Source organism: Frankia sp. RB5 (assembly GCF_059816245.1).
The window spans coordinates 1-115,343 of record NZ_JCBATA010000001.1 but is presented as its reverse complement, the minus strand read 5'-3'; the positions used below and the strand labels follow the sequence as shown (position 1 = coordinate 115,343).

Here is a 115,343-nt window from a genome sequence, read left to right as displayed (position 1 = left end):
CACCACGTAGACCCGCAACTCGCTGTACCTGGCCGCGAGTGCCGGCAGTTCCCGCGTCGCCCGCACCCGGCCCGAGCTTTCGCCCAGCTCGTCGCCGTAGGTGTAGGTGACGTGGATCAGGGGAGCGTCGCCGCGGCAGACCGGGCAGCGCTTCGTCGTCGGCTCGCCGTGGTACTTCGCGGCGCGCAGCAGGTAGGGATGCGCATCGCACACGTCGAGCGACGACACCCGCCCCGCGAAGAGGTCCGCGAGCGTCGCCCGGCGGGCAAGCGCGTAGTCGATGACCGACCGCGAACGCATGTCTCAACGGTACGCCGCGGGCGTGGCCCGGGCAGGATCTCAGGACAGATGCCCATCCACAGGGACCATCCACGGCAGATCCGGCGAGGAGGGCCAGCCACGCCCGGCTCCTGGCCCCGCCGCGCCGCCCCGGTGAGGCTTCGGCGTCGACCTCACCATCCGCGACCTGGCCGAGCTCCTGACCCACACCGCCCTGTGAGGTGGGCGACAGCGCGATGTGCTCCGCCCGCGGCCCCGGCGGCCTGGGCGCGGCCCACATTCGGCCACGCCCGCAGGGCGAGGACACGCCCCGCGCCGGGCGCCGATCAGGCCGGTGAGCAGAGGGTTCCCGCCGGCGCGGCGATCAGGCGGCCAGCCCCCGGCTCCGCCCGGCCCGGTCCGAACCGATCGCCCGACGCGCTGCCCGAACGCGCCCGAACGGCCGCGCTACGCGTCCCTACGTCATCTTCCGGTCGCCGGTTGGTCATTTCTGGTTGCGGCGCTCGTCCCAGGACGTCTATCCTCGATGTATCGCTTCGATATGTCGCGGCGCCAGTATCGACCGACACTCCCGTCGGGACCTCCCGGTCCGGGTGAGTCGGCGCTCGGCAACGACAGGTGGAGGCGACGGCGTGCAGGCAGCGCGTCCGCGGGCTCGACGACCTCGACGACGAGGCCGAGGCAGGCCAGGCGGCGCGGCGCGGGCGCGTCGACCGCGGGTCATGCCGGCCCGCGTCCGGGCACGGTCGGTCAGCGGAGGAGGGTGGGTCATGCTCGAGCTGGCGGTCCTGGCTCTGCTCTCCGAGAGCCCGATGCACGGCTACGAGCTGCGCAAACGGCTTGCCGCGGTGCTCGGCGCGTTCCACCGGTTCAGCTATGGGTCGCTCTACCCCTGCCTGCGCCGGCTCGCGGAGGCCGGGTACGTGACCGCGGGCGACGCGGGTTCCGCGACCCGGCTCGGCGGGCGCAGCAGGGTGGTCTACACCCTCACCGGCGAGGGCAAGGAGAAGCTCGCCGAGCTGCTGGGCGAGGGTGGTCCGTCCTCCTGGGAGGACGAGATGTTCGGCGTGCGGTTCGCCTTCTTCGCGAAGACGGACGCCGCTGTGCGCCTGCGCATTCTCGAGGGGCGCCGGGTCCGGCTCGAGGAGCGCCGGGAGAAGGTCCGGTCGGCTCTGACCCGGACCGTCGAACGGTTCGACACCTACACCCTTGAGCTGCAACGTCATGGCCTGGAGTCGGTGGAGCGCGAGGTCCGGTGGCTCAACGAGCTGATCGAGACCGAACGCGCCGCCGTCCCCGCGTCCGTGCCGAGCCCACAGTTGTCCACAGCATCCACAGGGTTGTCCACAGCTTCGTCCACAGGATCGGATCCATCCACCGGATCTGACGCGGCTGTTGGAACGGAGCCGGGTCTGTCCGTCACCGCGTCCGCGCCCCCCGGCGGCGGCACCGCGGCCGGGGGGCGCCCGGGCCGAGCGGGGCGTCGCGACGCGCGCGCGTCCTCGTCCCGCCGTACCACGCGTTCCCCAGACGGCACGCACGACGGCGATGACGGCGGCGCGCGGGACCGGAACGGACGTTCATCGGCCCAGACGGGCCCGGATCTCGACGGCGAGATCCCGGCCGACGGGTGAACACCACTCCGTAGCGGGTCGCCTGTACCCGGTCGACCGACCGGCCTGGCGGCACCGCGCCGGAGCGGCATGCCCACAGCTGTATGCCCAGATATTTCCCACTTCCATAGAACACTCGCACCTAAGGAGCAGACCGTCATGGGTTCGGTACGTGTCGCCATCGTGGGCGTGGGTAACTGCGCCACCTCGCTGGTCCAGGGGGTCGAGTACTACCGCGACGCCGACCCGTCGGCGCAGGTCCCCGGCCTGATGCACGTGCAGCTCGGCGACTACCACGTGTCCGACCTGACCTTCGTCGCCGCCTTCGACGTGGACGCCAAGAAGGTCGGCCGCGACCTGTCCGAGGCCATCGTCGCCAGCGAGAACAACACCATCAAGATCGCTGACGTCCCGCCGCTCGGCGTCACCGTCTCCCGCGGTCACACCCTCGACGGCCTCGGCCGGTACTACCGGGAGACCATCGAGGAGTCCGACGAGGCGCCGGTCGACGTGGTCGCCACGCTGCGCGAGTCGGGCGCCGACGTGCTGGTCTGCTACCTGCCGGTGGGTTCCGAGGACGCCGCCAAGTTCTACGCGCAGTGCGCCATCGACGCCGGCGTCGCGTTCATCAACTGCCTGCCGGTGTTCATCGCCGGGGTTCCCGAGTGGGCGGAGAAGTTCCGCGCCGCGGGCGTGCCGATCGTCGGCGACGACATCAAGTCGCAGGTCGGCGCCACCATCACCCACCGCGTGCTGGCGAAGCTGTTCGAGGACCGCGGCGTGATCCTCGACCGCACGATGCAGCTCAACGTCGGCGGCAACATGGACTTCAAGAACATGCTCGAGCGCGAGCGCCTGGAGTCCAAGAAGATCTCCAAGACGCAGGCCGTGACCTCGCAGGTCTCCCACGACCTCGGCAAGGACAACGTGCACATCGGGCCGTCCGACTACGTCGCCTGGCTCGACGACCGCAAGTGGGCCTACGTGCGGCTCGAGGGTCGCGCGTTCGGCGACGTGCCGCTGAACCTGGAGTACAAGCTCGAGGTCTGGGACTCCCCGAACAGCGCCGGCGTCGTCATCGACGCGGTGCGCTGCGCCAAGATCGCCCTCGACCGGGGCGTCGGCGGGCCGATCCTGTCCGCGTCGTCCTACTTCATGAAGTCGCCGCCGGAGCAGTACCGCGACAACGAGGCCAGCGACAAGGTCGAGGCCTTCATCCGCGGCGAGGCCTGAGCACCTCCGCGGCGAGGCCGACCCGCATCGCGGGAAGGCCTGACCGACCGCGTCCGGGCGCCTGCGCGCCCGCGGCGGGATCCTGATCGCGCCTGCCACCGTCGTCTCTCGCCTCCACGCGGGGACGACGGTGGCGGGGACGATGCCCGCCGGGTTCGGCCATCTGGAGGGGGCGGTCGAACCCGGCGGGCATCGGCGTGTTCTTCCCCGTGACGTTCATCCGGCCGGTGCCCGGGATCCGATCGTCGAGCCCTAGGCTGACAGGCGTGGCACGGTCGGCGAATCCAGGCTCGGCGAACCTCCGTGAGCTGCTGGGCGGCCGCGGGTTCCGGCGGCTGTACGCGGCGCGGCTCACCTCCCAGGCCGCCGACGGCGTCTTCCAGGCGAGCCTGGTCAGCTACGTGCTGTTCTCCCCGGAACGCGCCACGTCCGCGGGGGCGTTGGCCGCCTCCCTCGCCGTCGTCGTGCTGCCCTTCAGCGTGATCGGCCCGTTCGCCGGCATCGTGCTCGACCGGGCGTCCCGCCAACGCATCCTGATGATCTGCTCACTGGTTCGGATGGCGCTGATGGCGATCCTCGTCGTGCTCATCGCCGCCGGCCGGACCGGCGTCGACTTCTACGCGGTGTCCCTCGCCTCCGTGAGCGTGAACCGCTTCGTCCTGTCGGCGCTGTCCGCCGGGCTGCCGATGGTCGTGGACGTCGATCGGCTGGTGTCCGCGAACGCGCTGTCGGTGACCTCCGGCACGGTCGCGACGCTGCTCGGCGCCGGTCTCGGCAGCGGAGTGCGGGGCCTCGCCGGCGGCGACGACTCGGCGGTCGCGCTGGTCGCGGGCCTGGCCGCCCTCGCCTACGGGCTCGCGGCCGCGACCGCCGCCCGTTCGGGCCGGGCGGACTTCGGCCCGCTCGTCACGGTGCCCTGGCAGGGTGTCTGGCAGCAGACCTCGCAGGTCGTCGCGGACATGGTGGACGGCGCCCGCTACCTCGCCGGCCATGGGCCGGCGCGGCGCGCCCTCACCGCGCTGACGACCTCGCGCGCCGCCTACGGGCTGGTCCTCGTGATGACCGTGCTGCTGTACCGCAACCACTTCACCGGACGCACCGGCGGTCTGTCGGGTCTCGCGGCGGTGGTGGCGGCCAGCGGCATCGGCACCATCAGCGCCGCGGTGGTGACCCCGCGGGCCACGCGGCGGATGTCGAAGCCGACCTGGCTGGCGCTGGTGCTGGTCTTCGGCGGCGTCGTCGAGGTCGTGTTCGGGCTGCCGTTCTCCGCCATCCTGCTGGTCGTCGCCGGGGCACTGATCGGGTTCTCCGCCCAGGCCAGCAAGATCTGCGTGGACACGATCGTCCAGGAGCAGACCGACGACGCCTACCGCGGCCGCGCCTTCTCGCTCTACGACCTGCTGTTCAACGTCGCCTTCGTGGCCGCCGCCGCGGTCGCCGCGGTGATCCTGCCGGACGACGGCCGCTCGGCCACGGTGGTCGTGGTCGCCGGCGCGGGCTACGCGCTCGCGGGGCTCCTCTACTACCGTGCCGCGCGGCGCCATCCCGAGGACCGGATGGCCCCGGCGATCCGACCCACCACCGACGGCCCCGGCCGCGTCAACGACCCGGCTGGCGTCGGTGCGAGTCCCACTCCGGCTGACCCCGCCGGGCCGGCGCCCGCGCCCATCGGGCCGGCAGCCGGTCCGGTCGGGCCCGCCATCCCGGCAGGCCCGACCGGACGGCCGGGCCCGCTGGCCTGAGCAGCCCCCGCTGGCCTGAGCCGGCCCGGATCTGAGCGGGCCCGGCCGCCGGCCGCGTCTCACTCGCCCGGAATCGGCACCTCGTGTTCCCGGGCCCAGCGCATCAGCTCCGCCTCGGCGGCCTCGCGCCCGACGAGCCCGCACTCGAACCGGAACTCGAGCATGTGCGCGCGGGCCTGACCCACCAGTCGGGACGGGCTCAGGCCGAGCAGCGCCATGATGTCGTCCCCGGACAGCTCCGGCCGGATCGACGCGATCTCCTCGCTGGCGGCGAGGTCGGCGATCCGTTCCTCAAGCGAGTCGTAGGTCCGGGCCAGCATGGCGGCCTTGCGCTTGTTGCGGGTCGTGCAGTCGGAGCGGACAAGCTTGTGCAGCCGGGACAGCTGCGGACCGGCGTCGTGCACGTAGCGGCGCACGGCGGCGTCGGTCCACTCGCCGCTGCCGTAGCCGTGGAAGCGCAGGTGCAGGAAGACCAGCTGGCAGATGGCGTCGGTGACGTCCTTGGGGAAGTGCAGCGCGGCCAGCCGGCGCCGCGTCATGTCCCGGCCGACGACCTCGTGGTGGTGGAAGGACACCCGGCCGCCGGGGATGTGCCGGCGGGTGCGCGGCTTGCCGATGTCGTGTAGCAGCGCGGCCCAGCGCAGCACCTCGTCCGGCGCGCCCGGCTCCTCGAGCGCGATCGCCTGGCGCAGCACGGTCATCGTGTGCGCGTACACGTCCTTGTGCTGGTGGTGCTCGTCGATCTCCATCCGCATCGCCGCCACCTCGGGCAGGACGATCTCGGCGACACCGATCTCGACGAGCCGCTCCAGGCCGGCCGCCGGCTCGGGCGCGAGCATGAGTTTGCGCAGCTCGTCCCGGACGCGCTCGGGGGAGACGATGGCGAGCCGGTCGGCGCGCGAACGCATCGCCGCGACCAGCTCCGGCACCGGGACCAGGCCGAGGGTCGCCTCGAACCGGGCGGCACGCAGGATCCGCAGCGGATCGTCGTCGAAGGACGCCTCGGGGGAGGCCGGCGTGCGCAGCACGCCCCGCGCGAGGTCGGCCATGCCGCCGAACAGGTCGACGAAGTCGTGGCCGGGGACCGACACCGCCATCGCGTTCACGGTGAAGTCGCGGCGGGACAGGTCCGCCTCGAGACTCTCGCCGTAGGTGACCGCAGGGTTGCGGGAACGCCGGTCATACGCCTCACTGCGGTAGGTGGTGATCTCGAACCGCAGGCCGCGGCGTGCGAGCCCCACGGTGCCGAACGCGATGCCGGCCTCCCAGGTGGCCTCCGCCCATCCCCTGGTGATCTCCAGGACGCGCTCGGGCCGGGCATCCGTGGCGAAGTCGAGGTCCGCGGCGGGACCGGGCGCGGCCCGGCCGAGCAGGGAGTCGCGCACCGAGCCCCCGACGAGATGCAGCCGATGGCCGTGCTCGGCGAAGACACGGCCGAGATCGTCGGCGGCCGGCGGCACCCTGAGCAGTTCACTCACCACCCGTTCGGCCGAGTCGCGCGGGTTGTCCAGACTGATCACTGACACACCTTCAGGTTACGGGGTTCGGCGCGGTGATCCGGGCCACGAACACCTCCTGTGGACAGGCAGGGCATGTGCTCTCCGGCAGCCCGGTTATCCACCGCCGGAAGCACCGCAACCGGGAGGTTCCGGGCACTCGGCCCGGGCCGCGGGCGCCGTGCTCGTACGATCAACCCATGCCTTCGCCGACCCCTCCCAGCGGCCGCGCGCGGCTGCGCAGGGTCGAGGAGACGTCGGCGGGCGGCCTCATCCTCGACCATCGCTCCGCGGACGCCTCGGCCGCGCTGATCGGCCGCCGGGACCGGCACGGCCGGCTGCTGTGGTCGCTGCCGAAGGGCCACGTCGAGGAGGGGGAGACCGCGGCGCAGGCCGCCGTGCGCGAGGTCACGGAGGAGACCGGGCTGACCGGGCGGATACTCGGCCGGCTGGGCACCATCGACTTCTGGTTCGTCGCCGGGGGGGCACGCATCCACAAGACGGTGCACCATTTCCTGCTCCTGCGTCGCGCCGGCACCCTTTCGGACGACGACATCGAGGTGGACGCCGTGGCCTGGGTGCCGCTGGCGGAGGTTGCGGACCGCCTCGCCTATGTCGACGAGCGGCGGTTGCTCGACGAGGTGCCGATCGTGCTGGCCGCGACCGCATGACGGCGGCCCCGCGGCCCCCGCGCGCGGCGCGGGCGGGCCGGCGCGCCGTGATCGCCCTGACCATGCTGGTCGGGCTGATGGCGACGGTGGCCGGCGGTCCGGCGGCCACCGCGGCGCCCGTCGGACGGGTCGTAGAGCCGGTGGCGCGGCACGATTCATCCACAGGATCACCACGGTCATCCACAAGTTCATCCACAGACGAATCGGGCAATTCACCATCTACTTCGACCGGAACGGCTGGTTCATCCACCGGTTCCGGCAACCCCGTCACGGTCACGCTCGCCGAGGTGAACCCGCCGACCGCCGGCTCGTCCACCATCTCGGTGCGGGGGACGCTGTCCGCCACGGTGGCCGGGCCGTTGACCGGTCTGCAGCTCAGCCTGGAGGTCGGCGACGCTCCCATCACCTCTCGCGAACGGCTCGCGACCTTCGCGACCAACACGGCCGCCGCGCGGGCGCTGACCTACCGCCCACTCTCGCTCACCGGCGGCGTGCGCGCCCAGCCGCTGACCACCGCGCCCAGCTTCGGCGCCGCGCCGCTCCCCTTCGAGCTCACCGGTGATCTCGGCGGCCCTGCCGCCGCGGGTGTCGGCGTGTACCCGCTGCGGGTCCGGGTCAGCGGTTCCGTGGCGGGCCGCGCCGCCGCGCCGATCGGCGCGGCCTACACCTTCGTCGTGCGCTCCTCCGGTCAGGCCCGGCGCACCCCGGTGGCCGTCGTGCTGCCGCTCGCCGACCAGCCCCGCCTGCGCTCGGACGGCCTTCTCACCGACAACACGCTGGCCGACGAGGTGAAGCCGGACGGCCGCCTCGGCCTGCTGCTCGCCGCCGCCAGGCCGTCGTCGACCACCCTCACCCTCGCCGTCGATCCGACGCTGGTGCAGGCGCTCTGGGTGATGAGGAAGCCCTACGAGTACGCGAGCCCCGGTGGGAAGGTGCCGGCACCCGCGGACCCGAACGCGGTCGCCTTCCTGTCCGGTCTGGTGGACTTCGCCGGCGCGGGCGGCACGATCATCCCACTGCCGTACGGTGACGCGGACGTGACCGCGCTCGTCCACGCGCAGAAACTGGACACGGTGAAGTACGCCGTCAACACTGGCGAGGTCGTGCTGGCCGAGCTGCTGAACCGCGCCCAAAGGCTGTCAGGCACCGTCTCCTATCCCGCCGACGGACTGGCCGACACCACCACCGTGGACGTGCTGCGCCAACTGAAGGTCGGGACCGTGCTGCTCGACGACCGCCTGCTCCCCGCGTCCAACGGCATCCCCTACACACCGTCGGCCGCCGTGGACCTCGCGACGTCCGCCGGCCCGATCCGCGCCCTCGCCACCGACCACCGCCTCGCCGACCTGGCGACAGCCCCCACCGGCGGCGCGGGCAGCCCGGGCGCCGGCGCGCTGCTGGCCCGCTTCCAGGCGGAGCTCGGCATGATCACCGCGGAGCGGGGCCAGGCACGCCCGCAGGTCCTCGCACTGCCGCGGAACTGGGCACCGTCGGGCGACTGGGCGCAGCGGGTCCTGGCCGCGGTCGACAGCGACTACTCGGTGTCGGTCCCGCTCGCCGACCTCACCGCCGCCGGCCAGGCCAGCGCGCCGCGCGGCGGCCTCGTCTACCCGGCCGACGCGCGCGCCCGCGAGCTGCCCGCCTCCTACCTCGACGCGGTAGCGAACGTCCAGGAGGAGGCCCAGGCACTCGGGCCCGTGCTCTGCCCGCCGGGGCCCTCCAACGACGACTGCCGGCAGCAGAAGGTCAAGCCGATGACCAACGCCCTCGTCACAGCGACGTCCGTCTGGTGGCGGGGAGACCGCATGGTCGATGGTGTGTCACTCAGCCATCAGGTGGACGGAGACGTGTCCGGGATCCGCAACGGCATCCGGGTCGTCGCGTCCCGCAGCGTCAAGCTGACCAGCCGACACGGGCGGGTGCCGATCACCCTCGAGAACGACACCCAGTACACGGTGACGGTCGTGCTCGACTTCTCCTCGACCAACCGCTCGCGGCTGAGGTCCGCGGCCCGGGAGACCCGCATGCTCCAGCCCGGACAGAAGGCGCAGATAGAGATCGAGGTGGATGCCGAGAAGCCGGGCACATTCCCGCTGGAGATCCGCCGGCTGAACCTCGATGGCCAGCCCCTGTCCACCGATCCGCCGAAACTCGTCCTCGTCCGCTCCACGGTCTACGGCGCCATTGCCACGGGCATCACCATCGTCGCGGTCAGCCTGCTGGGGCTGGCCGTCGTGCTGCGCCTCGCCCGGCGCCTACGGGCGGGCACGCGGCGCCAGCCGGACAACGGCTCCACCGCCGGGCCGGACGCCGCCACCGGCATGGGCCCCGAGGACGACGCAGCGGCGGACGCGGCCCAGCCGGGCGGGTCCGGCGCCGAGGCGATGCCGGCCCCCGACGGTGTGGTCCACACCGGCGCGGACCACACCGGCGCGGAGTCGCCGTCGCGCTGGCGCTCCCCGGCGCCCGCCGGCGTCGGGCTCGGCCCGTCCGCCAGCGCCCGCTGGTCCGGCGGCGCCGGCCAGCGGTCCGGATCCCCCGGCGACGCGGACCCGATCCACCAGAGTGGCGCCGGTCGCCGAGTCGGCCCGGACTCGCCCGTCGGCCCGGATCCGCTCGCCAACCCGGGTTCCTGGGGTCAGTCCGGTCGGCGGGCCGCGCCAGCCGCCGGTCGGGAGCCGGTCGGCGGGTGGGAGCAGGAGCATGGCAGCCCGACCTTCCGTGGCGGCCGCTCGGCGCACGCGGAAGACGGCCCCGAGCCTGACGGTCCCGGCCCGGCAGGCCGCGACGATCCGGCCGGACCGCTGACCCGCCGCCGGCGGAGCGGTCCGTGACCCCCGGCGACGGCGGCGACCGTCGCGCGGGATCCGGCCGCTCCCGCCATCGCGCCACCGGCCCGCGGGGCGGCTACGGCGCCGATCCCCGCGGTCCCCGCCAGGCGGACCCGCCCGCCGAGTCCTGGGAGTACGCCGCCGGCGAGCGGGACGTCGACGACCGGCGCGCGGCACGCTGGCCGGCGCAGCCCGACCACCCACCCACCCACCGCGACGCCCCCGCCGACGGAAGCTGGCCGGATGCCGGCCGGGCGTATCCGGACCAGGAGTGGTCCGGCCCGGGCGGCGGCGAGCCCCACGGCACCGCCGACTGGTACCCCGACGGTCAGCACCCCGCCGAACGCCTTCACCCGGGATACGACGACCACCTGCGGGACGGCCGGTATCCGGACGATCGGTATCCGGGGGACCGATATCAGCCGGACAGGCTCGCCGACGACCGGTATCCGGGCGGCCGCCAGCCTGACGACGGTCACTCGGAGCCGGGCGGGCGACACTCACGGCACCGATCGCCGGACGCCGCGTCACCGGAGGGTGTCCGGCTCCCCGCCTACCCGGCCGCGCGCCTGTCCGGGCGGGGCCGACCCGACCCCTACGCATCACCCCCGACCGGCGGCGAGCCGTGGCCCAGCCCGCACAGCGACTCGCAATATCCCCCACCGGGGGCGCGGAGCGACCTGTCGTATCCCCCGCCGCCGCACAGCGACGCCGCCGGGGCGACACAGAAGCTGCCGGCCGCTCCGCGTACCCCGCCGCCTCCACCCAGCGTCCCGCCGCCGTCCGAGCGCGAGGGCGGCTTCGCCAGCCACGGCGGGGCACCCGCGGCGCCCGCCTCCGACGGACGCACCACCCGGCTACCCACGCCGCCCGAGCCGCCGCGTGCGATGGGCTCGCAGACCGGCCCGAGCTGGCTGCGGGATCCCGCACCACCGCCTACCCCCGCCGACGGCGCCGGCGCCGATGGTCCGGATCACGGCTACCGCGAGGAGCGGCGGGCGCGCACGGAGCGGGGCGACCAGACTCGCCGCCTGCCCGCCGACCGGCGCCGGCCGTCGCTCGGCGAGTCCCGGCCGACGGTCGCGCTGCCCCGCAGCAACGTCCGGCGCATCCCGGCGGACATCGCCCAGGACGCTCCCCCGCACGACGATCCGCGCCGACGGGAGGATGACGCCGTCGCCCCACGCGCCGCGCAGTCCACCGGCTGGCCCGATCCTCCGGCCGTCGACCCGGTCGATCCACTCGACCCGTACGTCCGCGACGTCCCGGACGCCCGGGAGGGCCGCGGCGTCCGAGACGGCGGCGCCAGCCGGAGCGACGGGGAGGACCGGGAGGGCTACGGGGCACGGCAGCGGCGCGAGGCCAGGCAGGGGCGCGGCGAGCGGGCGCGCACCCCGAGTCCCCGCCGCCAGGAGAGCCCTGGCCGGCGCGACCGCGACCCGCGGCGCGGGGCAGCGCGGCCCGTTGACGCACCCGCGACCACGGCGATCGGCAAGCCCACCGCCGCGCCGCCGACGGCCGCGACCACCCAGCGCGGGAAGGCGAAGGGGAAGGCCGGCCCGAGTCTCGGCCAGGCCAGCGGCATCATGGCGATCGGCACGATCGCCTCCCGCGCGTCCGGCTTCCTGCGCACGGTCGCCATCGCCGCCGCGATCGGCACCGGCGCCGTCGGTGACGCCTACAACGTCGCCAACACCACCCCGAACATCCTCTACGACCTGCTGCTCGGCGGAATCCTGACCAGCGTCGTCGTGCCGGTGATGGTGCGCGCGGCGAAGGAGGACCCGGACGGCGGTGACAGGTTCGCCTCGTCCCTGCTCACCCTGATGATCCTCGGGCTCGGGGTGGCGACGGCGATCGGCATGGTGGCGGCGCCGTGGATCACCAACGCCTACCTGGACGCCGGGCCCGCCGAGCAGCGGCTGGCGACCGACATGCTGCGCTGGTTCCTGCCGCAGATCGTCTTCTACGGGGTGGGCGCGACGGTCGGCGCGATCCTCAACGTCAGACAGTCGTTCGCCGCCCCGATGTTCGCGCCGATCCTGAACAACCTGCTGGTCATCGCGACCTGCGTCGCCTTCATCTACGTCGTGTCCGGCCCCCGTCCACCCGGCGTGGAGGGCCAGAAGTCGATCACCGACACCCAGATCACGGTGCTCGCGGGCGGGACGACACTGGGCGTGGTCGCGATGACGGTGGCGCTGCTGCCCGCCCTGCGCCGGGTCGGGTTCCGCTATCGGCCGCGCCTCGACCTGCGTCATCCAGAGCTGCGCTCGGCGGCCCGGCTGGCCGGCTGGACGCTGCTGTTCGTGATCGTCAGCCAGGCCGGCTACCTGGTGATCGTCAACCTGTCGACGGCGTCCACCGCCTACACGATCTACACCTACGGCTACCAGATCTTCCAGCTCCCCTACGCGATCATCGGCGTTTCGGTGATCACGGCCCTGCTGCCGCGGATGAGCGGACATGCCGCCCAGGGGCGCGCGGACCTGGTGCGGGCGGACATCTCCACGGCGACCCGGGTGGCCGTCACGGCGATCGTCCCGGCGGCGCTGTTCATCCTCGCGCTGGGCCGGCCGATCGCGGTAGCGGTGTTCCACCACGGCGCGGTCAACTATCACGACGCGCTCGACATCGGCGACACACTCAGCGCCTTCGCGCTCGCCCTGGTGCCGTTCTCCCTGTTCCAGGTGCAGCTGCGGGCGTTCTACGCCTACCAGGACAGCCGCACGCCGGCGTTGGTGAACATGGGTGTCGTCGCGGTGAACGTGCTCGGTGCGCTGGTGCTGACGGCGCTGGTGCCCGAGAAGCACCGGGCGCCCGCCCTCGCGCTGGCCTTCGCCGCCGCGTACCTGATCGGCTTCGTGGCCGCGACGATCCTGCTGCGCCGCCGGCTCGGCGGCGTCGACGGCAACCGCACGGCCCGGGTCATCACCCAGGTCGCGATCGCCGCCGGATTCGGCGCCGTGGTGGCCTCCCTGACCGCCCGCGGAATCCGTGCGGTGGCCGGCACCGGCTGGTTCACATCGGGGATCGCGGTCGTCCTCGCCTCCGCGCTGGGCGGCGCGCTGTTCCTCACGGTGGCCGTTCGGATGAACATCCACGAGGTCAGTGCCCTGATGACGGCCGTCAGCAGCCGGTTCGGCCGGGGACGCGGCCGCGGGAACAAGGCGGGATCGCCCCGCCCGGCCGGCGCCGGCGCGCGCGGCGGCGCCGGCGCGGGTGCGCGTCCGACGGGTGAGCGCCCCGCGGTCCGGGGCCGCGCGGATCGTGCGACCGGCGCGCGCCAGGCAGGCCGCGGCGGCGGGCGTGCGCGCCCACGGCAGGGCGAGCGGGGGACCGGGACCGAACGGGTCGAACGTCCCCGTCGCGGCGAGCGCCCCGAGCGCGGCGACGGTTCCCCCCAGGCGCGGCCACGCCCGCGGCCCGACCAGCCACGCCGGCCGAGGCCCGACGACGGCACCGGACGCGACGGCCGACGCCGATGATCAGCACCTGATGATCCACAGCCGGTGGTCGCCAGGCTCGTTCCGGCTGGCGCGAGGACCTCACCGTGGACCTGAGCTCAGCACGCCTGTGGCGCAGCGCCCGCACCACCACGCCCGCACCACCACGCCGAGCCCGCCCGGCACGAACTCACGAAGATGGTCACAGCCGGTACACAAAGGCGGGTTGTCCCAAGACATTCGCGAGATCCTCCGGCGCTGCTCGTACACTGGACACGCTGTGCGCGGGCCCCGCCCAACGTCGCCGGTGAACCAGGCGCAGCGTTCCCGCTGGTCGGCGTCGTTCACCGTCGCGGCCGGTTTCGGGCGGCGACGGAATGCGGGGTATCCGCCCATGGCAGCGGCACGCTGGGCGGAACCCTGCCCGGGTGAGGTGGGAAAGCCCGACGCCGGATCCTCCACGTCGGGCCCGTGGACGACGGAGGCGCTGTGGTCGACGGAAGCAACCGACCGCAGGCCGAGGACGTCGATAATGGTGTGACGCTCGACGTTCCCGGCGCCCGGGGCTCCGCCACGCCAGCCGGCACCGCGGTGCTCGCCGAAACCGTGCTCGACCGCCGCTACCGGCTGCTGTCCACGCTCACCGCTCGTGGCCCGGTGACGCTGTGGCGCGGCGACGACAACGTGCTCGCCCGGCCGGTCGCGGTCCGCATCGTCGAGCACGACCAGCTCGCCGCGGGCGGCCCGGAGCCCGGCGGCGCCGGTTCGGATCACGAGCAGGCCGCCCGTCGGCTGCTCGCCGCCGCCATCAACTCGGGCCGCCTGGTGCATCCCGGCGCCGCGTCCACCTACGACGCCACGACGACGACCACCGGCTCCCGCCGGATCTCCTACGTCGTCTCCGAGTGGGTCGACGGCAAGACCCTGCGCCAGCTCACCGCGCAGGGCGCGCTGCGCCCGGAGCAGGCCGGCGCCGTGGTGCTCGCCGCCGCCCGGGTCATCGCCGCCGCCCACGAGCGCGGCATCCACCACGGCGACCTCAACCCCGGCGACGTGATCGTCTCCAGCCACGGCACGGTCAAGGTCATCGACCTGGAGATCGGCGGCGTGCTCGCCGAGCTCGAGCGCGCGGGCTCCGCCGCGCACGAGTTCGATGGCGGCGCGGGCGGCGACCCCGAGGCCACCCGGGTCACCGGCGCGGCGGGCGGTGCGGGCGACGAGGCTGCGGCTGATCTGCGGGCCCTCGGCGGGCTGTTGTACGCGGGGCTCACCGGCCACTGGCCGCTCGGCGGGGACCGCGGCCTGCCCACAGCCCCGCGCTCGGGCGGCCGTCTGCGCACCCCGCGCCAGGTCAGCTCCAGCGTCCCCCGCGACCTCGACGCGATCACCATGGCGGCTCTCGGCGATGACCGCGCCGGCGCGCCCATCACCACGGCGGCGGAGCTCGTCGAGGAGCTGGAGTCGATCAGCCCGGTCGACGCCGTGCTCGACACCGGCCTGATGAGCCTCGGCGACAGCTCCGCCGGCGCCGAGGAGACGTCCGTCGACGGCTTCGACTCCGCCGACTACCTCGGCGCCCCGGACTACCCGCAGCAGGGCCGCTACGCGGACACCGCCGGCTACCCGGGCCCCGACTCCCGCTACGACGACACCCGGGTCGACCGGTCGAGCGGCCCGCGCGGCGGCGGACCCGGCTACGGACGCGGCGGCTACGACACCCGCGGCAGCTACGACGACGGCCGCGGCAGCTACCCGCCGGCGGACCGCCGCCCGTCCGGTCCTGGCCGTGGTCATGCCTCGTCGGGCCCGTCGCTCAGCCGGATGCTGCCCTGGATCGCCCTCGTCGTGGTCGTCGTCGTGGTCGCCGTGGTCGCGCTCATCACGCTGAAGGGTGACGGCAAGAAGAATGGCGGCGGTGCCTCTCCCAGCTCGTCGGCCACCAATCAGGTGAACAGCATGGGTGCGACGCTGACGCCGGCGTCCGTCACCGCCTTCGATCCCCCGGCGACCGGCGGCGATGGCTCGGAGAACGACGATGAGGCCGCGAACGCCACCGACGGCAAGCCGTCCACGGTCTGGAAGACCCAGACATACGCGTCGGCGGATCTGGGCCGGCTCAAGCCAGGCGTCGGCCTACTGCTCGACTTCGGGCACCCGATCAGTCCCTCCTCGGTGACCGTCCAGCTGCCTGGCAGCGGCAAGACGTCCTTTGAGCTGCGCGGCTCCACCACCCGCTCTGACACGATCGACGGCTACCGGATCGTGGTGCAGAAGAGCGGCGTGAACGGGCCAGTGCCCGTAGCCATGCCCTCCGACCTGGCCCCTGCCCAGTACTGGGTGCTGTGGCTGACCTCGCTGCCGCAGGACGGCGGGTCGTTCCGCGGAACCGTCGCGGAGATCACCTTCAAGTCCTGACGGACAGGCCCTCGCCTCGTGACCGTCCGCCGCCCGACGTCGGCGCGGGAGCGGCCAGGTATCCCTTTGGCACTGTTCGTCATGATTCCGTCGGCTGATCGAAGGGCCAGTCCCGGGCGCCCGGACGACGGTCCTGACGTTGGCACGGGAACCACTGCGGCCCGCCCACCGTCTCAGAAGAGGGACACCACGACGCGGAGGGCTCTCACGCGGCGCCCGACCGGCGCCCGCGCCCACCCGTCGATCGCGGGCGCTCTGTGGATGACCGCAGAGGCGTTCTCGGCTGCCGGAGGAGGTGATCAGCTGTGGTAACCGAGCCGAAGGGCAGGGGTGAGGTCACCGGGCCGACCGGTCCACGTTCCGGGCCGTCGCTCGGGCGACGCGGCCGCGGTCACGACCGGCATCCCACCGTGGAGCTGCTCGATGCCGTCGCCGGTGGCGAGCAGGTCACCCGGTCGACCCGCGAGCACATCGAGGGCTGCCCGGCCTGCCGCGACTCGGTCGCCGCGTTGCGCCGCGTCCGCGCCGACCTGTCCCGGCTGGCGGCCATGACGATGCCCGGCGACGTCGCCGAGCGGATCCAGGCGGCGCTCGCCACCCGGATGCCCTCGCATCCCGCAGCCTGCAAGGGTGGGGGCGCCTCCTCGCCGGATGGGGATGCGGAGACACAGGACGGCATCGCGGCACAGGACGGTGCCCGGCGGCAGGCGTCCCTTTCTCCGGACGCCACCTCGGCGCGGCTGCCGGCGCCTACGTCGCGGTCCGCGTCCACCTCGCCATGGGCTGGCGGCCACGCCGCGCCGGCGGAAGAGGGGGACGACGACGGCACCCGCTCCGGCATCGAGGGCGGCCCAGACGGCACGCCAGGTGCCGGGAACGGCCCTTTCCCCAGCGAAGAGAGACCATTCAGGCCGGGCGCCGGGCGCCGCCACGCGCAGTGCTCCTCGCGGCCGGGCTCCGGGCGAGTACCGGCACGACCGGGCGGTCCGAGGCGGACCAGGCGTCCCGGCGGACCCCAACAGACGGCGTCCCGAGCGGACTGGGTGTCGATCGCGGCGGTGTGCATCGCCTTCGTCACCTTCGGCGCGGCCGTGCTCACCTTTTACAGCATGCGGGGCGGCGGCGCGGCCACGGCGTCGAACGCGGTCCCGGGCCACGTTCCCGTCGACGCGGCGGTCGCCGCCGCGGCCGAGCCGGTCTCCCCCGAGGAGACGACGATGCTGGCGGACTCCCGCGACAGCATCGCCGCCCCCGACCTCATCCCGCACAGCCGCCGGCTACTGACCGGTGGGATCGCGGGCTCCCTGGCGCTGCCGCTGGAGCTGTCCTACGCGTCGGCCGTGGCGGCCACGGTGCCGCGTTCCTCCGCCGACCCCGCTGCTCCCTCGGCGGCCGCCGGACAGGCCGGCACCGGCGCAGCGCCGGGCGGGTCCGCGCAGGCGCCCGGGGCGGCCGTGGCGAGCGCGGCCTCGCTTCGCTCCGCGGCCCTGGCGGCCGTCGCGATACGGCTGCGCATGCTGCTCGACACCCCGGAGCTGCGCACCTGCTACCAGAGCCTGCTGGCCCAGACGGGCGGTGCGATCCTCGCCATCGACCGGGTCCGCTACGACGGGCGGCCGGCCCTCCTGATCGTGCTGTCCATTCCGATGCAGCCGTCCACCGCCAGGCTGCTCGTCGTCGATCCGCAGTGTGGGATGACCAGCGCGTACGCGGCGCCGATCTACAGCGTGAGCGCTCTGCGCGGATAGCGTGGCGACGGTCACGGCTGCCCGCGGTTGCGTGGCACCTGAGCGCACAGGATGGAATCAGACGGCACCGTAGTCCGTTGTCGCTCCCAGACACGGTCTTCGCCGACAGAGCCAGCACGGGATCTCGCGGGAGCGACCACGGCCAAATCGGCCACGGCGGGACACCCAACCCCGGCTGACGGGGATCGCGCAGGGAGAGGAGCGGGTGTGACAGCCCAGCAGCAGGTCCAGGACACCAGCGGCCACGGCGGCCAGTCGCCGGAGGGCGACGTTCGCGACGTCGTCATCGTCGGGTCAGGGCCGGCAGGGTACACGGCCGCGATCTACACGGCCCGGGCCAACCTGCGTCCGCTTGTCTTCGAGGGCGCCGTGACGGCCGGTGGCGCGCTGATGAACACCACCGAGGTGGAGAACTTCCCCGGCTTCCCCGAGGGCATCCAGGGCCCCGAGCTGATGGAGAGCCTGCGCAAGCAGGCGGAGCGCTTCGGCGCCGAGCTGGTACCCGAGGACGTCACCGAGCTCGACCTGGCCGCGAACCCGAAGGTCATCAAGGTCGAGGACCAGACGTATCTGGCGCGCACCGTCATCGTCGCCACCGGCTCCGCGTACCGCAAGCTCGGCGTGGCGAACGAGGACCGGCTGCTCGGGCGCGGCGTGTCCGCGTGTGCGACCTGTGATGGTTTCTTCTTCCGCGACCAGGACATCGCCGTCGTCGGCGGCGGGGACTCGGCGATGGAGGAGGCGACCTTCCTGACCCGCTTCGCCCGGTCCGTGACGCTGATCCACCGGCGGGACACGCTGCGGGCGAGCGCCATCATGCAGGAGCGGGCGTTCTCCAACGACAAGATCCGCTTCCGGTGGAACGCCGAGGTCGCGGAGCTGCTCGGCACCGACAAGCTCGAGGGTGCCCGGCTGCGGGACACGGTCACCGGCGAGACGGAGGACCTCCCGGTCACCGGCCTGTTCGTCGCCATCGGTCACCTTCCACGCACGGAACTGGTCCGCGACCAGCTCGACCTGGACGATGCCGGCTACGTCCGGGTCGACCACCCCACCACGCGGACGAACCTGGACGGCGTGTTCGCCTGCGGTGACGTGGTCGACCACACCTACCGGCAGGCGATCACGGCGGCCGGCACCGGATGTTCCGCCGCCCTCGACGCGGAGCGGTACATCGCCGCCGCGCAGACGCCCACCGACGCGAGCGTGGTCACCGAGGCCCCGCGCGCCCCGCAGCCGCAGTCCCAGCCGGCCTGAGTCCGCCGGCCTGAGTCCCAGCCGGTCTGACCGGGCGGCGGACCGCACCGGCTCCACCCGACCAGACGACCATCCACCACCACCTCCAACAGGGAGATCAACAATGGCAGCCAGTACCACCTCCGTCACCGACAGCACCTTCGACGCCGAGGTCCTCAAGAGCGAGGGCCCGGTACTGGTGGACTTCTGGGCCGAGTGGTGCGGGCCGTGCAAGATGGTCGGCCCGGTCCTCGAGGAGATCGCCAAGGAGCACGGCGACAAGCTGCGGATCGTCAAGCTGAACATCGACGAGAACCCGCAGACGGCGCGCAACTACCAGATCATGTCGATCCCGACCATGGCGGTCTTCGTCAAGGGTGAGGTCGACAAGAGCATCGTCGGCGCGAAGCCGAAGGCCGCCCTGCTGCGTGACCTCTCCGAGTACATCTGACCCACACCCGGACCTGGCCCAGGCGCCTCGTGCCGAGGTCACTCCACGGATCCACCGACGGCCCGCCGCGCATCACGCCGGCGGGCCGTCGGCGTTGGCGCACCACGGTCCCGCGTATCGCCGCGGGACGGGCAGGCGGCCGCCGAACGGTCAATGCCGGAGGTTCCCGTTCGGGGCCGGTCGGGGCCACAAGGGCATGCCCTAGGCTTGAGATCCAGCAATCGTCAGTCGGGAGTGAGTTCGTCGATGCGGCAGCCCCGGCTCCCCGGCCACCGCCGGGGACGCACAAGGGTGGCCAGGCTGAGAGGTTCGTCTTCGTGAAGCTGCTGCGGCTGGGAGACCAGGGTTCCGCCGTCGCCGAGGTTCGGGCGACCCTGACGTATCTCGGTTTCCTGCCCGCCACGCCCCGCCAGGGCGGGGAGCCGGGCGATTCCCCCGCCGGCCCGAGCGCCGAGGAGCAGACGCCGGATCGCTTCGACCGCGACCTCGACCTCGCGCTGCGTGCCTTCCAGCAGAGCCGGGGGCTGTCCGTCGACGGGATACTCGGCCCCGACACGGCGCGGGCGCTGGAGGAGGCCCGGCACAACCTCGGGGATCGGCTGCTGTACCTCAGCGCCACGCATCCCTTCGTCGGCGACGACGTGGCCGCGCTGCAGGAGCGCCTGTTCAACATGGGCTTCGACGTCGGCCGGACGGACGGCATCTTCGGCCCCCGCACCGAGAGCGCGGTCCGCGATTTCCAGCGCAACCGGGGCCTGGAACCCGACGGCCGCTGCGGCCCGCGGACGCTGCGCGAGCTCAAGCGGCTGCGCCGCACGGTGACCGGTGGACGACCAGACGTGCTGCGCGAGTCCGTCCGGATCCTCGCCCGCGGCACGTCGCTGCTCGGCGTCGTCGTGGCGCTCGACCCGGGACACGGCGGCGACGACCCCGGAATCGTGAGCAACGGCCTGTGCGAGCGGGACCTGATGGCCGACCTCGCCGCCCGGCTGTCCGACCGACTGATCGACTCGGGCCTGGAGTCCCAGCTCATCCACGGCCCGGAGGAGTCGCCCACCGAGGCGGAACGCGCCGCCCGGGCGAACGCGATGGAAGCGGACATTCTGATCTCCCTGCACGCGGACGGCAGCTCGTCGCAGCATGCCCAGGGAGTGTCGGCGTACTACTACGGCAACGCGCGCGGCTCGTCGGCCATGGGTGAGCGCTTCGCGCAGCTCGTCCAGCGCGAGATCGTCTCACGCACCGACATGCAGGACTGTCGCACGCACCCGAAGGTCTGGGATCTGCTGCGCCGCACCAGGATGCCTGCGGTGCGCCTGGACCTCGGCTACCTGACCAACCACCATGACGCCCGGGCGCTGGGCTCGACGGAGTTCCGCGCCGCGGTCGCCGAGGCGGTCCTCGCCGCGACCCAGCGCCTGTTCCTCCCCCCGGAGATGGACGCGCCCACCGGCCAGCTGCACGTCCCGCGCGTCGCCGGCCGCACCTGATCTGATCCACGCCGTCCCGGCCGCCTCCCGCCCCGGTTTCGCCCGTCCCTCGCCCCGGTTTCACCCGTCTCCCGCCCCGGTCTCGCCCGTCTCTCGCCTCGGCCACCCCAGCTCTCGATCCGTCAGCCGATGGAGGGAGGAGAGAGGTTTCACGTGAAACGGGTCCGGTGGGTCGGGCGTGGATGCGGGCGGGTCGGCCTAGGCTGAATCCACAAGGCCGACGTCCCACTGACCACGTTGGGTGGCGGCCGGAAGGCCGACCACGGGAGTGCCCGCTCGATGAGCCGTAGCATCGCGAACATCACCCTGGACAACATCGACGACCTGCCGCTGCCATGCCGTCGATGCGTGTTCTGGGAGCTCGATCCGGTCGCGCGCAGCAGGGCGGAGGAGGCCGGTGCCACCGACCTCGAGAAGGAGTCCTGGGTCTCCACGGCACTGCTCGAGTGGGGCAGCTGCGGCAAGATCGCCTACGTCGACGACGTGCCGGCCGGATTCGTCATGTTCGCGCCCCCGGCCTACGTCCCCCGCTCGATCGCCTTCCCCACCAGCCCGGTGTCGCCGGACGCGGTCCTGCTGATGACCGCGATGATCGTGGAGGACTTCCGCGGTCAGGGCCTGGGAAGAATCCTCACCCAGGCCGTCACCAAGGAGATCCTGCGGCGGGGCTTCCGGGCGGTGGAGGCCTTCGGCGACAACCAGGACTCGGGCGCCCGCTGCGTGGTGCCCGCCGACTACCTGCTCGCCGTCGGCTTCAAGACCGTGCGGCCGCACCACCGCTGGCCCCGGCTGCGGCTGGAGGTGAAGAACGCGGTCAGCTGGCGGGAGGACGTCGAGGTCGCGATCGAGCGCCTGCTCGGTTCGATGACCCCGGAGGGCGTCCTGCGCAAGGTCGGACAGGCCGGCAACCCCGCGTAGATCCGCCGGCCTCCGCGACAGTCACGCGGAGGACTCGGCTCGCCGCAGGTGCGGGGCCCCGGCGAAGCGGCTGTTCCTCGAACTTCCGCCCCGCCGGCGTTGCTGCCAGCGGGACGAAGCCAACCGATCTGCCGCCGGGTCTACGCCACCTCGTCGCTGCCCGCGGCGACGACACCGAGGCCGTCGACCGCTCCCGCGCCGCCGTGCGCCGTCGCGGGGGACATCACCGCGACGATCCGTTCGAGGTCCTCGATCGAGGCGAACTCGACGGTGATCCGGCCCTTGTTGCGACCCATGTCCACCTTCACCCGCGTCTCGAACTGGTCCGAGAGCTGGTCCGCGAAGCGGGCCAGGACCGGCGAGGCGGCCCGCGGCCCGCGCGGCGCCCGGGTGCGCGGCACCTCCTCGTCCAGCGCGACGATCTCCTCGACCGCCCGCACGGACAGCCCCTCGGCCACGATGCGGGTCGCCAGGCGATCCTGCGCCTGCGGATCGCGCAGGGAGAGCAGCGCCCGGGCATGCCCGGCCGAGAGCACCCCGGCAGCCACCCGGCGCTGCACGGCGGGCGACAGTCCGAGTAGGCGGATGGTGTTGGTGACGTGCGAGCGGGACCGGCCGAGGCGCCCGGCGAGTTCCTCGTGGGTCGCCCCGAAGTCCCGCAGGAGCTGCTCGTAGGCGGCCGCCTCCTCCAGCGGGTTGAGCTGTTGGCGGTGCAGGTTCTCCAGCAGGGCGTCGCGCAGCATCGCCTCGTCGGCGGTCTCCCGGACGATCGCGGGAACGCGGTCCAGCTCGGCGAGCTGGCAGGCCCGCCAGCGACGCTCGCCCATCACCAGCTCGTACCGGTCGGTCCCCAGCGATCGGACCACGATCGGCTGCAGCAGGCCGACCTCCCGCAGACTCGCGGCGAGTTCCTCCAGCGCGTCCTCGTCGAAGTTCGTCCGCGGCTGGCGTGCGTTGGGGACGATCGCGTCGACGGGGATCTCCCGGAAGGTCGCGCCGTGAACCGGAAGCGGCCCGTCATCGACCACGGCCGGACGGGTGCGGCGACCACTGCCGTGGTCCGCGTAGTCGCCGTAGTCGGCGAAGTCGCCCGCGCTGGAGCCCGGTCCGTCCCGCTCGTCCGGGGGAGGCGGAGCGACCGGGATCAGCGCGCCGAGGCCGCGCCCCAGCCCGCTGCGGCGGGCGCTCACCGCGCCGCCCCGTTCGGCTCCCAACCACGCTCGGCAAGCTCCCGCGCGGCGGCCAGATAGGACAGCGACCCACGCGAGGTCGGGTCGTAGGTGAGCGCGGACTGCCCGTAGCTCGGCGCCTCGGCCAGGCGGACGTTGCGGGGGATCGTCGTCCCGAGTACCCGCTCGCCGAAGTGCTCCTTGACCTCCTGAACCACCTGATCGGCAAGCCTCGTGCGCGAGTCGTACATGGTGAGCAGGATCGTCGACAGGCGCAGCTCCTGGTTCAGATGCGCCTGGACGAGCTCCACATTGCGCAGCAACATCCCCACCCCCTCCAGCGCGTAGTACTCGCACTGGATCGGGATGAGCAGCTCCCGGGCGGCGACGAGGGCGTTGACGGTCAGCAGCCCGAGCGACGGGGGACAGTCGATGAAGACGTAGTCGACCTCCCGCTGCATGCTCGCGATCGCCCGGCGCAGCCGGTTCTCCCGGGCGACGAGCGACACCAGCTCGATCTCCGCGCCGGCGAGGTCGATCGTCGCGGGTGCGCAGTACAGCGCCGGCGCCTCGCCCGAGGCGACGACGACCTCGTCGAGCGGCCGGTTACCGAGGAGCACATCGTAGATCGACGGGACGCCGGAATGGTGGTCGATCCCGAGCGCTGTCGAGGCGTTTCCCTGCGGGTCGAGGTCGATCACGAGAACCCGGACGCCGTTCGAGGCCAGGGCCGCGGCCAGGTTGACCGTGGTCGTCGTCTTGCCCACGCCGCCCTTCTGGTTGGCGACGGAGATGATGCGTCGCCGGGTGGGCCGGGGGAATGGTTGTCGTCGTTCTGCCGCCAGGGCTTCCACTGCTGCTGCCGCCGCCGCTCCGATCGGGGTCGACCGGTCGAGTGGATCCAGCGGGGGAATGCCGGACTCGTAGCCCCGATAGCCCCCGCCGGCGGATCCGTCCCGGCCCGCCAACGCTGTTTCACGTGGAACGAGACTGCCCACGTGTCGGCTGGTCACGACCGACCTCCCGTGATCGCCGTGATTCCCGCGCCGTTCGTCTGACCTGTCTGCCATCGTGCCGCTCACCGTCGCCGCGCCCTTTCCTGCTCTCGGCCCGGGTGAGCCCGGTGGCGCGCACGGCGCGGAGCACCCGGGTGGGTTCGTCCACCCTGCCCTCTCCGCACTCCACGACGTCCACCGGATGCCATCCCTGGGTCCCGAGACTGCCGCGCGCGTCCTGCAACTCCTCCAGGATCCGCGAACCGCGCATCGCCAGCATGACACCACCCGGTTGCAGCATCGGAAGGAGGATTGCGCCCAGCCGCTCCAGCGGGGCGACCGCGCGTGCGACGGCCACCCCGAATCTACGACCGTCCGGGCCTATTCCGGCATCCGGCGCGCGGCCGCGCTGAACGGAAACCTGGTCCTCCAGTCCCAGGGCGACCACGACCTCCTGGAGAAACCGGCAGCGTCGCTCCATCGGTTCAACCAGCACGACCCGCACGTCCGGGCGGGCGAGAGCGAGCGGGATTCCCGGCAGGCCGGCGCCGCTGCCCACGTCGACGACGTCCGCGCCGTCCGGCACCGCCTCGGCCAGCACCGCGCAGTTGAGCACGTGACGTTCCCAGAGCCGCCCGGTCTCCCGCGGGCCGATCAGCCCCCGTTCGACGCCGACGGTGGCGAGCAGCCTCGTGTAGGTCTCCGCGGCGGGAAGTCGCGACCCGAACAGCTCCGCCGCCACCGGTGGCACGGGCAACTCCGGGATCGAGGCCTCGGTCGGTTCGGCGTCGCTCATCGCACACCTGCCCGGGTCGGCCCGCCCGGGCCGGCCACCTCCTGTGGTCCCGCCGCCGCTCCCCCAGCACCGATCATCCGGGTCCACGGTGATCGTCCGGGATCGCCCGCCAGTGCCGGGAAGGCCCGGCCCGCGACCCGCGGCGGCGGCGATACCGAAGGCGAAGGCGCCAGCGATGGCGATGGCGTGGCTGGCGGTCGCGGTGGGATCCGGACCGCGACCGGCGACGCGGCGGGGACGGCCACGCGGGCGGCGGCGGGGAGCCCGGCTACCTGAGGGGGCGTTGGGGACGGCGACGGAGGCGAGGAACCATGCACCCGACCAGCATCCCCGGTACATCGGGGCAAGTTCACGCCACCTGCCCTGTCGGTCTCCCGCCGGGACGAGTCAGCTCTCGGCGCGCAGGGCGCGGCGAGGCGGGGAGACCGCGCCACAGCGGTCGTACTGGCTGAGCGTGCCGGTGAGCCGGAACGTCCAGGTGCGGGTGGGGCACCAGCCGGCGCGGCGCAGCGCGTCGAGCTGACCGGTCAGACCGGAGCGTTCGATGTCGAAGACGAAGACGAGCAGCCCACCCGGCGCCGTCGATCGGGCCGCGAGCTGACGCAGCAGCGGCGGCTCGGCTCCGCCGAAGAAGACCGTGTCCGCCCGTGCCACCCGATGTCCGACGACAGCCTGCGATCTGGCGGCGGACCGCGGATCGGCCGCGGACCGCGCCTGGACGGCGGGATGAGCCGGCAGATCGACCACCGCGCCGATCCGGCCAGCCGGCCGCTGTGGGACGACCGCCGTGTTCCGCGGACCGCCATGATCGCCGCGGTGCGTGGACGCGGCCCCGGCGGCGGGCAGACGGGGCACAGCGGTGACGGGGACGTCGACCGGCCGGAGGTCGGCCGGGTCGCGCGGCCCGTCGTCGCTGGCCTCCATCGCGTACAGCCAGCCAGGACGGGCCAGGCGCCCGCCGACGGCGACGACGTCCCCGGGACGGGCCGCCTGCCGGGCGGCGACCGTCGCGTCGACCAGGAGGTCAAGCCCGCGCAGGCGTTCCCGGTGGTCCCAGAGCGAACCGCTGCCGGAGGTGGTGGCGGCCAGAAGCAGGCCGGCGCTTCCGGAGAGCGCAAGGATCACCACAACCGCCATCGCGGTGGAGGCGCCGGCCCGCCCACGCGTCATCCTGGTGGCCGCGCCCACCCGCGTCCCGCCCGCGAGCGCTCCCGCCGCGGGCGCCGAAGCCGGCGAGCCGCCCGTTCCCTGGGTGTCTGACCGATCACCATCGGCAACATCCAGCGAAACCGGCGCCGACAGTGACGTTGCGGACACGATGCCCGGAGGGGCGAGGGTAGGGGGAGCCGCCCTCGGGCCGTCAGCGGCCACCTCAGCCCCGGCGACGGCCCAGCGTCCACCGGCCATGGCGACCAGCCATCGAATGACCCTCTCCGCACCCACCACGACCACAACGACCATCATCGGTACCACGAAGAGGTTGGTTCGGGTCGGGCCGAAGGGCCAGTACCGTGCGGCGCTCGCCGTGAGCATCATCAGCTCGGCGCCGCCGAGCACGGCGAGCAGCGTCCGGCCGTCCGGGTGACGCGCCAGCGTCACCGTTCCCACCAACCCCGCCGCGACGACCATCACCGCGGCCAGCACGGCGGGCAGAGCGCCGAACGGACCGGCGACGACGGTGCCGTGGAGCAGGCTCGGGTCGAACCGATCGATGCCGGGCGGCGAGCCGGTGACGATCTGCCGAACCTGGTCAGCGACGAAGCGCACCGCGTCCAGCGGACCGCGGCCCGCGAGGAACTGCCGGTCCCAGTAGTCCCCGTGGCGCTGGCTGGACTGGTGGGCGACGAAGACGACCGTGTGCGCCGCGGCGAGGACCAGCGCCGGCAGCCCCTCGACGAACCGCCACCGCCGCGCCGGTCCGCGCCAGACGTCCACCACCGCCAACGGGACAATCACGAAGACGCCGGGGACAGCGAGCAGCCCCAGCACGCCGGCAGCCGTCCGCCGCAGCAGGCGGCCGCGCTCGAGCCGCCGCCCGCACGCCGGGCCCGGCTTCCCCTCCGCTGAACCCGACAGCTCGTCCGAGCGGCCCGGGAGCACGCCCGACCGGCCCGGGAGCCACAGCAGCACGATGGCGACGGTCGCCGCGGTCTCCATCGCGTACGGCTTGAGCTGCGTCGCGAGGTCGAGGAACGTCGAGTTCAGGCACAGCCAGCAGGCCGCGAACCCCGCCGCGACCAGGCCGGTGAACCGGCGGGCGAGCACCACGATCGCGGCGCCGAGCAGGGGCACCGCGACGAACCCGGGTAGCCGCAGCGACCAGCTGTGCCAGCCGAACACCTCGCCGCTCACCCGGGTGAGCGCCAGCCAGCCAAACGCGGACGGCGTGTTGGCGACGGTCAGTTCGGACCATGACGACCGCAATGGCTCGCTGACGAAGTGGGCACGCCAGATCTCGTCATACCAGAAGGGCCGCCCCAGGTAGGCGCGCAGGGCGACGAGCACCCCGGTCAGCACCGCCGCGGCGGTGACCGCGGCCAGCACCGTGACACGCCCCCGCCGGCGGGCATCCGCAGGCGACATCGCAGTTCCCCCGATCACCCGCGGCCCGGACAGCCGTGGCGGCGGCGTCAGCCGAGCAGGATGACGACCCGCCGGCTGGGCTCCTCGCCCTCCGACTCGCTGTGGACGCCGTCGATCTCGGCGATGACGTCGTGCACGACCTTGCGCTCGAACGGCGTCATCGGGGTGAGCCGCACCGGCGCGCCCTGCTCCAGCGCCTTCGTCGCCGCGGTGGTCGCCGTGGTGCGCAGCTCGATGCGGCGGCGCGCCCGGTGGCCGCCGACGTCGAGCATGAGCCGGCTGCGCGCGCCGGTCCGCTGCAGGACGGCGAGCCTGGTCAGCTCCTGCAGCGCCTCGAGGGTCTCGCCACCGGTCCCGATCAGCTTGTCCAGCCCGTCACCCACCACGGCGACGACGGCCCGGCCGCTCTCCACGTCGAGGTCGAGGTCACCATCCATGTCGATGATGTCGAGCAGGCCCTCGATGTAGTCGGCGGCGATCTCGCCCTCCTGCTCGAGGTCGGCGATCCGCCGCTCCTGCGGGCTGGGCCCGCCCTCGGTCGAGGTCTGCTCGTCGGTGACTCCGGCTCCATCCACAGCCAGGTCAGGTGCCGAACCGGTCATCAGCGCTTCTCCAGGGGAACAGGGGGCGGCGGTGCCGACATTACGGGATGCCCCCGCACGGTGACGAAATCGGGGTCGCCGGCGAGCCCGGGTGCCGGTCCGGGCTCACCGGCCAGGTCAACGCCGCCCGCCGGGTCGTTTGCCCTTGCCGCGACGTTTGGCCGGTCGGGAACCGCCGACCTGACGACGGGCGCCAGCGGGCACGGGGGTGGGGCGAGGCGCGCCGTCACCGCCGGTCCTGGTGCCGTCGGAGGGGGTCTCCGCGCCGTTGTCCGCGGCTCGTGTGACGGGCTTGCCAGGGGCGTTCTTCTTCCGGCCGGTGCCGGAGCCGTCCGAGGTCGCCGTCGGCGCCGTGGCGTCGGAGGCCGCGGGCGCCGCGCTGCCGGCATCGTCCGCGGCCGTGCCGGCGACCGCGGTGGCCGTGCCCTTCCCCGCCCGGGCGGCGGCGTTCCCGCTGCGGGAACGGGTTCCCGGCGGTGCCGTCGACGGGGCCTTGGCGCTTCCCTTCGCGGTGCCGCCGGCCGCCGCGCCGGTCGACTTGGTCAGGCTCGGCGCGTTCGCCGGCGCCGGGCGAGGGCGGTTCTTCGACTTCGCGCCGGCCCGGACGCCGGGCGCGGGACGGGCGGGCGCCGGCGCGCCGTCGGACGATGTGCGGGCACCGGGCAGCCGGCCGTTCGCGGGCAACGGCGTCACCGGCGGCATCCTCTTGATGACGAAGAACTGCTGCCCCATGCTCCACAGGTTGGTCGTCAGCCAGTAGAGCAGCACCGCGATCGGGAAGCGGAAACCGAAGATCGCGAGCATCAGCGGCGAACCGTAGAGCAGGACCTTCTGCACGATCGCCTGCTGCGGATCGACCGGCCCGGTCCGGGCCATGATCTGCCGCTGGGTCAGGAAGGTCGTGAGACCCATCAGCACGATCAGGACGATCGCAAGGATCTTGACGTGCGTGCCGTTGACGCCGAGGAAGTTCACCAGCTTGTCGCTGGACTGGAAGGAGCTCGCCAGCGAGATGCCGAACACCTTCGCCGAGGCGATCTGCTGCACCTCGTCGGCGGACAGGCCCACCCGTGGCCGCCAGACCAGGCTCCCGTTCGGCCCCTCGGCCATCGGCGCCAGGTGGGTGAAGACGTGGAACAGCGAGATGAACAGCGGGATCTGCAGCACGATCGGCAGACAGCCGAGCAGCGGGTTGCCGTGCTCCCGCTGCAGGGCCATGATCTCCTGCTGCATGCGGGGCTTGTCGTGGCCGTACTTCTCCCGGATCTCCTTGATCCGGGGCTGCATCATCTGCATTGTCCGCTGCGACTTCACCTGCTTGACGAACAGCGGGAAGATCAGCACGCGCACGCAGACGACGAGCAGGACGACCGAGAACGCCCAGGCGAAGAAGCTGTTGTCGCCGAAGATCGGCGCGAATCCCTTATGGAAGAAGACAATCGCGTTCGCGGCAAGGTGGTAAAGGGGATCCAACAACGTTCTGACTCCTCACGCCCACGGTCCGCGACCGGGACCGACGATCTCGGCACGCGTCCCCGTGGCCGGAGACGAGAAGCCACGTCTGTGGGCCGACGCGGCGGCACCGGTGTGTGCGGGCACGTCCGTCCCGCGGCTGCGCGCGGGTCCGGCCGTCACCCCCCTCTGGTCGCGAACGACTCCGGACCCCGCGCGGGTTCCCGAACCCACGCCAGGCGCCGTCGCCGCGACGTCCGGGCGTCCGCCCGGCTGACCACCGTTCACAACCGACGGCGGCTCTCCCGGCACGGGGTCATGGCCAGTTCCCGGCACCGGGTCGTAGCCCCCGGCGGACAGCGGCTGACAGCGCAGGAGCCGGACGAGCGCCAGCGCGCCGCCCCGCACCCCGCCGTGCCGCCGCACCGCGGTCAGCGCATAGGCGCTGCAGGACGGCTCGAACCGGCACATGCCGGCGTTGCGGCCCGACCACGCGGCCCGATACAGCCGCACGAGTCCGGCGAGCGCCCAGGCCAGGGGGCCGCGCACAGAGCCGGCCGGGGTACGGGCCACGGCGGGCAGGTACCGGCGGGCCAGCCGGGACGCCAGCGCGAGATCTATCGCGGCGGCGCCGGCGAGCACCGGCAGCAGGACCGACCAGACGCTCATCGTGGGCTCCCGACTGCCGGCCCGGCGCTGCGGCCACCATGGCCACCGCGGCCCGGTGGAAGTGGAATGCGCCCCGCCCGCTCGAACGCCTCGTCCAGCGCATGGCCGAGACGATCCGAGCTGGCCGTGGCCGCGTCCGGCAGGGCGCGGACGACCACCATCGTCCCAGCTGGGAGACGGTCGAGCCGCTGGCGCACCTGCTCGCGCAGCCGACGCCGCACGCGGTTGCGCACCACGGCCTTGCCGACACGGCGCCCCACGACGAAACCCGCGCGCGGCGGATCTCCACTGGTTGTCCACAGGCTGTGGACAACCAGTGGACCAGAGCGAGTCCGCCGTCCCGCGGTGCCCACACGAGCATGATCGTCCCTCGTCCGGACGCGGGACCCCTCGGGAAGCATCTCAGCCGGGTACAGCAGGAACCCGCCGTCAGGCGGAGAGTTCGCTGCGGCCCTTGCGTCGACGGGCGGAGATGATCGCACGGCCGGCGCGGGTGCGCATACGCAGCCGGAACCCGTGCGTGCGGGCCCGCCGGCGGTTGTTCGGCTGGAAGGTGCGCTTACTCACGTGGGTACTCCGTCTGCAGGATGGACGCGGGCGGTGCGCTCCGGAGCCAGGTGGGCAGCCCGCGTGAGCCACACCACACGGCCCGCATGAGCACATCCCACGACAAACGAAGCGGTCTAACACCGCGGTTCGACCTAGCGTACACATGCCAACGCCCGCGGACGGTCCCCACCGTCCGCCGTCCCCGCGCCCGGGCCCGCGGGCCACCGAGCCGGGCTCGTGACCAGGGCCTGGCCGCGGAGGTCCACCGTCATCCGCCCGGGCTCGCGCCGGTCGGCGCACCGGTCCGCGCGCTCGCCCCGGCGCGGCGGCCGCGCGCCGCGTACCCCCGGCCGGCCGGGGCACCGCACCAGACCCACCGCGATGACTGCTGGTAAGCAAATGCCACACAATCCGGTGTCAGGTCTTCATGGTGACCCGTCGTGTGCACACTCGGGCGCGCTCGGTTCGCGTGGCGGCATCCCCGGCACGGCGCCGTGGGCCGCGTCTTACGATCCTGGGTGCGACATCACCCGCACGCGGGTGCCGGACGATGCCAGCCCGGCCCGCGCGCGGTGCGAACCGTCGGCTCGGTGCACCCCGACCTGTGGAAAACGCCTGTGGAGAGGGCGTTCGGCGTGGGGCCGCGACGGATCCGGGCGACGTCGTCAGGCAGGGGACGGTCCCGGGCGGTGAGCCGGTGCGCCACGCCGGAGGCCCTGCCGCGTCCATACACAGGCTGTGGACGACGATGTGGAGAACCATCGGGACGAGGTATCCCGGTCGCTACCTGACCAGGACCACAACAGCATCCGCGACCTGATTCCCCACACGTGGGACCGCAGCACCCGCAAACCGTACCGAACTGCCCGAGGAGCCCCCGTGTCCAACCTCCGCGCCGACTCCGTCGCCGGTCTACCGTTCGGAGACGAGCCCGCGGGTGACCCGGACCTGGCCGCGGTCTGGCGCCAGGCCGTCTCCGGGGTCGCCGACGGTGCGCTGTCCGCGCAGCAGCGCGCATGGCTGCGGCTGACCCGCCCGCTCGGCCTGGTCCAGGACACGGCGCTGCTGGCCGCGCCGAACGAGTTCACCAAGGAGCTACTCGACTCGCGCCTGCGCCCCTTCTTGTCCACAGCTTTGTCCACAGCCTATGGACGCGAGATCCGGGTGGCGGTCACCGTCGAGCACCTGCCCGACCCGGAACCGATGAGCGGGCCGATCCGCATCGTCCGCCCGGACGAGGGTGACCGTTCGCGGGAGGACACCCCTTCGGGTGACGGGGGCCAGCCCGGTGATGCGGGCCGCGAGCGCGGATCGGACGATGCCCCGGCCGCCGCGAAGGCGGGCCGCCGGGGCGCGGCACCGGTCAACGGCGAGCTGCCCTTCCCCGAGTCCGGCGAGGGCGCGCCTGCGATGCGGGTGGGCGCGGGCCTCGGCCGCGAGCCCGCGCCGGTCGAGACCGAACCCACCCAGGCAAGGCTGAACCCCCGCTACATCTTCGAGACGTTCGTCATCGGGGACAGCAACCGCTTCCCGCACGCGGCCGCGGTGGCCGTCGCGGAGGCGCCGGCGAAGGCCTACAACCCGCTGTTCATCTACGGCGACTCGGGACTCGGCAAGACGCACCTGCTGCACGCCATCGGGCACTACACCCTGAAGCTGTACCCGAACACCCGGGTGAAGTACGTGAGCTCCGAGGAGTTCACCAACGACTTCATCAACTCGATCCGGGACGACCGCCAGCAGGCCTTCCAGCGCCGCTATCGGGACATCGACGTCCTGCTCGTCGACGACATCCAGTTCCTGGAGAACAAGGAGCGGACGCAGGAGGAGTTCTTCCACACCTTCAACGTCCTGCACGACGGCGAGAAGCAGATCGTCATCAGCTCGGACCGCTCGCCCAAGCAGCTGTCCGCCCTCGAGGACCGGCTGCGCAGCCGGTTCGAGTGGGGCCTGATGACCGACATCACCCCGCCCGACCTGGAGACCCGCATCGCGATCCTCTCCAAGAAGGCCGCGACCGAGCGCCTGCCGGTGCCGCCGGACGTGCTCGAGTACATCGCCACCCACATCGAGCGCAACATCCGCGAGCTCGAGGGTGCCCTCATCCGGGTCGCCGCGTTCGCGAGCCTGAACAAGTCGCACGTCGACCGCACCCTCGCCGAGATCGTCCTGCGGGACCTCATCCCCGATGCCGGCAACCCCGACATCACCGCCATCGAGATCATGAACGCGACCGCCGCGTACTTCGGCGTCTCCATGGACGACCTGTGCGGCACCTCCCGCAGCCGCGTGCTGGTGACGGCCCGCCAGATCGCGATGTACCTCTGCCGGGAGCTGACGGACCTGTCCCTGCCGAAGATCGGCCAGCACTTCGGCAACCGTGACCACACGACCGTCATGCATGCCGACCGCAAGATCCGCGGCCTGATGGCCGAGCGGCGCGCCATCTACAACCAGGTAACCGAGCTGACCAACCGCATCCGCGTCCAGGCCCGCCGGGCCTGACGGTCCCGCTACGCGGGCGGCACCCGCACGCGCCTCCACACCACCCGGGCGGCATCCAGGACCGCGCGACCAGGAGACCGCGCGACGACGACCTTCGCGCCGTTGCGGCCTGCGCATCACGCCTCGTGCGGCATCCCTGCGCGCCTGCCGTACGGCGCGCGCTCGGCACGTCCCGTCCGCGCCCGGCGCACACACCGGGCGCGCCGTCTGGCGGTCGTTTTGTCCACCACCGATATCCACACCTGGGGAACTTCCTGGGGTCCCAGGCCTGCCTGGCCACCACGTCCGCTTGGCGTCCGAGCGTGCTGCGCCGCGACCGTCAGTGATCTTCATGGTCACCGCCGGGCGGCGGGTCATGGCAGCGTGATGGCCACTTCGCGGCGGTCCGTGTCGCGAATTCGGGGGCAAACCGGACACGGCAGGCGGTGTTCGCGACACGGTGCCGCTGTCAGTCGCAGGCACTTCCCGCCTACGGGAAGGCCGCCCCTTACTCGTCCTTCTGGCAGCGGCAGCGGGATCATGGGCTCCGACTCCCTGACTGTCTCGCCGCTCCCGGGCTGGGCGCGCACGGCTGCGCCCGGGAGCGTGCGGGGCGGTGGAGGCTGACCGATCGCGCCTGGCGGGCGCGGGTCGTGGGCGCGGGTCGTGGGTCGCGGAGGGCGGCGTTCGGGATGCGGCGACGCGTCCACCGGATGGAGCGTGTGGATGCCTCGAGCCCACTGGGTGGTTCCGCCCACAGCTTGTGGAAAACCTTGTGGACAGCGTCTGGCGCAGCCGGTGGAAGAAGGCGTGGACAGCCTGTGGACAACCGGGGGATCGCCTGTGGAGGGACAACGTGGTCCCTGGGGACAGCGCCTTGGAGTGTGGATATCCACTGCGCGAACCCACAGCGCCACCCACAGGATTTGCACCGGTCCGATGGGCCTCTGACCTGCGAAAACGTGAGTTATCCCCAGCATCCACAGGCCCTACTACCACCACTAAAAGAGATCTCTCCTAGAAAGATCAAAAACTGAAAGTACTAGGGAGTGTGGACAACTTTTCAAGATCGCGAATCGCCGCCTTCTGTGCCACTTCGTGGGCTCCGAGTAAGCGTCCGCAACGGCGTCGGCCGCTCGCCGATGCCTCCTGGCACTCTGGGATGCTGATCGGTGTTCCCGACGGACTGACTCCGAACACCGGAGGGAACGACAGGAGGGGCTAACCATGAAGTTCCGGGTGGAACGGGACGAATTCACCGAGGCGGTCGCCTGGACCGCCCGCACGCTGCCGAGCCGGCCGACCACCCAGTTGCAGGTGCTGTCGGGACTCCTGCTCGACGCCACCGGCCCCATGCTCAAGGTCGCCGCCTACGACTACGAGGTGGCCGCCCAGAGCACGGTGCACGCGACCGTGTCGGAGGAGGGACGCGCCCTCGTCAACGGCAAGCTGCTCGCGGAGATCACCCGCGCGCTGCCCGCGGCTCCGGTCGACCTTGCGATCGACGGCACCAGGCTCGTCATCACCTGTGGGAACGCCCGCTTCGCGCTGCCGATGCTGCCGGTGGACGACTACCCCGGGCTGCCGGGCATGCCGCCCGTCACCGGGCACATCGAGGGATCGGCCTTCGCCGCCGCCGTCGCCCAGGTCGCGATCGCCGCCGGCCGGGACGACACGCTGCCGGTCCTCACCGGCGTCCGCATCGAGATCGAGGGCGACACGCTCACCCTCGCCGCCACCGACCGCTACCGGCTGGCGGTCCGCACGCTGAAGTGGCGACCGACCGAGGAGAGCACTGGCGAGGACGACGCCGCGGGCGCCCCCGTCACGGTCGCGCTCGTGCCGGCCCGCACGCTGCTGGACACGGCGAAGTCGCTGTCCGGCGCCGGGGTCGAGGTGTCCATCGCGCTGGGTACGGGCCCCTCCGGTGAGACCCTCGCCGGCTTCGCCGGCTCCACCCGGCAGACGACCACCCGGCTGCTCGAGGGCCAGTTCCCGCCCTACCGCAAACTGCTGCCGGACAGCTCGCCGCTGATCGCCCAGCTGGAGATCGCCCCGCTGCAGGAGGCGGTACGCCGGGTCGCGCTGGTCGCGGCGAAGACGGCGCCGGTGCAGCTGTTGTTCTCGCCCGACCACCTCGTCCTGGAAGCCGGCACGGGTGGCGAGGCCCAGGCGACCGAGACCCTCCCACTGACCTACGACGGGCCGGAGCTCGCGGTCGCGTTCAACCCGTCCTACCTGCTGGACGCGCTGGGCGCACTGGAGTCCGACGTCGTGCGGATCGGCTTCGCCAGCGCCGACGACCCGACCGTGGCGGCGAACAAGCCAGCGATCCTCACCGGCAAGGCCGCGGACGAGGACGGCGAGCTGCCCGACTACCGCTACCTGCTCATGCCGATCCGCCTCAACGGGTGACGTGCATCTCACGCATCTGTCCCTCGTCGACTTCCGCTCCTACCCGGCCCTCGACCTCACGCTCGGTCCCGGGGCGGTCACCTTCATCGGCGGCAACGGTCAGGGCAAGACGAACCTGATCGAGGCGATCGGCTACGTCGCGACACTGGCCAGCCACCGCGTCGCCGGCGACGCGCCACTGGTCCGCGACGGTGCCGAACAGGCGATCGTGCGCGCCCGGATCGTCCGCGGGGACCGGGCGGCGCTGGTCGAGCTGGAGATCGTGCCGGGGCGGGCGAACCGGGCCCGGCTGAACCGCGCCCCCGTCTCCCGCACGCGGGACGTGCTCGGCCTGCTGTGCGTCGTCCTGTTCGCCCCGGAGGACCTCGCGCTGGTCAAGGGAGACCCCGCCGGGCGGCGGCAGTTCCTCGACGATCTGCTCGTCGCCCGTGCCCCGCGGATGGCGGCGGTACTCGCCGACTACGACCGGGTGGTCCGTCAGCGCTCGACGCTGCTGCGCACCGCCGGGGCGGCGCGGCGCGCCGGCGGCCGGGGCGATCTGCGCACGCTCGAGGTCTGGGACGGCTACCTGGCCACCCACGGCGCCGAGCTGCTCGCGGCCCGGCTCGCCCTCGTCGAGGCGTTGCGCCCCGCGGTGGCCGACGCCTACACGGCGGTGGCCGGGGCGTCCTCGCCGGTGGCGCTCGAGTACCGGTCCAGCGTCCCGCTCCCCGAGGGCGGCGCCGGGCCGGACCTGCCCGCCGCGGCGGTGCCCGACCGGACGGCTCTGGCCGAGGCGATCCACGCCGCGCTCGCGGCCGCCCGAGCGCGGGAGATCGAGCGTGGGATGACCCTCGTCGGCCCGCATCGGGACGATCTGCTGCTGTCGATCGCCGCCCGCCCGGCCCGCGGATACGCGAGCCACGGCGAGTCCTGGTCGCTGGCCCTCGCCCTCCGGCTCGCCTCGTTCGACCTGCTGCGTGCCGACGACCGGGAGCCGGTCCTGCTGCTCGACGACGTCTTCGCCGAGCTGGACACGCGGCGCCGTGCCCGCCTGGCCGAGCTCGTCGCCCCCGCCGAGCAGGTGCTGGTGACGGCCGCCGTCGAGTCGGACGTGCCGGCGGAGCTCGCCGGTACCCGCTTCCATGTCGCCGATTCGGAGGTCCGCCGTGCCGGCTGAACCACCTGGTCCGCCGCTGGAACCACGTGACCCGCCCCCCGCTGGGAGCACAGCTGGGCGCGAGGCCGCGGCCGCCACGCCGGCACCGGCGTCCCCTGGACGGGGCGGCGACCTGGCCCGGGAGATCCTCGCTCAGGCGAAGCGCGACTCGCGGGAACGCGCGCGCGGCCGGCGTCCCGGTGGCGCGGTCCGCGGCGGGTTCGGACGCGGCTCCGCCGGCGGTTCCCGTGGTGGTTCCGCCGCCGGCGTCGCCAGCAGCGGTGACGATGAGGCGGGTCGCCCCGGACGCGGCGTCGACGGTGCGCCCGGCTCAGGCGATGGTTCCGCGGGTGACGGCCGCGCGGGCTCGCAGGGCGGCGCCGGGGACGCAGGCGGCCCCGGCCGTCCGTTCGGCGGCACCGGCACCGGCACCGGCGGCGTCGGTCGGCGGCGGTCGTGGGCGGGCGACGAGGATCAGCCTCCCCGCCGGCGGCGGCTGCCGGGCATCGCGAGCCCGGGCCGGGAATGGCGGGATCCGGTCGCCTTCGGCCCGGCGATCACCCGGCTGCTCGCCGCCCGCGGCTGGCAGGAGCAGGCGGCCGACGCGGGCGTGATCTCCCGGTGGGACGTCATCGTCGGCCCGGACATCGCCGAGCACTGCACGCCCGTGTCGCTGGTGGACGGACACCTGGAACTCGTCGCCGAGTCGACGGCGTGGGCGACCCAGCTGCGGATGCTGTCCCGGCAGATTCTCGGCATCCTGTCGCGGGAACTCGGCCCGCAGGCGGTCCGGCGGATCACCGTGCGCGGCCCGACTGCGCCGTCCTGGCGGCATGGCCCGATCCGCACCAGCGGCCGCGGCCCCCGGGACACCTACGGCTGATCATCTGTGCTGGGTGGCCGCGCCCAGCGGGTCGTGGAGGCGCGCCAGGCCCCTGGACCTGTCGGCCGGGTAGGGGAGTTCACCATCCCTCCGCTCGGCGCCCTGCGCAGACGTCAGGGGTCACCCTGCGTCCGCTATAGCGGGCTGCCGGGTAGACTGGTGGATACTTCCGCCCAGAACGAGGGGACCCGCCGCGTGGCCTACGACGCAAGTTCGATCAAGGTTCTTGAAGGTCTTGACGCGGTCCGCAAGCGTCCGGGCATGTACATCGGTTCCACCGGGGAGCGCGGGCTCCATCATCTCGTCTACGAGGTGGTGGACAACGCGGTCGACGAGGCGCTCGCCGGCTACTGCGACACGATCGTCGTGACCCTGCTGGCCGATGGCGGTGTCCGGGTGGTCGACAACGGCCGTGGCATCCCCGTGGGCATGCACCCGGTCAAGAAGATCCCCACCATCGAGCTGGTGCTGACCACGCTGCACGCCGGTGGCAAGTTCGACGGCGAGTCCTACGCGGTCTCGGGCGGTCTGCACGGCGTCGGCGTCAGCGTCGTGAACGCGCTGTCGACGAAGCTCGATGTGGAGGTCCAGCAGGGCGGCCACGTCTGGTTCCAGCCATATGTGGCCAGCCGGCCGGCGGCGCCGCTGGTCAAGACCGGTGCGTCGAAGAAGAGCGGCACGTCGATCACGTTCTGGGCGGATCCGGAGATCTTCGAGACCACCGAGTACAAGTACGAGACCCTCTCCCGGCGCCTGCAGGAGATGGCCTTCCTCAACAAGGACCTGTCGATCACGCTGATCGACGAGCGCGGCGAGGAGCGGGTCGAGGTCACCTACAAGTACGCCAACGGTCTCGTCGACTTCGTCGCTCACCTCAACGCCACCAAGGACGCCATCCACCGAAGCGTGATCTCGCTGGAGTCGAAGGGCGTGGGCCTCGAGGCCGAGCTCGCGATGCAGTGGAACGGCGGCTACTCCGAGTCGGTCTACACCTTCGCGAACACGATCAACACGCATGAGGGCGGGACCCACGAGGAGGGCTTCCGCGCCGCGCTGACCAGCGCCGTCAACGCCTACGCCAAGGACCAGAACCTGCTCAAGCCGGTCAAGGCGGGCGCCCGCGGCGGCGATGAGCGGCTCTCCGGCGACGACATCCGCGAGGGCCTGACGGCGATCATCTCGGTGAAGCTCGCCCAGCCCCAGTTCGAGGGCCAGACGAAGACGAAGCTCGGCAACACCGAGGCCAAGAAGTTCGTCCAGGAGATGTGCTACTCGGCGCTCAAGGACTGGTTCGAGGTGAACCGGACCGAGGCGCGGGCCATCGTCAGCAAGGCGCTCGACGCCCAGCGTGCCCGCATCGCCGCCCGCCAGGCGCGGGACCTGACCCGGCGCAAGGGTCTGCTCGGCGGCACCGGCCTGCCCGGCAAGCTCGCCGACTGCCAGTACACCGACCCGGAGCGCTGCGAGCTGTACATCGTCGAGGGTGACTCGGCGGGCGGCTCGGCGAAGGGCGGCCGGGACTCGAAGTTCCAGGCGATCCTGCCGCTGCGCGGGAAGATCCTCAACGTCGAGAAGGCCCGCATCGACCGGGTCCTGAAGAACACCGAGGTCCAGGCCCTGATTCAGGCGCTGGGCACCGGCATCCACGACGACTTCGACATCACCAAGCTCCGCTATCACAAGATCGTTCTGATGGCGGACGCCGACGTCGACGGTCAGCACATCCGCACCCTGCTGCTGACCCTGCTGTTCCGGTTCATGCGTCCGCTCGTCGAGGCCGGCCACGTCTTCCTGGCCCAGCCGCCGCTCTACAAGATCAAATGGGGGCGGGAGGACTGGGAGTACGCCTACTCCGACCGGGAGCGCGACGGCCTGGTCCAGCAGGGTGTGGAGTCCGGGCGCAAGCTGCCCAAGGACGCCATCCAGCGGTTCAAGGGCCTCGGCGAGATGAACGCCACCGAGCTGTGGGACACCACCATGGACCCGGACCGGCGCATCCTGCTCCAGGTCACCCTCGACGACGCCGCCGTCGCCGACGAGCTGTTCTCCGTGCTCATGGGCGAGGACGTCGACGCGCGTCGCAGCTTCATCCAACGCAACGCCAAGGACGTGCGTTTCCTGGACATCTAGGCGTCCCGGACAGCTCCGCGTGTCCTGGGCCCGTGCGCTCGCGGGGCGAGCGCCGGGTCCCCCTGACCAACTGAATCCCTCTGCCCTGGAAGGACCCCGTGGTCGACGTCCTACCGCCTCCCCCCGGCGACCGCATCGAACCCATCGGCATCGAAGTCGAGATGCAGCGGTCCTATCTCGACTACGCCATGTCGGTCATCGTCGGCCGCGCGCTGCCGGAGGTCCGGGACGGGCTCAAGCCCGTCCACCGCCGGGTCCTGTACGCCATGTACGACGGCGGCTATCGCCCGGACCGCGGGTACTTCAAGTGCTCCCGCGTGGTCGGGGACGTCATGGGTAACTACCACCCCCACGGCGACTCGGCGATCTACGACACGCTCGTCCGGCTCGCCCAGAGCTGGTCGCTGCGCTATCCGCTGGTTGACGGCAACGGCAACTTCGGTTCGCCGGGCAACGACCCGCCCGCCGCCATGCGGTACACCGAGGCCCGCATGGCGGCGCTGGCCATGGAGATGCTGCGCGACATCGACCAGGAGACCGTCGACTTCGCGCCGAACTACGACGGCCGTTCGCAGGAGCCGCTCGTCCTGCCCAGCCGGTTCCCGAACCTGCTGGTCAACGGCGCCGGCGGCATCGCGGTCGGAATGGCGACCAACATCCCGCCGCACAACCTGCGCGAGGTCGCCACCGGCGTGCAGTGGGCGCTCGACAACCCCGACGCGACCGACGAGGAGCTGCTCGAGGCGCTCATCGGCCGGATCAAGGGCCCGGACTTCCCGACGTCCGGCCTGATCGTCGGTCGGGGCGGCATCGAGGACGCCTACCGCACCGGGCGAGGCAGCATCCGGATGCGCGCCGTGGTCAACGTCGAGGAGAACAAGGGTCGTACCCAGCTCGTCGTTACCGAGCTGCCCTACCAGGTCAACCCGGACAACCTCGCGGAGAAGATCGCGGAGCTGGTCCGTGACAACAAGGTCACAGGCATCGCCGACGTCCGCGACGAGACGTCGGCCCGCATCGGCCAGCGCCTGGTCATCGACCTCAAGCGCGACGCCGTCGCCAAGGTCGTCCTGAACAACCTGTACAAGCACACCCAGCTGCAGGACACCTTCGGCGTCAACATGCTGGCGATCGTCGACGGGGTGCCACGCACGCTGCGCCTGGACCAGATGGTCCGTTACTACGTCGAGCACCAGGTGGACGTGATCGTCCGCCGCACCCGTTACCAACTGCGCAAGGCGCGCGAACGGCTGCACGTCCTCGACGGCCTGCTCATCGCGCTCGACCACCTGGACGAGGTCATCAACCTCATCCGCAACGCGGAGTCCGCCGAAGCGGCCCGCGGCCAGCTGATGGAACGCTTCACGCTGTCGGAGATCCAGGCCACCGCCATCCTCGACATGCAGCTGCGCCGCCTGGCCGCCCTGGAGCGCCAGCGGATCATCGACGAAGCGGCGGAGCTGCGCGCCCGGATCGCCGAGCTCGAGGCGATCCTCGCCTCCCCCGGGCGCCAGCGTGAGATCATCGGCGAGGAGCTCGCCGAGATCGTCGACAAGTACGGCGACGAGCGGCGCACCAGGCTGGTGCCGTTCGAGGGCGACATGTCCATCGAGGACCTGATCGCCCGCGAGGACGTCGTCGTCACCGTCACCCGCGGCGGCTACGCCAAGCGCACCAAGACCGACCTGTACCGCTCGCAGCGCCGCGGCGGCAAGGGCGTGCAGGGCGCGGCCCTGCGCGAGGACGACATCGTCGAGCACTTCTTCGTCACCACGACCCACCACTGGCTGCTGTTCTTCACGAACAAGGGCCGGGTCTACCGGGCGAAGGCGCACGAGCTGCCCGAGCAGGCCCGCTCGGCCAAGGGTCAGCACGTCGCGAACATCCTCGCCTTCAGCCAGGACGAGCGCATCGCCGAGGTCATGGCGATCGAGGATTACGAGGCCGCCCCGTACCTGGTGCTCGCCACCAAGCGCGGGCTGTGCAAGAAGACCTCGCTGCGCGACTTCGACTCCAACCGGGCCGGCGGCCTCGTCGCGATCAACCTGCGTGACGACGACGAGCTCATCGCCGCCCGTCTGGTCGCCCCCGGCGACGACCTGCTGCTGGTCAGCCGCAACGCCCAGTCGATCCGCTTCCACGCCGACGACGAGCAGCTGCGGCCGATGGGACGGGCCACCTCCGGCGTGATCGGCATGCGCTTCGACGCCGAGGACGAGCTGCTGTCGATGGACGTGGTCGTCCCCGACTCGACCGCCGACCTCCTCGTCGCCACCTCTGGTGGATACGCCAAGCGGACGCCGCTGGCCGAGTATCCGGTGCAGGGCCGCGGCGGCAAGGGGGTGCTGACCGCTAAGATCGTCTCGACTCGCGGTGGCCTCGTCGGCGCGCTCGTCGTCGATCCGGACGACCAGCTCTACGCGATCGCCTCCAACGGCGGGGTGCTGCGCACCATCGCCAAGGATGTCCGCCGTGCCCAGCGGCAGACGATGGGCGTCCGGCTCATCGATCTGGAGTCCGGTGTGCAGGTGGTCGGGGTGGCGCGCAATGCTGATGTGGAGGACACCGACGCCCGCGATGACGCCGGCGCCCAGGACGGCTGAGTTCCGGGCGGTCGAGGTCGGCGCCGGACGGCGGTGATTCACCGTCGCGTCAGCCGGCCGGCTGACGCGACGGTGCCGTGGAGGGGGTAACTGGTGTGCGCGCGACTCGTGTGTGCCGCCCAGGAGCGAACCGGGAGTAGTCCGTGAGCGACAGTCAGGATGATCGGCCGACTCGGTCGGCGGTCCACCGTGGCTCCTCCCCGGTCGCCGGGTCGGGGGCGACGCGGGACGGTGAGCGTTCTTCCCGGCCGTCCGGCCCGGCCGCCGGCAGCGGTCCGGACGAGGACGACGGTGACGAGACGGCGCTGATGCCCACGGCCGGCGGCCTCGGCTCGCCCGGCGACGACGAGCAGCCCGGTTCGGACCCGGCCCCCGCATCCGGTTCGGGCTCGGTGTCCGGTTCGGCATCGGCCTCCGCTGCCGGTGCCGGGTCGGGCGGCGGCGGGAAGGCGTCCGACGGCGCGGCGGGCGGCGACCGCTCGCGGCACTCCGAGTCGGCCGCCGACCATCCGTTCTTCCAGCGCCCCGAGCGGGCGGCGGGCTCTGCCGGGGACGGCGGCGACGAGCGGGCCGAACCCGGCGTCGCGGGACCGGCCAAGGGCACCCGGCAGGGTTCGCGTTCCACGGGCGGCGGGAGTTCACGTTCGACCGCCGGCGCGCGCTCCGCCTCCGCCACGGCCGGGGAAGGCTCGGGCTCGGGCGCGCCGGGGGTCTCCGGCTCGTCCAGGCGTCAGGACGCCACCCCGTCCGCAACCGGTTCGGGATCCCGGTCGTCCACGTCGTCGTCCACAGCCTCGTCCGCGGCGGCTTCGCTCTCCGCAGGGGCGTCCACAGCCGCGAAGTCCTCCGCCACCACCAAGCTGTCCACAGCAACGCTGACGTCCGCGGATCCACAGCGACCTGGCTCGGCCGGGCGCTCGGCCGTCTCCGGGCGGGCGGGAACGGCCGCCGGGAACGACCGTGACCGCCTGAACGACCGTGACCGTGACCGTGGCGACGGCCGGGACCGTGATCGCGCGTCGGGGCCGCCGATGTCCGCATCCGGCACGGCTCGCGCCGGCGGATCCGGTACCCGTGACGGCGACGCGGGCTCGGCTACCCGCACGTTCAACGCCGCCGCCGTATCCTCGCCCGCGACGCCCGCCGGCGCGGCATCGTCCGGAACCGGCCGGCCGACCGGCCTGCCCAGCGCCCGCACCGAGCCCCCGGGCGGACGGTCCCGGGAGACCGACACGATCTCCCTGGTCCGCCCGCCCAGCATGACGAGGAGCCGTACCACGAAGCCCGACATCAACCGTGCCGCGCCGGAGCGGGTGCCTGCCGCCGACGCGGTGCGGCCGGCAGCGCCCGCGTCGAGTCGCGCCGCGGCGAGCGCGACGGCGGCCTATGACCGAGCGCTCGCCGCGTCGGCGTCCGCGGGCAGCGCCACGGCCGACGCGCACCACCCGGTGACCGGCACCTCCCCGGACGCCCTCGCCGGCCAGCTCGACGACTTCGCGGCCGACCGGCCCTCCGCCGGCCCGTCCCCGTCCCGTGGAGCTGGTCGCCCGGGCACCGGTCCTGGCGCCGCTTCGGGCGCAAGCTCCGGATCGGGTTCCGGCCGCCCGCCCGCCGCCGGCCGGCGGGCCAAGCTGCGCCTATCCAAGATCAATCCGGTCACGGTGACCCGGCTGAGCTTCGCGTTCTCCCTGTGCGTCTTCGTCGTCCTGCTCGTCGCCGTCGCCGTCCTGTGGTTCGTGCTGAACTCGATCGGCGTCTTCGACAGCGTCAGCAAGGCGGCAGACACCCTGACCAACAGCAGCGCCAGCGACGTCCGAGGCTGGCTCTCCTTCGGCCGGGCCATGGAGATCAGCCTGCTCATCGGCGCGATCAACGTCATCCTGATGACCGCGCTGACCACCCTCGGTGCCCTGCTCTACAACCTGTGCGCCGAGATGATCGGGGGCATCGAGCTCACCCTGAGCGATCAGTAGCGCGAACGGGGCGGGGCCGGCGTCCACGCGGCGTCCCCCGTCCTGTATCGTTGCAGTCGTTGCCCGGACCTATAGCTCAGTCGGTTAGAGCGCTTCCCTGATAAGGAAGAGGCCGGTGGTTCAAGTCCACCTAGGTCCACGCGCGTTGGATTCCTCTGTTCGCTCCCCTTGGGGGAGCTTCCCGAAGGCCCGCGATGCTGGCCGGGGGGACGACCCCCCGAACCCCCCGAGGTGTGGCCGCCGTATCCCCTTGGACGGCTCCGGGGCTCGGTGCGTGGTTCGGGCTCGCGGTTCGCGGTTCGGGCACCTGCTTGTTCTTGTGGTTGGACGCTTGCTGCCCGAACCGGGCAGTTTCCGGGGCTCTGAGCTGTGTGTCTAGCCTGGTTGGCATGCGTGAGCTTGATCTGACCCTCGGGCTGCGAATCGATTCCTTTCTACGGTGGGCGCGGGATCGCGGCGAGCCGGTACCCGCCAGGGCGGCCACCCTCCTGCTGCTGTTGTTCGCGTGGCGTGGTGCGAAGGTGCGCGGCGGGTTGCCCGAGCCGACCGCCGGCCTCGTCCGCCAGATCTTCGGTACGGATCTGCCCGGTCTCGCGGCGGGCGGAGAGGCGGACGCCTCCGACTACCCGCGGGTGGCCGCCCTCCTCGTCGACCGGCGCCGCGCCGACGGGTTGCTCAACGCGAAACGGCAGGAGAAGCTGCGGTCGGTCATCACGGAGGTGTCGGCAGAGTTCCACCAGACGCTGGCCGCGCCGGCGAGATCGACCTGGCCTCGGTTCTACGGCGCCTTGCTGCGCGCCGACGGGGTGGATCCGTCGGACCCATCGGCGGTGCGGGGCTGGCTTGCCGGGTACCGGAAGCGGTCGTTCGCTGATCGTCGAGCCGCTATGGCGGTATCCATCGCGGTGATGACGAGGCAGACCGAGAATGTCGAGCTCGCCACCCAGACCCTCCTCGTTCGTCACCACCAGGGCTTTGCCGACCTGATGGTGCGCTACGAGCGGCTTCGCGACGGCGGCGGCGCCGCGTCCGCGAGTACGGCTGCGACAGCCGATGACGACGCCTGGCGGCACGAATTGATCGACAATACGGCCGAGGCGGGGATGGATGTCCTGATGGACCTCGGTTCCGCCGCTGGGCTGAGCCGCGCGTTGCGCATGGAGTTCCGTGACCTCGCCCCGCGCCTCGGTGACCGGGGAGCTGACAGGCTGCTCGACGAGCTCGTCGAACTGATCGACGACGATGTCTGCACTCCGCTGCCTGTCATGGACGAACCTCCGGTCGAGGAGCTCGCGGCCGCGGTGCGCGCGTCCCCGTTGCTGGCCGCGGCTGCGGACCTGGCGGTCTGGGTCGATGATCGCGGAGGTGTGCCGAAGGACGCGGACGGCGCGGCCGGGCGGTGGCCGGGTGCTTCGGACCTCGGACTGGCTGGCCCGGTGAGACGGGAACTGGATGAAATCGCGCTCGCCACGGACCTGCTGCGCCGGGTTGGCGGGGAGTTGCACGCCGGCGACGGGCTGGTGACCTGGAATTCCGGTGACCCGCACGACCTGGCCGTCTTCGGACTGGACGCTCTGGGTGGCGTTCTCGTCGGGCTGACCACATTGACGGCACAGCGACCGAGCGTGGACGACGGCAAGGGCGAGCTTCTCGCCACGCTCGTCCGCGAGCTGCCCTTTCTGCTGATCCGCATGGTCGGGGAGATCCATGTGTCGTACTCCCTGGCCCGGCTGGCAGCCGAACATCTCGCGTGGAGGTTGCCGCTGAACCCGCCGAACCAGGGACCAGCCACGATGAGCGCCGACGGCCCGTCCGCCGACGCGGGTGTCCTGAGATCGCAGCTTCGGTTGCCCGATGCTGACGGGACACGGGGGAACCTCGCCTACCAGCTGCCGTCCGACGCGGAGCTGGCCCGTCTGATCGGCCTACCGAACCTTGAGGAGGAGGACCGTGCCGAGCTTCTCGATGTCGCTGGCACTCAGGCGGTGCTCGTGGACCGTTGCGCCGCTCTTGGGGTGATGCGACGCGAGGATGACCGCATCGCGCTCACGCCGTTGGGCGTCGCCCTACTGCGGACCGCGCTGGTGATGGCGGGAGGTGAGGCGCCGACCACCGCGGACCTGGCCGTGGTCGGCTCCGACACGGTTGTCGGCTGGCTGGAGCACTGGCCGCCCCACGCACATGAGGCCGGCGTGCTTGCCTGGGTGAATGCCCACGGCGGTGGCGCCGATGCCTGGCAGGCGATCCTCGCCGCCTCCGCCGGCCGGAGCAATCACGGAGTCCTCGGCCTGCTCGGGGCCGTGCAGGCGGCCGCGCCGGGTGCCCCGGTGCAGCCCGAGCCCGGGCCGGCTCTCCTCTCCCTGTCGGATCCACAGGATGAGGCCCCGCTGCTCACGGCCCTGGCGACGTTCGTCGACCATCCGGTTATCGGGGCCTACACCGTGGCGGTGCTGCGCCAGCGTGGGCAGATCGTCGCGGACCCGCCGCTGTCGGCGAGAGCGGTCGTCATCGGTGACCACCTCAGCTCCCTCCTCGCCGAGGCGCGCATGCGTGCCATCGCCGACGAGCTGAACGCTGTCCAGGGTCTGGCGGCGGACGCCCCGCGGCGGGAACCTTCGGAGAGCGGGTCACCGAAGCCCGTCGGCGTCGAGCTGGTCTGCGCAGCCTTCGACCAGGCGGCGCTCGACTGGCCGGGCGGTCCCCAGAACCTGGTGCGTCATCTCGTCGCCACAGACGTCCTCTATCTGATGGAAGTTCTGCGGGTTCTCGGCGAGCACCATCCGGACCAGGCGATCGCCCGGCCCAGCGGCGCGGCTGCCGATGCTCGGGACCGACCGCCGTCCGAGCGCCGGGGAAGATCTTCGGCTTCGGGTCGGATGTCAGCCCGCCCGGCTCGCAAGCAACGACACCGCTGAGTGTCGGCCGCCCTTGCCCTGGGCTGGCGCCGTGAGCGTGATCTGCGGGTGATCAGGGTTGACCGACCCAGGTCACCCGCAGCACGGTGACTGCGACCAACCGCTGCTCGATGCTGTATGTCAGCAGCCCGAAACCGAAGACGGCGCGCCACAGCTCCGTGCGCTTGTCGTACGTGCCTAGCCGGTATGGGTCGGCCCCGGTCGTCAGGGCCAGACCGACACCGCGCGGCGGTCAGCCGCCGATGGTGGATGGGCACCGTGACGGGCCTGTGGATAACTCGGGGAGGCCCGGACGGGCGATGCGCAGAGAACGGTCGTGTGTTCGAATGACGCCGTGAGTGCGTGTTCGCTGTGCGACCATGAGTGGTCCTATCACCACGGATCCGGGTCAATATCACTATGGGTGACCTGTACGTTCGGATCCGAGGGGTGCTACTGCCGGCGGACCGTGGCGGAAGCGCACGCGGAGCTCGGCGGCCCGCCCGGGCCGGAGTGCGTCACCTGTGGGCAGCGCCCGGCAGAGGACACCCAGTGCCGGGCCTGCCGCGAGGATCGGCAGCGCCGCTCCCGGGAGGAGTTCGCCGCGTGGTGGAGCCAGCTGACCCGGCACGCCGGCGGTGGTGCCGGTGGCCGCGCCGGTCGTTGGCGGTCACCATGATCTGGAGTTATCCACAGGGTGGGAGGCTGGTTCGGGGTGCCCATCCATGACGATCGTGGCGGTTGGGTCGCTGGCAGGCCCGACCGTGCCCCGACGCGCGACGATCCGTGCCGCCGCCTGCGGTCGCCGTCTGCCAAGCTCGTAGCACCACGCGACGCGGGCCCGCGTCGCGTCGCCCTCGCGCGTTCGCGCGCCGGCGTTGGACGGAGAAGGAGTAGCTCGCCATGGCCTCGCGTACCGGACGATCCGATGCGGCGACCGAGCAGCGTGACCTGCGGGTCCGGGTGCTCGGAGCGCCGGTCGACAGCTACCCCGCCGTTCCGGAGGAGGTTGGGCGGGGCAGCGCGCGGCGCATCACGGAAGTGGGCGAGGAGATCCTGCACCGCCCGTGCCGCCCGGTCACCGAGTTCGGCACCCCGGAGCTCGCCTCACTCATCGACGACATGTTCACCTCGATGTACGTGGCCGAGGGGGTGGGCCTGGCGGCGAACCAGATCGACGTCGACGCCGCGCTGTTCGTCTACGACTGCACCGATGACGACGGCGTGCGCCACGTGGGGCACATCGCCAACCCGGTGCTCGAAGAGCCGGACCCCGCCGAGCGCCGCCTGATCAAGGGGGACGAGGGCTGCCTGTCCGTGCCAGGCGCCTACATGGAGGTCCCCCGGCTCGAACGGGCCGTCGTCCACGGCCAGGACCAGACCGGTGCCCCGCTGCGCCTGGAGGGCACCGGCCACTTCGCCCGCTGCCTGCAGCACGAGACCGACCACCTGCGCGGCAGCCTCTACATAGACCGGCTGTCCAGCCGGGGGCGGCGCAAGGCACTCAAGGAGATGGAGGAGCGCCGCGACGAGGTGCTCGCCCGCCGCGTCGAGGTCGCCCAGACCCTGGGCCGCTGACGTCGGCCCGCGTGCCGGGCACGCGCACCATCCGAGCCACCGGGTTCGCCGGCCGGCGAGGGGGCGCGCCCGCTAGGTTCGGTGTCGCCCGGTTCCGGGCTGGCGGGCTGGCAGTCGGCCGATGGGGCGGACGGCGGATGGCGGATCGCGGGGAAAGGTGGGGTCGGCGGTGGACGCGGCGTTGCGGGAGATGGCCGAGGCGGCGACGGGCTTCATGCCCGTCGAGGAGGGTGCGGCGCTGTACGCGGCGGCCGCGGGCGTGCCGGCCGGCGGGCTGATCTGCGAGGTCGGCACCTACTGCGGCAAGTCCACCCTCTACCTGGCCGCCGCTGCCCGCGCGGCGGGTGCGCGGGTGGTTACCGTCGACCACCACCGCGGCTCGGAGGAGAACCAGCCGGGCTGGGAGTACCACGACCGCTCGCTGGTCGACCCGCGCACCGGCCGGCTCGACACCCTGCCGTTCCTGCGCCGCACGCTGGAGGAGGCCCGGGTCGAGGACGTCGTGACGGTGGTCGTGGGGCGCTCGGAGCAGGTCGGCGGCTGGTGGTCCACCCCGGCGGCGATGCTGTTCCTCGACGGCGGGCACACCGAGGAGCAGGCCCAGGCCGACTACGAGGCGTGGGCGCGGCACGTCGTCCCCGGCGGGATGCTCGCCATCCACGACGTGTTCCCCGACCCGGCCGACGGTGGCCAGGCGCCGTACCACGTTCTGCTGCGCGCTCTCGACGACGGTTTCCGCGAGCAGTCGCGGACCGGCTCGCTGCGGGTGCTACGCCGCGTCGACTGACCGGCAGGCGCACGCCGGCACGGACTCCGGGCCGGTCGGGAGGTCGTCGCCGCGGAAGACCCGTTCGGTGACCCCGCCGGCGAGCGTGTCGGCCGCGAGGATCACCGCAGCCGCCGTCCACGTCGACTGCTCGACCGGCCAGAACGTGCTGTTCGCGAACTGCCAGCCGGTCCAGTAGCCGCCGCCGTCGTGCCGCAGGTGCTGCATGTCGGCGACGAGGCGCGCGGCGGCGGCCGTCTCGCCGACCAGGTGCAGGGCGATCGCCAGCTCGCAGGTCTCGGCGCCGGTGACCCACGGCTCGTCGGCCACGCAGCGGATCCCGAGGCCGTCTACGACGAACTCGTCCCAGCGGGCGGCGAGGCGCGCCCGGCCGGCCTCGCGGCGCAGCGCACCGCCGATCACCGGGTAGTACCAGTCCATGGACCAGCGGTCCTTCTCGGCGAAGTGCTCGGGATGCGCGACCAGGGCGTGGTGCAGCGCGCCGGTCGCCCGTTCCCAGGCCGGCGGCACCTCGTCGACGAGGGAGGCCAGCGCCATCCCGCAGCGCAGGCTGTGCAGGGTGCTGGAGCAGCCGGTGAGCAGCGCCAGCGGGTAGTCGGCACCGTCGGCCGAGCGCGCCCACCAGATCTGGCCGCTCGGCGCCTGCATGTCGACGACGAAGTCGAGGGCGCGGCGCACCACCGGCCAGATCCCCGCGACGAACTCCTCGTCGCCGGTGGCCAGCCAGCGGTGCCAGGCGGCGGTCGCGACGTAGGCGCACTGGTTGCTGTCGGCGAAGTCCTCCTTGACCGCGCCGCCGACGTAGCTCGTCGCCCACGACCCGTCCGGCCGCTGGTTGCGGCGCAGCCAGGACCAGGCGGCGTCGGCGGCGCCGGGCAGACCGCCGAGGTCGAGCGCCATCGCGCATTCCAGGTGGTCCCACGGGTCGGTGTGGCCGCCCGCGTACCAGGGGATGGCACCGTCGGGTTCCTGGACGGCGGCGATCGCGGTCGCGGTCGCGGTGAGCGCCTCGGGGGTCAGCACCAGAGCAGACTCAACCGACCGCACTCGTGACCTCCGGTTTCCGCAGATACAGCACTACGCTCTTGCCGACGACCGGGTTGAGGATCCGTTCCGCGGTCCTGGTCACCCGGGGTGCGCGCATCATGTCCCACACCAGTAGGCGGTGGTAAAGCCGCGTCGCCGGGTGGTCGTCGTCATGGACACCGACGAGACACCGCAGCCACCAGTACGGCGCGTGCAGCGCGTGGGCGAAGTGCGTGCCGACCGGTTCCAGCCCGACGGCCGTCAGTCGCTCGCGCAGCTCCGCCAGCCGGTAGATGCGGACGTGGCCGCCCTCCACCGTGTGGTAGGCCGTCGACAGGCTCCAGCACACCTGCTCGGGGAAACGGTTGGGGACGGTGACCGCCACCCAGCCGCCGGGCCGCACCACCCGGGCGATCTCCGCCATCGCCGCCGTGTCGGCCGGCAGATGCTCGAGGATCTCCGCGGCGATGACCCGGTCGAAGGTCCCGTCCGCGAACGGCAGGGCCAGCGCGTCCCCGCGCACCCCACCGGCCCGCGCCGTCGGCGGGGACTCGCCCTCGAGGGCCATCGCGCCGAGCATCGCGTTGACGCCGGCGACCTCCCCGTGCGAGTAGTCCAGCGCGACGACGTCGGCGCCGCGGCGGAACGCCTCGAAGGCGTGCCGGCCGGCGCCGCAGCCGAGGTCGAGCAGCCGGCAGCCCGCGGGGACGGGAAAACGATCGAAGTCGACGGTCAGCATGGGGCGCGGCGGTCAGCCGGCCAGCGTCGGCGAGCCGGTCACCGCCGCCGGCGAACCGGCCACGGCCGCCGTCTGCTCCGCCGACCAGACCGTCGGCACCTGCGTCGTCCACGACCAGGCCGAACCCGGGTAGGGCGTGCTCGGCGTCCCGCCGACGGCGGCGATGCGCCCGGCGTACCACTCGGCGGTCGCGGCGCTCGCCGACCGCCAGGAGAACCGCTCCTCCACCCGGCGGCGACCCGCGGCCCCCATCCGGGCCCGGCGCACCGGGTCGTCGAACAGCGTGCCGATCGCGTCAGCCAGCGCGGCCGCGTCGCCCGGCGGGACCAGCACCGCGGCCTCGCCGTCATCCCCGGCGACCTCGGGCAGCGCGCCGGCGGTCGTCGCGACCAACGGCAGCCCGCAGGCGAGCTCCTCCACCGCCGGCAGGCTGAACCCCTCGTACAACGACGGCACGACCGCCACCTCCGCCGAGCGCAGCAGCTCCACCAGCTCCTGTTCCGGGATGCCGGAGCGGAACGTGACCGCGTCGGTCAGGCCCAGCTCGGTGACCCGGCGCTGCGCCTCGCCGCCCTCGCGGACCTTCCCGACGCAGACCAGGTGCGCGCCCGCCCGCTCGCCGCGCAGCCGGGCCAGCGCCTCCAGCAGCACGCCGAGGCCCTTGAGCGGCACATCCGCGCTGGTCACGACGACGATGCGGCCGGGCACGGCCCGGTGACCCGCGGGCGCCGGGGTGAAGACGTCCGCGTCCACACCGAGGGGCACCGTGTGCATGAGTTCCGAGCGCAGGCCCATGTCGGTGATGATCTCGCGGCGCGAACTCTCCGACGGGATGACGATGCCGTCCAGTCCGCGCGCGACCCGGGCCTGCATGGGCAGGAACGAGTACCACCGGCGCAGTCCGAGGCGGGCGGTGAACGACGACGCCGCGGCCAGGTGCAGCCGGCGGTCCACGGTGATCGGATGGTGCACGGTGCTCACCACCGGGATGCGGTAGGGCCGCAGCGCCGCCCGCAGCGCCAGCAGGCCATAGCCCAGGCCCTGGTTGTCATGGACGATGTCGAACGGCGGGCGCCCGCCCGACGCCCGCGGCCGCAGCGCCTGGTAGGCCCGCAGGCTGAACGACAGCGGCTCGGAGAACTGCCCGGTGCGCATCATCGCGACCTCGACGGCGTCGGGCAGCGAGCGCAGTTCGGACATGCCGGGCCAGCGGAAGGGGTCGGGCTCGCGGTAGAGATCGAGGCTGGGCAGTTCGGTGAGTCCGACGCCGTCGTCCAGCTCCGGGTACGGCGGCCCACTGAGCACCTGCACGTGATGGCCCAGGGCGACCAGTTCGCGGGACAGATGTCGGACGTACACCCCCTGGCCACCACAGGTGGGCAGGCTCCGGTACGACAACAACGCGATCCGCAAGTGTGCGCCCTCCGTCCGCTCGGGCCATGTTCTGGTCCCTCGACGTCGAGGGTGGCGCCATCTCGCACATTAGGACATTCCATTCGGATCTTCACTGGAATCGGCCAGCCAGTGACCTGGCCGGTCCCGACGTCGGCCGGATGCCGCTCGCTTCACGGTCACCGGTGACCAGCCGGCCCGCGCCGCCCGACCGGGCCGCCGATGGCATCGTTGCCGGCGGCCCGGTCGGGATCAGGCTGAGATCAGTCGTTGTCGACGAGGACGACCTCGGCGGCGATGTTGCCGCGGGTGGCGCGCGAGTACGGGCACAGCGCGTGGGCGGCGTCGAGCAGTTCCTGAGCGGTGTCCCGGGCCACATCCGGGATCTGCGCCTCGATCCGGGTAGCCAGGTCGAGGGACTCGGTGTCGCTGTCGCGCACGAGCGCCACGGTCACTGACACGGCGGAACCCCCGACGTCGACCTTCCGTCCCCGCGCGACGGCCTTGAGCGCGCTGTGGAAACACGCCGCGTAGCCGGTGGCGAACAGCTGCTCGGGGTTCGTGCCGGGGCCGTCGTCGCCGCCGAGGCCCTTCGGGATGGACAGCTCGAGGTCCACCCGGTTGTCGCTGGACGCGACCCGGCCCTCGCGGCCGCCCCAGGCTGTGGACGTCGCCGAGTAGATGGTGGTTGTCATGTCTCGCTCCTCTGTGGATGGCGGGAACCGCGTGCCGCCAGCACCCGGTCGGGCCTGGCCCCAATTATGCAACCACATCGGTGTTCTAAATATTCGCCGTCCGGGGCACCGTTGCGCCTTAGCCTGGGCCTATGGCGAAGGAGGAGCCGGGCGCGGCCACCGGCCCGGACACGACCCTGGCCGGGAGCCCGGGCACGGGCTCGGACGCAGGACCGGGCCAGGGACTGGGCGCGGGACCGGGTACAGGTCCTGACCTGGGGCCGGACGCGGCTCTGGGCGCGGAGCAGGCCGGTCGTCCGCGCCGGGGGCGTCCCCGCGACGCGACGATCGACACCCGGGTGATCGCCGCGGCTGTGGACGAACTCGCCGAGCACGGCGTCGGCGGGTTCAGCGTGAACCGGGTGGCGCTGCGCGCCGGCGTCGCCAAGCGCGGCATCTACGCCCGTTGGCCGGACCGCGACGACCTCGTCCTCACCGCGCTCGGCACGCTCGCCGCCGGGCTCGTCCCGCCCCGCACCGGGGGGCTGCGCTCCGACCTGCTGCACCTCGCGCCGTTTGTGGACGCCGTGTTCCTCGAGCCGCGGATGTCGGTCCTCGCCCGGTGCATGGCCGAACTGCGCCGCTTCCCCACCCTGTACGCCGCGTTCCGGCGGGAGTCGGTCGACCGGTGCGCGGCCGCCATCGAGGACGCGTTCCATGACGCGGTGCTGCGGGGAGAGGCGCGCGCCGACCTCGACACCGACCTGGCGAGCAGCGCCTTCCTCGGCGCGCTGATGGCTCGGCACGCGTTCGGGGCCCGCGCACCCTCCGACAACCGCGCCTACCACCTCCGCCTGGTCGATTTCTGCCTGGCCGCCGTGCGCCCCGCCCCCGGACCGGCCGCTGACCCGCCGGCGCCCGTCCACAGCCTCTGACCAGCGCGAACGCCACCGCTTGCGACGGTTGTCCACCGATGGTCACCGTCCGCCGGCCGAGTGGTCACCGTCCGCCGGCCAGGTGGGCACCGTGGGATCCGCCGACGACACCGGAGTAGCCGGTGAGGGGCACCGTCCAGGCGATGGCCGACCGCCGGTGACCGCCGCCCACCGGCGGGCCTGATGGACAGGGCGATGCCCTGTGGATGACCACCGTGCGATGACCATCGAGGGGCCTCGGCGCACGTCGCCCCCAGACGAACCCCTCGTCGAGGCTCGCGGCACACCTCCGCCCTCACGGCCACTGTGGATGAGCATCGGGGCGGGTTCATCGATGTCCCTCGAAGGTCACCGATCAGCTGGTCGGACGCGCGTCCGGGGCCCGGCATCATCCCAGCTCAGGGGGATGATCGTGGCTGCGGTCAGGCGGTTGTCCACAGCGCGGCGCGCGGGCCGTCCGACCGACTGCGCACATCGCGGAGCCGCGGCTCGCGCGCCTCGTCCGCGGTGATGGTGAACGGCTTCGCCGATGACCGTCGCTGGGGCAGCGTCGCCCGTCCCCGCCGACTCCGCTGGTCGGTTCGCCTGACGGTCGCCCTTCGGACTGACCGCCGCGCCGCACGGAACGCTGGTGGTCACCGTGCATCTGGTGACCCATGGCCGAGGGAGGGCAGCGTTGGTTGTCCACAGGCGCGCGGGGAGGAGCACCGGGTCGGTCACCATGGGCATCGTTCGCGATCCGCTGCCCGTGGATGGGCATGGATGGCCGGTCGTCCACCTGGCGAGGCGGACGGTGCCCACGTCGACGAACCGCGGTGCGGGTCATTCGCACGCGGTGGCCCCGCTGGGGTTCTCGGTGTGTGTCCCCAGCCGGCCATCGAATCGCGCGACCGGCGATCCGATCGCGATGACCACGCTGGGGCCCTGGTCACCCCGATCGATCGACTGTCCCCAGCCCCTGGAGAGGCACCGTGCCGCACGCCGGACGGCACGTGGGACGCGGGATCGCGACTGTGCCCCAGGGCTTGGCCCGACTGCGGACGGCTGCTGTGGAGGAGCACCGGGCCGGGCAGTCGATGACCATCCACGGTCACCGACCGACCGCTCCGCCGTGAGCCGCGGGTCGCGCATCATCCCAGCTCAGGAGGGTGATCGCGGCGGTGGCAGGCCGTCGTCCACAGTGCGGCGCGCGGGCCGTCCAACCGACTGTGGACATCGCGCCGCCACCGCCCACGCGTCTCCTCCGCGGCGATGGTGAACGGGTTCGTCGATGACCTTCGATCGGGGCAGCGTGAGCCGCGCCGCCTTCCGCGGTTCGCCGGTTCACCTGTTGATCGCCTCGCGATCCGACCCATCGCGGAGCGCGAGGCGCGGGCGGTCACCGTGCATCGAGCTACCCCTCACCTCGAGGGGGCAGCGTGGTTGTCCACAGGTGCGCGTGGAGGAGCAACGTGGTGGCCGTGGTGGTCATCGTGGGCACCGTTCGGGGTCGCCTGCCCGCGGATGGGCACGGATGTCCGGCTGTCCGCGGGCAGGCCGAGCGGTGCCCACGAGAGGAATCCGCCGACGAAGGCACCTGTGCCCTTCCAAGCGGCTACGTGGAGTTGTCCCCAGGCCGCTGGAGGGGCACCGTCGTCGATGTGCCCAGGGAGAGCGGCCGGCGGCCCTGCCGCCGGCCGCCGGAACCGCTGACGGTCACTGTGCCCGGCCGCCACGGTGACCGGGCCTGGGCCTGGTCACCGCCCCCGGCGTCAGGGCATCGCCAGCTCGGTGTTCGGACCGTGCGCCGTGCCCACGATGCCCGAGGACGGGCCGGGCACACCCGACACGACCCTGACCATCCCGGGGCAGCGTGCCGAACGGTGCCCCACGCCCCGCTGTCGCCGCCGAGGCCGCATGCCGGGCCGGGGCCCACCCATCTCGGGGCTGTGACCTGTTGGAATCCATCCCGGCGGGGTTATCCACAGCCGCCGGGGCATGGTGCTGGCTCGCGGAGTCATCGGCCAGGGCGGAGCGCCGTTCGACCGGCGTCGCCGGCGGATCCAGCACTGTCCACAGGGCCCGCCGGCGGGGCCGGTCAGGGTCGCCACGGTGCCCCCGCGGGGCCATCCGTCCGGCCGTCCACAGGCCGCTCAGGCGATGACGGCTGAGCGCGGGTTCACCGATGGTGAAGACGGGCCATGGGCGGTCAGCGTGATGACCCAGGCAGGACGTTGTCCACACCCGGGCGGGCACCGTACGGGCGCGAGTGGAAATGGACGGGCTACTTCCGGGCGTCCGTGCTGAGCGCGCAGATGTCGGTGACCATCGGTGGCCGGGGGGCGAAGCGCTGCGCGACCCACGTCATCAGATCGGGCATGGAGGCGCCGAGGATCGAGCCATGGTCGGCGAGTGGATACCGTCGGTAGTCCACCGGCGTCCCCTGCCCGCACAGGCGCCGCACCACCCCGTCGCTGACCGGCCGGCGGATCACCGCGTCGAGGTCGCCCTGCAGGAGCAGCGTCGGCGCCATGAACCGCGTCACCTCCGCCTCCTGCCGGGCGAAGCCGGGCGCGAACGGCGCCTGGGCCAGCGGGTCCACGGTGAACGCGGTGCCGGTCGACGTGCCGATGCTCGCCCCGAGCAGGTCGGCGGCGCAGCGGGTGCGGGCGATCCCCAGCAGCCGCCGGCCGGTCGGCGTCAGGTAGCGATCGAGGTCGATGCGCGGGTCGGACGCCGCCAGCCCGGCCGTCGCCAGCAGCAGGTAGCCGACGCCGTCGGGGTTGCGCCGCAGCGTGGCGAGGGACGCGGTCAGATCCGCGAGCGGGGCGGTGGCGACCACCCCACGGATCCGCAGGTCCGGCGCGTAGACCGCCGCCTGTGCCCCGGCGGCCAGCGCGGCCTGCCCACCCTGTGAATAACCCCAGGCGACGACCTCGTCCCCGGCTCCGGTGGCACGCAGGGTCCGGGCCGCGCGGGCGGCGTCGAGCACGGCCCGGCCCTCCGGCGAGGCGACGTAGATGGCATGGTCGCCCGGCGTGCCCAGCCCGGCGTAGTCCGTCAGCGCCACGACGTACCCGGCCTGGACGAGGGGGATCGTCCAGAGGGCGGGGCCGAGCACCGGACGGGCCCGCGACGGTGCGCAGGAGTCCGCGATCCCCGTGGTGCCGTGCGCGAACGACACGACCTTGCGGCCGCCAGTGGGAACCGGAACCCGAGCATCGGGCGCGAGGACGATGCCGGAGACCGCGGCGGTCGCCTGACCGGCGGGCCGGGACAGGTAGGTGATCCGCCAGGCCCGGACCCCGGCCGGCGCACCGTCGATCACGCTGTGGGTGAGCAGGTCACCAGGTGCGCCGGCCGCGGCGGAGCGGCCCGTGCGGGCCGTGCGGGCCGGGTCTCCCACCGCGGTGTCCGGACCGGGGATCTCCCGGGCGGCGCCGCCGCCGCGTCCGCAGGCGGTGAGCGGGAGCAACGCCGCCAGTGGGAGCAACGCCACCAGCAGCGGGAGCACGCCCGGCGCCCGGCGCCCGGTGCGCCAGCGGAACCTGGGCGAGCCAAACCAGTGTGTGTACGAACCGTTGGATTCCGATGAATCCTCGTCCGGAACGATCCAGGGGAAACGCACCGAATAAGCCTATGGTTCACCCGGTATGCCTTCGACGCTGGTGTGTCGCTCCTGTCGCTCCTGTCGATCCGGTGTCCGATTAGCGAGGATTCGGCTGCGCGGCTGGAGCCGACCGCGTTACGGCGCGGTCGGGTGGATCGCAGTGCGCGCACGGCCGCGCCCCTGGCTGGCCGCCGCGCCGATCAGCGGCTTCTGCCGCGCCTTCGCGATGGACACCGACTGCGGACTGCCTGTGGATCCGGGGCTGATGCCCGGTGGTGCCGGCCGAAGGTCTCGGAGCAGTCGATACCCTTACGGTGTCCCCAGGCGGGTGCGGGGCGGTGGCACGGAGATCAAGGGCGGTCTCCCTGGCGTGTCCGACCCTGTCGCCCTCACACCGGCGGAGGCCCCGATGGTGACCACGTTCGCGTCGAGCACACTCGCTCTAGGACCCAGTGCCCTGAGCGCCGACGGCCTGGTCAAGGCCGGCCTGGTCATCGTCCTGCTGATCGTGTTCGCGGAGTCCGGCCTGCTGGTGGGCTTCTTCCTGCCTGGTGACTCGCTGTTGTTCACCATGGGGATGCTGATCGCCCGGGACGAGATCTCCACGCCGCTGCCGGTGGCCGTGATCCTCATCGGGTTGGCCGCGATCGCGGGCGACCAGGTCGGGTACATGATTGGTCGCAAGGCGGGGCCGGCGCTGTTCAACCGTCCCGACTCACGCCTGTTCCGGCAGGAGTACGTGACGAAGGCGAATGCCTTCTTCGAGAAGAACGGACCGCGATCGATCGTGCTCGCCCGGTTCGTTCCGATCGTGCGGACCTTCACGCCGGTCATCGCCGGAGTGAGCCGGATGAACTACCGGACGTTCGTTCTTTACAACATCGTCGGCGGGCTGCTCTGGGGCTGCGGAGTGACCCTCCTCGGGTACTTCCTGGGGTCGATCGACTTCATTCACAAGAACATCGAGGCGATGCTCATCCTCGTCGTCCTCGTGTCGGTGCTGCCGATCCTCGTCGAGTACCTCCGCAGCCGGCGGCGCCGGTCCGCGGCCGGCGGCCAGGGCGGTGCGCGCAACGGCGGCGGGACCGCCGGCGGCAGTGCGGTGACGGGCGGCGACGGACAGATCGCGACCTCCAGGGCCCACGGCGAGGCGGACGAGGCGGACTTCGATCCGGCGGCGACGATGCAGCTGCGCCGGAGCGGGGCGGGAGGCTATCCCGCCGGGCAGCGCCCGGCCGGTCAGCACCGCCAGGCGGCCAGGGACTGATCGCGCGACAGGCGCCGCGCAGGCAAACGGTCCCGGCGAGCTCCGCACCGATACGGGGGGAGTCGGCGGGCGCCCGCCGGGACCTGGTGGTCACCGTATCGGGTCAACGAGGGCCGTGTCGCCCACCAGCCAGGGGCATGACATAGAAATGCCAGGTAGGAGCCCTAATCGTCGGCATGTGACTATATTCACACCCGGATGGGGGGCTGTCGGGGATGTCACCCCGAGCGATCAAAGGGCGTCCAGACCGCGCTCCCCGGTACGCACCCGCGCCACCGCGTCGACCGGCAGTACCCAGATCTTCCCCGCACCGCTCGCGGACGACGCGGCGGCGCTTCGAATCACGCTCAGGACGTCCTCGACCTCGGAATCGGGCACCACGCACTCCACCCGTACGGCGCTCACGGACTCGTCGTGGAAACGCCGTCCGCGGTACGTCTCCGTTCGCCACAGCTCCGTGCCGAAACCGGTGACCTGGCTGATCGTCATACCATGGATACCGAAGGTGCCGAGGGCGGCGCGAACGTCATCGACCCGGTGTGGCCGCAGGATCGCGGTGACAAGTTTCACGACGGTTTCTCGCCCTCGCTTCCGAAGTGCGGTTTCATCGCGGTGAAGCGTAGAGCCGGCAGGTGACGGATCCGTCTCTCGGAAATGTCATCGAATGGCGTAACGGAAGGATGTCAGATGTCCCTGCTCGACCGCGGCACTCCCCCCGACCCGTTGGACGTGCTGCCCGTCCGCCCGCTGTTCAGCCTCACCAGCACGGATCTGGCCGACGGCAGCGCCCTGCCGCTCGCCCACGTCGATCCGAGTGCGGGGGGCGCGGGCACCTCCCCGCAGCTGGCCTGGTCCGGCCACCCGGAGCAGGCCGAAAGCTTCGCCGTCACCTGCTACGACCCGGACGCGCCGACGGGCAGCGGCTTCTGGCACTGGGTTCTCGTCGATGTGCCGGCTTCGGCCACCGCGCTGCCGACGGGCGCGGGCGGCGGTGCGTTCCCCGGCCTGCCCGCCGGCGCCTACCACGTCCGCAACGACTACGGCTCGAAGGAGTACGGTGGCGCCGCGCCGCCGCCCGGCGACGTCGTGCACCGGTACGTGTTCGTCGTGCACGCGCTGGACGTTCCCAAGCTTGAGATCAACGACGAGGTCTCGCCGGCGGTCGTCGGCTTCAACCTCGCTTTCCACACCCTCGCCCGGGCCGTGCTGCGGGTGACCTACCAGCGGTGACCATCCCGGCCCTGGCCGCGCGGTAGGGGACACGGCCGCCGGGCGCCCGGGCCCGACCCGACGCCCCCGCCCGCCCGGCGGGACGCGGCGCGACACGCCCGACCACACCGGGGCATGCCGGGTCGGGGTGGTCGCCCGGCACCAGGGTGGGAAGTCGGCGAGGGTCGTTTCCATCGCGTTTCCGGCGCGTTCCTGCTGGCAACGGACCGTCGGGCGGGACGCGGCCCCCGTTCGGCGGACGATCAGGTCCTCATTTCCTGGCCTACCGGACCTCGCCCGGGGGAGGCTGGAACCGACTCACGGTCGGGAGGATCTGCATGGGCGACGGTAGACAGCTGGATGCGAGTGCTCGCGGAGCGGCCTTCGCGAACGATGCCCGCCGGGTCTGGGAGGTGGCAGAGCCGATCCACGCGGTTCTCTACTTCCACCCGGCGGTGCGCCGCTTCGCGGCGGAGGCCGGCTGCTACAGCTTCGGCGCGGGCTATGTGGGAATGCGGGCCGCCCCGCTCGGCGCGGCGTCCGCCGCGATGATCACCTCGACCTTCTACTCTTTCGCCCCGCGGCGCATCGCCCGCTGGGTGCCCGACGTGTGGAGCTACTCCTCACCGGCGCGCCTGCTCGACGCCAGGCTCGCGGCCGTGGACGCCGTGCTGCGCGAACTGTGGGGTCTGGACGCGACCGGCGTTGTGGTGCGCCGCGCCGCCGACCTCGCCGGCCGGGTCGCCGCTGCCGCGGTCACCGCCGGCCGCCCACTGGCCGCCGCGAACGCCGCTCTGCCCATCCCCCGCGAGCCGCATCTGGCCCTGTGGCAGGCACTGACGATGCTGCGGGAGCACCGCGGCGACGGGCATGTCGCCGCCCTCGTGCGGTCCGAGGTCGGCCCGGTGGAGGCGCTGATCCTCTCCGCGGCGACCGGACGCAGCCCCGCCGAGCAGCTGCGGGTGTCCCGCGGGTGGAGCGAGCAGGAGTGGGCGGGGGCCGCCGCCGACCTCGCCGCCCGCGGCTGGCTGACGCCCGACGGCACCCTCACGGCGCACGGGGCGCAGGTTCGCGCCGAGATCGAGAACATCACGGATCTGCTGGCCGCCGCCCCCTACCGTCAACTCGCCCACGACGAACGGGACGAGCTGTACGCCATCCTGTACGGGCTGGCCGAGCGGGTCGCCCTCGGCGGCGGCTTCACCTGGCCGAACCCGATCGGGTTGAACTGGCCGCCGGCGTCGGACCGGCCGCGTCAGCCGGTGGAGCTGGGTTCGACGGACGGGTAGCCGTACCCGCCGGCGAACGGCTCGTCGTCGAGGTCGCCGCCGTCCAGCCGCAGGCCGGGCGGCGGCACGCCGGGGCCGAGATCCGGCGGATCCAGCTCCGCCGGGTCGAGGTCGTCCGGGGTGAGGTTGGTGTCGTCGACCTCGCCGTGCATCTTCGACCCGTTGAGCACCACCGGGATCTCCAGATCGCCGACGACGTGCTCGACGTAGAACGCCCGCGACCCGATCAGCCACAGCGCGAACCCGGGATCGAGGCGGGGCAGCAGGTCGGCGGCGACGTCGGTGAGCCCCAGCGCCTCCTGCGTGTCGGCGATCTGGTCGGACGCCTGCTTGTACAGGATGCGGATCGCCGTCTCGGCGAGCAGACCCTTGGCGATCTCCACCGAGTCGGGGGAGGCGGAGAGCAGGTCGGAGATGCGGTGGGCGACGATCGCGTTCGCGCAGCCCCACTGGCGGGCGAGCTTCTGCTGCGCGGACAGCCGGCGGACCAGCCCCGCGAAGCGCATCAGCCGCCAGCACTCGTCGTAGACGACGTAGCGCTGCACGCCGTCCTGGCGCATCAGCGCCGCCTCCATCCACGCCTGCGCGCACGTCATGATCAGCGCGATCATCTCGTCGCTGCCCTGGACCCGCTCCAGGTTGAGCACGGCGATGGGACGGTCGAAGTCCAGCGGGGACGTCGTCGGGCCGTCGAACAGGCCGCCGAGCGCGCCGTGGGTGAGCCGGCGCAGCGTGAGGGTCGCGTCCCGGGACGCGTCGCGCAGCTCGGTGGCGGTCATCGGCAGGCTCGAGCAGTCCTCCTCGCTGGGGTCGGTCATCGCCTCCAGCACGTGGGGAAGCAGCGGCGTCGCCCAGCGCTCCGGGGAGGCGCCGGTGATCTGCCGGGTGACGACGTCGAGGGCGAGGTCCACGGCGGTGTGCTCGGCGGGGGTGAGCGGAACCCCCTTCGCCGTCTCGATCAGGGAGGACAGCAGGGCCGAGCGGGCGCGCTTGACCTCCCGGGCCCAGTCCGCGTCGGCGATGCCGCGGGGGCGCGGCGGCGCGTCGAGCGGGTTGAGCCTGGTCGCCATGCCCGGCCCGATGTAGGTGGGCTCGCAGCCGAGCCGGCGCGCGAGCCGCGTGTACTCGCCCTTCGGATCACAGGGGACGGCGGCCTGGTAGCCGAACGCCGCACCCCGGGAGATCAGCGTCTTGAGCAGCGCCGACTTGCGGGAACCGACCGCGCCGAAGACCGCGAAGTTCGGGTTCTCGATGACCTGCTGGCGGTACAGCTCGAAGACGTCGAAGTCGAAGGAGTTGCCCGACCAGACGTGCCGGCCGATGTACATGCCCGGCGCGTCGAGGCCGGAGTCGACGACGAACGGGTAGATGCCGGCGATCTGCGCTGTCGTCTCCATGTGCGCGGGCAGCCGCAGCTTGTGGAAGATCCGTCCGGCGAAGGGGCCGAGGACCCGCGGGGGCTGCGCCCCGCGGCGCAGCGCCGCCTGGGCGCGCCGCATCGCGGCCTTCTCCGAGTTGGCGGCCGTCCGCTCGACCCGCCGGCCACGGCGCGGCGACGGATCGGGCATGGGGGCTGCCGCCCCACGCCGGCGCCGCGGCCCGCCGCCGAGGTCCACGAACCCTTCCGCGTCGCGTCCCGGGTCATGCGAGTCCGCCTCGTAGGCCGCCGCCCGGGGACCGTCCGGGTCGTAGCCGGCCTCGTCGTAGCTCGGCGGGTCGACGTCGTCGTCGTAGCCATCGTCGAAGCCGTCGCCGTCGTCATACGCCGCGTTCTCGTAGGCCGTGTTCTCGTAGGCCGCGCCGTCGTACCCGGAACCGTCGTACCCGGAACCGTCGAACCCCGCACCGCTCTGGTTGACGCCGTTACGGCTTAGCCCGTTGTGACCGGTGCCGCTGTGGTCCGTGCCGTTGCGCTCCGCGCCGTGGGCGGCCGGGCCCGGGTAGCCGGAGCCGTCGTAGGCCGTCTCGGTTCGGTATCCGGGCGTGCCGTCGGCCGTGTGTCCGGAGCTCATGCGACCCCAACCGCTAGTGGAAGGGCCCCGACGCTGAAGCCCTGGTCCTGTTCCCCGACGAGGCGCACCATCTCCAGCCGGCTGCGCGAGGCCAGCGTCTCCGCCTCGCCGCAGGCGTCGGCCAGGCCGTCGAGGTCGTCCGCGGAGACGGTGACGAACCCGTGAAAGCGGAACGCGCCGAAGCCGGCGATGAGTTCCTGTTCGCGCCGTTCGACCTCGTCGGCCTCGGCGACATCGCGCTGCGTTGTGACCTTGCCGACCTTGTCCCGCATCTGCTGCTCGCCGAGGTGCGCCATCCGCCGGCGGTTGACGGCCTTCTCGGCCTTGCGCCCGGGCAGCGGCTCGACGACGAGCGACACGGTCCGCCGGCAGGTCGTCTCCATCAGCAGGGGTGCGAGGAAGGCGGCCGGGGAGGGCACCCGCGGCCAGCCGTTGATCCAGTACGTGGTGTGGAAGCCGGAGTCCGTGCGGTAGTGATCCCAGGCGGTCACGGTGCGTACCGGGCCGGCGATCGCCGGGTCAATGCCGGACGCGAGGCCCTTCAGACCGCCGGCGAGGTCGGTGCTGGCGCCTCCCCGAGCGTCGATCATCTCGATCGAGTACGGATCGTAGGTGGTGCGGATGACGGCCGCGAGTGCGCGGGGCGGCAGCCAGCCGACCGTGTTGATCGACGCGCGGGCGAGTGCCGCCTCCATCGTGCGCAGCTCGCCGAGCAGGACTGCGCAGGCGGCCTGATCGCCACCGCCGGCGCGCTGGATCGCCCGGCGGGCGTCCTTGGTACGTAGCTGGAACGACAGGTAGGTCTCGTGCCGCTGGGCGACGGGCCCGGCCGCGTCGATGACCTGCTGGTAGGCGTTGGCTGTCCAGGAGTCGTCGTGGTGGCCGCGGACCCGCCAGTGCCGTTGCAGCTGGTCGCCGGAGTCGGGCAGGGTGCGCTCGAGCCACTGGATGCGCGACAGCCGCCCGCCGCCCGACGTCAGACCGGCGAGCAGCTCACCCCACGCGTCGACCCGGGCCTGCTGGTCGCCGGACTCGAGCAGCGCGAACTGGCTTCCCCGCACCTGCAGGACGGCCGTGTAGGTCTGTTTCTTCGCGTCCTTGACCACGGCCACATAACGGCTGCCCCCCACCGGGACGGAGAGCATCACCAGAGAGGACAGCGGCCCGGGAAGGACCGTGCGGCTGAGCTGGTCCTCCCCGGCACCAAGCCGGAAGAACGCGCCACGGAACACCGATTCGCCCGTCACCTTCTGCATCGTGAAGCCGAAAATGATCGGCACCCACTGGTCGAGGTTACGATCCTCCACTCGGACGAAGGCGACGAACAGCAGGGCCACCGCGAGCAGTACCCAGATTGGGACGATCACCAACGGTGACCGCAGTGCGCCCAGCACGCAGAGCATCACGCCGATCATCAGGCCGAGTTGCGGCCAGCGCATGCCGAGCATGACGCCGCCGCGTTCGAGCGGTCCGAACCGGTAACTGCGTTCCGCGGCCATCGACTACCTCACTCGCCCCGCTGGTCTGTGCGCGCGGCCCCGCCAGGTGCAGAACGGGCGACCCGTCCGGCGTGGCTGGGGCCGCGCGGCTGTGCTCATCGACTGGCTGTGTTCCGTTTCGGCCCGGCCGGCGGCTACTTGCCGCCGGTGCGGGTCGGGGGTTTGGGCGCGACGACCCGGGGCGGGCGCACGGCGGGTGTGACGGGCGGGCGACCGCTGGTTGTGGTGGCCTGCCCGGATCGGCCGGCGCCACCTCCCGCGCCGCCACCCGTGCGAGCCGGGGCGACACGGGTGCCGCCGGCGGACCTGGTGCCCGCGCCGACCGCGACGGTGGCCCGTGCCGGAGCGGTCGAACGGGCTGGCTGGCGCGCCGCGACGCCCGAGGTGCCCCCTCCTCCGGGGGCGCCGACGCGGGCGGGTCGTGGCCGTCCGGTGGACGGTCCCCGCACGGCCGCCGTCGCGGCACCCGGGCGAGACGGCATGCCGACGGGCGCGCCGATGCTCCGTCCGGTGCGGATCGCCGCCGGCCGGGCGAGGCCGGGCTCGACGCCGATGGCGCCGCCGGAATCGCCGAGCATGCCACGGTTGCGGGTCTGCAGCCGGGCGCCGATTCCCCGGAAGGTCTCCCGCGAGGTCGATCCGAGCAGTGCGCCCGCACCCTGACCAAACGAGGCAGCGCTGCGTCGGCCCACCGATCCGACCGCGCGCATCAGATGGACGTCAGCGAATCCCATCAGATGCATGAGGACAAACGGCGCGAACACCGCCGCGATCATCACCACGGTTCCACTGAGGATGGTCAGTGTCTGATCGACCGTGGAGCCGGTGGAGTCACTCGCCATGCCGGCGCCGAGTGTGAAGATCGCATAGATGACCGGCTTCGCGAAGATCAGCGCCAGGAGGATCTCGGTTGCCCGCTTGATCCAGGCACTCGTGGACATCGTCGGCTGCCCGGCGAGGTAGAGCGGGATGAACACGGCCATCACGATGATGGCCACCTTCCGGATGTAGAGCACGACGAAGAGCGCGAACGAGAACATTGCCACCAGGAGCGACAGCACGAGGTCGAGTGCGAAGTTGCCCTGTTCCGGGAGCGCGCGCAGTTGCGCGACCAGCGAGGCCCCCAGCGGCTTCCCATTGCCGAACGCGTCGGCGATGCCATCCGAGGCGGTCAGGATCATCTGGAGCAGCGCCAACGCGATGAAGGACCCCAGGATCGCAGTCCCGGTCGACGCGACGGCCCGGACGAAGATGTGCGGATCACCCCGAACCGCGCCCATGATGCAGGCACACAGGAAGAGACCGGTCACGACCAGCACAGCGATGCCGAACGCGATGTTGTAGTTCTCGACGACGTAGTCGGCGTTCAGGTCGATGGAGGTCTTCTGCTGCGCGAAGCTGAAGACCGAGCTGGACAGGTCCGCAGCCATCCCGCAGAACGCCGTCCCCATCGAACTGAAGTAGGCGTCCACACTCCCCGTAATCGCACCCTTGATGGCGCTCAGGGGGTTCGGGTTGAAGGCGAGAATTACGGTGCCTTGGCCAGCGGTTCCCGTCGTCATGCGCCCGCTCCGATCAGAAGAAAACGGCGGAACTCCTCGGACCGTTGCTCGGCCGGGTCTGGGCCATCTGGGCCATCGTTTGCATCGAACAGCTTCCAATCCGACCCGCGCCATTGAACAGTGCAGAGATCGGTTCCCCAGAAGTCCCTGGGCTTGGTCTCGGGCGTGCCATCAGTCACGCCCGCATTCGCGTTAAGCCAGATGTAAATTTTTGCCTCGTCTGACTTGCTTTCAACTACCTTATAACCAAGAACCCGATATTGGAGAACGAAGTTTGGTGAATTCACCGAAGATACGCCGAAATTCTTAGCTGTTCCGTTATTTGCTTCGACTAGGCGCTGGCTGACGCGTTCTGCAACGGAGTCCTCTGTCGTGATTGACTTGAATACTTCTCGTATCCTGGCGGGCTCTCTATTACTTGCGTCGCTATATGCTGCAACGTAGTTGGCGCAGGCGCTTACTGCTCCAGGCTCGTTGTGAGGGTAGCCAACGGGAATCTTGAACTCGTTGACACGCATAGGAAGTCCGGGCACTTGGCTCTGGCCGTCTACGACTTCGGATGGAGCGGAGGTGGGGCCTGGAGTCGGGATCAGAGTAGGAGTGGCTGTAGTGGGCTTGGCCTCGGAAGTTGGCGCAGGGGCTACGGAGGCGGTGTCGGGGCTTGCGCCCTTGTCTGGGATGGCATAGCGACCGATCATCACGCCCGTGACCACGCTTACCGCTCCAGTGGCCACGATGATGATGATCAGGCGCCTGGCCACGTTGTCCATCAGGCCCTGCAACGCCCACTCCCCTCACAAGACGGCACGGTCATCATCGCAATGTCCGCCCGCGGGTACCCGGGGAACCGGTCAGAAGAGCGTTGACGTCGGGTCATGGACCACGCCAGGGTCAACGGCGACGGTGAGCTCGACGGCTGGAGGGCGGTGGCCGCTCGGGTTGGGCGCCGGCGCGGTGGCCGTTGCGCCGGTGGCGAGGAAGAAGTTGACGAAGGCGGCCGCGGCGCCGACCAGGAATGCGAGGCCGAAGCCCGCGATGACCCCGCTCTTTCCGACCGTCGACGCCCGCTCGAGCCCCATCCGCTCACCGAGCGCCCAGGCGATCCCACCGAGTAGCACGGCGGCTACGGCAGCGATCACGGCGTAGGCGGCCAGGCCGTTGACCAGGTCTTTCAGAGCGTTGATGCCGGGCGCTTTCGAGTCGTCCGGCTTCACCTCGACGGCAAGGAACATGACGGTCGCCTTGGCGGAGGCGGCGTCGTGGATCATCGCGGTTCCTTTCTCACAGGCGGGGGCCGCCCGGACGATCCGGTCCGGCGATCCGTGAGGGTGCCGTTGGTGACCGTAGGTCGCCGAATGATACGCCGGCCGGTGCTCTGTGATCCGCGGTAGTGGCCGTGGAGGTGCCCGTCGCGCCGTCCCCGATGCCCGTCGTCACACCTGCGACAGCGGAGCGTGACGATGCTGCCGGCTGCTGGCCGATGACCGCAGCCGTCTCGACCTCGGCTTTCGCGAGGATGAACAGGTTCTCGATCGTGGCCGCGGCGAGGCGCAGGTATGCCCGCCTGGTACGTCTGCGTAGCCGGGGGATGCGTACCGGCGTGTGCCGGCTGGGGTCCAGCCGTGGGTCGTAGGGAATGCGGACGAGCGCGTCCACCTGCCGGTCGAGGCGCGCCGCCGCCGCACGGGTGCGGGGCGAGGGGCGGCCGCGACGTGGGGCGACGATGGCGACGACGATCGGTGGGGCGCCGGCACCGGCGAGCCGTCCACCCGACACCTCGCGGAAGGCCCGCAGGCGCATCAGCGTCGCCTCAAGGTCTGCCGCGGTAGCGAGGGTGACAAGAACCACAAGGTCCGACGCCTCGATCGCACCTTCGGTGAGTGGCGCCTCTGCCGGCGCGTCCACGAGAACGAGCGGATAGGAGTGGGCGAGCAGGCCGAGCGCCGACCGCAGATTGCCGGGGGTGACGCTCTGCTCCTCGACGGAGACGGTCGGGGTTTTTGCCGTGTCCGGCGGCGTGGATCCCGCCGCCGACGGCTCCGCGGCGAGCCGGCCCGCGTCCCGTCGCAGCGGCAGAACGTCGAGGTCCCGGGCGCTCCCCGCCCGCTGGCCGCTGATCATCAGCCGCAGCTCCGCCGGCGAGCGGTCCTCGCCGTGATGCCGGACGACGTCCTCCACCGTGGTGGTTCCGGTCGAGCCGACGCGGCTGGTCAGCGGGTCGCCGCGGGGCTCCTCCTCGTCCGTGGGCGTGGCCGGTGGCGCCGGCACGGTCGCGGCCGCGGGACGATCCCCGGGCCACAGGTCGACGGCCAGTACCGGATGGGCCCGCATCCCCGTGAGGGTCAGGCCGATCACGCCGGCGAGCGTGGTCGTCCCCGAGTAGGGGAACAGCGAGGTGACGGCGATCCGCCAGGAGCCGGGCAGCGGGATACGGGCCCGGTCCCGCACCGACAGGCGGAGCGGGATCTCCTCCCACGGTTCGAGCCCATGCCCGCCATGTCTCGGACGGGGCCGGTCGACCGGGTGTTCCTGTCGCGCCGTGGCGGGTGCTGGCGTGGCCGGCACGGGCGTGGAGCGCGGCCGAGGCGCGGCCGGGGCGGTCTGCTCGTCAGGCGGCGTCGCCGGCAACGGGGGGCGCACGGGCGCCGGCGGCGGCGCGATGGCCGGTAGCGAGCCGACTCCCGTCGCCAGCGCCTCCCCGGCGAACGGGCCGGACAGCGCGACGGATCCGGTGGACGGGAGCGACGTCACCGCGCCGCCGGCCGTCGGCGCGGCTGAACCGACACCCGGCCTGGCGGGCCCGTCCGGCTCGGAGGCGGTGCCTGGGGCCACCGGCTCGGTCACGGTGAGCGGTCCGGCGGCGTCAACCCCGGATACGACGATCGGGTCGGTGACCGTGGTCCGGTCGGAATGCGCTGCCCACTCGGAGTCGGTGATCCGGTCGGCGATGTCGTGGGAGTCGGTCGCCGTAGGCGGTAGCCCGCGCGGATCCGCCAGCGGGTCGGTGGCGGCCAGTGGATCGGCGACGACGATCGCGTCGGCGCCGCTGCTCGTGCCGGGGCCGGCCAACGCCTCGGTGACGGCGCCTGGGGCGGGAACGGCCCCCGGAGCGGCGGAAGCGTCCAGGCCAGCGGAAGCGTCCAGGTCAGCGGGGGCGTCCAGGTCAGCGGAAGCGCTCAGGCCAGGCAGAGCGTCCAGGCCCGCGGAGGCGTCCGGATCCGGCGAGCCATCCAGAACCGCGGAGGAGCCCGGGCCTTCGGCGGCCGAGGCTGGGGCACCGTGGGGATCCTCCGGGCGCGTGCCGCGGTCACGGGCGGCGAGGACGCCGTCCGCCCCGGAGACGCTCGCCGGGGACTCCAGGGGACCCGCGACCGGACCGGAAGGACCGGCCGGGGTGCTCGGACCGGTGCCGCGGCGCGGCGCGGAGGCGCGCGGCGGGCGGCTGCGCGGCGTCCCGGGAGCGACGGGAGGTACGGAGGCGTCCGGAGGCCCCGGCGAAGCCACGGACGCGGGTCCGGGCGGCGTGGCCGGTGAGGTGCTCGGGGCGTCGCCGTCCGGCGCTGTCGGGCGGCGGGTCGCGTCACTCGGAGTACGCGGCGCGATCGCGGCCGGCCGGCCGGCGCGGCGGGACCGGCCGCCGCGGGTTCGATCGCCGGCGTCCGTGCCCCCGGCGCGGGGGTTCCCCGGGTCGGATGGCCCCTGAGAGCGGCGCGAACCCCCTGTCCCAGACGTGACCTCCGCGCTGCTTGCACGGTCTGCACCCGGTTCGGTCGCCGATGTCGCATCATCAAGGAGGAACGCCTCGCTCTGCCACGCCTCGTCGGGCGGTGCGGGCGTGTCCGACGCACCGCGGCGCCGATGGCGTCGCCGGCCGGAGCGAGCGTAGGGAGGTGACTCGGCGTCCTCGGGACCCGACGGACCGTCGAGCCCGTACTGCTCCTCCCGCTCGGGCGACCGGTGGGATCGGGAGGCCGCCGTCGGGATGCGGGCCCCGATGAGGGAGACAGGCCGCGCATCGCCTTCCTCATCGTGCGGTGCCTGTGGCACATCGCTCACGCGCCGTCGCCCTCCCGGCTCTCTCAGGTTAGCTAGTGCCAGTTAAGGTTACTTACTGTTACTTACCTTCGGCTGCGGTCGGATCGATGTAACACGAGCCATTCGAGTATGACAAGCTCTGCTTGAGGCTATCCAGGACAGGTGGGTCGGTGTACCTTCCGGAACCGGACCTGGAGGCGCGGCCCGGATCACCCCGACGAGCGGGTGATCGGCCACGCGTGACCATGCCGGGGCCGGCGGGGGGTAGTCGGGATCAGCGGCGCGCATCGTGCGGCAGACGAAAGGAGCGTCGGTGGCGCAGGACGGCTTCTCGATGGCGACGCCCCGATCATCCGGTCGCCCCGGTCGCCCGGCGGGCCCACAGGGATCCACGCAGGGTCGTGCCCTGCCGGCCGGTTCGGCCCCGCTGCGTGCGGCGTCCGGGAGCGGATCCGCCCGCCCGCGCGGCAGCGCGGCCAGATCATCGAATATGACATCCACCACATCGTCGGGTGTGCCGGCTGGCGCGACGCCGCCGGTCTCCCCGCTGGCCTCGCCGCACCTGGCGCCGCCCGGTGCCCGGCCGGCCGTTTCGGGGTCGGTGGGCGCGGTGGGCGGGCCCGCGGTGCTCGGGCCGGCCGGGTTCGCCCCACCGGGCCAGGCGGCCGGCGCGACGAGCGGTGTGAACGGCGGCGCGGGTCCCACCGTGGCCGGGCCCGCGTCGCCGGCGACCGCCGCGGCCCGGCCGTCCGACGACGACGAGGTGCTCACGGTCGAGGAACTGGTCGCCTGGTTGCGGCTGTCCGAGAGCACGGTGCTCAAACTCCTGTCCGAACGGGCGATCCCGGCCCGCAAGGTCGGCCACCAGTGGCGGGTCCGCCGCGGACGTGTGCGGGACTGGCTGGACGGCCGCGAATGACGTCCAGGCGGATGCCCGGGACGCCCACGCCCACGCCCACCCGGCTCGGCGGTGCGGTCGTCACGGGTTCGGCGGCAGGGGCCGCCAGGCGGGTCCACGGCGCGGGATAGCGACGGCGGCCCGCGGTGTTTCCGACTCGACGCGACCCGGTGGTCGCCTCCCCCCACCGGCGCCGCCCGGCGCTGCTACTGGCACGGCCGTCGGCCCTGCTGGGGGTTCTCGCCACGCTGGTGGCGCTGGTGACGCTGACGGCCTGCGGATCGATCGGGCACACTCCCGCGCCGCAACCGGCCCCGGCCACCACCGGGCCACCACCGGGCGCGAGCCAGGCTCCAGGGCCCCCGCTGGCCACGGCGACCGCGGCGGCGTCCGCGCCGAGCCAGGTGGACCGGAAGGACCCGGCCCAGGTCGCGAGCGACTGCTTCACCCGCTGGCAGTCGTTTGACGCCCGGAGGGACCCCGGCCCCGGCGCCGGCGTCGAACGGGCCAGGGACTGCCTCACCGAGGACTTCGCCGCCACCCTCGGCGCGGGCGGCGCGTCCGGCTCGGCCGGCGGTGCCGACGGGCAGGCGTGGGAGGTCATGCGTGCCGCCGGAACCCGTTCCCAGGTGACGGTGCTCGCCGTCACGCCGGTCGGTGGCATCGACACGACCGACACCGGCCGGGTCGTCCTCCAGCTCAATGTCCGTCGCGAGACCGTCACCGGGACCCAGCCGCCGGTGACCGCCGTGTCCACCCCCGCGCTGACGTTGCTGCGCCAGACCGACGGAACGTGGCGGGTCGCCGGCGCGGACCTCGCCAGCGTCGCCGGCGACGCGCCGGGGCGGTGAGGCACAGGTGGCGCGCGGCTTCCCGCGGAAACGATCAGGATGGCTGGTCTGGCTGGGCACCGGTTCCGCGGTCATGATCGGCGGGATCATCATGATGGTCTCGGTGCTGATCCTCGCGCTCGCCGGTCCGTTCCTCGTGCATCGCGGCCAGGGCAGTAGGTCGATCACTAACTCCGAGGGCATCCCCGCCGAGTTCGTGCAGCTGATCACGGACGCGGCGAACGACGCGGGCTGCGCGGAGGTGACACCGGCGCTGCTGGCCGCCCAGCTACACCAGGAGTCGGGGTTCAACCCGCAGGCGCGCTCCCCCGTCGGGGCCATGGGCATCGCCCAGTTCATGCCGGCCACCTGGGCCGGTCACGGCCAGGGCGGGGACGTGTGGAACCCGGCGGACGCCATCCCCGCCGCGGCGCGCTACGACTGTGAGGTGGCGGCGTCGGTGGCCTCCGTGCCCGGGGACGGGCAGGAGAAGATGCTCGCCGCCTACAACGCCGGTGCCGGCGCCGTGCTCGCCTTCGCCGGCATCCCGCCCTACACCGAGACCCGCAACTACGTCCGGACGATCCTCGCGCAGTCGCTGGTGTACGGCGATTCGCTCGACCCCGGGATGGTGATCCCGACCGGCACGATCGCGCCCGTGGTCGCGTTCGTGCAGTCGCAGGTCGGCAAGCCGTACGTGTGGGGTGCGGTCGGGCCGGACACCTGGGACTGCTCGTCGCTGGTCCAGGCCGCCTACCGCACCATCGGGATCGAGCTGCCGCGGGTGACCACGGACCAGCTCGCGGCCGGCCCGGTGGTCGCCGGCGTCGATCCGCAGCCCGGCGACCTGCTGTTCACACCCGGCTCGGACGGCACCGCCGACGCCCCGGGCCATGTCGGGATGTACATCGGTGACGGTCGGGTGATCGCGGCGAAGGGCGCCCGGTGGGGCGTCGTCGAGTCGGACATTTCGGATTGGACGGGCATCGTCGCGGTGACCCGCCCGCTGGCGAAGGCTCTCGACAAGCTGCCGTGACGCCAGGCGGCGGGCGTGACTTTTGGTAACCGAGGTCAGGCCGTTGCCTGGGACACGAAGTCCGACAGACCGTTGGCCACACCGCCGAGGACGCCCACGGTGTTGTGGATGACGTCCGCGGCGCTGCTCGGGGCCGTCACGACGTAGAACAGTAGGAACAGCCCAATACCCCACGGCCAGATGAGACTCTTCATGGACGACCTCACAGCAAAGCCAGCCAGGACGGCCGGACGGACACCGACGCCGGCGTGTCACCGACAGCATTTGTTTACTCACCTTAAGTAGCCGCTGCAAGGTGAACCGCCGGCACGCGGGCCGCGGCGCCGTCCGCGTCCGGCAGGGCCACCCGCGGCGGGTGAGCCGGCCGGCGCGAGGCATCCCGACACCCCGGCGGACACGCCCACGGACACGGCGAAACCCATGCTGGGACAGCGAATGGACAGGAAGCTGACCATGGTTAGCCACTGGGCGAGGTGGCCATCGACCGCGTGTAATGGACCGAGCCACCCCGGGCCGGTGACGTCGACTCCTGGCCCGGGGTTGGATACCCACCGGCCGGCGAGGCCGGCCACGCGGCGATGACGCGTCAGGCCGGGGCGACGCTCTGGGCGAAGCGGAAGAGGTTGTCCGGGTCGTAGGCGCGCTTCACCCGCCGCAGCCGGTCCAGGTTCGCTCCGTAGTACGCCGCCTCCCAGTCGGCGAGCTCCGGGTCGATGTAGTTCTGGTAGGCGGTCGACGAGACGAACGGAGCCGTCGCCGCGACGGTGGACCGCAGCCAGCGGCGGTTCTCCTCCTTCACCGCCGGCGGATCGCTCGCCGCGTAGCCGGCGACGTACTGCGCGCTGGCGATCGCCCCGCGGTGCACGAACGCGGTGTCCCCCGGCGCGATGCGGTTGATCGCGCCCCCCCAGGAGTCCAGGATCACCACCCCGGAGCCGGCCCTGGCCGTGCGCTGGCGCTGCTCGATCGCGTCCAGCATGACCTCGATCCCCCGGGTGGGCATCGGCGAGAGCAGGAACGCCGAGGCGGCCCGCTGCGCGACCCGGGCGACGGTGCCCCCCGGCGAGCGGCCGGTCAGGTGGCACGACTTGACGCCGCGTCCCGCGCAGCCGGCCTCGATGAGCATCGTCGCCAGATGGTCCCGCGTGACGAGGTACGTGCTGGACGGCCGGTGGCCGCACGCGTCCACCAGGGCGGCGAGCTGCCCGCGCAGGCCGGCGAGCGCGGCGTCGTCGGTGCCACCCGAGAACACCCCGCTGACCCGCAGCACCGGCGTCGCGCCGACGCCGCTCGCGGGGGCGGACGAGACGACGCACGTCGACCAGGTGGCGTCCGCCGCCCCGCCGGGCCCGGCGACCCATCGCTGCCAGGCGCCGACCACGTCGGCGGCGGCCGACCACGGCCAGTGGTAGGTGAACAGCGCCAGCGGCGTCGCCTGGTGGGTGGCGAAGGTGAACGAGGTGACGATGCCCACGTTGCCCCCGCCGGCGCCGCGCAGCGCCCAGAACAGATCCGGCTCGTGGTCGGCGTCGGTGTGCACGATCTCACCGGAGGCGAGGACGACGTCGGCGGCGACCAGCCGGTCGCAGGTCAGCCCGTGGCGGCGGCCCAGCACGCCGATGCCGCCGCCGAGAGTGAGCCCGGCGATGCCCACCGTCGGGCACGACCCCCCGGGCAGCGCACGCCCGGCCCGGGCGAGCTGGTCGTAGACGTCGACGAGGAGCGCGCCCGCCCCGATCCGCGCCTGCTGGCCGGACGTCGGGGTGATCGTGGCCATCGACGTCACGTCGACGACGAGGCCGGTCGTCGTCGAATAGCCGCCGTAGCTGTGGCCGCCGGCCCGGGCTGCCAGCGGCAGGCCCGTCCGGCGGGCGAAGTCGACGCAGGCCGCGACGTCGGCGGCGGAGGTGGCCCGGGCGACGGCCTGTGGCCGGATCGTGTCGAAGGCCGGGTCGAACAGCATGCTCGCCGCAGGGTAGTCCTGGTCTCCAGGGCGGATCAGCGGGCCGGTCAGCCGCGCGTCGAGGGCCGCCCAGTCCGGCCCGGAGGCGCTCGTCGGCGCGGCCGCCGGGCGCGGTTTGTGGTCACAGCCGGTCAGCGTCTCGCCGCCGAGCCCCAGTCCGGCCAGGGCCAGCCCGCCGGCGCCCGCGGCCCGCAGCACCGACCGCCGATCGGGTCCGCGCACACGACCTCCCACCGAGCCGTCCGCCACCCGCCGCCGGCGCGGGGCGCGGCGCGGGATCCCCCGGCGAAGGTATGCCAATCCTGGCGTCGGCGGCACGGTCCAGGACCGGTCCCGCCGTACGGGTTCCAGCCGGGCGTCCTGGCCGTCAGGAGCCGGGCGGCGGGCGCAGGACGGTCGTCAGGAACCCGTCCGTCCCGACGCGGCGCACGGTGCCGTCCCCGGCGCAGGCGATGTAGAGCGCCCCCGACGGGTCGAGCACCACGCCCGCGGGTTCGCTCAGCGCCGACTGGGTGGCGAGGGCGCCGTCCCGGTCGGAACCGGAGCCCGAGCCCGTCCCCGCCGCCGTGGTGATCACGCCGTTCCGGTCGATCCGGCGGACGACGTCGTTGCCGCTGTCGGCGATGTACAGCGTGCCGTCCGGGTCGAGCGCCAGGCCCTGTGGATCGTCGAGCTGGGCGTCGACGGCCGCCCGGCCGTCGCCGCGGCTGCCGTAGGTGCCAGGGGTGCCCGCGACCAGGCTGATGCGTCCGGAGCGGTCGATCCGGCGGACGGTGTCGTTGCCCTCGTCGGCGACGTACAGGCCGCCGTCCTTCGCCGGCAGCAGGCCGCTGGGCCGGTACAGGGTGGCGTTGACCGCCGGGCCGCCGTCGCCGGCCGAGCCGTACTCGCTCGCCCGGCCGGCGACCGTGCTGATCTGTCCCGCCTCGACCCGCCGGATCCGATACCCCTCGGCGATGTAGAGGACGCCGTGCGCGTCCACGGCGACGGCCACCGGGTCGTCGAGGTGGGCCCGGGTGGCATCGCCGCTGTCCGCGGTGGAGCCGTCGGAGGAACGGGGGCCCGCGCCCGCCACCGTCGTGATGATCCCGTCGGGGCCGATCCGGCGGACCCGTCCCGCGTCGGTCTCGGCGACGTAGATCGCGCCGTCCGGCCCGATGGCGACCCCGGCCGGCTTCTGCAGCTCAGCCGCGAGCGGCTGGCCGCCGTCGCCCAGCACGGGGGTCGGGGACGGCGACGGGACGTCGCCGGTCGGAGTCGGCCGCGGACCGCTGCCGCCGATGCGGGCCGCGCGGCCGTCGGCCGTCAGCCGGACGACCTGACCCTGTCCGGTCCCGGTCCCCGGATCGGTCAGGTAGAGCGAGCCGTCCGCCGCGAGGGCGAGTGCGCCGGCGTTCGCCAGCCCGGTGAGGGTGACGGGTGGGCCGGGGTAGGCGGCGCGTCGATCGTCCTTCCCGCCGCCAGACAGCACACCGAGGCCGACGAGCAGGCCGACCGTCACCGCCAGCACGGCGACCGCCGCCACCCCGACGAGGATCAGTGATCGCCGCCGGTCCCCGTGCCGCCGAGGTCCGCCCCCGGTGACGAGGGTGGGCGGCATCGGCTTGCCGGCCGGGGCCGCGCGATGCCGGCCGTTCGCCGCGGGCCCCGCGGGCGGCGAGGCGGCGAGGGGGTTGTAGGGCGAGCTGGGTGGTTCGCCGGGGAGCGCGGGCGTCGAGGTGCCGTGCGGCCCGGCGTGAGCGGCCCCGAAGGGCGGGGCGGGCGTGGCGCCGTTCGGCTGGGCGTGAGCGGGGCGCGGGGGGCGCGGGGTGGTGCCCGGCTGGTGACCGGCCGCGGAGAGGACGTCGTCGGGGGCGAGGACGGGGATACGGCTGGCCGCGAGCCAGCCCGGCCCGAGAACGGCGGTGGTCGCCGCGGCGAGCTGGACGGCGAACTCGTGCGCCGACGGGGGCCGCCACGCCGCCTCCTTCGCCAGCGCGGTGGCGATCACGTCGGCGACCGGGCCCGGCGCCTCGGTGAGTGGCAGCGGTGGCACCGCCAGATGGTGGTGCAGCAGGCCGGCGACCGGGAGGTCGGGCGGAAACGGCGAGCGGCGGGCGTACAGCTCGTACAGGACGACGGCGAGCGCGTACAGGTCGGTGCCGGGGCCGAGGCGGCCGCCGATGATCTGCTCCGGCGCCATGTACCGCGGGGTGCCGACGAGCCCGGTGGTCGTCGCGGCCGTCGCCGCCACGATCTTCGCGATGCCGAAGTCGGTGACCTTGGGGATGCCGTCGCCGGTGAACAGCAGGTTGTCCGGTTTGACGTCGCGGTGCAGCACACCGCGCTCGTGCGCCGCGGCGAGCGCCAAGGCGGCGGCGACCCCGATCGCGCCCACCTGCGCCGGCCCGGTCAGGGAACGGCCGTGCAGGCGCAGGCTCCCGCCGGTGAGCTGCTCCATCACCAGCAGGCACAGGCCGTCGCGCTCCACGTAGTCGTAGATCCGCACGACGTGGGGATGATCGATCCCGGCGAGGACACGCGCCTCCCCGAGGAACCGGGCACGCAGGCCGTCGCTGCCCCGGCCGTCCCCGCCACTGCCACCGCCGCTGCCGTCCCCGCCGCCGCCCGGGTCGCCGTGGCCGCCGCCGTCCTCGTCGCCGGCATCCGGCAGGATCTTGATCGCGACCGGGCGGTCGATGAGCCGGTGGCGGCCGGCGACCACGACGCCGAACCCGCCTCGGCCGAGCTCCCCGCCCAGCTCATAGCCGGGCAGGGAGGCGGCGACCCGGTCGAGGTCGATCCGTGACGTCATCTGGGCCCGGCTCAGCCCGGCTGGGCGATCGTGCTGATCGTGCCGGCGGGGTCGATCCGGCGGACGCGGTCGTTGCCGTTGTCGGAGATGTAGATCGCGCCGGCGCCGTCGACCACGACCGAGCTCGGGTTCTTGAACTGGGCCGCGGTGGCCGGGCCGCCGTCGCCGGAGAAGCCCTCGGTGCCGGTGCCGGCGATGGTGCTGATGATGCCGTTCGGGTCGATCCTGCGGATCCGGTTGTTGCGGTAGTCGGCGAGGTAGAAGGTCTTGCCGTCGGGGCCGAGCGAGACGGACGGGACGTTCAGCTTGGCCGAGGTGGCCGGCCCGCCGTCGCCGGAGTAGCCGCTCTCGCCGGTGCCGGCGATGGTGCTGATCGTGCCGTCCGGGGTGACCTTCTGGATGGTGTCGCTGCCGAGGTCGGCGAAGTAGAGCGTTCCGTCGGACGTCATCGTCAGGTCGTTCGGGCCGTCGATCTTCGCCTGGGTCGCCGGGCCGCCCGCCCCGGTGTAGCCGGCTACGCCGGTGCCGACGTAGGTGCTGATGATCCCGCTCGGGTCGATCTTGCGGATCCGGTGGTTCTCGTAGTCGGAGAGGTAGACGCTGCCGTCCGGGCCGACGGTGACCTTCTCCGCGCTGTTGATCTGGGCCGCGGTGGCCGGGCCGCCGTCGCCGCCGAATCCCGCCGTGCCGGTGCCGGCGATTGTCGTGATCACCCCGGTCGGGGTGATCTTGCGGATCCGGTTGTTCTTCGCGTCGCCGACGTAGATGTTGCCGGCCTTGTCCCGCACGGTCGAGCCAGGCCCGTCCAGCTGGGCGGAGGTCGCCTGGCCGCCATCGCCGCCGATGCCGCCGGCACCGGTGCCGGCGAAGTCGTTCGCGACGCCGCCCGGGGTGATCCGCTGGACGCGGTCGGTCGCGAGGCTCGACACGAGCAGCGAGCCGTCGGGCTGGATGGACAGGCTGTACGGGCTGAGGCCCTGCACCGTCAACGCCGGGCCCCGGTAGGCGGCGGCGGTCCTGGGCCCGTCCGGCTCGTTGCCGCCACCGGAGTTCGCCACCGCCAGCACGATGCCCACGGTCAGCGCGACGACGAGGACGAACGCCGTCGCGGCGATGATCCAGGGCAGCCGGCTGCGGTTGCCGGATGCCGGCCGGTGGGCGCCGGCCGCGCCTGGGCCGCCGCCAGGCTGGCCGGGACGCGGGGGGAAGGGCGCCGTGCCCGGCCGCGCGGGTCCGACCGGTCCGCCGGGACCACCTGGTCCACCTGGTCCAGCCGGTCCACCTGGTCCAGCCGGTCCACCTGGTCCAGCCGGTCCGCCGGGTCCAGCTGGTCCGCCGGGTCCGACCGGTCCCCCGGGCCCGGACGGTCGTGCGGGCCCACCGGGCGTGCCGACGTAGCCGGCGCCGCCGAGGGGGCGGGGCGGTGGCGTGCGTGGAGGCGGCGTGTTCCCGGGCGGATAGCCGCCCCAGCCGCCAGGCTGCGGGCCCTGTCCGGCGCGCGCGTTCGGCCCACCCGCCATCCCCGCGCCACCGGGACCGGACTGCCCGCCACCGCCCGGCCCACCGGGCCGCGGCTGTTGGTATCCGCCCGGCTGGTACCCGCCCCCCGGGCCCCCGGGGGCGTTCACGCCGCCCGGGCCGCTGATGCCTCCTGGGCCGCTGATGCCTCCCGGGCCGCTCACACCGCCGGGGCCACCGGGACCGAGGGGGCCACCGCGACCGAGGGGGCCGCCAGGCCGTCCGGGACCCATCCCACCCGGGCCAGCGCCACCGGGGGCGGAGAAGCCGCCAGGGCCCGCGGGATAGCCGGGCCGCGGGCCGGGGCCCGGGTAGCCGGGCGCGCTGGTGGCCGGCCGCGGGGTGGTCGACGCGCCGAGCGCGGCCTCGCGGATCTCGTCGTCGACCCGCACCTTGACCTCGGAGCGCGACAGCCAGTTGGGGCCGAACGCGCGGGTGCTGGCGCGGGCGAGCTCGAGCGCGAAGTCGTTCGCGTCGGCGAAGCGGGCGGCCGGGTCCTTCGCCAGCGCCCGCATGATCACCATGGAGACCGGCGGCGGCACCATGGTCAACGGCTCGGGCATGATCGTCAGGTGATGGTGGGTGAGTGGCTGGACCGCCATCTGCCGGCCGAACAGCGGCCGCCCGGCGATCATCTCGTAGAGCACGCCGGCGAGGGCGTAGAGATCCGTCGAGGGGAACAGCCGCACGCCCATGATCTGCTCGGGCGCCATGTACCGCGGGGTGCCGAGGATCGCGCTCGCGGTCGTCTCCGCACCGTCGAAGATCTTGGCGATGCCGAAGTCGGTGACCTTGAGCAGGCCGTCGCCGGCGAACATGATGTTGTCCGGCTTGATGTCGCGGTGCAGGACGCCCTGGGCGTGCGCGGTGGACAGCGCGGCCGCGGCGGCGATCCCGACCGAGCAGGTGGTCTCCGGCGACAGCGAGCCCGCGCTGATCCGCTGCTTGAGGGTGCCGCCGGAGAGCAGCTCCATGACCAGCAGGCAAGTGCCCTCATGCTCCACGTAGTCGTGGATGCGGACGATGTGCGGATGGTCAAGCTCGGCGAGGACCCGTGCCTCGGACAGGAAGCGGGCACGCAGGTCGGGGTCGTCGGAGGTGTCGAGCAGGATCTTGATCGCGACCTTGCGGCCGATGAGCCGGTGCTGCCCGGCCAGCACCAGCCCGTACCCGCCCCGGCCCAGGTCGCCCTCGACGGAGTAACCCGGAAGCGCCGCCTCCACCAGTGATCTGTCAATCAGCAAGGTTCAGATCCGTCCGCTAACGCCGTCGGGTACTCCACCGCACCGCCGTTCCTGTCCCGACCGCGCCGTCGCGGCCCCGCGAGCTCGTGCTCCGGCTACACAGATCCACTGGCCGCCCACATGCTGGCCTGCAATGACGCGGTTCGTCGGGTTCCTGGCGATCCTACGACCCCGACCTTCCCATTCCTCCGCCCGTCCGGGGATGCGCCGCGACGTCGGATCGGCGACATGGGCATGCTGGCGGTGGTCGACGAGCGTCGACGCCGCCACGGCCCGATGATGCGCCACGGACGGCCCGGATGATGTACCACGCCCGGCATGCAGTGTCTCGCCCGACGAAGGTGCGCCACGGACGACGATGACCTCACTCATGCCGATGGTGGTTGTGGCGGCACGTGTTGAACCAGCGAGGAAGGGTGTCCCACGTCATGTCGACAAGCGAGCCCACTGCCCCGGCGGCCGCGCCGGACATCCCGGCGACGGACATCACGACGACCCCGGAATGGGCCGCGTTGACGGCCCATCAGAGCGAGATCTCCGCGGCATCGCTGCGCGGGCTGTTCGACGCCGATCCCACCCGCGGTGAGACGTTCACCGCCGAAACGGACGGCCTTTACCTCGACTACTCCAAGAACCTGCTCACGGCCCAGACGCTCGAGCTGCTCGTCGCGCTGGCGCGGCGGGCGGGGCTCGCCGAGCGCGTCGAGGCCATGTTCGACGGGCAGCGGATCAACGTCACCGAGAACCGGCCGGTGCTGCACACCGCGCTGCGGGCGCCGGCGGGCGTCCGCATCGAGGTCGATGGGCACGACGTCGTCCCCGACGTGCACGAGGTGCTCGACGCGATGTCGCGCTTCGCCGAGCAGGTGCGCTCCGGACAGTGGCGGGGCGCTACGGGAGAGCGGATCACCACCGTCGTGAACATCGGGATCGGTGGGTCCGACCTCGGCCCGGCGATGGTGTACGACGCGCTGCGCGACTACGCCGACCGGTCCATCGAGGGCCGTTTCGTCAGCAACGTCGACCCCACCGACATCTGGGAGGCCACGGCCGATCTCGACCCGGCCACGACACTGTTCGTCGTCGCCTCCAAGACCTTCACGACCCTGGAGACCATCGCGAACGCGCGAGCCGCGCGCGGGTGGCTGACGTCCAAACTCGGCGAGAACGCCGTCTCCCGGCATTTCGTTGCGGTCTCAACGAATGCGGAGAAGGTCGCCGAGTTCGGCATCGACACCCAGAACATGTTCGGCTTCTGGGACTGGGTCGGCGGCCGCTACTCGGTGGACTCCGCGATCGGCCTGGCCGTCATGATCTCCATCGGGCCGGAGCACTTCCGGGAGTTCCTCGCCGGATTCGCGGCGATGGACACTCACTTCCGCGGCACGCCGTTCGAGCGAAACCTGCCGGTGCTGCTCGGGCTCATCGGCGTGTGGTACCGCGACTTCTTCGGGTACGACACGCACGCCGTGCTGCCCTACAGTCACTATCTGGGGCGTTTTCCCGCCTATCTCCAGCAGCTTGACATGGAGAGCAACGGCAAGCGGGTCGACCTCGCCGGCCGGCCGGTGCGCACGCAGACCGGCCCGATTGTCTGGGGCACCCCGGGAACCAACGGGCAGCACGCCTACTACCAGCTTCTCCACCAGGGCACGGCGGTCGTTCCGGCCGACTTCATCGGCTTCGTCCAGCCGAACCATCCGAACGTCGGCCCGGCGGACGGGCCGGACCAGCACGCGCTGCTGATGGCCAACTTCCTCGCCCAGACCGAGGCGCTCGCGTTCGGCAAGACCGCCGAGCAGGTCGCCGCCGAGGGTGCCGAGGAGCGGCTCGTCCCGCACCGGACGTTTCCCGGGGACCGGCCCACCAACACCCTGCTCGCCCCGAAGCTGACGCCGTTCACCCTGGGCCAGCTCATCGCGCTGTACGAGCACAAGGTGTTCACCCAGGGCACGATCTGGGGCATCAACAGCTTCGACCAGTGGGGGGTGGAGCTCGGCAAGGTGCTCGCCGGGCGGATCGTGCCCGAACTGACCGCCGAGACCGAGCCGCCGGCGGCGGCGCACGACAGCTCCACCGACACCCTCATCAGACGCCTGCGTCGCGGCTGAGCGCCACCGTTACCACCAGCGTCGGGCCGACCTCGTCATGTTACTCTCCGTAAGCGATTGGCGGGTCGGCCCCGCCCGGTGCGGACGGTGACGATGACCTCGGGGGGCGGGCACGATGCGGGTCGACGCCGGAGCCCTGACCATGTCCGTGTCCCGCGCGGGTGAGGACGTCGCCATCGAACTCGCCGGCGAACTGGACACCGCCGGGCGGCTGCGGTTCCGCGAGCAGATCGGCGAGCTGCTCGGCCGCGGCGGCGGGACGGTGACGGTGGACGTCGCGGGCCTGCGTTCCATCGATATTCCGGCGCTCGCCGCGCTGCTTCGCGCCGATCTGCTCCTGCGCCGGGTGCACTCGGAGCTGCGGATCCGCTCGCCGACCCCGGCCTTCACCGCGCTGCTGCGCGAGACCGGCCTGCAGGGCCGCCTGCACGTCGACAAGGCCGCCCGCCGCTAGCCTGCGTGTGGAGTTGTGATCTCCGCGGCCGGTCCGGGGTGGAGTTCGGCGGTCCTGCCGACCCCCGGGCCCGGCAGCCAGCCGCTCTCCTGAGCGGCCAAGCTGCCGAGCGGCCAAACCGGCGGGGCCGGTCAGTTGGCGAACGGGGGTGTGCTGGCCTTGCTTCGCGTGGTCCCACCCGTCGTGAACGGGAGGACGGCAGCCGATGTCACGTTGGGTGACATGGTGGCGGGCGAGGTCGGACTGCTGAGCGTCGTCCGGATGCTTCGAGCCCGCACGGCGGAAAGCTCCGCGGTCGCGGTCGCGGTCGCCGTGACCGGCGCCGGTCCGCGACGTGCGCCGAGACCGCGCTCGGCCTCACGACCGACACTGTTCGCCACACTCCGTGCGGGGAACCGCAGGGGCGTGGTGGCTACGTCAGCGAAGAAGGGGCCCGAAAGTGTCGGTCGGGGGCCCGGCTGGGGGTGCTCCACCGGCGTCGCGGCCACCGGCATCGCCTCTGCCGCCGCGGTTTCACGTGGGACGAGCGCCAGCCGGGCGCGGGAGTCGGTCAGGCGTCTCTCGACCCCTCCCATCAGGAGCATCCCGGCCATGATCAGAAGCGGGAAAGCGAGCGAGAGCAGCAGAACGGGTGGAGTGAGACTCACCGAGGAACCCCCAGGCCGGCGTGCGGATCACCGTGCGGCAACGTCGGTGCCGCACGGTAGCCCTTCCCCCTACGCCCGCCGGTTCACCTCCGATCGGCCATCTCACCCAGGCCGGGGCCGTCACCCTCGGTCGCGCCGTGAGGGAGACGTCACCGTTCTGTCCGCGCATGCGGCTGTTCGGGTGCGCCCATCACTCGTACGCTTCGGACGAGATGAGTGCGTGGCCGGTACCGTTGCCCGCCTACGGAGGGCGTCCGTCGGTGAGCAACGAGGATCTGATGGCGCGCATCCACCTGCTCGCCGAGCAGGTGGACTACGCGCTCGCGGAGATCGTGCTGCGGCGGGCCGCCTACCAGCGGGCCTGGGAGGACGAGCCCGACTGGCAGTGGACCTCGGGCGGCGTCGAGGCGCTGCGCCATCCGCCGGTCGCCGAGGCCCTCGCCCTGCAGCTCGGCGCGGTCGAGCGGCTGCGCCTGTGGGCCCAGGAGATGCACTGGCTTCAGGAGCAGGCCAGGCTGCGCGGACTGCTGCGCTGAACGCGGGCCGCCCGTGCTGAGAGCCGTTGGCCGTGCTGAGCGCGGGCCGCCCGTGCTGCGAGCCGTTGGCCGTGCTGAATGCGCGGTGCTACTGCGGCGGGCGGCGGTCGAGCGCGTCGAACAGGCGGCGGCCGAGGTTGGCCGCGGCGACGTTCCCGCGGTGCAGATAGCGATTTACCCCGGCCTCCAGGCTCTCAGCGGCGTCGTCCTTGCGACCCGACCGGTACAGCACCTCGGCCCGGGCCAGCAGCGCCTGGCCCTGGCCGTCGACGTCGTCGGTGCGCCCGGTGAGGTCGACGGCGGTGTCGGCGAAGCGCAGCGCCTCGGCGTCGCGGCCGCGCAGCGACAGCAGCCGGGCGTGCACCCCGCACCAGCCGGCCTGGGTGGGCAGCTGGTCGGCGGCGGCGCCGTCCCGGCAGCGGGTGACATACTTGCCGGCGTCCTCCAGCTTGCCGAGGCGGACCAGCACGTCGGCGAGGGCGGCGGCCCGGTTCGCCAGCAGCTGGCGCTCACCCATCTGGGACAGGGCTCGGCAGCTGCGGCGCAGCTCGCGAGCGGCGACGGTCGGCTCGTCGGCGAGCAGCGCGACCCGGGCGACGACGAAGCCGCCGTGGTAGGGATCGACCCGCGGTCCCCGCAGGTCGTGGACGATCTCCTCCGCGGCCTTGAGGTGGATGCGGGCGCCCTCCAGGTCGCCGCACATCGCGGTGAGCACGGCCAGTTGGCCGAGCAGCGCGCGGCGCAGAGCGCGGTCGTCGCCGGCGGCGTCCAGGGCCTCGCTCGCCCGGCTCAGGCTCTCGGTGACGGAGCGTGGCCCCTGACTCATCAGCAGGGCCAGTTCGCGCCGCAGCGACTGGGCCGCCCGCGGCACACCCGACTCCTCGGCGTGCCGCACGGCGTTCTCCATCGACCGCTCGGCGGCGGTGTGCTGCCCGGCGGCGGTGTAGGCGCTGGCCTGGCTGCGGCAGGCGAGCGCGGCGCCAACGTCGTCGCCGGAGCGGACGAACATGGCCAGCGCCGACGACGCCTCGGTGAGGGTGGTGGCGACCAGCCCCTCCGGGTCGGTGGAGAACAACACCCGCAGGTGGGCGAGGCGGGCGTGGGCGCGCAGCCCCTCCTCGCCGGCGCGCCGGGCCCGCTCGGTGACCTGGCGCAGGATGCGCTCGGCGTCGGTCCACTGGTGGAACGAGAAGCACAGCGTCCATCCGAGGTCGATCTCGGCGCGCAGCCGCAGCGGATCGGTCTCCGGCAGCAGCCGGATCGCCCGCTTGAGCAGCTGGGCGGCGCCGTGCTCGTCGCCCTGGCGGACCCGGTCGGCGGCCTCGAACAGGCAGGTGGCCGCGGAGCGGCCGAGCTCGACCGTCTCCGGGCCGCGCAGGCCGATCTCCGTGCGGTAGCGGAACGCCTGCTCCAGGTGGTAGCCGACCAGCTCGTCGTGCTCGCCGGGCCCGCCGACGAGCCGGGCCTGTAGCCACTGGGCGAACTGCTGGTGCAGGTCGGCGCGGCGGCGCTTGGAGGTGGACTCGTAGGCGCAGTCGCGCAGCAGCACGTGCAGGAACCGGAAGGCCTCGACGCCGGGCAGGTCGGAGCGGTCGGGGTGGACAAGCTCCTTGCGGACCAGGTTCAGGCAGTGCGCGGCGACCATCGACTGCTCGTCCGGGTCGGACAGGTCGATGACGGCGTCGAGATAGAACCGCTCGCCGACGACCGCGGCCCGCTCCAGCACCCGGCGCTCCTCCGGTTCGAGCCGGTCGAGGCGGGCGGCGAGCAGCGAGGAGATCGTCGGCGGGACGGTGACGTTGCGCAGGCTGCCGGTGGCGATCCAGCGGCTGCCCTCCCGGCGCAGCAGCCCGTCGTCGACGAGGGCGGCGACCATCTGCTCGACGAACAGCGGGTTGCCCGCCGCCGAGGTGGTGATCCGGTTCACCAGGGCCGGGTCGAGCTCGTCGGAGCCCATCAGGCTGTAGATCAGGCGCTGGCAGCGGGCCTCGGTCAGCGGCGCGAGCAGCATCGACGTGGCGTTGAACTTTCCGCCGCCCCAGTGCCGCCGCTCCTCGAGCAGCTCCTGGCGGGCGAGGCAGAGCAGCATGATCGGGGCGTCACGGGACCAGTCGGCGATGTTCTCGATGAGGTCGAGCAGCGTCGTCTCGGCCCAGTGCACGTCGTCGAACCAGAGGATCAGTGGCCGGCGGGCGGCGAGGGCCTCGAAGAACGAGCGCACCGCCCAGAAGCTCTCCTGCGGGCCGAGCTCCGCGCCGCCGAGGCCGATCAGTGGCGCCAACGCCTCGACGATCTCCGCGGCCTGGTCGACGCCGTCGAGCAGCTCGCGCAGCCGGCGGCGGCCGTCCGGCGCGCTCTCGTCGGCGGACAGCCCGGTCGCCTGACGGACCATCTCCATCAGCGGCCAGTAGGCGATGCCCTCGCCGTAGGACAGACATCGGCCGGTGAGCACGGTCGCCCGGGGGGCCAGCGACGCGCAGAACTCCCCGACCATCCGGGACTTTCCGATGCCGGCCGAGCCGAGGACGGTGAACAGGTGGCAGGTGCGCTCCTCGACCACCGCCTCGAAGGCGTCCTGCAGCCGGCGGCGCTCCCGGTTGCGCCCGATGACCGCGGCGGTGAAGCCGAGCAGCGGCGCCCGCGCGCCGGGGCCGGCCTTCGGGTCGACCAGGCCGGTCAGCCGGTGGACACGCAGGGGCTCACGCTTGCCCTGCACGACCAGCGGGCCGACCGGGATGACCGTCACGCTGTGGCGGATGAACCGGTGGGTGGTGTCGCCGATGAGGATCTCGTCGGGCGGCGCGGCGCTCTCCAGCCGGGCGGCGACGTTCACCGCGTCGCCGGTGACCCCGCCACCGGCGACCGTGACCTCGCCGGTGTTGATCCCGATCCGCACCCGCAGCCGCAGTCCCCAGCGCTGCTCGAGGTCGGCGTTGAGCGCCTCCATCGCGGCCCGGATGTCCAGCGCGGAGCGCACGGCGCGCAACGCGTCGTCCTCGTGCAGGACGGGAATCCCGAACACGGCGAACACGGCGTCGCCGATGAACTTCTCGACCGAGCCGCCGTGGGTGTAGATCACTTCCCGCACGGTGGTGAAGAACTGCCACATCACCTGCTGTAGCGGCTCTGAGTCGATCTTCTCGCCGATGTCCGTCGACCGGGCGATGTCCACGAACATGATCGTTACGGTCTTGCGCGTGCCACTCCCGGCGGTGGGCAGGGGGTTCCCGCACCCGGAGCAGAAGCGCGCCCGCTCTGGATTCTCCTCCGCGCATGTCGGGCACGGCATCATGTGCCGGATCGTAGGCCGATCTCGGGCCCGTGCGGTGGGGGATGCGCTCAGCCGACGCGTCGTAGGTGATCCGTCCCACATCGATGCCACATTCCGGTCCTGGGGAGCCGCGTCCCGGTCCTGGGGGTGTGCCGCCGTGGCGGCGACGACGCGCCGGTGTGTGTCACCGTCCCCCGGCCGGGATGACCTGATCATGAGCTGATGTCCCGGCGCACCGCGATCAGTGCCCCCACCAGGGCGAGTACTCCCCAGCAGAGCGCGCCGGCCAGGGACGAGATCTCGAGTTCGGACGTCGGCCAGGCCAGCACTCCCAGGGGGGCGGTGGCGGGCCCGTGGAAGCGGGTCAGGTCGGTGAGCGGCTCGACGGCGGCACAGCCGCCCAGGGCGAGCAACGCGCCGGTCGAGCCGCGCAGGATCGTGCCGAGGCCGACGCCGATCATCCCCGCCGCGCACACCGTGACCGCGACGACGGCGTAGGCCCCGACCACCTGGCCCGGCCGGTCGAGATGCATGCCGGTGCCGCCATAGCGGGCGACGCCCACGGCCAGCCAGGCGAGGAACAGCGCCGAGCACATCGCGAGCCCGGTGCCCGCGACCGTGACGAACTGGGCCGCGGTGACCCGCGCGCGGCCCGGCACGGCCAGGAAGCTCAGCGCGGCCGTGCGGTGCCGGTACTCCTGTGCGACGACGAGGACACCGAACGCCATCACGGCGTAGGCGACGAACAGCCCGGACCTCGACCGCAGACCCTCCCAGAACGCCGGCGCCTGCTGGCCGGACCAAAGCATCAGCGGCACGTGCAGGACCACCACCGCGAGCAGGCCCGTGGCCTGCCAGCGACTGCTGGCGACCTTGAACAGCTCGGTGCGGACCAGAACGCCGACCCCGGCCTGGTGGGTCGCCATCACGGACCGTACCCGCCGGTGGCCGCCGCGCCGGCGAGCGGGCGGGTGAGTGAGAAGTAGACCTCTTCCAGGTCCGGGCCGTGCGTGTGCAGCTCGACGAGGGCGATCCCGTGGCGAGCGGCGACCTGGCCGACCCGCGCGGCGGTGCCGGCCGGGAGCGTCAGTCCGTCCCCGCCGGCGGCCGTCACCGCCAGGCCCTCGGCGGCGAGCAGGGTGGCGAGGCGCGCGGCCTCGGGGGTGTGTACCTCGACGTGCCCACGACCGTGCTGGTGGCCCAGCTCCCGCACGTCCGCGTCGAGCACGACCCGGCCCTCGCTGATGATGACGACGTTGTCGACGGTCTGCGCGACCTCGGCGAGCACGTGGCTGGACAGCAGAGCGGTGCGCCCCCGCGCGGCCCAGTCGCGCAGGAAGGACCGCAACCAGCCGATTCCCTCGGGGTCGAGGCCGCCGTTCGGCTCGTCCAGGACGAGCAGCTCCGGGTCGCCGAGCAGGGCGGTGGCGAGCGCGAGCCGCCCGCGCATGCCCAGCGAGAAGCCGCCGGTCGGCCGTTCCGCCGCGGCCTCGAGTCCCACGGTTGCCAGCACGTCCTCGACGCGGCGGCGGTTCACGCCCAGCGGAATCCCGCAGGCGCGCAGATGGTCCCGGGCGGTGCGCCCGGGATGGGAGGCGTTGCCCAGCACCGCGCCGACCCGGCGGGCAGGGTGATCGAGCTCACGATAGGGTCGGCCGAACAGCAGCGCCTCGCCGGAGTTCGGCGCCACCAGGCCCAGCAGGGCGCGCAGCGTCGTCGTCTTGCCGGAGCCGTTCGGCCCCAGAAATCCGGTGACCGTTCCCTGGCTGACCGTGAAGGTCACGTTCCGGACGGCGTGGTGGGACCCGTATCGCTTGGCCAGGCGCTCGATGTGGACGACGGCGGTGACGGGAGCCTCCCGGCGGATGGTCCGAACGGGGCAGCTCCTACGGTAGCCTGTCGCTGCCGCCTGTCCGCTCGCGGGTTACCCGGTTGTCTCGTGACCGGTCGCGTCGCCGCGTGGTTCGTCCACTGCGATCAGTGACAGCAGTTCGACGAGCCTGGCACGCTGCGGGGCGTTCAGCCGCCGGGTGAGGACCGCCACGCTGTCCGCCTGCCGACGCTGCCCCTCGGCGAGCGCCTCCTGACCGGCCTCCGTGAGGGCCAGCAGGACGGCGCGCCGGTCGGTCGGATGCGACCGACGGGTGACCAGTCCATCCGCCGCCAGAGCGTCCACCGTCTCGGTCATCGTCCGCGGGGCGACCGTGACCGCGTCCGCGAGATCGCGCAGCCGGCACGGCCCGGTCTCCGCGAGCAGCCGCAGCACCTTGAACCTGGCCAGGGAGAGCCCCACGCTCGCCCGCAGTGCCTCGTCGACGGTGACGCGGACCCGATGGGCGGCCGCGAGCAGCAGGTCGACGGCGGCGTCGCCGGTGCGTGGGGGCGGCATCGGGGGGCCTCCTTGGCTATGGTGATGGAGATGTCATATTAGGTGAACTTGCCTCATTGTGAGGTAGCCTCGCTAAAACCCGAGTCAGAGTCTGACACCCATGGAGCGCACATGGACGCACTCACCTGCCTGCTGACCCGCCGCACCGCCACCCGCCTGGTCGAACCCGGCCCGACACCTGACCAGATCACGGCCATTCTCGGCGCCGCCACCACCGCGCCGGATCACAAGATGCTGCGACCATGGCGCTTCGTCATCGTGCGCGGCGAGGCGCGGACCACTCTCGCCACCGCCATCACCGCGGCGGCCGAGGCCATCGGCGACCTGCCCGAGCCGGTCGTGCGCAAGGCCGCTGGCAAGGCCACCCGGTCCCCCGCGCTCATCGCGGTCATCGCGGCTCGGGTGGAGTCCCGGGTGTCGGTCGCCGAGCAGGACGCCTCGGCCGCCGCGGCGGCGCAGAACATCTGCCTGGCCGCGCACGCGCTGGGCGTCGCCTCGGCGTGGAAGTCGGTGCCGCTGCCGGACAGCGCGCCGGTGCGGGCGTTGTTCGGCGTCGCCGCGGGCGAGGAGCTCGTCGGCTGGGTCGAACTCGGCACCCAGGCGCCGAATGTTCCCGTTCCCCCGCGCGCCGCCGTCCCCCTCGGCGAGGTCGCCGCGGAACTTGAGGTGGACGGCTCGCTGCGACCGGTCGCCACTGCGGCGCCCGTCATCGTCTGACACGGCGCCATCGGCGGCCGAATCGGCCGTGTTCGGCCGGTTCCAGCTGGTTCGAATCGCTTCGGTCGGTTCGGTCGTTTCCCTGACAGGACCGGCGGTTCGCCCAGGTCCCGACTGCCCGGGTGGCGTGGGGCCGGTTCCCCGAAAGATGCCCCGAGGCGAGCGGAAGGCTACCTAAGCTGGAGCGCAGGTCCAGGTCGAGCGGTCCCGATTCGGGGTATGACTCGGCTCCCGACCTGCGACGGGAGGTACGCCGTGTGCGGTGCGCAGGCACCCGGACGTCACGGAGTCACCCCTGTGCGCCCAGAACGCGGCCGGCGGTGGGCCCCCGGTGGCCTGCTGGTCGCCGTGCTGGTCGGCTGCTCGGTGCTGGTCGGCTGCTCGCAGTCCGGCGCGCCCGCTGACGGGGCCACGGCGGCCGCGGGCAGTGGCATCAGCACCAGCCCCTACCCGCCCGACCCGCCCGGCCCGGCCGGCTCGGCCGGCTCGGCCGCGACCAGCTCCACACCACCCGCGGCCTCCGCGCCGGCCGCCTCCGCGCCGGCCTTGGGCCCGCAGCCCGATGGCGCCGCCGGCGGCTCCGCGGCCCCGGATGCCGTCGGCACGGCGGCCGCCCCCGGCGGTGGTCCCGGATCTGGCGTGGCGACCCCGTCCGGCGCCCCCGGCGGATCGGGTGGTTCCGCCGGATCGGGCGGGACCGGCGGATCGGGCGGGACCGGCGGTGTGGACCTGCCGCAGGTGCCGACGCCCCTTCCGTCCGCGGTGTTCGTGGGGGAGGCGTGCGTGCCCAGCCGCAACACGGGTCCGGCGATGGCCGTCAACGGCCTACCGCTCTACTGCCTTCCCGACGCGGGTGGCGCCGGCGGTGCGGGCGGGCGCTGGACCACGCAGGCGCCGCCCCCGCCGACCCAGGTCGCGCCGCAGGAGGGCGGCCTGTGCCAGCCCGGCGACATCGGTCGGATCGTGCCGAACGCGGCCGGCCGGCCACTGTCCTGCCTGCGGGACCCGAACGGCTCTCTCAGCTGGTCGGACGTCTCCTGACCGTCAGCCGCGCCGCCGCGCGCGGCGGGCGGTGAGCGCCTCCGCGAGCGACCAGGCGCTCGGCAGGACCAGCGCGGTGACGGTCGTCGCCCACGCCCACGGATGGTCGGCCAGGTAGGGGACCGCGTCGTCGCGCAGCCAGTCGAACAGTGGATCGCGCAGCACCGGGACGGCACCAGCGGCGGCGATCACCACCAGGACGCCGGCCGCGACGACCGCGAGGCCACCCGGCAGTCGCCGCCAGCTCGGCACCCCGAGCACCAGGAGTCCGAACAGCGCGATCGCGATGCCGAACGCGCCCAGGGGCCCCGAGCAGATCAGCCCGGCCGCGCTGCCCAGCGCCACCAGCACCGCTCCCAGCGCGATCATCACCCGACGGCGGCCGCGGGCGACGTCGCGGACCAGCTCGAAGCCCAGACGGGCGGTCGTGCGCGCCACGAACGCCACGGGTCGCACCGGCTGCGGCAGAAACCGCGCGGACGTCAGCCAGGCGGTCACCACCGCGATGATCTGGGCGACATCGCTGACGAGGATGGGTCCCTGCGCCGGGTCGGTGATGCGTTCGTCCGACACCCGGCAGGCGCGCAGCACCTCGTCGACCGCCCGCGGCGCCAGCAGACCCGGGGCTACCGGTCGATCTCCGCCGCCGGACGGCGTGCGGCCCCGTCCCACCGCCGGGGTCGTGGCGCCGGCCTCGCGGGCCGCGACCCGGGCCGCCGCCGCTGCCGCCAGGGAGATCACCTCGGCGCCGCCGGCCGCCTCGGCCTCGGCCGGGACCCCGGCTGGCGAGGTGGCTGGCGAGGTGGCCGGCGAGGTGATGGGCGAGGTGGCCTGGGACGCGGGTCGAGCGGTGGGCGGGGAGGCGGCTGGCTGATCGGCGGCGCGGGCGGCCTGGCCGGCGGCGCGGGCCTGGTCGACGGCGGCGAGGAAGTCGGCGGTGGGACGGGGATCGACGCCGGCGGCGTTGTCCTGGCGGACCGTCTGGGCGAGGCCGACGAGTTCGGCGGCGGCGATGTCCCGCTGCGGCCCGGCGGCCACCCAGGTGGCCGTGACCGGCAGGCTTGGGGGAACCGGGGCGGCCGGGTCGAGCAGGAACGCCAGTTCGTCGCGGACCTCCGCGGTGGGCGGCGTGCCGGCGACGTCGGCGAGGTCGTCGATCAGGTCGGTCAGCCAGCCCCGCCGGGCCAGCGCCGCCGGGCCGTCGGGCGGGACGGCCAGGTCGCGCCGCGTGACCAGCCGGCGGGGGTCGAGCAGGATCCGCGCGAGCCAGCCGGCGCCGTCGAGCCGGCCCCACATCCAGTCGTTGGCGCGCCACGACGCCTTGGCGAACGCGGCGAAGTTCCCCAACCGCAACCCGGTGACCTTGTCCTCCGCCAGTTGGCGGGTCGAGTCGAGGGCGTTCGGCAGGTCGGCGCTGAGCTGGACGAGCTCGATCGGCTGGTCCAGCACGGCACCGGAGATCTCGTTCTCGACCAGATGCAGGTCGAGCAGGGCGATCACGGCCGCCGTCCCGCCCGTGGGCAGGTAGTCGACGAAGTCGGCGAGCCCACGGGCGGCCAGGGCCCGCCGCTGCCCGACAGTGAGGCCCCGCGTCCGCGCATCCGGCCCGCCGCCTGGTTCCCCCGCCCGCACCTCGGACGTCCCGGCCGTCGACGTCTGGGCGGCCGACGTCCGAGGGGTGGACGTCTGGGCCGTCGACAAGCGGGGAGTGGACGGTGCCGACCGCCGGACCATCGCGGCGAACTCGGCGCGCGCCCGCTCGACGACCAGCGCGAGCGACTGCCAGGACTCGTGCAGCCGGTGTCGACCGCGTTCGCCTGCCGGGTCGCCGCGCAGCCAGCGGCGGGTCGCCTCGGCGGCGACGGCGTCCGTCGGTTCGCCCGGCAGCGCGGCCAGGGTCTCGGTCACGGTCGTGAACACACCCGGACGAGGACCGGAGGTGTAAAGCCACGACGGGCCGCGCGCGTCGCCCACGTCTGTCCGGTCGTCGTCCAGCGGGGATCGCCGGCCGCTGACCGGACGGGTGTCGCCGGCGGGCGGGGCGGCCTCGTGCACCGCGGCGGCGAGGCTGGCCAGGCGGGTTCGGTCGGCCGGCGCGGGGCACAGGACGTACCCCTCGTTGATCATGGAGATCAGGATGCCCTTGACGCCGTCGAGGGCGGGTTGGCCAAGCCGCCAGAGCTCGTCGGCGCCCGCGGCGTCCGGAAGCTCGCCGGGCAGGGTCTCGAGCACCGCGGCCGCGGCGGCCGCCGCCATCGCGACCCGCGCGGTGGCGTTCGCCCGCACCGTGTCGGCGTCCGGCGGGCGCGGTAGATCCGCCCGGTCGGCGAGCACCCGCAGCAGCGCCTCGACCACCGGCGCCGAGATCCGCTCGGCCATGCCGCGCCGGTAGGCATCCCACACCCCCGCGTCGGCCAGCCGGGCCGTGCCGGCCGGCGCCAGGCGCAGCAGCCGCCGCCGGGTGGCGCGGGCGCTTCGCACGGTGTCGTTGTGCGCGCGCAGCGCGGCGAGGTCGGTGCCGATCGACTGGTTCAGCGCCGCGTCGAGCGCCCCGAGCAGGGTGCCGCTCGCCGCCGGCGGTGGTGGCAGCGCGGGGCCGGGAGCGGAACCGGCGGCACGGCCGGCGGCGGGGTCGCGACCCTGGTCGACGGGACGCGGCGAGGGCACCACGTAGGTGAGCACCCGGCGGACCTGGCGGGCGGCGGGCTGGTCGAACACGGCCGCGAGCGCCGGGCCGATCGGCCGGTTCACGAGGATGCCGCCGTCGGAGGCGAAGAACCCGCGCGCGCTGTTGACGTAACGGGCCATGTCCGGATGGGCCTCGTCGACTGTGCGCCCCACCGGCACGTAGGCGGGCTCGAACGCCCCGGGGAACGCGGAGCTGGCCCGGCCCGCGAGCGCCAGGCGGGCGATCGCCCCCGGCTCGGTCAGGTCCCGGGTGCCGAACACGAACAGGCCGCGGTAGTCGACGTCGTACATCGTGCCGCCGAGGGAGTCGGTGTGCTCGCAGACCTCGCCCCGCAGGATCGTCGTCGTGACGAACATCGAGGTCGGGCGGGCGACCGGCGGCCGGTGCGGGGTGGCGGTCGCGGCGATCGCGCGCAGCGCGGTGTCCAGCGCGGGCAGCACGGCCTCGTCCCCGCGCAGCAGCGATGGGAACGTCCGCTCCCGCGGGGTGCGCATGAGCGTGTCCAGGGCCCCGAGGGACAGCCACAGTTCGCGCAGCGGCGCCAGCGTGGCACGGTGGGTGTTGGCGAAGCCGAGCATCGTCGCGTTGATGCCGCCCGCGGACGCGCCGGCGAGCACGTCGACGGCGAGCTCGACGTCCAGGATCTCCATCAGCCGGGCGTAGCGGCTGGCCACTGCCGCGTCGGCCGCGGCAAAGGCCGCTGAGCCGGGAACGGGGGCGGCCGACCTGGAGGCGGCCGGGCCGGAGGCGGAGACGTGGGTGACGGGGACGGCGGGGCGGTGGGAGCCGGTGCGGGTCTCCCGGGCGGCGACGGCCAGGTTGATCTCGGCGGCCACCCCGCCCATCCAGACCGCGAGGCTGGCGCCTCCGGTCATCACGACGGCGAGCCGTACCTCCTGGGTGGCGGCGTCATGCACGGACGACTCCGGCACATCCGGCGGCTCCGTCACGCATGGCGACAACAGTAGTCGCGTCGGACATCGCACCGTTCGGCCGTTCGGTCGGCGGCCGTCGGTCTCTCGGTGGGATCAGGGATGTTTCGGCGGGCGAAGCCCACTTGTCAGCGGGTTACTCGTGGGTAGCATGGGAAGAACGTACTCACGAGTAGCCAGCCGGATCCGGCCCCGCGCGCCGCCCCGGCGCTCCCGAAAGGAGCCGTCCATGGGCCACTACCGGAGCAACCTGCGCGACCTCGAGTTCAATCTGTTCGAGCTGTTCGGTGTCGAACGCACCCTCGGCACCGGGCCGTTCGAGGAGATGGACGTGGACACCGCGCGCCAGGTCCTCGTCGAACTCGACCATCTGGCCTCGGGGCCGGTGGCGGACTCCTTCACCGACGCCGATCGCAACCCGCCGACCTTCGACCCGACCACGGGGTCGGTCACCCTGCCCGAGTCGTTCAAACGGTCCTACCAGGCCGTGCTGGACGGCGAGTGGTGGCGGCTGTTCGTCCCGACCGAGGTGGGCGGGCTCGGCGCCTCGCCGACGGTCGCCTGGGCGGGCTCCGAGATGCTGCTCGGCGCGAACCCGGCCGTGTTCATGTACATGGCCGGGCCGACGTTCGCGTCGATCCTGCACCGCGTCGGCAACGACTGGCAGCGCACCCTCGCCCGCTACGCGATCGACCGGCGCTGGGGTGCGACGATGGTGCTCACCGAGCCGGACGCGGGTTCCGACGTCGGCGCCGGGCGCGCGCGGGCGGTCCAGCAGCCGGACGGCACCTGGCACGTCGAGGGTGTGAAGCGGTTCATCACCAGCGGTGACTGGGATGTGCCGGAGAACATCATGCATCTCGTGCTGGCCCGCCCCGAGGGGCACGGTCCGGGCACCAAGGGCCTGTCGATGTTCGTGGTGCCGAAGTTCATGCCGGACCCGGCGACCGGCGAGCCCGGCGAGCGCAACGGCGTGTACGTCACGAACATCGAGAAGAAGATGGGCCTGAAGGTCTCGGCGACCTGCGAGCTGCGCTTCGGCGAGCGGGCGCCGGCGGTCGGCTGGCTGGTCGGCGACGTGCACGAGGGCATCGCCCAGATGTTCCAGGTCATCGAGTACGCGCGGATGATGGTCGGCACCAAGGCCATCGCCACCCTGTCCGCCGGATACCTGGCGGCGCTCGACTTCGCCCGCACCCGCGTGCAGGGCGCGGATCTCACCCGCGCCGCCGACAAGTCGGCGCCCCGCGTGACGATCATCAACCACCCGGACGTCCGCCGGATGCTGATGGCGCAGAAGGCGTACGCCGAGGGCATGCGCTCGCTGGTCCTCTATACCGCGACCTTCCAGGACCGGGTGGCCCTGGCGGAGGCCCGCGGTGAGAGCGACGACCTCGCCGTGCGGGTCAACGACCTGCTGCTGCCGATCGTCAAGGGCGTCGGCTCCGAGCGGTCCTACGAGCTGCTCGCGTCGTCCCTGCAGGTCCTCGGCGGCTCCGGCTACCTGCAGGACTACCCGATCGAGCAGTACATCCGCGACGCCAAGATCGACACCCTGTACGAGGGCACGACGTCGATCCAGGGTCAGGACCTGTTCTTCCGCAAGATCGTGCGGGACCGTGGCCAGGCGCTGACGGCCGTGCTCGGCGAGATCCAGACGTTCGTCAAGGACGAGGCCGGCAACGGCGAGCTCCAGTTCGAGCGTGAGGCGCTGGGCACGGCGCTCGACGACGTTCAGGGCATGGTCGGGGCGATGGTCGGTTACCTCACCGGCGCGGCCGAGGACGCCCGGCAGGTCTACCGGGTCGGGCTGAACTCCACCCGGCTGCTGCTGAGCATCGGCGACCTCCTCGTCGGCTGGCTGCTGCTGCGCGGTTCCGAGGTGGCGCTGCGGGCCCTCGCCGAGGGAGGCGGTGAGGGCGGCCGGGACCGCGCCTTCTACCAGGGCAAGGTGGCCGCCGGTCGGTGGTTCGCGGCGAACGTGCTGCCCGAGCTGCGGACGCGGCGCGCCATCGTCGAGTCCACCGGTCTCGCGCTCATGGACCTGCCGGAGGAGGCCTTCTGACGGCCCGGCCGGGCGGCGACCAGCCCCGACGCCACCCTGGGTGATCGATTACCACGGACCGCGCGAGACTTCGCGCGGTCCGTGGCATTTATCGCGCGGTGTGGTTGTATTGGGTTGGATTGCGGGTAGGGCGGCGGGCATGGGAATCCCGTTGAGCCTCGCATTCTTCACCCTCGGAGCCGTTCTCACCTTTGCCGTCGATGCTCATCCGTCCGGCCTTGACATCAGCGCCGTCGGCGTCATCCTGATGCTCGTCAGCCTGGTGGGGCTCGGCATCACGCTTTACCAGAACCAGTGGCGCCGGAAGATCGTCGAGGAGTCGGTCGAGAGCGGCGTGCCGTCGCCCGTCTCCGTCGACGGCACGGTGATCGTCGACCCGGGCATGCACTACGAGGCGCCGCGGCGCCAGGAGCCGGGGCTCACCCCGGACGAGGACCTGAAGGCGAACGGGGTGCGCCACCCGGAGTTTGAGCAGCAGGAGGTCGTCCACGTCAGCGAGACCCAGCGCCGCCCCGCCTCGCGTTCGTGACCTGTACCGGCATCGGCGTCACCCGATCTGCCGTCCTACCGCTGATCCGCACCTGTCTGGTCCCGCCCGCCGCCCGGCCCGATCTCCCGCACGACCGGCCCGTCACACGGGCCTCGGGAGATCGGCCGGACGCTGTCACGAGGTGCGCAGCGGGGGGAAGGCCTGGTCCAGCTCGTTGCGCATGTCCCGCTTCAGAAGATCGTCCGACTCCGAGGAGGACTGCCCCTCAAGGAGGAACCTGGCCACTCGGAGGGTGAGGTCGACCCGTTCGGCCAGGTTCAGCGTGCCGGTGAAGCGGCCGCTGGAGTTGGCGGAGGTCAGAACCTTGGCGACGAACTCGTCCGCGGCCTGAAGTGCCTCCACTCGCGTCATGGTTCCACCTCTTTGTGCCGGAATCCGGTCAGAGGCGCAACCGTACCAGGCAACCTACGGTGCGCCGTTGTGTGCCCCTCTCGCGTGCTGTGTGCCCGTCTCGCGCGCCCTGTGCCTATCCCGGGTGTTTGTCGCGACCTGGATGCCCAGGCGGGTCGATCACGACCAGGCGAGCGTAAGGGTGGGATCCGTCAGCATGGCGCCGACGTCGGCGAGTACCGCGGCGCCCAGCTGCCCGTCCACGATCCGGTGATCGAAGGACAGCGCGAGCTGTGCCACCGTACGCGCCGTGATCTCGCCCTCGTGCACCCAGGGTGCCGGGCGGATCGAGCCGAGCGCGAGGATCGCGGCCTCCGGCGGGTTCAGGATCGGTGTGCCGATGTCGACGCCGAGCACCCCCACGTTGGTGATGGTGATCGACGCGCCGCGCAGCCGGGCCGGCGGGAGCCGGTCCGCCCGCGCGTCCTCGGTCAGCGAGGCCAGCTCCCGGGCAAGGGTGACCAGGTCGAGCCGGTCCGCGTCGGGGATGTGCGGCACGACCAGCCCGCGCGGGCCCGCGACCGCGATGCCCAGGTTCACCCGTTCGGCGACCTGGATCTCCGCCCGGCCCGCGCCGCCGTCCTCGACCCAGCGTGAATTGATCATCGGGTGGCGGCGGATCGCCACCAGCAGGGCACGGGCGACGAACAGCAGTGGGGTGACCTTGACGCCGGCGAACTCGGGCAGCGCCGAGATCCGCGCCCGCGCCGCCATGGTGGCGCTCGCGTCGGCGCTGAGGAACTCGGTGACATGTGGTGCCGCCGCGACGCTGGCGACCATCGACTGCGCCATCATCCGGCGTACACCGACCACCGGCACGTGCCAGGTGCCGGATGCCGTGGCGTAGGTCGCGTCCGCCGGGATCTGGCCCACCAGCCCGGTGCCGCCCGGCGCGGCCGGCCTCGCGGGAGCGGGGGCCGGGGACGTCGCAGGCGGAACCGGGGGAAGAGGCGTGCCCGGCCGGGGCGACGGTGCGCCGGCCGGCGCCGGCCGTCCGCCGACGCGCGGCGCCGCCTCCACGTCGGTCCGGCTGATCGTGCCGTTCGGGCCGGTGCCGACGATGGCGGCGAGATCGACCCCGAGGTCGCGGGCCAGCTTGCGCACGGGCGGCTTGGCGAGCACCGCCGCCGCCGACCCGGCGGCACGGGGCGCCACCGGCGCCCGGCGCGGACTGCGCCGGCGTGGCTGATGGGCACGCGGGCCGTAGCCGACGAGCACCGGCACGCGCTCGCCACCGCCGTCACCACCATCACCTCGACCACCATCACCTCGACCACCATCACCTCGGCCACCGTCGCCGCCGCCGTCGCGAGCACCGCCGCTCCGGCCGGCCGAGCTGCCCGGCTGCCCCCCGGGGGAGGCATCCTGCGCGGGCCCGTCGGCGTCGGCCGTTCGGATCGTCAGCAGGGGAGCGCCGACGGGGAGCGTGGTGCCCTCCTCGGCGTGCCGGCCGACCAGCACCCCGGCGAAGGGGCTCGGGATCTCGACGACCGCCTTGGCGGTCTCCACCTCCACGAGCGGCTGGTTCACCGTGATGGCGTCGCCGACCTGGACGAGCCAGCGGACGATGTCCGCGTCGGTGAGGCCCTCCCCGAGGTCGGGAAGCCGGAACTCTCGCTGCGTCACGGGTAGGTCCCCAGTTCGGATCGTGCGGGCGGCGTGGGTTGCCAGGAGGCGAAAGGCAGACGGTCAGTAGGCGAACGGTCAGTAGGCGAACGGTCAGTAGGCGAAGGAACGGTCGACGGCGTCCAGGATGCGGTCGACGTCTGGCAGGTAGTGGTCCTCCAACCGGGCGGGCGGGTATGGCGTGTCGAAGCCGGTGACCCGCAGCACCGGCGACTCCAGCGAGTAGAACGCCTCCTCGGTGACGCGCGCGGCGACCTCGGCGGACACCGACACGTTCGACGGCGCCTCGTGCACCACGACGAGCCGCCCGGTCCGCCGCACCGACGCGAGCACCGGCCCGAGATCGAGCGGGGACAGCGAACGCAGGTCGATGACCTCGAGCGAACGCGCGTCATCCGCGTCGCTCACCTCGGCGGCGTCCAGGCAGGTGCGCACGGTCGGACCGTAGCCGACCAGGGTCGCGTCCGTGCCCGTCCGCACCACGACGCTCGCGTGCAGATCGCTCGCCGCGCCCGGCGGCAGCTCGGCGAGCGGGCGCGCGTCGACCGTCCCCTTCTCCCAGTACCGCCGCTTCGGCTCCAGGAAGATCACCGGATCGTCCGACCGGACAGCCTGCTGGATCATGTGGTGGGCGTCGGCGGGGTTCGAACAGGCGACGACCTTCAGCCCGGCGGTGTGGCAGAAGTACGCCTCGGGGGACTCGCTGTGGTGCTCGACCGCGCCGATGCCGCCGCCGAACGGGATGCGGATGGTCACCGGCAGCCGGATCCGGCCCGCGGACCGGTAGTGCAGCTTCGCGAGCTGGCTGACGATCTGGTCGAACGCCGGGTAGACGAAGCCGTCGAACTGGATCTCACAGACCGGCCGGTAGCCGCGCATGGCGAGCCCGATCGCGGTCCCGATGATCGCCGACTCGGCGAGTGGCGTGTCGATCACCCGGGCCTCGCCGAACTCGCGCTGCAGCCCGTCGGTCACCCGGAACACCCCGCCGAGCGTGCCGACGTCCTCGCCCATGACGATGACCTTCGGATCGGCGGCCATCGCGGCGTGCAACCCCAGGTTGAGCGCCTTGGCCATGGTGATCGGCGCCGCCGCGGTGGTCGCGCCCGCCGCGGCGGGCCGGTCGGCCGGGCCCGGGCCGCCGTCGCCCGCGCCGGCGCTCTGGTCGTGGGGCCCCGGCCGCCCGTGCTGCTCGCCGGAGATGACGGCCTGGCTGGTCACCACGCCTCCTCGGAAACGCGCGCTTCGCCCGCCACGAGTCCACCCTTCCGGCCGTTCCCGTTCGGCCCGTTCGGCCTGTTCGGCCCCGGTGGGCCGTCCCGCCACCCATCCTCCCCGTCTGCGCCGAACTGCGCCGTGAACGCCGCGCGCTGCGTCGACACGAGCTCGTTGTCAGCGACCTGTACGTGGTCGAACAGGCTGGTCGGGGCGGGATCGGGCATTGTCGTGCATCGGGCGCGCAGGTCGTGGGCGAGGGTGTCGGCCTCGAGGGCGATGCGCCGCTCGCGATCCTCGTCGAGCAATCCGTCGGCGCTCAGGTAGGCGCGCATCCGGTCGAGCGGGTCGCGGCGGCGCCAGGCGTCGAGCTCGGCCGCCGACCGGTACCGGGTCGGGTCGTCCGCGGTGGTGTGCGCGCCCATCCGGTAGGTCACCGCCTCCACCAGGACCGGCCCGCGCCCCGAGCGTGCCCGTGCCAGCGCCCACCGGGTCACGGCGAGGCAGGCCAGCACGTCGTTGCCGTCGACGCGCACGCTGGGGAAGCCGAAACCACTCGCCCGGTGGAAGATCTCGGTGCGGCTCTGGCGGCGGGTCGGCTCGGAGATGGCCCACTGGTTGTTCTGGCAGAAGAACACCAGCGGCGCGCCGAACACGCCCGCCCAGCCGAACGCCTCGTTGACGTCCCCCTCGCTGGACGCACCGTCTCCGAAGTAGACGATCGCCGCCCCGTCGCTGCCATCGCGGGCCATGCCCATCGCGTAGCCGGTGGCGTGCAGGGTCTGCGAGCCGACGACGATCGAGTACAGCGCGAAGCCGTGCTCCGCCGGAGCCCAGCCGCCGAGACTGGCGCCCCGGAAGATCGCCAGGATCGCCGCCGGGTCGACCCCTCGGCACCAGGCCACCCCGTGCTCCCGGTACGACGGGAAGGCCATGTCGTGCGGCCCCAGAGCCCGCCCGGACCCCACCTGCGCCGCCTCCTGACCGCGCAGGCTCGCCCACAGCCCGAGCTCGCCCTGGCGCTGCAGGCTGGTCGCCTCCTCGTCGAGGCGGCGCACCAGCGTCATGTCGCGGTACAGGCCGACCAGATCGTCCGCGGTGAGGTCCGCGACGTGCGCCGGCAGGTCGATGTCTGCCGCGGTCGGCTCGCCACCGGGTGGGTCCGCCCGGCGTGGCTTCGACACGGGCGGGTCCGCTCCGGTGGGCAGGTCCGGTCCGGGCGACCTGGCCTCTTCGGGGACGGTGATCCGGTGACCGGTGGGGGTGAGCAGCTGCATGAGCTCCGTCACACTCGGCAACGATAGACCGTGGACAGCCGCTGGCAACCCGATCTGCCGGAAGGCTCGGTACGGTGTCGCCGTGACGAGTGAGCAGGACGTGACCCAGCCGCCCGCCCGCCCGCCGGTCGACCGGCAGATCGGGAAGGTCGGTGTCTGGAGCGGGCAGTTCGACTTCTCGCCGGCCGGCGTCGTGCGCGAGGCGATCGCCGAGCTCGACGAGCTCGGCTACCCGACGCTGTGGACCGGCGAGGTCAAGGGGCGGGAGGTGCTGGTCACCGCCAGCCTCGCGCTCGCGACGACCTCGCGGATCACCATCGCGACCGGGATCGCCCAGATCCTCGCCCGCAACCCGCTGACCATGACCGCCGCCCACCTGGCCCTCACCGAGGCGTTTCCCGGCCGGTTCCTGCTCGGCCTCGGCGTCTCGCACGCCGAGCTGATGCACATCCGCGGCGCCGCCTACACCCGGCCGCTGGCCCAGATGGCCGCCTACCTCGACGAGATGGACCGGATGGCGGCCGAGCAGTACCGGGCGGTGCCGCCGGGCGGCGTGCCGCCCCGGGTGCTCGCCGCCCTCGGGCCGAAGATGCTCGGCCTCGCCCGCGACCGCGCCGACGGCGCGCACACCTACTTCGTCCCGCCGGAGCACACCGCGGCCGCCCGGGAGATCCTCGGACCGGACAAGCTGCTCGTCCCCGAGCAGGCCTTCGTCCTGCACACCGACCCGGGCGAGGCCCGCGAGCTGGCCCGCCGGCACACCGGTTCCTACCTGCGGCTGCCCAACTACACGTCCAACCTGCGGCGGTTCGGCTTCGGCGACGACGACCTCGCCGACGGAGGATCCGACCGCCTGGTCGACACGATCGTGCCGTGGGGCGACGCCGACGTGCTGCTCGGCCGGATCAAGGAGCATCTCGACGCCGGCGCGGACCAGGTCGCCGTGCAGGTCCTCGACTTCGACCGCCGTGGCCTGCCGCGGCGGCAGTGGCGGGAGCTCGCGCCGGCGCTGCTCGCCCTGTGACCCGCGCTGCCTGATCGGGTGCCGCGCGGCGCGCGGGCTTGACGGGCGGGCCCGTGGGACGGAGAAACGTCGCATGGGGTGGGGTGGGGGGCCCGCGGGGCGCCGGTGCGCGTGGCCGCGGTTCGGGCTGGGCAGCGCCGCGCTCGGCGTGGCCGGCGCACTGGTCGCCGGGCTCGTCGCATGCTCGGTGCCGTACGGCGATGACAAGGACCAGGCGGGCCGCGCGTCCGGGAGCGCCACGCCGACCGGGCGGGTGGCCGCGGCCGCGGACGCCTCCACGGCCGCCACGCGTCCCGCGGGCGCCGGCGCGGGCCAGGACGGTCCGCGTCGGCCGACGGGCACGCCGGTGACCATCGCGTTCGGCGGGGACATCCACTTCGCCGGCTCCCCCGGCGCCCGGCTCGCCGCCGACCCGGCCACGGCGATCGGGCCGATGGCCGCGACGCTGTCCGCCGCCGACCTGGCGATCGCGAACCTGGAGACCGCGGTGACCACCGGCGGCACCCCGGCGCCGAAGGAGTACACCTTCCGCGCGCCGCCCACCGCGTTCGACGCGCTGCGCGCCGCTGGCATCGACGTCGTCACCATGGCCAACAACCACGGCATGGACTACGGCCTGGAAGGGCTGCGGGACTCGCTGCGGGGCGCGTCCGCCGCGCACTACCCGGTGATCGGCATCGGCGAGGACGACACGCGCGCCTTCACCCCCTACCGGACGACCGTGAAGGGGCAGCGGATCGCGGTCGTCGGCGCTACCCAGGTCCTCGATGACGAACTCGCCGCCGCCTGGACGGCCGGTCCGCACAAGCCGGGCCTGGCCTCGGCGAAGCAGGTCGACCGGCTGGTCGCGGCGGTGCGCGCGGCCCGCTCCGGCGCGGACACGGTCATCGTCTTCCTGCACTGGGGGACCGAGCAGCAGCAGTGCCCCACCGACACGCAGCGTTCCCTCGTTCCGCTGCTCGCCGCCGCCGGGGCGGACGTCGTGGTCGGCAGTCATGCGCACGTCCTGCTCGGCGGCGGCTGGGCCGACAGCGGCGTGTACGTCGACTACGGCCTCGGGAACTTCGTCTTCTACTCGTCGGGCAACGGCCCCAACACCGCCTCCGGGGTGCTGCGGCTGACGGTCGCCGGCCGGGCCGTCACCGACGCGACCTGGGTGCCGGCCCGCATCGTCGGTGGCGCGCCGCGCCCCCTGACCGGTGCCGCTGCCGGGCAGGCGCTCGGCGGCTGGAACGCGCTGCGCGGCTGCACCGGGCTTTCGGACACACCGCCGCGCTGAGCATTCAGACGGAGCATTCAGACGGAGGAGGCGGCGGTCCCGGTCCCGGCGCACTCGGCGCAGGTGCCGTAGATCTCCACGGTGTGCGCGACGTCGACGAAGCCCTCGGCCGCGGCGACGGCGGCCGTCCACGCCTCGATCTCCGGCCCGGCGATCTCGATCGTCCGCCCGCAGTCCCGGCAGACCAGATGGTGATGGTGGGCCTCGGTGGCACAGCGCCGGTAGACGGTCTCGCCGTCGTCCCGGCGGATCATGTCGACCTCGCCGCGATCCACCAGTACCTGCAGGTGCCGGTAGACGGTGGTGAGCCCCACCGCCGTGCCCTGGGAACGCAGCAGGGCGTGCAGGTCCTGCGCGCTGGTGAAGGCGTCCGTCTCGGTGAGCGCGGCGCACACCGCGTCCCCCTGACGGGTGGCGCGCACCGCTGTGCCCCGACCCGGCGCCCCGCGCCGGCCGGGCGGGCTCGTCCCGTTTCCCGTGGTGCTCACGGCCTGCTCCCTCCGCCACGCCCGTCTCCGCCGCGGCCGTGGATGTGGTCCGGGACGTGGACTGACGAGGTGTCGCGGGCCCAGGACCGCTGGGATCCTATTTTCGCATCTTCGCGAGTGGATTGGTCTGCTGTCGTGACCCTGTCGTCGAGGTACCTGCTGTCGAGGTACCTGCTGTCGAGGGACCTCCTGTCGAGGGACCTGCCGTCGGGCTTGTCGCCGGTCTCCGGGATGCCGTGACGGGGCAGGTGGCCAGCTCGTGCAGGTTCCCGGTGAGCGGGAAGGAGCGCACGGAACGCTCGCACCAGCCTCCGCGGCGCAGCGCGACCAGCTCGGCCGTGGTGCCGCGGCGGTCGTAGGCGAGCACGAACAGCAGCACCGCGCCGGGTCGGTGCGGCCTGGCCCGCACGGCCCGTTCGGCGTCCCCGCGGCCGATCACGGTGAGGAAGGTGGTCGCGGACCGGGGGATGCGCGGCGCGCGGCCGACGCGGGCGTCGTCGCTCAGTTCCATACCGTAGAGCCAGCCCGCCCGGGCCAGCCGGCCACCGATGATCACCGCGTCTCCCTCGCGGTACTGTGTGCGGACGGCGCCCGTCGCGGCGACCAGGCCCTCGATCGGGCGCACCTCGTGCCGCTCCCGCCACAGCGTGCCGACCCCACCCCCCGCACTGACCGGCACTGCAGCCACCCCCACCACGACGACCGCGCACGCCACCGCTACCGCCATCCCTGCCGCGTCCTTCGCCCCGGACGTGGCGGTCAGCGCCGGCCGTGTGCGGCGCAGCGTCGTGGCGGCCATCGTCGCCAGTTCGCCGGCCCCGGCCGCGGCGACGACGGCGAGCAGCGGGACCAGGAAGAGATTCGTCCGGCAGGCGCCGAACGGCCAGTAGCGCGCGCCGCTGGCGAGCAGTGTCACCAGCTCCGCCCCGCCGACGGCGATCAGCAGCGTCACGCCGTCAGGGCGTCGGCTCAGCGCCCGGACGCCGGCGAGCATCGCCACCGCGGTCGCGGCACCGACGATCGTCGTCGCCGTCCGGTGACCCTCGAGCAGGGCGTGCACCAGGTTGGGGTCGTAGCGGTCGATGCCCGGGGGCGTGCCGCCGAGGATGGCGCGTACCTGGTCGGCGGTGAACCGCAGCCCGCCGACGACGCCGCGCCCGGCGAGGAACTGGTCGTCCCAGAAGTGACTCGCCCGCTGGCTGGACTGGTGCGAGACGAACAGCGCGGCATGACCGCCGGCGAGCAGCAACGCCGGCGCCACCCGCCCGGCGGCCCGCCCCACCGCCAGTCCGACCGTGTGCACCGTGGTTCGCGAGCTGGCCGCCCGTCCTGCCCGTAGCACATCCGCGGCGGCCAACGGGACGAGCAGGAACACGGCGGGCAGCGAGACCAGCGCCAGCGCTCCGGCGGCCGTGCGGCGGCGCAGGCCGGCGCCGGGCGTTGTCCACAGCGCCAGGACGGCGAGGGAGACGACCGCCTCCAGCGCGTACGGCTTGAGCTGGGTCCCCGCGTCGATCACCGTGCCGCTCAGGGCGACGGCGACGGCCGTGCCGACCGCGGCGGCGACCCCGGTGAAGCGGCGCGCGTACAGGTACACCGCGACGGCGAGCACCGGCAACCAGACGCCCGCCGTGACGAGGCGCAGCGCCCAGGCATGCCAGCCGAGCGCGTCGCCGCTGACGCGGGTCAGGGCGATCGAGCCCAGCGACGACGGCGTGTTCGCCGCGCGCAGCTCCGGCCAGAACATCCGCCACGGCTCGCCCGCGAAGTGCGGGCGCCACAGCTCGTCGTACCAGAGCGGTCGGCTGATCCGGGCGTGCAGTGCGATCTCCACGCCGATGACCGCGACGGCGAGCCCGAGCGCGACCACCGCATCGCGTCGAGTCTTTTCCACAGGTTGTCCACAGGGCGCCGTCTTCCTGTGGACAACCGGGTCGATGGTGTCGATAGGACTAGTTCTGTTTGTAGTGAGCCAGGAACCGGTCGATGCGCCCGATCGCGTCGGTGAGGTCGCCCACCGACGGGAGGGTCACTATCCGGACATGGTCGGGATGCGGCCAGTTGAAGCCCGTGCCCTGCACGAGGAGGATCTTCTCCGCGGCGAGCAGGTCGAAGACGAGCCGCTCGTCGTCCTTGATCGGGTAGACCTCCGGGTCGAGCCGCGGGAACGCGTACAGCGCGCCGCGCGGCGGGACGCAGGTGACCCCCGGAATGTCGTTGAGCAGCCTGACCACCGTGTCCCGCTGTTCGCGCAGCCGGCCGCGGGGCAGCACCAGATCGCCGGCGCCGCCGTCCTCGGCTAGCGCGGCGAGCGTCGCGAACTGCCCGGGCACGTTCGCGCACAGCCGCATGTTCGCGAGGATGTTCAGCCCCTCGATGTACGACGACGCGGAGCGGCGCGGTCCCGACAGCACCATCCATCCCGCGCGGAACCCGGCCAGGCGGTACGCCTTGGACAGGCCGTTGAACGTCATGCAGACCAGGTCCGGCGCCAACGCCGCGGTCGCCACGTGCTCGGCATCGTCGTAGAGGATCCGGTCGTAGATCTCGTCGGACAGCAGCATCAGCTGGTGACGGCGGGCGACGTCGACGATGTCCTCCAGCACCCGCCGGTCGTAGACCGCTCCGGTCGGGTTGTTGGGGTTGATCACCACGATCGCCCGGGTCCGCTCGCTGACCTTGCTGGTGATGTCCGCGAGGTCGGGCGCCCAGCCGGCGGACTCGTCGCAGCGGTAGTGCACCGGCCGGCCGCCGCACAGGCTCACTACCGCCGTCCACAGCGGGTAGTCGGGCGCTGGCAGCAGCACCTCGTCCCCGTTGTTGAGCAATGCCTGCAGCGCCATCATGATCATCTCGGAGACGCCGTTGCCGAGGTAGACGCTCTCCGGCGTGATCCCGCCGATGCCCTTGCGGTTGTGGTAGCGCACGACCGCCTCACGTGCGGCGAGCAGCCCCTTGGAGTCGCTGTATCCCTGTGCGTCCGCGAGGTTCGCCGCGACGGCCTCAAGTACTTCCGGCGGTGCGGAGAAGCCGAACGGCGCCGGGTTGCCGATGTTCAACTTGAGGATGCGCTCGCCGGCCGCCTCCAGCCGGGTCGCCTCGTCGAGGACAGGCCCGCGGACGTCGTAGCAGACGTCGGCGAGCTTGTCGGACTGGGAGAACTCCATCTACCCAGAGTAGGTGGGGCGTCCAGCGCTTTTCCGTCGGGCCGGCACGCTGGCGGCCGCTTCACCCGGGGCGAGTGACCGCAGTGCCAGGGAGACCACGAAGAACGCCGCGACCGTGAGCACGATCGCGCCGCCGGCGGCGACGTTCCACTGTTCACTGATCGCCAGCCCGACCACCCCGGACGCGACGCCGACACCGATCGACACCGCCGTCATCGTTGCGGTGCGTGAGCACCACAGCCGCGCCGTCGCCGCGGGCCCGGCGATCAGCGCGACAGCCATGATCGTGCCCACCGCTGGCAGGGAGGTCACGACGGTCGCCTCGATCACCAACAGCAGGACGAGGTCGAGCCGCCGCGCCGGGTAGCCCGCCGCGGCGAGGCCGTCCGGGTCGAAGGCACCCAGCAACAGCTCCCTGCGCAGCGCGACCAGCACACCCAGCACGATCAGCGTGGTCACAGCGCTCACCACGATGTCGGCGGGCTGGACGGTCAGGACCGAGCCGACCAGGAAGGCGGTCAGATCCCGGCTGAACCCGTCCTGCGTCGACTGCAGCGCCATTCCGAGCGCGAACCCGCCCGACAGCACGACCGCTGTGACGCTGGTGGGCTCCTGGCCGCGCTCGCGCCCCCGCGGCCCGGTCAGCACCGCCACGACCGCCACGACGAGCACGCCGAACAGCCCCGCCCCCAGGACGAGCCCCAGCCCCAGCAGCGATGCGATCACCACCCCCGGAAAGGTGGCGTGCGTCAGCGCCGTGGTGAGGAAGCTCAGCCGCCGCAGCACCACCTGCACGCCGACCGCCCCGCAGAGCACTCCGACGATCACAACCTCGAGCAGCGCACGCCGCACGTAGCCGTCACCCAGCGAACTGAACAGCGTCACTGTGCCGCCCCCGTCCCCGCCCCCGCCCGCCGGACGCCCTGCCGCCGGATGCCCAGCCGCCAGGCGCTCTGTCCCAGCTGCACCAGCGCGTACCCGGCCACGAGCATCAGCACGATCGTCGCGCCGGCCGCCAGCCGCACGTCGTGGCCCACCGACGCCTCGTAACTGGCGCACAGCCCCAGCCAGGCGCCCGTCATCCCGACGCCCATCGCCACCGCGATGATCACGCCGAGCCGGTCGGAGAGCAGCCGCGCGGTCGCGGCCGGCACGACCAGCATGGCGATGACGAGAACGGTCCCGACTGCCTGGACCGATGCCACGACCACCAGCGCGATCACCATGTTGCCGACCAGATCCAGGGCGGTGACGTGATAGCCCACCGCCCGCGCCCACTGCGCGTCGAAGGCGCGCAGCAGCAGCTCCTTGCCCAGCCCCACCAGCACCAGACCCGCCAGCACGGCCACGGCGCCGGTCACCGCGATATCGGCCACCTTGATCGTCAGCACATGGCCGAACAGGAACGCGGTGAGGTCCGCCGTGTACGACCGCTGCCGCGAGACAAGGACAACGCCGACGGCAAAGAACGCGGTGAGCAGCACCGCCAGCGTGGCATCCTCGTTGACCTTCCGCGTCGCCGCGACCGCGGTGAACAACCCGACGGCGACCACCGCGCAGACGAGCGCCCCCGGAACGATCCCCGACCGGCCCGACGCCAGGAACCCGACGACGACCCCGGGAAACACCGTGTGCGTGATCGCGTCGGTGAGGAATGCCAGCCGCCGGAGCAGCACATAAACCCCGACAGCCCCGCACAGCGCCCCAAGGAGCACCGCCTCGACCAGCGCACGGGCCATGTAGGGCCGCTCGAACGGCGTGACCAGAAAACCGATCATGATCGGGCGAGGATCAGGCCGTGGTTACCGAGCTCCAGCGCGGCGCCGCCGTAGGCTGCCCGCAGCAGTTCCGGCGTCAGCACGTCACTCGGCGGCCCGAAGCCGAACTGATGGCGGTTGAGCAGGCAGACGCCGTCGCAGGTCACCTGTGCCAGACCGAGGTCATGGGTGGAGACCACCACCGCGGCGCCCTGGGCGGCAAGCGCCCGGATCGCGTCCAGCAGCGCCTCCTGGGACACAGCGTCAACGCCGTTGAACGGCTCGTCGAGGACCAGCGCCGCGGGCTGCGCCGCGATCGCGCGCGCCAGCAGGACGCGCTGACGCTGCCCACCCGACAGCCGGCCGAACCGGTCCGCCGCTCGGTGCTCGAGCCCTACCGCGGCGAGCGCTGCGGCGGCGGCCTCCCGGTCCGCCCGCCCGGGGCGCCGCAACCAGCCGATCCGCCGGTAGCGGCCCATCAGGACGACCTGAGCCACCGAGACGGGAAAATCCGGATCCAGCGTGTCCACCTGGGGCACGTACGCAACCTCGCGGCGCGCCTCGGCCGGTCGCCTGCCCAGTACCCTGATCGAGCCCGCCGTCACGGCCACCAGCCCGAGCACGGCCTTGATCAGGGTGGATTTGCCGGCGCCGTTCGGCCCGACCAGCGCGACGATCTCCCCCGCGCGCACCGTGCCGTGAATCCGCTCCAGTGCGGGACTGCGGCCGTACGAGATGCTCGCGTGATCGAAGACGATCGAGGCGTCGTCGGATGGCGGCATGCCCTAATTGAAAACGATTGTCGATGCCGCTGTCAATGAGAACTGCCCGCTACTCCAGACTGCGGGTGGATCGTTGGAGGAGGCGCCGCAGTTCGTGACCGAGAGAGCGCGGCTCCGTCAGTGGCTGGTCGAAGAGGACCCGAACCTGGTCGGCACCCTCCGCGTCCACCCGCCACAGATCCATGCCATCGCGGTCCAGGTCGCTGACGTGGGCACCGGCGACGTCGTCGTCGGCATCCGGTGGCAACCCGAGACACGCGAGCCGACGCATCTGGTCGGCATGGCGCGTGTTCAGGTGCTCGATCAGCTCCGGCGCATAGGCGCTGATGAGATCGGGCTCGGCGAGGGCGTACGTCGCCAGGTCGATGTGGCGGCCGACGGTGGCGTTGGACCACCGGCGTGCTGCGCCTCGTCTCTCGGCCGGGGGCAGGCAGAAGACCACATCGTCGACGGAGACCGCCAGCACCGAGAGGTCATCCAGCACCGAGAGGTCATCGGTGACGCCCTCGATCGTGCCAACTGTTCGACCGAGGGCAGCGAGCCTTCGCAGGATCTGGTCCTTCGTGCCGGGGACCAGGCGCAGCGGCCCGGCGAGGATCAGCCGTTCGCCGAAGTGACCCGGCACGTCAACCCAGCTTCGCCGCCCGTTGCGTGCGGCGCGAGCGATCCGGCTGTCCGCCCTGGCCATCAGTACCGGCTCCCCGCCGTCGTCGACCACGCCGACCCAGCCCCGTGCCTGCTCGCTGGGCAGCGTCAGCAGTGCGGTCCGACCGCTGGCAAGCACCGTGCGGGCTCGTTGCGCCATCGCGATCATGTGACTCTCGTGGCTCGCTGAGCTCACCGCGACCTCCTAGAACTTCAAGTAAGCCTCACTTAAGTCGCTCGACTGGTGGAGGTCAAGGGATCGGCGCCCCGGGGGGCGATGCGCACGCGTCGGCCGTGGTCCTCGTGTCCGCCCGGTACCCGCTCTGGGCCCACCGGGGTCTTGTCGACGGCGCGGGGATCCTAGGCTGTCGTAGTCGACGGATGTCGCGCCCTCGAGGAGGAGGTGCTGGTGATCTTCAAATTGGTCGGAGACGGTCGCCCGTACCCCGAACACGGCCTTGGCCAGCGGGACTGGGCAGCCATACCGCCCCGCCAGGTACGGCTTGACCAGCTCGTCACGACGAAGCGCGTTCTGGCGCTCGACGTGTTGCTCGATGAGGACTCGACCTTCTACGGCGACCTCTTTCCTCATGTGATCGAGTGGGGAGGTGCTCTCTATCTCGAGGACGGTCTGCACCGGGCGGTGCGCGCAGCGCTGCAGCAGCGCACCTCGATACACGCCCGGGTCTACGTCCTGGCCGGGCCAGCTCTCAGCGACTCCGCTCAGTCTTCGCTTGCGCGGTAGGTGACGTAGACGTCCTTCCCAACCTTGCTGAAGAGGTATCGCGGACAGGCGGATCCAGGCCGGTAGGCGGTGATCGGGCGGAAGACCGGCGACCGCATGACCTCCTTGCGCCGGCCACCCGCAGTCTTTGTCGCCTGACCGCCTGTGACATCGGGCGTGTCGACGCGCTCATACCACCCGCCGCAGTAGCGGATGTCGTGAGGCCGTGACGTCCAGGCAGGAGTGTGGAAGAACCACAGCAGGTAAGCCGTCCGCATCAGCAGGACGAGCGCAGCCAGGATCAGCAGGGAGCGGATGATGTTCCCAGCTCGTCCTTGCGCGAGGATGGGGCTCACAGAAACGGCAGCCTACGGGCATCCCGACGTACCGCCGGCATCCACCCTCGTGTCTCGCCTGATCAGACGTGTCCTCCCGTCTCATGCCGCTTGCGGCGCCGACTGTCCGTCCCCAGACCGCAGCGTGGTGAAGCGATCGAAGGCGGCCAACGGATCACTGGTTGTCACCATCGTCGGTGCATCTCGGAGCACGGTGCCGTCCGGCCAGAGGACCAACAGATCTCCGCCCTGGCCTCGCCTCAGCTTCAGCGATCGGTCGTGTACGAGCCGGTGGTAGTCAGTCGAACAGATCAGGATCAGGTTGGCGGGCTCCGTTCCGCCGTCGTCGGCGCGCCACTCCAGCAGGTGATGTATCTGCAACCACCGTCGATGTCGGCACCCTGGAAACTGGCAGACACCGCCGTCTCGCGCGTAAAATGCCCGTCGGAGCGTGGTGGTCGGACGTCGCCGCGTGCGCCCGAGGGCGAGGGGATTTCCCTCGGCGTCGGTCACTATCGTCTGCAGGATACTGTCGCACGACAGCTGTCGTGCGAGTGAGGGCGATAGCACCGGCCCTCGCTCGACCTCGCACCTCCGGCGGGTTGGTCGATTCTCCTTGCCCTGATCGGACTTGTTCGGGTCCTCGTGGACGGCGGCTCCGATCAGCGTATCGATATCGATGTGCACATTCACGATGTACGGGCTCGGATCCGCCAGCGTGGGGAGCCGCTGACCAAGGTAATGGCCGGCCATCGCGGTGACGGCGTCCGCCCTCCGCTGGGAGGCCTTCCTACTGTTCTTCTCTCTGACCTGAGTTCCGCGGGCGGCGGCGGCGGCGCCGTTGACGTCGTCGGCGCCCTCACCGTACCCTTGTTGCCGCTGTCGTCGTCGATCTTCAGTTGAAGAGAGACGAGGCGATCAAGCTTGCGCGCCGAGCACCGCAGGGCTTCGGTGACCCACTCGCCCTCGTTTTCCGGGGTCGCTATGCGGGTGATCGCCCGGACCTTCGAGTAGGAGATCCTTCCGTGGCCGAACGCCTCGCGTGTCTGCGGCAGGTCCTCGAGGGCCCGAGCCGCGCGCACGTACTCGTAGCAGGCGCGCAGGCCGACGCCGAAACGCCATGACAGCAAGTGCGCGCAGGAGGCCATGCCGTTTGCCCACGCCTTGCGCCGGTCGAACGTGGCGACCAGAACGAGCCAGTGGCACGTGGCGGCCGTAATCCGACCTGCCCAGGTGCAGACTCTCGCCTCGAGATCAGGGAGGGAAACAGTGTCTGGTTCTTGATCGAACATGAGTTCGATTCTGACCTCGAGCGACGGCGATGTCAATCGATGGAAGGGGAAGGGGCTGGGGTGTAGATGTTCGCTGAGGGTGAATCCGGGTCGAGGTTCGAATTTCCTCTAGCCTATGGTCGCTGTTGGGTGCGGAAGGCGTGAATAGGCTGAGCGTCTTGGTGTTGACGTGCACCGTGGTGCGGCCCGGGCGGAGGAATTCTCATGTGGGCATGCTCGTTCACCGGCGCGGATGCCCTTTTCTGGACCTCGCGCTTGACGGAGCCCACGTCCGAGAGCATCATCGATTGTATGTTCGAAGTTGTGGAGTTGGTCGGGGGTCAGTTCCGTAGGTAGGCGAGGACGGCAAGCACTCGCCGGTGGTCGGTGGTGCTCTGCTCCAGTCCGAGTTTGGAGAAGACATTGGAGATGTGTTTCTCTACCGCTCCACTACTCACGACGAGATGCGCGGCTATGGCGGTGTTGGATCGCCCTTCAGCCATGAGTGTGAGGACTTCTCGTTCGCGGGGGGTGAGGGTGGCCATGGGATCGTCGCGCCGATTACGTACGAGTAGCTGGGCCACGACCTCCGGGTCCATGACCGTACCTCCGGAGGCGACTCGCCGAACCGCGTCTATGAATTCACGGACGTCCGCGACGCGGTCCTTCAGGAGGTATCCGACCGCGCCGGCGCCATCGGCGAGAAGCTCTGCCGCGTACTGTTTCTCGACGTACTGGCTGAGAACCAGAACAGGAGATCCAGGAACCTCGGAGCGTGCTCGAATAGCGGCGCGCAGCCCCTCGTCGCGGTGGGAAGGAGGCATGCGGACATCCACCACGGAGACGTCGGGGCGATGGTCCGCGACGGCATCCACAAGGCTCGGCCCGTCTCCGACGGTGGCGACGACCTCGCAACCGGCGTCGGTGAGAAGTCGTCGCAACCCCTCCCGGAGCAGTACCGAGTCCTCGGCGATGACAACCCGCACAGTGAGCCAGCCCTTCTTCGGGTCCGGTAAGGATGTCGGTGGAGGCCGACGCTACCCGGAGAGGAGTCGTGTCCATTCACGGGTGGTGGGTTGAGTAGCTCCGTGTTGATGGTGGTTCAGGCGGCGAGAGTGTGTGTGGGGCGGGCCGTGCGCGGGGTGGGCAGCCAGGGTGTGCCGGCGAGGGCGAGGCGGATG

85 protein-coding genes, 1 tRNA gene and 1 pseudogene (1 of these 87 running past the window's edge) are annotated in these 115,343 nt (G+C 72.6%); 40 read left to right on the top strand and 47 right to left on the bottom strand.

The genetic code is table 11. The features are described from left to right. On the bottom strand, positions 1–300 hold the 5' portion of the coding sequence (locus AC6EXY_RS00435; protein ID WP_101835366.1) for a DUF5318 family protein. Its footprint begins 105 nt before the window's first position; only the first 300 of its 405 coding nucleotides appear in the window; the start codon lies at positions 298–300; the stop codon falls past the left edge of the window. 749 nt (positions 301–1,049) lie between these two features. On the opposite strand from AC6EXY_RS00435, the gene AC6EXY_RS00430 reads away from it, so the two are divergent. The 3 genes from AC6EXY_RS00430 to AC6EXY_RS00420 all read left to right on the top strand — a co-directional run bounded on the left by AC6EXY_RS00430 (position 1,050) and on the right by AC6EXY_RS00420 (position 4,867). Further along, on the top strand, positions 1,050–1,913 hold the full coding sequence (locus tag AC6EXY_RS00430) for a PadR family transcriptional regulator (protein WP_101835364.1): 864 nt from the start codon (positions 1,050–1,052) through the stop codon (positions 1,911–1,913). Positions 1,914–2,051: 138 nt separating this feature from the next. Next, positions 2,052–3,125, top strand: coding sequence for an inositol-3-phosphate synthase (locus AC6EXY_RS00425; protein WP_101835362.1), 1,074 nt, complete (start codon positions 2,052–2,054; stop codon positions 3,123–3,125). Between the two features lie 266 nt (positions 3,126–3,391). After that, positions 3,392–4,867, top strand: coding sequence for an MFS transporter (locus AC6EXY_RS00420; protein ID WP_101835358.1), 1,476 nt, complete (start codon positions 3,392–3,394; stop codon positions 4,865–4,867). 59 nt (positions 4,868–4,926) lie between these two features. Here the strand turns inward: AC6EXY_RS00420 and AC6EXY_RS00415 are convergent, their stop codons facing one another. Then, positions 4,927–6,387: a CCA tRNA nucleotidyltransferase gene (locus tag AC6EXY_RS00415; RefSeq protein ID WP_101835356.1), complete on the bottom strand. Its 1,461-nt coding sequence runs from the start codon at positions 6,385–6,387 to the stop codon at positions 4,927–4,929. A 176-nt stretch (positions 6,388–6,563) separates the two neighbouring features. Here AC6EXY_RS00415 and AC6EXY_RS00410 point away from each other — a divergent pair, with 176 nt between their 5' ends. The 9 genes from AC6EXY_RS00410 to AC6EXY_RS00370 all read left to right on the top strand — a co-directional run bounded on the left by AC6EXY_RS00410 (position 6,564) and on the right by AC6EXY_RS00370 (position 21,569). Next, positions 6,564–7,034, top strand: coding sequence for an NUDIX hydrolase (locus tag AC6EXY_RS00410; protein ID WP_101835354.1), 471 nt, complete (start codon positions 6,564–6,566; stop codon positions 7,032–7,034). Further along, the gene (locus AC6EXY_RS00405) at positions 7,031–9,868 is read left to right on the top strand and encodes a DUF6049 family protein (RefSeq protein ID WP_499816766.1); all 2,838 of its coding nucleotides are present in this window, start codon (positions 7,031–7,033) and stop codon (positions 9,866–9,868) included. Before AC6EXY_RS00410 ends, AC6EXY_RS00405 begins: the two co-directional genes overlap by 4 nt. Beyond that, on the top strand, positions 9,865–13,353 hold the full coding sequence (gene murJ / locus AC6EXY_RS00400) for a murein biosynthesis integral membrane protein MurJ (protein WP_499842273.1): 3,489 nt from the start codon (positions 9,865–9,867) through the stop codon (positions 13,351–13,353). The genes AC6EXY_RS00405 and murJ overlap by 4 nt, the downstream gene beginning before the upstream one ends. Before the next feature lie 447 nt (positions 13,354–13,800). After that, complete coding sequence (locus AC6EXY_RS00395; RefSeq protein WP_499817432.1) at positions 13,801–15,726, top strand: protein kinase family protein; 1,926 nt, start codon at positions 13,801–13,803, stop codon at positions 15,724–15,726. Positions 15,727–16,031: 305 nt separating this feature from the next. Continuing rightward, positions 16,032–17,474, top strand: coding sequence for an anti-sigma factor family protein (locus AC6EXY_RS00390; RefSeq protein WP_499817433.1), 1,443 nt, complete (start codon positions 16,032–16,034; stop codon positions 17,472–17,474). Positions 17,475–17,681: 207 nt separating this feature from the next. Then, positions 17,682–18,731 carry a thioredoxin-disulfide reductase gene (gene trxB, locus AC6EXY_RS00385; protein WP_101835348.1) on the top strand — a complete coding sequence of 350 codons (1,050 nt, stop codon included), beginning with the start codon at positions 17,682–17,684 and terminating at the stop codon, positions 18,729–18,731. A gap of 103 nt (positions 18,732–18,834) precedes the next feature. Further along, positions 18,835–19,161 (top strand): thioredoxin, encoded by a 327-nt coding sequence (trxA, locus tag AC6EXY_RS00380; RefSeq protein WP_101835346.1) that lies wholly within the window; start codon positions 18,835–18,837, stop codon positions 19,159–19,161. A 317-nt stretch (positions 19,162–19,478) separates the two neighbouring features. Beyond that, on the top strand, positions 19,479–20,651 hold the full coding sequence (locus AC6EXY_RS00375) for an N-acetylmuramoyl-L-alanine amidase (RefSeq protein ID WP_101835333.1): 1,173 nt from the start codon (positions 19,479–19,481) through the stop codon (positions 20,649–20,651). A 279-nt stretch (positions 20,652–20,930) separates the two neighbouring features. Continuing rightward, positions 20,931–21,569: a GNAT family N-acetyltransferase gene (locus tag AC6EXY_RS00370; protein WP_499817434.1), complete on the top strand. Its 639-nt coding sequence runs from the start codon at positions 20,931–20,933 to the stop codon at positions 21,567–21,569. A gap of 140 nt (positions 21,570–21,709) precedes the next feature. Here the strand turns inward: AC6EXY_RS00370 and AC6EXY_RS00365 are convergent, their stop codons facing one another. The 9 genes from AC6EXY_RS00365 to rpmH form a co-directional block, all read right to left on the bottom strand. Continuing rightward, complete coding sequence (locus AC6EXY_RS00365; protein ID WP_101835382.1) at positions 21,710–22,759, bottom strand: ParB/RepB/Spo0J family partition protein; 1,050 nt, start codon at positions 22,757–22,759, stop codon at positions 21,710–21,712. Then, positions 22,756–23,505, bottom strand: a complete 750-nt coding sequence (locus AC6EXY_RS00360; RefSeq protein ID WP_480014852.1) for a ParA family protein — start codon at positions 23,503–23,505, stop codon at positions 22,756–22,758. Before AC6EXY_RS00360 ends, AC6EXY_RS00365 begins: the two co-directional genes overlap by 4 nt. Positions 23,506–23,713: 208 nt before the next feature. After that, positions 23,714–24,529: a 16S rRNA (guanine(527)-N(7))-methyltransferase RsmG gene (gene rsmG / locus AC6EXY_RS00355; RefSeq protein WP_101835327.1), complete on the bottom strand. Its 816-nt coding sequence runs from the start codon at positions 24,527–24,529 to the stop codon at positions 23,714–23,716. A 387-nt stretch (positions 24,530–24,916) separates the two neighbouring features. Further along, a complete protein-coding gene (locus tag AC6EXY_RS00350; RefSeq protein ID WP_101835325.1) occupies positions 24,917–27,112 on the bottom strand; it encodes a glycosyltransferase family protein in 2,196 nt (731 codons plus the stop codon). Positions 27,113–27,159: 47 nt separating this feature from the next. Beyond that, positions 27,160–27,714, bottom strand: coding sequence for a Jag family protein (locus AC6EXY_RS00345; RefSeq protein ID WP_101835323.1), 555 nt, complete (start codon positions 27,712–27,714; stop codon positions 27,160–27,162). Between the two features lie 117 nt (positions 27,715–27,831). Beyond that, positions 27,832–29,190, bottom strand: a complete 1,359-nt coding sequence (yidC, locus tag AC6EXY_RS00340; protein WP_101835320.1) for a membrane protein insertase YidC — start codon at positions 29,188–29,190, stop codon at positions 27,832–27,834. A gap of 12 nt (positions 29,191–29,202) precedes the next feature. Continuing rightward, entirely contained in the window at positions 29,203–29,835 is a 633-nt protein-coding gene (gene yidD, locus AC6EXY_RS00335; protein ID WP_101835318.1) for a membrane protein insertion efficiency factor YidD, read from the bottom strand. Further along, entirely contained in the window at positions 29,832–30,236 is a 405-nt protein-coding gene (gene rnpA / locus AC6EXY_RS00330; RefSeq protein ID WP_101835316.1) for a ribonuclease P protein component, read from the bottom strand. The genes yidD and rnpA overlap by 4 nt, the downstream gene beginning before the upstream one ends. A gap of 28 nt (positions 30,237–30,264) precedes the next feature. Further along, positions 30,265–30,402 carry a 50S ribosomal protein L34 gene (rpmH, locus tag AC6EXY_RS00325; protein WP_101835314.1) on the bottom strand — a complete coding sequence of 46 codons (138 nt, stop codon included), beginning with the start codon at positions 30,400–30,402 and terminating at the stop codon, positions 30,265–30,267. An 861-nt stretch (positions 30,403–31,263) separates the two neighbouring features. Here rpmH and dnaA point away from each other — a divergent pair. The 11 genes from dnaA (at position 31,264) to AC6EXY_RS00270 (ending at position 49,269) form a co-directional block, all read left to right on the top strand. Next, the gene (gene dnaA / locus AC6EXY_RS00320) at positions 31,264–32,889 is read left to right on the top strand and encodes a chromosomal replication initiator protein DnaA (RefSeq protein ID WP_101835313.1); all 1,626 of its coding nucleotides are present in this window, start codon (positions 31,264–31,266) and stop codon (positions 32,887–32,889) included. A 1,206-nt stretch (positions 32,890–34,095) separates the two neighbouring features. Then, positions 34,096–35,283, top strand: a complete 1,188-nt coding sequence (dnaN, locus tag AC6EXY_RS00315; RefSeq protein ID WP_101835311.1) for a DNA polymerase III subunit beta — start codon at positions 34,096–34,098, stop codon at positions 35,281–35,283. Between the two features lies 1 nt (position 35,284). Then, positions 35,285–36,442 carry a DNA replication/repair protein RecF gene (gene recF, locus AC6EXY_RS00310; RefSeq protein ID WP_101835309.1) on the top strand — a complete coding sequence of 386 codons (1,158 nt, stop codon included), beginning with the start codon at positions 35,285–35,287 and terminating at the stop codon, positions 36,440–36,442. Further along, complete coding sequence (locus tag AC6EXY_RS00305) at positions 36,432–37,304, top strand: DciA family protein (RefSeq protein ID WP_499817435.1); 873 nt, start codon at positions 36,432–36,434, stop codon at positions 37,302–37,304. The genes recF and AC6EXY_RS00305 overlap by 11 nt, the downstream gene beginning before the upstream one ends. A gap of 195 nt (positions 37,305–37,499) precedes the next feature. Then, positions 37,500–39,434 carry a DNA topoisomerase (ATP-hydrolyzing) subunit B gene (gene gyrB, locus AC6EXY_RS00300; protein ID WP_101835307.1) on the top strand — a complete coding sequence of 645 codons (1,935 nt, stop codon included), beginning with the start codon at positions 37,500–37,502 and terminating at the stop codon, positions 39,432–39,434. Positions 39,435–39,532: 98 nt separating this feature from the next. Then, the gene (gene gyrA / locus AC6EXY_RS00295) at positions 39,533–42,037 is read left to right on the top strand and encodes a DNA gyrase subunit A (protein ID WP_101835305.1); all 2,505 of its coding nucleotides are present in this window, start codon (positions 39,533–39,535) and stop codon (positions 42,035–42,037) included. A gap of 143 nt (positions 42,038–42,180) precedes the next feature. Further along, complete coding sequence (locus AC6EXY_RS00290; RefSeq protein ID WP_499817436.1) at positions 42,181–44,010, top strand: DUF3566 domain-containing protein; 1,830 nt, start codon at positions 42,181–42,183, stop codon at positions 44,008–44,010. 65 nt (positions 44,011–44,075) lie between these two features. Next, positions 44,076–44,149, top strand: a tRNA-Ile gene (locus AC6EXY_RS00285). Between the two features lie 250 nt (positions 44,150–44,399). After that, complete coding sequence (locus AC6EXY_RS00280; protein ID WP_499817437.1) at positions 44,400–46,925, top strand: hypothetical protein; 2,526 nt, start codon at positions 44,400–44,402, stop codon at positions 46,923–46,925. 882 nt (positions 46,926–47,807) lie between these two features. Continuing rightward, a complete protein-coding gene (gene def, locus AC6EXY_RS00275; RefSeq protein ID WP_499817438.1) occupies positions 47,808–48,482 on the top strand; it encodes a peptide deformylase in 675 nt (224 codons plus the stop codon). Between the two features lie 169 nt (positions 48,483–48,651). Continuing rightward, positions 48,652–49,269: a class I SAM-dependent methyltransferase gene (locus AC6EXY_RS00270; protein WP_101835377.1), complete on the top strand. Its 618-nt coding sequence runs from the start codon at positions 48,652–48,654 to the stop codon at positions 49,267–49,269. Here the strand turns inward: AC6EXY_RS00270 and AC6EXY_RS00265 are convergent. From AC6EXY_RS00265 to AC6EXY_RS00250, 4 genes are all read right to left on the bottom strand, one after another. After that, positions 49,252–50,316, bottom strand: coding sequence for a prenyltransferase/squalene oxidase repeat-containing protein (locus AC6EXY_RS00265; RefSeq protein WP_101835299.1), 1,065 nt, complete (start codon positions 50,314–50,316; stop codon positions 49,252–49,254). The genes AC6EXY_RS00270 and AC6EXY_RS00265 overlap by 18 nt on opposite strands. After that, positions 50,303–51,034: a class I SAM-dependent methyltransferase gene (locus AC6EXY_RS00260; protein ID WP_101835297.1), complete on the bottom strand. Its 732-nt coding sequence runs from the start codon at positions 51,032–51,034 to the stop codon at positions 50,303–50,305. The genes AC6EXY_RS00265 and AC6EXY_RS00260 overlap by 14 nt, the downstream gene beginning before the upstream one ends. 12 nt (positions 51,035–51,046) lie before the next feature. Further along, on the bottom strand, positions 51,047–52,447 hold the full coding sequence (locus AC6EXY_RS00255) for a glycosyltransferase family 4 protein (RefSeq protein ID WP_101835295.1): 1,401 nt from the start codon (positions 52,445–52,447) through the stop codon (positions 51,047–51,049). Positions 52,448–52,689: 242 nt separating this feature from the next. Next, the gene (locus tag AC6EXY_RS00250) at positions 52,690–53,121 is read right to left on the bottom strand and encodes an organic hydroperoxide resistance protein (RefSeq protein WP_101835293.1); all 432 of its coding nucleotides are present in this window, start codon (positions 53,119–53,121) and stop codon (positions 52,690–52,692) included. Between the two features lie 131 nt (positions 53,122–53,252). Between AC6EXY_RS00250 and AC6EXY_RS00245 the strand changes: the two genes are divergently transcribed. Then, the gene (locus tag AC6EXY_RS00245) at positions 53,253–54,035 is read left to right on the top strand and encodes a TetR/AcrR family transcriptional regulator (protein WP_101835291.1); all 783 of its coding nucleotides are present in this window, start codon (positions 53,253–53,255) and stop codon (positions 54,033–54,035) included. A gap of 2,263 nt (positions 54,036–56,298) precedes the next feature. Here AC6EXY_RS00245 and AC6EXY_RS00240 read toward each other — a convergent pair. Continuing rightward, complete coding sequence (locus tag AC6EXY_RS00240) at positions 56,299–57,528, bottom strand: lipase family protein (RefSeq protein WP_499817439.1); 1,230 nt, start codon at positions 57,526–57,528, stop codon at positions 56,299–56,301. A gap of 505 nt (positions 57,529–58,033) precedes the next feature. Here AC6EXY_RS00240 and AC6EXY_RS00235 point away from each other — a divergent pair. Then, a complete protein-coding gene (locus AC6EXY_RS00235; protein WP_101835373.1) occupies positions 58,034–58,891 on the top strand; it encodes a DedA family protein in 858 nt (285 codons plus the stop codon). A 231-nt stretch (positions 58,892–59,122) separates the two neighbouring features. Here the strand turns inward: AC6EXY_RS00235 and AC6EXY_RS00230 are convergent, their stop codons facing one another. Continuing rightward, a complete protein-coding gene (locus AC6EXY_RS00230) occupies positions 59,123–59,461 on the bottom strand; it encodes a P-II family nitrogen regulator (RefSeq protein WP_101835289.1) in 339 nt (112 codons plus the stop codon). Positions 59,462–59,578: 117 nt separating this feature from the next. Here AC6EXY_RS00230 and AC6EXY_RS00225 point away from each other — a divergent pair, with 117 nt between their 5' ends. Continuing rightward, a complete protein-coding gene (locus AC6EXY_RS00225) occupies positions 59,579–60,121 on the top strand; it encodes a YbhB/YbcL family Raf kinase inhibitor-like protein (protein WP_101835287.1) in 543 nt (180 codons plus the stop codon). 317 nt (positions 60,122–60,438) lie between these two features. Beyond that, the gene (locus tag AC6EXY_RS00220) at positions 60,439–61,389 is read left to right on the top strand and encodes an SCO6745 family protein (RefSeq protein WP_101835285.1); all 951 of its coding nucleotides are present in this window, start codon (positions 60,439–60,441) and stop codon (positions 61,387–61,389) included. On the opposite strand, the gene AC6EXY_RS00215 is transcribed toward AC6EXY_RS00220, so the two are convergent. From AC6EXY_RS00215 to AC6EXY_RS00190, 6 genes are all read right to left on the bottom strand, one after another. Beyond that, entirely contained in the window at positions 61,356–63,401 is a 2,046-nt protein-coding gene (locus AC6EXY_RS00215) for a putative type IV secretion/conjugal transfer ATPase (protein WP_243408060.1), read from the bottom strand. The genes AC6EXY_RS00220 and AC6EXY_RS00215 overlap by 34 nt on opposite strands. After that, the gene (locus tag AC6EXY_RS00210) at positions 63,398–64,900 is read right to left on the bottom strand and encodes an SCO6880 family protein (protein ID WP_101835283.1); all 1,503 of its coding nucleotides are present in this window, start codon (positions 64,898–64,900) and stop codon (positions 63,398–63,400) included. The genes AC6EXY_RS00215 and AC6EXY_RS00210 overlap by 4 nt, the downstream gene beginning before the upstream one ends. Positions 64,901–65,034: 134 nt before the next feature. Beyond that, entirely contained in the window at positions 65,035–66,462 is a 1,428-nt protein-coding gene (locus AC6EXY_RS00205; protein ID WP_101835281.1) for a hypothetical protein, read from the bottom strand. Further along, positions 66,459–67,244, bottom strand: a complete 786-nt coding sequence (locus AC6EXY_RS00200; RefSeq protein ID WP_101835279.1) for a hypothetical protein — start codon at positions 67,242–67,244, stop codon at positions 66,459–66,461. Before AC6EXY_RS00200 ends, AC6EXY_RS00205 begins: the two co-directional genes overlap by 4 nt. A 69-nt stretch (positions 67,245–67,313) precedes the next feature. After that, a complete protein-coding gene (locus AC6EXY_RS00195; RefSeq protein ID WP_101835277.1) occupies positions 67,314–67,730 on the bottom strand; it encodes a DUF6112 family protein in 417 nt (138 codons plus the stop codon). 13 nt (positions 67,731–67,743) lie between these two features. After that, positions 67,744–69,966 carry a MinD/ParA family ATP-binding protein gene (locus AC6EXY_RS00190; RefSeq protein ID WP_499817440.1) on the bottom strand — a complete coding sequence of 741 codons (2,223 nt, stop codon included), beginning with the start codon at positions 69,964–69,966 and terminating at the stop codon, positions 67,744–67,746. A 1,021-nt stretch (positions 69,967–70,987) separates the two neighbouring features. Here AC6EXY_RS00190 and AC6EXY_RS00185 point away from each other — a divergent pair. From AC6EXY_RS00185 to AC6EXY_RS00175, 3 genes are all read left to right on the top strand, one after another. Then, positions 70,988–71,416 carry a helix-turn-helix domain-containing protein gene (locus AC6EXY_RS00185; RefSeq protein WP_243408059.1) on the top strand — a complete coding sequence of 143 codons (429 nt, stop codon included), beginning with the start codon at positions 70,988–70,990 and terminating at the stop codon, positions 71,414–71,416. Between the two features lie 125 nt (positions 71,417–71,541). After that, entirely contained in the window at positions 71,542–72,246 is a 705-nt protein-coding gene (locus tag AC6EXY_RS00180; protein ID WP_499817441.1) for a hypothetical protein, read from the top strand. 7 nt (positions 72,247–72,253) lie between these two features. After that, on the top strand, positions 72,254–73,261 hold the full coding sequence (locus AC6EXY_RS00175; RefSeq protein WP_101835271.1) for an NlpC/P60 family protein: 1,008 nt from the start codon (positions 72,254–72,256) through the stop codon (positions 73,259–73,261). A gap of 35 nt (positions 73,262–73,296) precedes the next feature. Here the strand turns inward: AC6EXY_RS00175 and AC6EXY_RS00170 are convergent, their stop codons facing one another. The 4 genes from AC6EXY_RS00170 to AC6EXY_RS00155 all read right to left on the bottom strand — a co-directional run bounded on the left by AC6EXY_RS00170 (position 73,297) and on the right by AC6EXY_RS00155 (position 80,780). After that, positions 73,297–73,455, bottom strand: coding sequence for a hypothetical protein (locus tag AC6EXY_RS00170; RefSeq protein ID WP_165818644.1), 159 nt, complete (start codon positions 73,453–73,455; stop codon positions 73,297–73,299). A 392-nt stretch (positions 73,456–73,847) separates the two neighbouring features. Continuing rightward, positions 73,848–75,446, bottom strand: coding sequence for an FAD-binding oxidoreductase (locus tag AC6EXY_RS00165; protein ID WP_101835270.1), 1,599 nt, complete (start codon positions 75,444–75,446; stop codon positions 73,848–73,850). 145 nt (positions 75,447–75,591) lie between these two features. Further along, complete coding sequence (locus AC6EXY_RS00160) at positions 75,592–78,018, bottom strand: serine/threonine-protein kinase (RefSeq protein ID WP_499817442.1); 2,427 nt, start codon at positions 78,016–78,018, stop codon at positions 75,592–75,594. Between the two features lie 11 nt (positions 78,019–78,029). Next, a complete protein-coding gene (locus tag AC6EXY_RS00155) occupies positions 78,030–80,780 on the bottom strand; it encodes a serine/threonine-protein kinase (RefSeq protein WP_499817443.1) in 2,751 nt (916 codons plus the stop codon). A gap of 428 nt (positions 80,781–81,208) precedes the next feature. Between AC6EXY_RS00155 and pgi the strand changes: the two genes are divergently transcribed. From pgi to AC6EXY_RS00140, 3 genes are all read left to right on the top strand, one after another. Next, a complete protein-coding gene (pgi, locus tag AC6EXY_RS00150) occupies positions 81,209–82,891 on the top strand; it encodes a glucose-6-phosphate isomerase (protein ID WP_101836402.1) in 1,683 nt (560 codons plus the stop codon). 115 nt (positions 82,892–83,006) lie between these two features. After that, complete coding sequence (locus tag AC6EXY_RS00145; protein ID WP_101836403.1) at positions 83,007–83,345, top strand: STAS domain-containing protein; 339 nt, start codon at positions 83,007–83,009, stop codon at positions 83,343–83,345. A gap of 907 nt (positions 83,346–84,252) precedes the next feature. Further along, positions 84,253–84,528 carry a hypothetical protein gene (locus AC6EXY_RS00140; RefSeq protein ID WP_243408176.1) on the top strand — a complete coding sequence of 92 codons (276 nt, stop codon included), beginning with the start codon at positions 84,253–84,255 and terminating at the stop codon, positions 84,526–84,528. 88 nt (positions 84,529–84,616) lie between these two features. Here the strand turns inward: AC6EXY_RS00140 and AC6EXY_RS00135 are convergent, their stop codons facing one another. The 4 genes from AC6EXY_RS00135 to AC6EXY_RS00120 all read right to left on the bottom strand — a co-directional run bounded on the left by AC6EXY_RS00135 (position 84,617) and on the right by AC6EXY_RS00120 (position 90,188). Next, positions 84,617–87,820, bottom strand: a complete 3,204-nt coding sequence (locus AC6EXY_RS00135; protein WP_101836405.1) for an ATP-binding protein — start codon at positions 87,818–87,820, stop codon at positions 84,617–84,619. A gap of 191 nt (positions 87,821–88,011) precedes the next feature. Then, positions 88,012–88,725, bottom strand: a complete 714-nt coding sequence (locus tag AC6EXY_RS00130) for an ABC transporter permease (RefSeq protein WP_101836406.1) — start codon at positions 88,723–88,725, stop codon at positions 88,012–88,014. After that, a complete protein-coding gene (locus AC6EXY_RS00125; protein ID WP_243408177.1) occupies positions 88,725–89,582 on the bottom strand; it encodes an ABC transporter ATP-binding protein in 858 nt (285 codons plus the stop codon). The genes AC6EXY_RS00130 and AC6EXY_RS00125 overlap by 1 nt, the downstream gene beginning before the upstream one ends. Before the next feature lie 141 nt (positions 89,583–89,723). Then, positions 89,724–90,188, bottom strand: coding sequence for a MarR family winged helix-turn-helix transcriptional regulator (locus AC6EXY_RS00120; protein ID WP_101836408.1), 465 nt, complete (start codon positions 90,186–90,188; stop codon positions 89,724–89,726). 111 nt (positions 90,189–90,299) lie between these two features. Here AC6EXY_RS00120 and AC6EXY_RS00115 point away from each other — a divergent pair, with 111 nt between their 5' ends. Continuing rightward, on the top strand, positions 90,300–90,905 hold the full coding sequence (locus AC6EXY_RS00115) for a nitroreductase family protein (RefSeq protein WP_101836409.1): 606 nt from the start codon (positions 90,300–90,302) through the stop codon (positions 90,903–90,905). A gap of 297 nt (positions 90,906–91,202) precedes the next feature. Beyond that, positions 91,203–91,946, top strand: a complete 744-nt coding sequence (locus AC6EXY_RS00110) for a hypothetical protein (RefSeq protein ID WP_499817444.1) — start codon at positions 91,203–91,205, stop codon at positions 91,944–91,946. A 3-nt stretch (positions 91,947–91,949) separates the two neighbouring features. Here the strand turns inward: AC6EXY_RS00110 and AC6EXY_RS00105 are convergent, their stop codons facing one another. After that, complete coding sequence (locus tag AC6EXY_RS00105; protein ID WP_499817445.1) at positions 91,950–95,567, bottom strand: patatin-like protein; 3,618 nt, start codon at positions 95,565–95,567, stop codon at positions 91,950–91,952. A 229-nt stretch (positions 95,568–95,796) separates the two neighbouring features. Here AC6EXY_RS00105 and AC6EXY_RS00100 point away from each other — a divergent pair, with 229 nt between their 5' ends. Continuing rightward, positions 95,797–97,632 carry an acyl-CoA dehydrogenase gene (locus tag AC6EXY_RS00100; protein WP_101836411.1) on the top strand — a complete coding sequence of 612 codons (1,836 nt, stop codon included), beginning with the start codon at positions 95,797–95,799 and terminating at the stop codon, positions 97,630–97,632. A gap of 151 nt (positions 97,633–97,783) precedes the next feature. Beyond that, positions 97,784–98,161 carry a hypothetical protein gene (locus AC6EXY_RS00095; protein WP_243408178.1) on the top strand — a complete coding sequence of 126 codons (378 nt, stop codon included), beginning with the start codon at positions 97,784–97,786 and terminating at the stop codon, positions 98,159–98,161. Positions 98,162–98,296: 135 nt separating this feature from the next. Here AC6EXY_RS00095 and AC6EXY_RS00090 read toward each other — a convergent pair whose 3' ends face one another. The 4 genes from AC6EXY_RS00090 to pdhA form a co-directional block, all read right to left on the bottom strand. After that, a complete protein-coding gene (locus AC6EXY_RS00090; RefSeq protein WP_101836413.1) occupies positions 98,297–98,533 on the bottom strand; it encodes a hypothetical protein in 237 nt (78 codons plus the stop codon). Between the two features lie 159 nt (positions 98,534–98,692). After that, a complete protein-coding gene (locus tag AC6EXY_RS00085; RefSeq protein WP_101836414.1) occupies positions 98,693–100,198 on the bottom strand; it encodes a dihydrolipoamide acetyltransferase family protein in 1,506 nt (501 codons plus the stop codon). Positions 100,199–100,291: 93 nt separating this feature from the next. Continuing rightward, the gene (locus AC6EXY_RS00080; protein WP_499817446.1) at positions 100,292–101,419 is read right to left on the bottom strand and encodes an alpha-ketoacid dehydrogenase subunit beta; all 1,128 of its coding nucleotides are present in this window, start codon (positions 101,417–101,419) and stop codon (positions 100,292–100,294) included. Next, complete coding sequence (gene pdhA / locus AC6EXY_RS00075) at positions 101,416–102,690, bottom strand: pyruvate dehydrogenase (acetyl-transferring) E1 component subunit alpha (protein ID WP_101836418.1); 1,275 nt, start codon at positions 102,688–102,690, stop codon at positions 101,416–101,418. The genes AC6EXY_RS00080 and pdhA overlap by 4 nt, the downstream gene beginning before the upstream one ends. An 82-nt stretch (positions 102,691–102,772) precedes the next feature. Here pdhA and AC6EXY_RS00070 point away from each other — a divergent pair, with 82 nt between their 5' ends. Both AC6EXY_RS00070 and AC6EXY_RS00065 read left to right on the top strand, forming a co-directional pair. After that, the gene (locus AC6EXY_RS00070; RefSeq protein WP_207770608.1) at positions 102,773–103,714 is read left to right on the top strand and encodes an LLM class F420-dependent oxidoreductase; all 942 of its coding nucleotides are present in this window, start codon (positions 102,773–102,775) and stop codon (positions 103,712–103,714) included. Positions 103,715–103,787: 73 nt separating this feature from the next. Further along, entirely contained in the window at positions 103,788–104,993 is a 1,206-nt protein-coding gene (locus AC6EXY_RS00065; protein WP_499817447.1) for a CapA family protein, read from the top strand. Positions 104,994–105,010: 17 nt separating this feature from the next. Here the strand turns inward: AC6EXY_RS00065 and AC6EXY_RS00060 are convergent, their stop codons facing one another. The 7 genes from AC6EXY_RS00060 to AC6EXY_RS00030 all read right to left on the bottom strand — a co-directional run bounded on the left by AC6EXY_RS00060 (position 105,011) and on the right by AC6EXY_RS00030 (position 112,028). Next, positions 105,011–105,481, bottom strand: coding sequence for a Fur family transcriptional regulator (locus tag AC6EXY_RS00060; RefSeq protein ID WP_279354659.1), 471 nt, complete (start codon positions 105,479–105,481; stop codon positions 105,011–105,013). Between the two features lie 97 nt (positions 105,482–105,578). Continuing rightward, positions 105,579–107,375 (bottom strand): hypothetical protein, encoded by a 1,797-nt coding sequence (locus AC6EXY_RS00055; protein WP_499817448.1) that lies wholly within the window; start codon positions 107,373–107,375, stop codon positions 105,579–105,581. Between the two features lie 58 nt (positions 107,376–107,433). Beyond that, the gene (locus AC6EXY_RS00050; protein ID WP_101832801.1) at positions 107,434–108,648 is read right to left on the bottom strand and encodes a pyridoxal phosphate-dependent aminotransferase; all 1,215 of its coding nucleotides are present in this window, start codon (positions 108,646–108,648) and stop codon (positions 107,434–107,436) included. Further along, positions 108,649–109,533 carry a metal ABC transporter permease gene (locus tag AC6EXY_RS00045; protein WP_499817449.1) on the bottom strand — a complete coding sequence of 295 codons (885 nt, stop codon included), beginning with the start codon at positions 109,531–109,533 and terminating at the stop codon, positions 108,649–108,651. Further along, the gene (locus AC6EXY_RS00040) at positions 109,530–110,426 is read right to left on the bottom strand and encodes a metal ABC transporter permease (RefSeq protein WP_499817450.1); all 897 of its coding nucleotides are present in this window, start codon (positions 110,424–110,426) and stop codon (positions 109,530–109,532) included. The genes AC6EXY_RS00045 and AC6EXY_RS00040 overlap by 4 nt, the downstream gene beginning before the upstream one ends. Beyond that, entirely contained in the window at positions 110,423–111,187 is a 765-nt protein-coding gene (locus AC6EXY_RS00035; protein WP_101831980.1) for a metal ABC transporter ATP-binding protein, read from the bottom strand. Before AC6EXY_RS00035 ends, AC6EXY_RS00040 begins: the two co-directional genes overlap by 4 nt. 49 nt (positions 111,188–111,236) lie before the next feature. Next, positions 111,237–112,028 carry a DUF2470 domain-containing protein gene (locus tag AC6EXY_RS00030; RefSeq protein WP_243407535.1) on the bottom strand — a complete coding sequence of 264 codons (792 nt, stop codon included), beginning with the start codon at positions 112,026–112,028 and terminating at the stop codon, positions 111,237–111,239. A 213-nt stretch (positions 112,029–112,241) separates the two neighbouring features. On the opposite strand from AC6EXY_RS00030, the gene AC6EXY_RS00025 reads away from it, so the two are divergent. Further along, complete coding sequence (locus AC6EXY_RS00025) at positions 112,242–112,577, top strand: type II toxin-antitoxin system VapB family antitoxin (protein ID WP_101831986.1); 336 nt, start codon at positions 112,242–112,244, stop codon at positions 112,575–112,577. Here AC6EXY_RS00025 and AC6EXY_RS00020 read toward each other — a convergent pair. The 4 genes and pseudogenes from AC6EXY_RS00020 to AC6EXY_RS00005 form a co-directional block, all read right to left on the bottom strand. Beyond that, entirely contained in the window at positions 112,556–112,912 is a 357-nt protein-coding gene (locus tag AC6EXY_RS00020; protein ID WP_101831981.1) for a hypothetical protein, read from the bottom strand. The genes AC6EXY_RS00025 and AC6EXY_RS00020 overlap by 22 nt on opposite strands. Positions 112,913–112,993: 81 nt before the next feature. Beyond that, a pseudogene (locus AC6EXY_RS00015) lies at positions 112,994–113,650 on the bottom strand (DUF222 domain-containing protein); the annotation flags it as partial. Continuing rightward, a complete protein-coding gene (locus tag AC6EXY_RS00010) occupies positions 113,581–114,039 on the bottom strand; it encodes a hypothetical protein (RefSeq protein ID WP_499842275.1) in 459 nt (152 codons plus the stop codon). The pseudogene AC6EXY_RS00015 and the gene AC6EXY_RS00010, both read right to left, overlap by 70 nt. A gap of 464 nt (positions 114,040–114,503) precedes the next feature. Continuing rightward, complete coding sequence (locus AC6EXY_RS00005; RefSeq protein ID WP_101831983.1) at positions 114,504–115,148, bottom strand: response regulator transcription factor; 645 nt, start codon at positions 115,146–115,148, stop codon at positions 114,504–114,506. Positions 115,149–115,343 lie beyond the last annotated feature (195 nt).

Excerpts from the sequence above, each read along its gene's own strand:
- AC6EXY_RS00210 (WP_101835283.1), bottom strand. The coding sequence starts at position 64,900 with ATGGCCGCGGAACGCAGTTACCGGTTCGGACCGCTCGAACGCGGCGGC.
- pgi (WP_101836402.1), top strand. The coding sequence starts at position 81,209 with ATGTCGACAAGCGAGCCCACTGCCCCGGCGGCCGCGCCGGACATCCCG.
- AC6EXY_RS00215 (WP_243408060.1), bottom strand. The coding sequence starts at position 63,401 with ATGAGCTCCGGACACACGGCCGACGGCACGCCCGGATACCGAACCGAG.
- AC6EXY_RS00160 (WP_499817442.1), bottom strand. The coding sequence starts at position 78,018 with ATGACGTCACGGATCGACCTCGACCGGGTCGCCGCCTCCCTGCCCGGC.
- AC6EXY_RS00260 (WP_101835297.1), bottom strand. The coding sequence starts at position 51,034 with ATGCTGACCGTCGACTTCGATCGTTTTCCCGTCCCCGCGGGCTGCCGG.
- AC6EXY_RS00205 (WP_101835281.1), bottom strand. The coding sequence starts at position 66,462 with ATGACGACGGGAACCGCTGGCCAAGGCACCGTAATTCTCGCCTTCAAC.
- AC6EXY_RS00090 (WP_101836413.1), bottom strand. The coding sequence starts at position 98,533 with ATGACGCGAGTGGAGGCACTTCAGGCCGCGGACGAGTTCGTCGCCAAG.
- AC6EXY_RS00010 (WP_499842275.1), bottom strand. The coding sequence starts at position 114,039 with ATGGCCTCCTGCGCGCACTTGCTGTCATGGCGTTTCGGCGTCGGCCTG.
- dnaN (WP_101835311.1), top strand. The coding sequence starts at position 34,096 with ATGAAGTTCCGGGTGGAACGGGACGAATTCACCGAGGCGGTCGCCTGG.
- AC6EXY_RS00130 (WP_101836406.1), bottom strand. The coding sequence starts at position 88,725 with ATGGCGACCCACCAGGCCGGGGTCGGCGTTCTGGTCCGCACCGAGCTG.
- AC6EXY_RS00065 (WP_499817447.1), top strand. The coding sequence starts at position 103,788 with ATGGGGTGGGGTGGGGGGCCCGCGGGGCGCCGGTGCGCGTGGCCGCGG.
- AC6EXY_RS00170 (WP_165818644.1), bottom strand. The coding sequence starts at position 73,455 with ATGAAGAGTCTCATCTGGCCGTGGGGTATTGGGCTGTTCCTACTGTTC.
- pdhA (WP_101836418.1), bottom strand. The coding sequence starts at position 102,690 with ATGCAGCTGCTCACCCCCACCGGTCACCGGATCACCGTCCCCGAAGAG.
- AC6EXY_RS00220 (WP_101835285.1), top strand. The coding sequence starts at position 60,439 with ATGGGCGACGGTAGACAGCTGGATGCGAGTGCTCGCGGAGCGGCCTTC.
- def (WP_499817438.1), top strand. The coding sequence starts at position 47,808 with ATGGCCTCGCGTACCGGACGATCCGATGCGGCGACCGAGCAGCGTGAC.
- AC6EXY_RS00405 (WP_499816766.1), top strand. The coding sequence starts at position 7,031 with ATGACGGCGGCCCCGCGGCCCCCGCGCGCGGCGCGGGCGGGCCGGCGC.
- AC6EXY_RS00195 (WP_101835277.1), bottom strand. The coding sequence starts at position 67,730 with ATGATCCACGACGCCGCCTCCGCCAAGGCGACCGTCATGTTCCTTGCC.
- AC6EXY_RS00235 (WP_101835373.1), top strand. The coding sequence starts at position 58,034 with ATGGTGACCACGTTCGCGTCGAGCACACTCGCTCTAGGACCCAGTGCC.
- AC6EXY_RS00100 (WP_101836411.1), top strand. The coding sequence starts at position 95,797 with ATGGGCCACTACCGGAGCAACCTGCGCGACCTCGAGTTCAATCTGTTC.
- yidD (WP_101835318.1), bottom strand. The coding sequence starts at position 29,835 with ATGAGCGTCTGGTCGGTCCTGCTGCCGGTGCTCGCCGGCGCCGCCGCG.
- AC6EXY_RS00425 (WP_101835362.1), top strand. The coding sequence starts at position 2,052 with ATGGGTTCGGTACGTGTCGCCATCGTGGGCGTGGGTAACTGCGCCACC.
- AC6EXY_RS00035 (WP_101831980.1), bottom strand. The coding sequence starts at position 111,187 with ATGCCGCCATCCGACGACGCCTCGATCGTCTTCGATCACGCGAGCATC.
- AC6EXY_RS00225 (WP_101835287.1), top strand. The coding sequence starts at position 59,579 with ATGTCCCTGCTCGACCGCGGCACTCCCCCCGACCCGTTGGACGTGCTG.
- AC6EXY_RS00050 (WP_101832801.1), bottom strand. The coding sequence starts at position 108,648 with ATGGAGTTCTCCCAGTCCGACAAGCTCGCCGACGTCTGCTACGACGTC.
- trxA (WP_101835346.1), top strand. The coding sequence starts at position 18,835 with ATGGCAGCCAGTACCACCTCCGTCACCGACAGCACCTTCGACGCCGAG.
- AC6EXY_RS00370 (WP_499817434.1), top strand. The coding sequence starts at position 20,931 with ATGAGCCGTAGCATCGCGAACATCACCCTGGACAACATCGACGACCTG.
- AC6EXY_RS00250 (WP_101835293.1), bottom strand. The coding sequence starts at position 53,121 with ATGACAACCACCATCTACTCGGCGACGTCCACAGCCTGGGGCGGCCGC.
- rsmG (WP_101835327.1), bottom strand. The coding sequence starts at position 24,529 with ATGAGCGACGCCGAACCGACCGAGGCCTCGATCCCGGAGTTGCCCGTG.
- AC6EXY_RS00145 (WP_101836403.1), top strand. The coding sequence starts at position 83,007 with ATGCGGGTCGACGCCGGAGCCCTGACCATGTCCGTGTCCCGCGCGGGT.
- AC6EXY_RS00135 (WP_101836405.1), bottom strand. The coding sequence starts at position 87,820 with ATGATGCCGTGCCCGACATGCGCGGAGGAGAATCCAGAGCGGGCGCGC.
- AC6EXY_RS00430 (WP_101835364.1), top strand. The coding sequence starts at position 1,050 with ATGCTCGAGCTGGCGGTCCTGGCTCTGCTCTCCGAGAGCCCGATGCAC.
- AC6EXY_RS00345 (WP_101835323.1), bottom strand. The coding sequence starts at position 27,714 with ATGACCGGTTCGGCACCTGACCTGGCTGTGGATGGAGCCGGAGTCACC.
- AC6EXY_RS00410 (WP_101835354.1), top strand. The coding sequence starts at position 6,564 with ATGCCTTCGCCGACCCCTCCCAGCGGCCGCGCGCGGCTGCGCAGGGTC.
- AC6EXY_RS00245 (WP_101835291.1), top strand. The coding sequence starts at position 53,253 with ATGGCGAAGGAGGAGCCGGGCGCGGCCACCGGCCCGGACACGACCCTG.
- rnpA (WP_101835316.1), bottom strand. The coding sequence starts at position 30,236 with ATGCTTCCCGAGGGGTCCCGCGTCCGGACGAGGGACGATCATGCTCGT.
- AC6EXY_RS00350 (WP_101835325.1), bottom strand. The coding sequence starts at position 27,112 with ATGTCGCCTGCGGATGCCCGCCGGCGGGGGCGTGTCACGGTGCTGGCC.
- AC6EXY_RS00040 (WP_499817450.1), bottom strand. The coding sequence starts at position 110,426 with ATGATCGGTTTTCTGGTCACGCCGTTCGAGCGGCCCTACATGGCCCGT.
- AC6EXY_RS00185 (WP_243408059.1), top strand. The coding sequence starts at position 70,988 with ATGACATCCACCACATCGTCGGGTGTGCCGGCTGGCGCGACGCCGCCG.
- AC6EXY_RS00115 (WP_101836409.1), top strand. The coding sequence starts at position 90,300 with ATGGACGCACTCACCTGCCTGCTGACCCGCCGCACCGCCACCCGCCTG.
- AC6EXY_RS00280 (WP_499817437.1), top strand. The coding sequence starts at position 44,400 with ATGCGTGAGCTTGATCTGACCCTCGGGCTGCGAATCGATTCCTTTCTA.
- AC6EXY_RS00120 (WP_101836408.1), bottom strand. The coding sequence starts at position 90,188 with ATGCCGCCCCCACGCACCGGCGACGCCGCCGTCGACCTGCTGCTCGCG.